At 53.7% G+C, this 96,594-nt stretch carries 91 protein-coding genes, 1 tRNA gene, 1 other RNA gene and 2 pseudogenes; 62 read left to right on the top strand and 33 right to left on the bottom strand.

Annotated features, from left to right (window positions below):
- Positions 1-59: 59 nt before the first annotated feature.
- A pseudogene (locus NG99_RS30355) lies at positions 60-350 on the top strand (MFS transporter); the annotation flags it as partial.
- 6 nt (positions 351-356) lie between these two features.
- Here the strand turns inward: NG99_RS30355 and NG99_RS29915 are convergent.
- A pseudogene (locus NG99_RS29915) lies at positions 357-1,629 on the bottom strand (IS1182 family transposase); the annotation flags it as partial.
- A gap of 182 nt (positions 1,630-1,811) precedes the next feature.
- Positions 1,812-2,327 carry a GNAT family N-acetyltransferase gene (locus NG99_RS11325; RefSeq protein ID WP_034892379.1) on the bottom strand — a complete coding sequence of 172 codons (516 nt, stop codon included), beginning with the start codon at positions 2,325-2,327 and terminating at the stop codon, positions 1,812-1,814.
- Between the two features lie 271 nt (positions 2,328-2,598).
- Between NG99_RS11325 and NG99_RS11320 the strand changes: the two genes are divergently transcribed.
- From NG99_RS11320 to NG99_RS11230, 19 genes are all read left to right on the top strand, one after another.
- A complete protein-coding gene (locus NG99_RS11320; protein WP_034892378.1) occupies positions 2,599-3,117 on the top strand; it encodes a DUF2778 domain-containing protein in 519 nt (172 codons plus the stop codon).
- On the top strand, positions 3,095-3,358 hold the full coding sequence (locus tag NG99_RS11315; RefSeq protein ID WP_034892377.1) for a hypothetical protein: 264 nt from the start codon (positions 3,095-3,097) through the stop codon (positions 3,356-3,358). The genes NG99_RS11320 and NG99_RS11315 overlap by 23 nt, the downstream gene beginning before the upstream one ends.
- 1 nt (position 3,359) lies before the next feature.
- Positions 3,360-3,851, top strand: a complete 492-nt coding sequence (locus tag NG99_RS11310) for an Hcp family type VI secretion system effector (RefSeq protein WP_034892376.1) — start codon at positions 3,360-3,362, stop codon at positions 3,849-3,851.
- 223 nt (positions 3,852-4,074) lie between these two features.
- A complete protein-coding gene (locus tag NG99_RS11305; RefSeq protein WP_034892375.1) occupies positions 4,075-5,112 on the top strand; it encodes a hypothetical protein in 1,038 nt (345 codons plus the stop codon).
- A 90-nt stretch (positions 5,113-5,202) separates the two neighbouring features.
- Positions 5,203-5,538 (top strand): integrative conjugative element protein, RAQPRD family, encoded by a 336-nt coding sequence (locus tag NG99_RS11300; RefSeq protein ID WP_034892373.1) that lies wholly within the window; start codon positions 5,203-5,205, stop codon positions 5,536-5,538.
- Positions 5,529-5,771 (top strand): TIGR03758 family integrating conjugative element protein, encoded by a 243-nt coding sequence (locus NG99_RS11295; RefSeq protein ID WP_034892371.1) that lies wholly within the window; start codon positions 5,529-5,531, stop codon positions 5,769-5,771. The genes NG99_RS11300 and NG99_RS11295 overlap by 10 nt, the downstream gene beginning before the upstream one ends.
- Positions 5,772-5,817: 46 nt before the next feature.
- Entirely contained in the window at positions 5,818-6,195 is a 378-nt protein-coding gene (locus NG99_RS11290) for a TIGR03745 family integrating conjugative element membrane protein (protein WP_182012826.1), read from the top strand.
- 10 nt (positions 6,196-6,205) lie between these two features.
- Positions 6,206-6,568: a TIGR03750 family conjugal transfer protein gene (locus tag NG99_RS11285; protein ID WP_034892368.1), complete on the top strand. Its 363-nt coding sequence runs from the start codon at positions 6,206-6,208 to the stop codon at positions 6,566-6,568.
- Positions 6,565-7,221: a PFL_4703 family integrating conjugative element protein gene (locus NG99_RS11280; RefSeq protein ID WP_034892365.1), complete on the top strand. Its 657-nt coding sequence runs from the start codon at positions 6,565-6,567 to the stop codon at positions 7,219-7,221. The genes NG99_RS11285 and NG99_RS11280 overlap by 4 nt, the downstream gene beginning before the upstream one ends.
- Positions 7,221-8,084, top strand: coding sequence for a TIGR03749 family integrating conjugative element protein (locus NG99_RS11275; RefSeq protein ID WP_052130663.1), 864 nt, complete (start codon positions 7,221-7,223; stop codon positions 8,082-8,084). The genes NG99_RS11280 and NG99_RS11275 overlap by 1 nt, the downstream gene beginning before the upstream one ends.
- Positions 8,074-9,564, top strand: coding sequence for a TIGR03752 family integrating conjugative element protein (locus NG99_RS11270; protein ID WP_034892362.1), 1,491 nt, complete (start codon positions 8,074-8,076; stop codon positions 9,562-9,564). Before NG99_RS11275 ends, NG99_RS11270 begins: the two co-directional genes overlap by 11 nt.
- 11 nt (positions 9,565-9,575) lie before the next feature.
- On the top strand, positions 9,576-9,989 hold the full coding sequence (locus NG99_RS11265) for a TIGR03751 family conjugal transfer lipoprotein (protein ID WP_034892359.1): 414 nt from the start codon (positions 9,576-9,578) through the stop codon (positions 9,987-9,989).
- Positions 9,989-12,793 (top strand): conjugative transfer ATPase, encoded by a 2,805-nt coding sequence (locus NG99_RS11260; RefSeq protein ID WP_052130662.1) that lies wholly within the window; start codon positions 9,989-9,991, stop codon positions 12,791-12,793. Before NG99_RS11265 ends, NG99_RS11260 begins: the two co-directional genes overlap by 1 nt.
- A 12-nt stretch (positions 12,794-12,805) precedes the next feature.
- A complete protein-coding gene (locus tag NG99_RS11255; RefSeq protein WP_034892356.1) occupies positions 12,806-13,210 on the top strand; it encodes a hypothetical protein in 405 nt (134 codons plus the stop codon).
- Positions 13,211-13,427: 217 nt separating this feature from the next.
- The gene (locus NG99_RS11250) at positions 13,428-13,820 is read left to right on the top strand and encodes a TIGR03757 family integrating conjugative element protein (RefSeq protein WP_034892352.1); all 393 of its coding nucleotides are present in this window, start codon (positions 13,428-13,430) and stop codon (positions 13,818-13,820) included.
- A gap of 41 nt (positions 13,821-13,861) precedes the next feature.
- Complete coding sequence (locus tag NG99_RS11245; protein ID WP_408606402.1) at positions 13,862-14,779, top strand: TIGR03756 family integrating conjugative element protein; 918 nt, start codon at positions 13,862-13,864, stop codon at positions 14,777-14,779.
- Positions 14,776-16,191, top strand: coding sequence for an integrating conjugative element protein (locus NG99_RS11240; protein ID WP_034892346.1), 1,416 nt, complete (start codon positions 14,776-14,778; stop codon positions 16,189-16,191). The genes NG99_RS11245 and NG99_RS11240 overlap by 4 nt, the downstream gene beginning before the upstream one ends.
- Position 16,192: 1 nt before the next feature.
- Positions 16,193-16,513, top strand: a complete 321-nt coding sequence (locus NG99_RS11235) for a hypothetical protein (protein ID WP_034892343.1) — start codon at positions 16,193-16,195, stop codon at positions 16,511-16,513.
- Positions 16,513-18,021, top strand: coding sequence for a conjugal transfer protein TraG N-terminal domain-containing protein (locus tag NG99_RS11230; RefSeq protein WP_034892340.1), 1,509 nt, complete (start codon positions 16,513-16,515; stop codon positions 18,019-18,021). Before NG99_RS11235 ends, NG99_RS11230 begins: the two co-directional genes overlap by 1 nt.
- An 83-nt stretch (positions 18,022-18,104) precedes the next feature.
- Here NG99_RS11230 and NG99_RS29230 read toward each other — a convergent pair whose 3' ends face one another.
- Positions 18,105-18,422 (bottom strand): DUF3742 family protein, encoded by a 318-nt coding sequence (locus tag NG99_RS29230; RefSeq protein ID WP_198138763.1) that lies wholly within the window; start codon positions 18,420-18,422, stop codon positions 18,105-18,107.
- Positions 18,423-19,236: 814 nt separating this feature from the next.
- On the opposite strand from NG99_RS29230, the gene NG99_RS11225 reads away from it, so the two are divergent.
- Positions 19,237-20,124, top strand: coding sequence for an integrase domain-containing protein (locus NG99_RS11225; RefSeq protein WP_034892337.1), 888 nt, complete (start codon positions 19,237-19,239; stop codon positions 20,122-20,124).
- A gap of 12 nt (positions 20,125-20,136) precedes the next feature.
- Here the strand turns inward: NG99_RS11225 and NG99_RS11220 are convergent, their stop codons facing one another.
- Positions 20,137-21,894 carry a HEPN domain-containing protein gene (locus tag NG99_RS11220; protein ID WP_157032610.1) on the bottom strand — a complete coding sequence of 586 codons (1,758 nt, stop codon included), beginning with the start codon at positions 21,892-21,894 and terminating at the stop codon, positions 20,137-20,139.
- 302 nt (positions 21,895-22,196) lie between these two features.
- On the opposite strand from NG99_RS11220, the gene NG99_RS29685 reads away from it, so the two are divergent.
- From NG99_RS29685 to NG99_RS11180, 8 genes are all read left to right on the top strand, one after another.
- Positions 22,197-22,700 (top strand): hypothetical protein, encoded by a 504-nt coding sequence (locus NG99_RS29685; RefSeq protein WP_034892330.1) that lies wholly within the window; start codon positions 22,197-22,199, stop codon positions 22,698-22,700.
- 81 nt (positions 22,701-22,781) lie between these two features.
- The gene (locus NG99_RS11210; protein ID WP_034892327.1) at positions 22,782-23,768 is read left to right on the top strand and encodes an ArdC family protein; all 987 of its coding nucleotides are present in this window, start codon (positions 22,782-22,784) and stop codon (positions 23,766-23,768) included.
- A gap of 128 nt (positions 23,769-23,896) precedes the next feature.
- On the top strand, positions 23,897-25,381 hold the full coding sequence (locus NG99_RS11205) for a TraI domain-containing protein (protein WP_034892324.1): 1,485 nt from the start codon (positions 23,897-23,899) through the stop codon (positions 25,379-25,381).
- A gap of 77 nt (positions 25,382-25,458) precedes the next feature.
- On the top strand, positions 25,459-26,478 hold the full coding sequence (locus NG99_RS11200) for a tyrosine-type recombinase/integrase (RefSeq protein WP_034892321.1): 1,020 nt from the start codon (positions 25,459-25,461) through the stop codon (positions 26,476-26,478).
- 200 nt (positions 26,479-26,678) lie between these two features.
- Positions 26,679-27,704, top strand: a complete 1,026-nt coding sequence (locus tag NG99_RS11195; RefSeq protein ID WP_052130661.1) for a LacI family DNA-binding transcriptional regulator — start codon at positions 26,679-26,681, stop codon at positions 27,702-27,704.
- 542 nt (positions 27,705-28,246) lie between these two features.
- A complete protein-coding gene (locus NG99_RS11190; protein WP_034892318.1) occupies positions 28,247-28,981 on the top strand; it encodes a gluconate 2-dehydrogenase subunit 3 family protein in 735 nt (244 codons plus the stop codon).
- A 19-nt stretch (positions 28,982-29,000) separates the two neighbouring features.
- Positions 29,001-30,791 (top strand): GMC family oxidoreductase, encoded by a 1,791-nt coding sequence (locus NG99_RS11185; RefSeq protein ID WP_034892315.1) that lies wholly within the window; start codon positions 29,001-29,003, stop codon positions 30,789-30,791.
- Positions 30,784-32,094 (top strand): c-type cytochrome, encoded by a 1,311-nt coding sequence (locus NG99_RS11180; protein ID WP_034892312.1) that lies wholly within the window; start codon positions 30,784-30,786, stop codon positions 32,092-32,094. Before NG99_RS11185 ends, NG99_RS11180 begins: the two co-directional genes overlap by 8 nt.
- Positions 32,095-32,136: 42 nt before the next feature.
- Here NG99_RS11180 and NG99_RS11175 read toward each other — a convergent pair whose 3' ends face one another.
- The gene (locus NG99_RS11175) at positions 32,137-34,125 is read right to left on the bottom strand and encodes a sigma-54 interaction domain-containing protein (protein ID WP_034892384.1); all 1,989 of its coding nucleotides are present in this window, start codon (positions 34,123-34,125) and stop codon (positions 32,137-32,139) included.
- A gap of 205 nt (positions 34,126-34,330) precedes the next feature.
- Here NG99_RS11175 and NG99_RS11170 point away from each other — a divergent pair, with 205 nt between their 5' ends.
- From NG99_RS11170 to iolE, 4 genes are all read left to right on the top strand, one after another.
- On the top strand, positions 34,331-35,782 hold the full coding sequence (locus tag NG99_RS11170) for a sugar porter family MFS transporter (RefSeq protein ID WP_034892309.1): 1,452 nt from the start codon (positions 34,331-34,333) through the stop codon (positions 35,780-35,782).
- A 33-nt stretch (positions 35,783-35,815) separates the two neighbouring features.
- A complete protein-coding gene (locus tag NG99_RS11165; RefSeq protein ID WP_034892305.1) occupies positions 35,816-36,823 on the top strand; it encodes a Gfo/Idh/MocA family oxidoreductase in 1,008 nt (335 codons plus the stop codon).
- 9 nt (positions 36,824-36,832) lie between these two features.
- Positions 36,833-37,612, top strand: coding sequence for a TIM barrel protein (locus tag NG99_RS11160; RefSeq protein WP_034892304.1), 780 nt, complete (start codon positions 36,833-36,835; stop codon positions 37,610-37,612).
- A gap of 91 nt (positions 37,613-37,703) precedes the next feature.
- Positions 37,704-38,600 carry a myo-inosose-2 dehydratase gene (iolE, locus tag NG99_RS11155; RefSeq protein WP_034892301.1) on the top strand — a complete coding sequence of 299 codons (897 nt, stop codon included), beginning with the start codon at positions 37,704-37,706 and terminating at the stop codon, positions 38,598-38,600.
- A gap of 797 nt (positions 38,601-39,397) precedes the next feature.
- Here the strand turns inward: iolE and NG99_RS11150 are convergent.
- The 6 genes from NG99_RS11150 to NG99_RS11125 form a co-directional block, all read right to left on the bottom strand.
- A tRNA-Phe gene (locus NG99_RS11150) sits at positions 39,398-39,473 on the bottom strand.
- A gap of 156 nt (positions 39,474-39,629) precedes the next feature.
- Positions 39,630-40,949, bottom strand: coding sequence for an NAD(P)/FAD-dependent oxidoreductase (locus NG99_RS11145; protein WP_034892299.1), 1,320 nt, complete (start codon positions 40,947-40,949; stop codon positions 39,630-39,632).
- A gap of 20 nt (positions 40,950-40,969) precedes the next feature.
- Positions 40,970-41,719: an amino acid ABC transporter ATP-binding protein gene (locus NG99_RS11140; RefSeq protein ID WP_034892296.1), complete on the bottom strand. Its 750-nt coding sequence runs from the start codon at positions 41,717-41,719 to the stop codon at positions 40,970-40,972.
- Positions 41,716-42,522 carry an amino acid ABC transporter permease gene (locus NG99_RS11135; RefSeq protein WP_198138762.1) on the bottom strand — a complete coding sequence of 269 codons (807 nt, stop codon included), beginning with the start codon at positions 42,520-42,522 and terminating at the stop codon, positions 41,716-41,718. Before NG99_RS11135 ends, NG99_RS11140 begins: the two co-directional genes overlap by 4 nt.
- A 2-nt stretch (positions 42,523-42,524) precedes the next feature.
- Positions 42,525-43,235 carry an amino acid ABC transporter permease gene (locus tag NG99_RS11130; RefSeq protein ID WP_034892293.1) on the bottom strand — a complete coding sequence of 237 codons (711 nt, stop codon included), beginning with the start codon at positions 43,233-43,235 and terminating at the stop codon, positions 42,525-42,527.
- A 15-nt stretch (positions 43,236-43,250) separates the two neighbouring features.
- A complete protein-coding gene (locus NG99_RS11125) occupies positions 43,251-44,066 on the bottom strand; it encodes a transporter substrate-binding domain-containing protein (protein ID WP_034892290.1) in 816 nt (271 codons plus the stop codon).
- 254 nt (positions 44,067-44,320) lie between these two features.
- Here NG99_RS11125 and NG99_RS11120 point away from each other — a divergent pair, with 254 nt between their 5' ends.
- The 3 genes from NG99_RS11120 (at position 44,321) to NG99_RS11110 (ending at position 49,222) form a co-directional block, all read left to right on the top strand.
- Positions 44,321-45,124 carry an IclR family transcriptional regulator gene (locus NG99_RS11120; protein WP_034892287.1) on the top strand — a complete coding sequence of 268 codons (804 nt, stop codon included), beginning with the start codon at positions 44,321-44,323 and terminating at the stop codon, positions 45,122-45,124.
- Positions 45,125-45,238: 114 nt separating this feature from the next.
- Positions 45,239-46,567 carry an NAD(P)/FAD-dependent oxidoreductase gene (locus NG99_RS11115; protein ID WP_034892284.1) on the top strand — a complete coding sequence of 443 codons (1,329 nt, stop codon included), beginning with the start codon at positions 45,239-45,241 and terminating at the stop codon, positions 46,565-46,567.
- A gap of 504 nt (positions 46,568-47,071) precedes the next feature.
- Positions 47,072-49,222: an ornithine decarboxylase gene (locus NG99_RS11110; protein WP_034892281.1), complete on the top strand. Its 2,151-nt coding sequence runs from the start codon at positions 47,072-47,074 to the stop codon at positions 49,220-49,222.
- Between the two features lie 40 nt (positions 49,223-49,262).
- Here NG99_RS11110 and NG99_RS11105 read toward each other — a convergent pair whose 3' ends face one another.
- A complete protein-coding gene (locus NG99_RS11105) occupies positions 49,263-49,874 on the bottom strand; it encodes a TetR/AcrR family transcriptional regulator (RefSeq protein ID WP_052130660.1) in 612 nt (203 codons plus the stop codon).
- A 303-nt stretch (positions 49,875-50,177) separates the two neighbouring features.
- Between NG99_RS11105 and NG99_RS11100 the strand changes: the two genes are divergently transcribed.
- Both NG99_RS11100 and NG99_RS11095 read left to right on the top strand, forming a co-directional pair.
- Positions 50,178-51,398, top strand: a complete 1,221-nt coding sequence (locus NG99_RS11100) for a Tm-1-like ATP-binding domain-containing protein (protein WP_034892276.1) — start codon at positions 50,178-50,180, stop codon at positions 51,396-51,398.
- A 2-nt stretch (positions 51,399-51,400) separates the two neighbouring features.
- The gene (locus tag NG99_RS11095; protein WP_034892274.1) at positions 51,401-52,228 is read left to right on the top strand and encodes a phosphoenolpyruvate hydrolase family protein; all 828 of its coding nucleotides are present in this window, start codon (positions 51,401-51,403) and stop codon (positions 52,226-52,228) included.
- Positions 52,229-52,303: 75 nt separating this feature from the next.
- Here the strand turns inward: NG99_RS11095 and mltC are convergent, their stop codons facing one another.
- The 3 genes from mltC to mutY are packed head-to-tail and all read right to left on the bottom strand — an operon-like array spanning position 52,304 to position 54,795.
- Complete coding sequence (gene mltC, locus NG99_RS11090) at positions 52,304-53,383, bottom strand: membrane-bound lytic murein transglycosylase MltC (RefSeq protein WP_034892381.1); 1,080 nt, start codon at positions 53,381-53,383, stop codon at positions 52,304-52,306.
- Between the two features lie 51 nt (positions 53,384-53,434).
- On the bottom strand, positions 53,435-53,707 hold the full coding sequence (locus NG99_RS11085) for an oxidative damage protection protein (protein ID WP_034892271.1): 273 nt from the start codon (positions 53,705-53,707) through the stop codon (positions 53,435-53,437).
- Positions 53,707-54,795, bottom strand: a complete 1,089-nt coding sequence (gene mutY, locus NG99_RS11080; protein WP_034892268.1) for an A/G-specific adenine glycosylase — start codon at positions 54,793-54,795, stop codon at positions 53,707-53,709. The genes NG99_RS11085 and mutY overlap by 1 nt, the downstream gene beginning before the upstream one ends.
- Before the next feature lie 150 nt (positions 54,796-54,945).
- On the opposite strand from mutY, the gene trmB reads away from it, so the two are divergent.
- From trmB to NG99_RS11065, 3 genes are all read left to right on the top strand, one after another.
- The gene (trmB, locus tag NG99_RS11075) at positions 54,946-55,665 is read left to right on the top strand and encodes a tRNA (guanosine(46)-N7)-methyltransferase TrmB (RefSeq protein WP_034892265.1); all 720 of its coding nucleotides are present in this window, start codon (positions 54,946-54,948) and stop codon (positions 55,663-55,665) included.
- Positions 55,665-55,991 carry a YggL family protein gene (locus NG99_RS11070; protein ID WP_034892263.1) on the top strand — a complete coding sequence of 109 codons (327 nt, stop codon included), beginning with the start codon at positions 55,665-55,667 and terminating at the stop codon, positions 55,989-55,991. The genes trmB and NG99_RS11070 overlap by 1 nt, the downstream gene beginning before the upstream one ends.
- A gap of 97 nt (positions 55,992-56,088) precedes the next feature.
- Complete coding sequence (locus NG99_RS11065; protein ID WP_034892260.1) at positions 56,089-56,802, top strand: YggN family protein; 714 nt, start codon at positions 56,089-56,091, stop codon at positions 56,800-56,802.
- A 35-nt stretch (positions 56,803-56,837) separates the two neighbouring features.
- Here the strand turns inward: NG99_RS11065 and hemW are convergent, their stop codons facing one another.
- The 4 genes from hemW to NG99_RS11045 are packed head-to-tail and all read right to left on the bottom strand — an operon-like array spanning position 56,838 to position 59,858.
- Positions 56,838-57,980 (bottom strand): radical SAM family heme chaperone HemW, encoded by a 1,143-nt coding sequence (gene hemW / locus NG99_RS11060; RefSeq protein WP_034892257.1) that lies wholly within the window; start codon positions 57,978-57,980, stop codon positions 56,838-56,840.
- Entirely contained in the window at positions 57,973-58,566 is a 594-nt protein-coding gene (locus NG99_RS11055) for an XTP/dITP diphosphatase (protein ID WP_034892254.1), read from the bottom strand. The genes hemW and NG99_RS11055 overlap by 8 nt, the downstream gene beginning before the upstream one ends.
- A gap of 21 nt (positions 58,567-58,587) precedes the next feature.
- A complete protein-coding gene (locus tag NG99_RS11050) occupies positions 58,588-59,142 on the bottom strand; it encodes a YggT family protein (protein WP_034892251.1) in 555 nt (184 codons plus the stop codon).
- Between the two features lie 8 nt (positions 59,143-59,150).
- Positions 59,151-59,858: a YggS family pyridoxal phosphate-dependent enzyme gene (locus NG99_RS11045; protein ID WP_034892248.1), complete on the bottom strand. Its 708-nt coding sequence runs from the start codon at positions 59,856-59,858 to the stop codon at positions 59,151-59,153.
- A gap of 16 nt (positions 59,859-59,874) precedes the next feature.
- Between NG99_RS11045 and NG99_RS11040 the strand changes: the two genes are divergently transcribed.
- Entirely contained in the window at positions 59,875-60,888 is a 1,014-nt protein-coding gene (locus tag NG99_RS11040; protein WP_034892245.1) for a type IV pilus twitching motility protein PilT, read from the top strand.
- Positions 60,889-60,934: 46 nt separating this feature from the next.
- Here the strand turns inward: NG99_RS11040 and ruvX are convergent, their stop codons facing one another.
- From ruvX to metK, 8 genes are all read right to left on the bottom strand, one after another.
- Positions 60,935-61,357, bottom strand: coding sequence for a Holliday junction resolvase RuvX (gene ruvX, locus NG99_RS11035; RefSeq protein WP_198138761.1), 423 nt, complete (start codon positions 61,355-61,357; stop codon positions 60,935-60,937).
- Positions 61,357-61,920 (bottom strand): YqgE/AlgH family protein, encoded by a 564-nt coding sequence (locus tag NG99_RS11030; RefSeq protein ID WP_034892240.1) that lies wholly within the window; start codon positions 61,918-61,920, stop codon positions 61,357-61,359. The genes ruvX and NG99_RS11030 overlap by 1 nt, the downstream gene beginning before the upstream one ends.
- Before the next feature lie 94 nt (positions 61,921-62,014).
- On the bottom strand, positions 62,015-62,959 hold the full coding sequence (gene gshB / locus NG99_RS11025) for a glutathione synthase (protein ID WP_034892236.1): 945 nt from the start codon (positions 62,957-62,959) through the stop codon (positions 62,015-62,017).
- 115 nt (positions 62,960-63,074) lie between these two features.
- Positions 63,075-63,806, bottom strand: a complete 732-nt coding sequence (gene rsmE / locus NG99_RS11020; RefSeq protein ID WP_034892233.1) for a 16S rRNA (uracil(1498)-N(3))-methyltransferase — start codon at positions 63,804-63,806, stop codon at positions 63,075-63,077.
- Positions 63,807-63,881: 75 nt separating this feature from the next.
- The gene (gene endA / locus NG99_RS11015) at positions 63,882-64,595 is read right to left on the bottom strand and encodes a deoxyribonuclease I (protein WP_034892229.1); all 714 of its coding nucleotides are present in this window, start codon (positions 64,593-64,595) and stop codon (positions 63,882-63,884) included.
- Positions 64,596-64,701: 106 nt separating this feature from the next.
- Entirely contained in the window at positions 64,702-65,226 is a 525-nt protein-coding gene (locus tag NG99_RS11010) for a SprT family zinc-dependent metalloprotease (protein ID WP_034892226.1), read from the bottom strand.
- Between the two features lie 69 nt (positions 65,227-65,295).
- Positions 65,296-66,693 carry a sugar porter family MFS transporter gene (locus tag NG99_RS11005; protein ID WP_034892223.1) on the bottom strand — a complete coding sequence of 466 codons (1,398 nt, stop codon included), beginning with the start codon at positions 66,691-66,693 and terminating at the stop codon, positions 65,296-65,298.
- Between the two features lie 412 nt (positions 66,694-67,105).
- Entirely contained in the window at positions 67,106-68,260 is a 1,155-nt protein-coding gene (gene metK / locus NG99_RS11000; protein ID WP_034892219.1) for a methionine adenosyltransferase, read from the bottom strand.
- A gap of 560 nt (positions 68,261-68,820) precedes the next feature.
- Here metK and NG99_RS30350 point away from each other — a divergent pair.
- The 11 genes from NG99_RS30350 (at position 68,821) to NG99_RS10950 (ending at position 81,217) form a co-directional block, all read left to right on the top strand.
- Positions 68,821-68,922 carry a virulence promoting factor gene (locus NG99_RS30350; RefSeq protein ID WP_408606401.1) on the top strand — a complete coding sequence of 34 codons (102 nt, stop codon included), beginning with the start codon at positions 68,821-68,823 and terminating at the stop codon, positions 68,920-68,922.
- Complete coding sequence (gene speA, locus NG99_RS10995) at positions 68,915-70,891, top strand: biosynthetic arginine decarboxylase (protein WP_034892216.1); 1,977 nt, start codon at positions 68,915-68,917, stop codon at positions 70,889-70,891. The genes NG99_RS30350 and speA overlap by 8 nt, the downstream gene beginning before the upstream one ends.
- 114 nt (positions 70,892-71,005) lie before the next feature.
- Positions 71,006-71,410, top strand: coding sequence for a YidB family protein (locus NG99_RS10990; RefSeq protein WP_034892214.1), 405 nt, complete (start codon positions 71,006-71,008; stop codon positions 71,408-71,410).
- Positions 71,411-71,598: 188 nt separating this feature from the next.
- Positions 71,599-72,522 carry an agmatinase gene (gene speB / locus NG99_RS10985; protein WP_034892211.1) on the top strand — a complete coding sequence of 308 codons (924 nt, stop codon included), beginning with the start codon at positions 71,599-71,601 and terminating at the stop codon, positions 72,520-72,522.
- A 262-nt stretch (positions 72,523-72,784) separates the two neighbouring features.
- The gene (gene tkt, locus NG99_RS10980; protein WP_034892208.1) at positions 72,785-74,776 is read left to right on the top strand and encodes a transketolase; all 1,992 of its coding nucleotides are present in this window, start codon (positions 72,785-72,787) and stop codon (positions 74,774-74,776) included.
- Between the two features lie 291 nt (positions 74,777-75,067).
- Positions 75,068-76,087: an erythrose-4-phosphate dehydrogenase gene (gene epd, locus NG99_RS10975; protein WP_034892205.1), complete on the top strand. Its 1,020-nt coding sequence runs from the start codon at positions 75,068-75,070 to the stop codon at positions 76,085-76,087.
- A 50-nt stretch (positions 76,088-76,137) separates the two neighbouring features.
- Entirely contained in the window at positions 76,138-77,298 is a 1,161-nt protein-coding gene (gene pgk / locus NG99_RS10970) for a phosphoglycerate kinase (protein WP_034892203.1), read from the top strand.
- Between the two features lie 92 nt (positions 77,299-77,390).
- Positions 77,391-78,470 carry a class II fructose-bisphosphate aldolase gene (gene fbaA, locus NG99_RS10965; RefSeq protein ID WP_034892201.1) on the top strand — a complete coding sequence of 360 codons (1,080 nt, stop codon included), beginning with the start codon at positions 77,391-77,393 and terminating at the stop codon, positions 78,468-78,470.
- A gap of 192 nt (positions 78,471-78,662) precedes the next feature.
- On the top strand, positions 78,663-79,565 hold the full coding sequence (gene mscS / locus NG99_RS10960; RefSeq protein WP_034892198.1) for a small-conductance mechanosensitive channel MscS: 903 nt from the start codon (positions 78,663-78,665) through the stop codon (positions 79,563-79,565).
- 145 nt (positions 79,566-79,710) lie between these two features.
- Positions 79,711-80,331 (top strand): arginine exporter ArgO, encoded by a 621-nt coding sequence (argO, locus tag NG99_RS10955; RefSeq protein ID WP_034892195.1) that lies wholly within the window; start codon positions 79,711-79,713, stop codon positions 80,329-80,331.
- A gap of 160 nt (positions 80,332-80,491) precedes the next feature.
- Positions 80,492-81,217 carry an oxidative stress defense protein gene (locus tag NG99_RS10950; RefSeq protein WP_034892193.1) on the top strand — a complete coding sequence of 242 codons (726 nt, stop codon included), beginning with the start codon at positions 80,492-80,494 and terminating at the stop codon, positions 81,215-81,217.
- 77 nt (positions 81,218-81,294) lie between these two features.
- Here the strand turns inward: NG99_RS10950 and NG99_RS10945 are convergent, their stop codons facing one another.
- Positions 81,295-82,191: a LysR family transcriptional regulator ArgP gene (locus NG99_RS10945; protein ID WP_034892191.1), complete on the bottom strand. Its 897-nt coding sequence runs from the start codon at positions 82,189-82,191 to the stop codon at positions 81,295-81,297.
- 205 nt (positions 82,192-82,396) lie between these two features.
- Between NG99_RS10945 and rpiA the strand changes: the two genes are divergently transcribed.
- Positions 82,397-83,056, top strand: a complete 660-nt coding sequence (gene rpiA / locus NG99_RS10940) for a ribose-5-phosphate isomerase RpiA (protein ID WP_034892188.1) — start codon at positions 82,397-82,399, stop codon at positions 83,054-83,056.
- A gap of 302 nt (positions 83,057-83,358) precedes the next feature.
- On the top strand, positions 83,359-84,594 hold the full coding sequence (gene serA / locus NG99_RS10935) for a phosphoglycerate dehydrogenase (protein ID WP_034892185.1): 1,236 nt from the start codon (positions 83,359-83,361) through the stop codon (positions 84,592-84,594).
- 60 nt (positions 84,595-84,654) lie between these two features.
- Here the strand turns inward: serA and NG99_RS10930 are convergent, their stop codons facing one another.
- The 3 genes from NG99_RS10930 to zapA form a co-directional block, all read right to left on the bottom strand.
- Positions 84,655-85,236: a 5-formyltetrahydrofolate cyclo-ligase gene (locus tag NG99_RS10930; protein ID WP_034892181.1), complete on the bottom strand. Its 582-nt coding sequence runs from the start codon at positions 85,234-85,236 to the stop codon at positions 84,655-84,657.
- Between the two features lie 88 nt (positions 85,237-85,324).
- Positions 85,325-85,508, bottom strand: a non-coding RNA gene (ssrS, locus tag NG99_RS28230) — 6S RNA.
- Positions 85,509-85,550: 42 nt separating this feature from the next.
- Positions 85,551-85,880, bottom strand: a complete 330-nt coding sequence (gene zapA, locus NG99_RS10925) for a cell division protein ZapA (RefSeq protein ID WP_034892179.1) — start codon at positions 85,878-85,880, stop codon at positions 85,551-85,553.
- 171 nt (positions 85,881-86,051) lie between these two features.
- Here zapA and NG99_RS10920 point away from each other — a divergent pair, with 171 nt between their 5' ends.
- Genes NG99_RS10920 through ubiI form a run of 4 tightly spaced genes read left to right on the top strand, consistent with a single transcriptional unit; the run spans position 86,052 to position 90,366 of the window.
- Entirely contained in the window at positions 86,052-86,630 is a 579-nt protein-coding gene (locus NG99_RS10920) for a YecA/YgfB family protein (protein ID WP_034892177.1), read from the top strand.
- A gap of 25 nt (positions 86,631-86,655) precedes the next feature.
- Complete coding sequence (pepP, locus tag NG99_RS10915) at positions 86,656-87,969, top strand: Xaa-Pro aminopeptidase (protein ID WP_034892174.1); 1,314 nt, start codon at positions 86,656-86,658, stop codon at positions 87,967-87,969.
- Entirely contained in the window at positions 87,969-89,147 is a 1,179-nt protein-coding gene (ubiH, locus tag NG99_RS10910) for a 2-octaprenyl-6-methoxyphenyl hydroxylase (protein ID WP_034892171.1), read from the top strand. The genes pepP and ubiH overlap by 1 nt, the downstream gene beginning before the upstream one ends.
- A 13-nt stretch (positions 89,148-89,160) precedes the next feature.
- Positions 89,161-90,366 (top strand): FAD-dependent 2-octaprenylphenol hydroxylase, encoded by a 1,206-nt coding sequence (ubiI, locus tag NG99_RS10905; RefSeq protein ID WP_034892169.1) that lies wholly within the window; start codon positions 89,161-89,163, stop codon positions 90,364-90,366.
- A 31-nt stretch (positions 90,367-90,397) separates the two neighbouring features.
- Here ubiI and NG99_RS27600 read toward each other — a convergent pair whose 3' ends face one another.
- The gene (locus tag NG99_RS27600) at positions 90,398-90,607 is read right to left on the bottom strand and encodes a hypothetical protein (RefSeq protein WP_052130659.1); all 210 of its coding nucleotides are present in this window, start codon (positions 90,605-90,607) and stop codon (positions 90,398-90,400) included.
- Positions 90,608-90,677: 70 nt separating this feature from the next.
- Positions 90,678-91,688, bottom strand: a complete 1,011-nt coding sequence (locus NG99_RS10900; RefSeq protein ID WP_052130658.1) for a hypothetical protein — start codon at positions 91,686-91,688, stop codon at positions 90,678-90,680.
- Between the two features lie 413 nt (positions 91,689-92,101).
- On the opposite strand from NG99_RS10900, the gene gcvT reads away from it, so the two are divergent.
- From gcvT to gcvP, 3 genes are all read left to right on the top strand, one after another.
- A complete protein-coding gene (gene gcvT / locus NG99_RS10895) occupies positions 92,102-93,196 on the top strand; it encodes a glycine cleavage system aminomethyltransferase GcvT (protein WP_034892166.1) in 1,095 nt (364 codons plus the stop codon).
- Positions 93,197-93,225: 29 nt separating this feature from the next.
- Positions 93,226-93,612: a glycine cleavage system protein GcvH gene (gcvH, locus tag NG99_RS10890; RefSeq protein WP_034892164.1), complete on the top strand. Its 387-nt coding sequence runs from the start codon at positions 93,226-93,228 to the stop codon at positions 93,610-93,612.
- Between the two features lie 71 nt (positions 93,613-93,683).
- Entirely contained in the window at positions 93,684-96,557 is a 2,874-nt protein-coding gene (gcvP, locus tag NG99_RS10885; RefSeq protein ID WP_034892161.1) for an aminomethyl-transferring glycine dehydrogenase, read from the top strand.
- The last annotated feature ends 37 nt before the right edge of the window (positions 96,558-96,594 follow it).

Raw genomic sequence — 96,594 nt, 5'->3', positions numbered from 1 at the left:
ATCGTGTACAGGGTCTATTTGGTACGGCCATTCTGGTCAACTCAACGGGCATTAACGCGGTGCTCTATTACGGAAATGTCCTGCTTGAAAGCATCGGTCTTGCCAGTGGCAATAACGCATTCTGGCAGCAAATTATCATTGGTGTAATGCTGTTCTCTTCCACATTTATTGCGCTTAAATACGTGGAGCGCTCAGGCAGACGTAAGCTCTTGTTAATTGGAACAGCAGGCTGCGGGGCAAGTATCTGCTTGCTTGGTGTACTGATTTATCTGCATCTTACGTCAATGTGGATGCTGGTACTTATCCTTGCTTATATTGTCTTTTTCAGTGCTTTTGTTGGCCCAATATTCTGGATCATGCTGCCGGAGCTGGCGCCGAACCACTTGCGTGACCGGTTGGTATCGCAAGCCTGGCTTGCATATCTTCCATTTCGGCTTCATGAACCCAGCGCCTTATACGCCTCGGATCGCGTTTTGATGTGGTGCACCTTGACCGCTGACTGCAATCGCGACAGGCAATATTGTTAAAGTACATTTGCTGTTCTAAACCATCCTCAACCATCGTAAATCGGTTCTGAAGCTCGTTACCCATCGGGCAAATATAAATATCTTTTTCCTGGTCATATTTGAACAATGAACGATTGAAAAGACCTTTACGGTCAGCGCCAGAGGTATCGCCTTTTGGTACTAAGGCTATGGCACCTAAGTCCTGCGTTGCTTTAATATCTCCCCGGCTGTAATAACCTTTATCAGCCAGTACGGTAATATCCGCTTTGCCAACTGCTTCCTGCGCTAATTTGGTCACCGCTGTTAGCTGCCCACGGTCTGGTGTATTCGTTACTTCATGCGCAACAATCAGGTGATATTTAGCATCAACGGCAGTCTGAACGTTATAGCTCACCTGGCGGTTAACATTGTTTATCTTCATTAACCGGGAATCAGGATCTGTCAGTGACAACTGCTTATCAGGGTGCTGCACAACGGCCTGCTGAATTTTTTTGAGTTCTTTCAGACGCTTTTGCAGCCATGCCAGTTTCGCAGTTGTTAAACATGCATTTTTTTCGGGCTCCGCACCCTTGTCAGCTTCATCGAGCTTATTCAGGTAAAGAGCGATACTTTGCTCAACCCTTTCAATGTGGCCTTTTGTTTTCTGGGGCGTGAAATTGTTCGATTTGCTGTTTACCGCCTTAAACTTACTACCATCAATGGCAACCACCACATCGGTGAACATCTGCATCTGCCGACACAGATCAATGAAAGTGCGGCAGGCATTTTTGATGCCTTTACCATTGTTTTTTCTGAAGTCTGCAATGGTTTTAAAATCAGGTGTTAATCGCTCAAGTAACCACATCAATTCAACGTTACGATGGGCTTCTTTCTCTAACCGGCGGGATGACTGGATGCGGTTCAGGTATCCATAAATGTACAGCTTCAGCATGGTTGCGGGGTGATATCCCGGCCGCCCGGTTTGTTTTGCATTAACGCGCTCAAAGCCAAGTGCATCAAGCTGTAGTTCATCAACAAAGACGTCAATAACCCTGACAGGGTTGTCTTCTGTGACAAAATCATCCAGCACTTCAGGGAACAACGTCACCTGATGTCTACCTTGACCTTTGATATGCTGAGTCATACCTGCGCCTGCAATATTTAATCGTATAATTATAATTTTATTAAATAAAGTAGGCTGCTGCATGGGTTTAACAAGAATGGTTGATCATATTAAGCCACTGCTTAGACCAAAACGTGATCAGCAGTTTTCACACAGCCTGGGCACACAACGGACATCATTCACGCATCTCCAGATTAAAACACTTAACCAGGTCTGCAAATGCTAAGTTCATAAACGACACATGGCACATCGTAGTGCTGTTCTATTGCTTTGTAAGTCATGCCCAAGCGCTTCATCACGTGCTGTGAAGAAATATTTTCAGGATCGGCAACAGCCACTAAATAAGTGGCACCGATTCGTTCGGCCGCAAAAGTTATAATCGCATTTGCAGCTTCCGTCGCATAACCTTTACCATGATGTTCGGGGATGAGCCGCCAGCCTATTTCTAATGGCGCACCCTCCACATTTGCTAGGTACTGGAGGCAAGCAGCGCCAACGATGGCCTCGGAAGTCTTCTCTTTGATAGCCCACCACGAGAACCCGTATTTCTCCCATCGGTCATGAACACGGCTGATACTTTCCCTGGTTTCTTCGGGTGTTTTAGCAATCCCTTGGTTGATATAGCGCATCACGCCGGGGTCACTATCCATGACTCTTAGGCCTTCGAAGTGTGAGTCTTGAAAGGGTTCAAGCCGTAAGCGTTCAGTTTCTAAATTCATATGACATTCCTTTTTAACGAGAGGGTATTACTTTTGGGGGGACTAATCTCCATATGTCAATCTGTCATGCCGTAAGCTGTATCCGCTTTTAGCACATAGCGTTTTATCTCAGCGTTAACACCTCAATCAGCCTAGATAGTACACATCAGCCAGCTCACCACCGATGGTCTGTAAAGAGTGTTATTACATAAGAAACTGTAATAATAACTGGCTCTGAAATGCAACTCCGCCTATCATAACGCACAGTTACTATATGGGTATTGGGTGAGCTATGGCTTTGAATGGAAAACTGATTCTTAACGGAGCAGATTACGCACCGTTAAACATCTATGGCGTCGGCGTTTTCATGGCGTTCTCTGGTAATGGCGCTTACCGTAATCGCGGGGGCTGCGGCGCCGTTCCGGGAGACGGCCCATTGCCACCGGGTAGATACTGGGTTGTCGATCGCGGTGCGGGTGGCTTCTTTGGCCAGCGGAAGGCTGAACTACAGGATACCTGGAACAAGTACGTTAACGGCGTGGCCTTTGGTCGAAGTGAATGGTTTGCACTCTACCGGGAGGACTCAGCCATTGACGATGAAACATGGTATGAAGGCGTGCGCCGTGAACTATTCAGGCTTCATCCGGGAACCATATCAGAAGGCTGTATCACCATTCCCCATAACTCTGATTATGCACGTATCCGCCAGGCTTTTATGAACACTTCAATGGTGTCCGTGCCAAGCAAGCCTTCGCTGATGGCCCGAGGATTAATTGAGGTTGTTGCCAATGGCTCAAACACTTGCCCGTAGGGCCGCAAAATGCGTTTTCTTCATACTAATAATGCTGGCTGTGGGTAGATCGCTTGGTGGCGCTGAAACGTATATCTCTCAAGATTTCGCCCGAAAGGTCGCTGTATTTATCAGCGGCGAATCCAACATCGAAACCCTTTACGACGCCTATTTCTACATTGATTTTGTCATTGTGGTGTCTATCACCACGGCTGTTTACTTAATAACCATGAAGTTAATCAAAAAAATAAGGAGCAAGTGAAATGCCAATCCCTCCGTATATGTGGCTCAAAGACGATGGTGGTGCAGATATTCGAGGATCTGTCGATGTTCATGATCGTGAAGGAAGCATTGAAATTATCGGCATGAGCCACGGCATTAACCTGCCAGTGGACGGCTCTAATGGTAAAATCACAGGCACGCGCCAGCATTCATCTATGATGATTGAGAAAGAAGTCGATAGCTCCACGCCTTATCTGTATAAGGCTGCGGCCACCGGTCAGACGTTAAAAAGCGCTGAACTTCGCTTCTACAACATCAGCGACGCAGGCCAAGAGGTTTACTATTACACTGTGCTGATGGAAAACGTGAAAGTCACCGGCGTTAACTGCGGCGTTGCCAACGTGAAACTAGCTGGCAATGACAAATTAAATCATACGGAAAGCATCAGTTTGCAGTATGAGAAAATCACATGGCGTATTGTGGATGGCAATATCCAGTACACGGATGCCTGGAATGAACGCCCGACAGCTTAAGGCAGTCTTTTCTTTTAATGCATGGGATATATTGGGTTTCTTAGCTAATAGTTAATATTAAATAGTGAGATAGTGTACAAAGCTTGACTTTGTACACTATTGCTAATAGGTTTACTATAGCTGTGCATATAATAAAACTTAACAATATAAACCACATTCTTGAATTAAATTCATAGAAAGTGCTATTGCGATAAAAATGAAACTTTAATCAAAGGGATGTTTTATGCTTAGGTATTCAGGTTGGGTCTTTGCAATTTCAGTACTAACCATCATCATTAATTCTCAAACAGAAAACAACCCATTGATAACAACTTACGCAAAAAATGTTATTTTTGGTGTTCTTTGCCTAAGTGTTTTACTACCTGTATTTCTTGCAATTAAGCAGCTTCATAATAAATCAACAAGGCAGCTAAAAGTAAAGTTATTTAGATTTCTAATAATGACAAGAAAATATTATGCCATATCTGACATTAATAATTACCTGCTTCACATCGGAGTTGCTGGTATTATCATTATCACATTTTTTGACTTGATCGGCTATAGTTCAATTGAGGTGCTCACTCCTTTTATAGCTTTAATTATATCAATTTCATTTTATCTAGATCTAAGGAAGCGCCTGAACTTTCTAGCCAAGAAGTTTTGGAGTGGTTTGCTGGGTAAAGTTTTATTGGCAGCAATGGCAGCTTTCTCTTTCACGTTATCTACAATATTGGCTAGGCGTTGGGTTTTTGATGCAATCAATCTAGATCCTAAATATTTCAGTGAATATCTAACGGCAATTAGTGTTTTCTTTACACCATTGGCTTATTTAGTATTAACATGTTTGATATCTTTGATTATAGTTATACCCGAAATGGTTTTCTTTGTTGCGATTGGCTCGCTAAGCTACATCAAAAACACATTATCTAAAGACTGGTTAGCTCAGATGAGTCGGTTTATTATTAGATTAAAAACAGGCAAGCACCCAGAGCAATTAAGTAGTAAAGAAAAGGCAATTGTTAACTCTCAGTTAACGTTCTTTAGAGGGCTTTCATCCTTCATTTTTGTCGCAAGCTTGCTAACTATAAGTTCTGACACTTTTTATTTGATAAAAGGCCAATTCGATAACGTATTAAAGATTGGGCTTGTGTCTTATTATTACTATCCAAAGGGTTCAGCAAAAGACATCAATGCTCTTTATTACAAGGCTGATGAGGGTATAGAGTCAACAGCAATAATATCATCAAATGGTTGGAGAGTTATCAAAATTTCTTCTCCATAGGGATAATTTTATTCTTATGTTATTATTTTATGGTTCCTTATTTATATTAAAATGAAAAAATTATAGCTCCTACTTAAGAAGGTATGAGCTATGAATATTGCAATGCCAGACTTTAGATTAGTAATTGGCTCTATTCTATTATCGTTAATATCATTCGTATCTATCGCTGGTGAACTCGATGAACTAGCCACCACCCAACGCCTGCTAGATCAAGTCCAGCTCTCCCTCGACCGAGCCCGCACCGTCGCCGCACAGTCCGATCCCAATAACCGCCGCCGTTACCTTTTCGACTACAAGAAAGCCAACGAAGACCTCAACACCATGCGTGCTGGCATTGACCGCTACATGCAGCCTTCGCGCGCGCAACCGCTGGATTACGGCAAGGTCAGCGGCGATTACACGCGAGGCCGTCCGCTATGGCGATGACCGCCGCGCAGATCAACGCGTTTAAAACGGCATCCGGCAACATCGATATTAGCGTTCTGTATCTGGTGTCCGTTGGGCTACTACTGTGCGTGCTGTTTCTCTGGGCAGCATGGGCGGCGGTGGATGTCTGGCACGGCTGGGCAAATACCAAAGTCAGGGATGCCGCGCTTGCCCGATTTGTTATCCGTTCTGTGGCTTTACTGATCGCCTGCATCTGGATGTTCGCCAGTTAACGCAGACATTTTCGAAGTGCCTTTATCCGTCAAAGAGGAATGTTCCATGAAATCAAAGTTAGTTCGCTTGTCTCGCTTTAAAGACCGTCAGGTCATGCGTCTGGGTTCCGGGTTGATTCTGGCTTGGTTGTCCTGCAAACCAGCACTAGCCGATTTGCCATCGGTTGAAGCACCTGAATCCAGCGGCGGTACGGGGCTAATGGGCCAGATCAAAGGCTACGCGCAGGACTTCATTGTCTTCGCCGGTTTGCTGGTCTGTGCCGTGGCGTTTATCAACGTCGCAACAAGCGCGGTACACACGTTCGTTGAAGTGCGTAACGAGCGCGCCACCTGGACCAAGTTTGGCTCTATCGTCGCAACCGGCGTCGTGCTACTGGTCGCGACAATCTGGCTGCTCGGACAGTCTGCCGAAATCATTCTGTAAGGGGATTAGCATGCAGACCATCCGTTTCCTGCCCGATCGACTGAATGCCGAACCTGTCGTGTTTCGCGGTTTCACCACGCCGGAATTGGGGCTGGCGGCATTGATTGGATTAGCGGTTGGCGGCGTGGTGTGTCTGCCGTTTTTTCCACTGGTTGGCTGGGTCATCATCCCTACCGGGATGCTGCTCATGCCGCTGCTACTCATTGCGTTTGGCGGGCGCTGGATGGCCCGCCTTAAACGCGGTAAGCCAGAAAACTACATCTGGCAACGGCTGGAGGAGAAGAAACGCCGGATGGGCTATGGCGATCGTTCTCTCATCATCAGCTCACACAGCTGGTCTCTGCGCCGTACACCGAAGGGAGCCGGAAAATGAGCCAGTTCCGCAATGCCATTCAACGCAGCGATCAGCACATCAAATCGCTGCGCATCGCCTGCGCTTTCCTCATTCTATTGGTGCTGATCACGTCATCCGGTTGGATGCTCGCGCCACGCAGCATGACCATTCATAACCCGCCAGATTTACGCACTGGCAGCACGCGCCCCTGGTGGGAAGTGCCGCCGTCATCGGTTTACGCTTTTGCTTTCTATATCTTCCAGCAGCTCAACGCCTGGCCGAAAAACGGTGAGATCGACTATCCCGCCAAAATTCGGGCGCTGTCGCCTTACCTGACGCCGGGCTGCAAAGACTTTCTGGAAAGAGATGCCACCAAGCGCACCAACCGCAACGAGCTGATTGACCGCGTGCGCGTGGTGTATGAAATCCCCGAGCGAGGCTACAGCACCAAAAGTGTCACGGTGCGCGATCGTGACAACTGGGTCGCGCAGCTGGATTTGGTGGCTGATGAGTATTTTCACACCGAGCCGGTGAAGCGCGCGATGGTGCGTTATCCGATGAAAATCACCCGCTGGAATGGCGATCCCGAAACCAATCAGTTCGGCCTGGCGCTGGATTGCTACGACAGCGTGCCGCAGCGCCTGGAGGCCGCACCACCTGAACCTAAGCCTGAGCATAAGGGGATGTTTTGATGAATACGCTCACCAGATTGCATGTTGCCTGCAGGCTGATGTTGGCAGTGTTGCCAGTGGCAACACTTGTGCCGAATCCGGTTCAGGCGGTTGAACTAATGAAGTGGGAGCGCATCCCGCTGCAGGTCATGCTCAAGGTTGGCCAGGAGCGCGTCGTATTCGTCGATAAAAACGTGCGCGTCGGTATCGCGCCAGCGTTAAAGGGCAAACTGCGCGTGCAAAGCACGGGCGGCGCGGTGTATCTGAAAGCGAACGAAGCGTTTTCCCAAACCCGCCTCCAGCTGCAGGATGTGGAGAACGGCGAGATCATCATGCTCGATGTCACCGCTGGCGCGAAAGGTTCATCTGAGCCGGTAAAGTTGGTTTATGAAGGTGGCGACAGTGAGGCCGATGCCAGTCCTGAGCAGACTGAAAAGGCCAAAGAAGAGAAGAAAGTCAGCTACTCCGCGCCGCTGCCGGTGCTTCTCACGCGTTACGCATCTCAGCGATTATATGCACCGCTGCGCACAGTTGAGCCGGTTCCCGGCGTGCGTTCGCTGCCGCTGCATTTACCCAAACGCATTACCACGCTCTATCCTGCCGAGCCGTTAGAGATCCAGCCTATCGCCGCATGGGCGGTGCAAAGTCAGAACGTGGTGGCGTTTCGCGTCCGCAACATTACCAGCCGTAAAATCGTTCTCGATCCCCGCTCGCTGCAGGGCAAGTTTGTCTCCGCCACTTTCCAGCACCGCTTCCTCGGTTTAGTCGGCACGCCTGAAGACACCACCATGCTCTATCTGGTGATGGATTCACGCCCCGAAAACGCATTAATTCCTGAAGCGAAGGTGAGCCGCAAAGCGCGAGGTAAACACCATGCAGATTAAATCGAACACGCTGGTCAAAGTGCTGGTGCCGGTGTTCCTGCTCGCGGGCGTCGCGGTTGGCATGAAAAGCTGCAGCATCAAAAACGAGACGGAGAAAACCAGCGCCACGCCAGAAAAGCCCAAAGCGCTGGCCGATCTGACGCCTGCTGAGCTCAAGGCGCTGGGAGTCGAAGGTGATACGCCAGAAGATACGCTGCGCACATTGGTTGGCACGCTCAAAACCATTCGCGGCAAGCAGGAAACACTCGACCGCCAGAACCTCGACCTGGTGAAAGAAAATGAGCGTCTGCGAACTCGTAACCAGAACGTTGCCCGTCAGGTAAACGAAGCGGTATCGAACTATCAAAAAATTGCCGAAGACCGCCGCCAGCAGCTGCAGCAGGAACAGCAATCGCTGACCAGCAAAGTGCAGGAGCTGAGTAATCAACTGGCCAAACGCATGGCTTCCGATAAGCAGGAACAGAACAATAGCGATATTCCACTAGGCCTTGGACTCGATGATGTTGCCAGTGGCAGCACCAGTGATGGCGTGATGTGGGTTTCACCCAGCGATCAGCGCAGCAGCGGCACGGACGCGGGTTCAACTGCCGCCGACGGTAAATCTACGATGAGTGGATTTCCAACATCATTCCTCGGCGATAATGCGCTGAGTAAGAGCAAAAGTAATTACGAGCAGAAGGTGAAAGGCTACTCCAACAGCCAGAAGGAAGAAGAAAGCACCGAGCCGGTTTATACGCTGCCGGAAAACTCCACGCTGATTGGCAGCAAAGGCATGACCGCGTTGCTGGGGCGCGTGCCGATTAATGGCACCGTCACTGATCCTTATCCATTCAAAGTGCTGATTGGCCGTGAAAACCTCACTGCCAACGGTATCGATTTGCCCGATGTTGAAGGCGCGATTGTTTCCGGCACCGCATCGGGCGACTGGACGCTTTCCTGCGTGCGCGGTCAGGTGAACTCTATCACCTTCGTCTTCAGCGATGGCCGGGTGCGCACGCTGCCGCGCCCGGACACTAACGGCAAGAGCAACGGCCAGGATGGTGGCAAGAAGCAGGACGGCGGCATCGGCTGGATCTCGGATGAAGCCGGGATTCCCTGCATCAGCGGCACGCGTAAATCCAACGCATCAACTTACCTGCCAACCCTCTTTGCGCTTTCCGGCGCAGCCGCTGCCGGTGAAGCGCTCAACGAAAATCAGCGTACCGGGCAAACCAACGCTTATGGCGGCGTGACTTCTACGCTAACCGGCGATGCCGGACAGGCCGCGATGGGCAAAGCGATTGCCGGTGGCGTCGGCGATGTTTCCGAATGGGTGAAACAGCGTTATGGCCAGACGTTCGACGCGGTGTATGTGCCGCCTGGCGCGAGTCTAGCCGTTCACATCACGCAGCAGCTGGCGATCGATTACGAAGATAAAGGCCGCAAGGTGCGTTACGACTTCAGCGTGCCGGGTAATGCCGTACGTATCGGACTGGACTAAGGGGATTGCGAATGAACAGAGCATTTATGCCGGTCGCGTTCGCCGCGCTGATGTCGGTCATATCAGGCTGCAGCACGTCAAAAGATGAAATGCTGCCAGCGGGTGACAGCAACATGCTGGAGCTGTGGCAAGGCAAAGGCGCGAGTGGTTCAACTCAGCAAGGCGCGCAGGGACGTGAAGCGCTGCGCCGCCCGCTGAGTGAAACGGAAGATCAGCGTGCCGACAAACTCGACCATTCATACAGCCGCACGCAGGAAAGCGAGATAACTCAGCAATTCCCGCGCCTGCCAAATCCCGACATGGTGATGTACGTGTTTCCGCATCTTGCCGGTGGCAACTCGCCGGTTCCCGGCTACAGCACTGTGTTTCCGTTTTACAGCCAGGTGCAGTACGCCTTGCCGGGTGAGCGCACGGAGGATCTGTAATGATGTTTTCCCTGTTTAAAAAGCCCGCCTCAGAAGCCAGCAACATCCCTGAAAGCAGCCAACCGCAGCCACTTCCGCGCCCCGGCAAAATGACGGTGCAGGATGAAGCGGCGCTGTATCACGCCAAACCTTCCATCATTGATTACCTGCCGTGGGCCGAATATCTGCCGGAAGATAAATGCCTGCTGCTTGATGACGGCGTTTCAGTCGGCGCGGTTTATACCATCACGCCGATTTCATCCGAGGGTCGCACCGCCGCGCGCCTGGAGGAAATCCGCGATCAGGTTGAAGATGCGCTGCAGGACAGTCTGGAAGAAGATGATATTTCGCCGTGGGTGGTGCAGTTCTTTTGTCAGGATGAAGACGATCCATCGCCCTATCTGAACACGGTCAAAGAGTATGTAAAACCGTGGGCGCGCGGTACGGAATTTACCAATGCCTGGCTGGGTGAAACCGAGCGCCATTTGCAGGACATCGCCATTCCAACGGGGTTATTCCGCGACACGCTGGTCACTGGCCAGCCGTGGCGCGGGCAGCAGCGCCGCACGCGCATGGTGATTTATCGCTGGGTGCCAGGTGCCGCCAAAGGTGTGAAAGATGTTCACGCGCTGCCGCCCGTCACAATGTTGAATCAGGTTTGTGACCGGCTGGCAGCATCGCTCGGCGCATCTGGCGTTGCGTGCCAACGCCAGACCGGCGCGCAAATCCATGAATGGTTGCTGCGCCTGTTTAATCCTGATCCGCAGCACGGCCTGAGCAAAGAAGCGTTTTACGCCGCCGCGAAGCATCATGATGTTGAAGCTGGCGAGCTACCGATGACCAACGATTTTGCCGAAACGCTGTGGTACACGCCGCCGCGCTCAGACATCGAAAACGGCGTGTGGTGGTTCGATGACAAACCGCATCGCGCGATTGCCATCGAACGTCTGCGCCGCCCGCCTGAACCCGGCATGCTGACCGGTGAAATGGCGCGCGGCGAGCATATCAACGCATTGATGGATCTGCTGCCTGAAGGCACTGTGGTTTCACTGACCATCGTTTCCCAGCCGCAGGACGTGCTGGAAAACGACTTTATTAAGCTGGCCAAAAACGCCGTGGGTGAAAACACCGAATCCGGGCGCGTGCGTGAGGATGTGCGCGAAGTGAAAGAGTATCTTGGCCGCCGCCATAAGCTGTATCGCGGCGCGCTGACGTTCATGCTGCGCGGCGACGATCTGGCCGACCTCAACCGACGCCAGCAAAACATGTCGGCGGTGCTGCTGACCTCTGGCCTGCAGCCGGTGCGTCCCGAATACAACGTGTCACCGCTGAATACCTGGCTGCGCGCGCTACCGATGTGCTTCAACCCGCAGAAGGATCGCCGCCACTGGTATACGCGCCTGACGTGGGTGCAGCATCTGGCGGGTTTGCTGCCGGTAACAGGCCGTGCCACCGGCAGCGGTCATCCCGGCTTCAGCTTCTTCAATCGCGGCGGTGAACCGCTGACCTTCGACCCGATGAACAAACAGGACCGCACGCAGAACGCACACATGCTGCTTTTCGGACCAACCGGCGCGGGCAAGTCGGCCACGCTGTGCGCTACGCTATCCCAGTTGATGGCCATTCATCGCCCACGGCTATTTATTGCCGAAGCTGGCAACTCGTTTGGCCTGTATGCCGACTATTGCGAAAGCCTTGGCCTAACGGTGAATAAAATCGGCATCCGTCCCGGCTGCGGCGTAAGCCTGGCACTGTTCGCCGACGCGCATCAGTTGCTCGATCTCAAGCCTGAGCAGCTGCAGCTCAACGAAGCCGACATCCCGGACGCCGATGAAGACGACGGTGATGAACAGCGCGACATCCTCGGTGAAATGGAGATCGCCGCGCGTATGATGATCACTGGCGGCGAAAAGCGCGAAGAGGAGCGGTTAACGCGCTCTGACCGTGGCCTGATCCGTGAAGCCATCATGATGGCTGCGCAAACCAGCTACGACGAATCGCGCCAGATGATTGCAGAAGACCTGCAGACCGCGCTGTTTGCCATTGCGCGTGATAACAGCGTGGACAGCAGCGGCCAGCCGCTTCTGACCGAGCGCCGTCGCGCGCGTGCCGATGAAATGGCAGGTGCGATGTCGATGTTTACCAGCGGCTTCGAAGGCGAACTGTTCAACCGTCCCGGCACGCCTTGGCCAGAGGCAGATGTAACCCTTATCGATCTCGGCACGCTGGCGCGCGAGAACTATGGTGCGCAGATGGCGTTGGCGATGGTTTCCCTGGTGAACACCATCAATAACATCGCCGAGCGCGATCAGTATCTCGACCGTGAAATCGTCTTTGCCATCGATGAAGCGCACATCACCACCACTAATCCGCTGCTGTCTCCGTACATGACCAAAGTGGTCAAGATGTGGCGTAAGCTCGGTGCATGGCTGTGGATGGCCACGCAGAACCTGGCGGATTACCCGGACATCGCCGAGAAGATGCTGAACATGGCTGAATGGTGGCTTTGCCTGACGATGCCGCCTGATGAAGTGGAGCAAATTGCGCGCTTTAAGAAGCTGAGCGATGAGCAAAAATCGGTGCTGCTTTCTGCCAGTAAGCTGCCGCGCTGCTATACCGAAGGCGTGGTGCTTTCGAAGAAAACCGAAGCGCTGTTTCGGGCAGTGCCGCCCAGCCTCTACCTTGCTCTTGGCATGACCGAGAAAGAGGAAAAAGCCGAACGCCGTAAGTTGATGAAAGAGCACAACTGTAGCGAGCTTGAAGCTGCAGTGATCGTTGCCCTCCAGCTCGATGCGGCGCGCGGCCTCAAGTCTGCCGCCGTTTAATCAGGGAGCCGTATGTTAAAACTAAAATATCCCGTACCCCGCATTACCAAAGCAATTTCCCGGCATGCTGCACGCACGCTTTTTACTCTGATGCCGCAGGGTGAACCTGAAATCCTGATGAGCGATCTGACATTATTGGACAGGCTATACGATGAGATTCGTACGCGCGTTAATCCGCCCGTGCATATCACCAGCCATCCGCAGCGCGTTGGTAGCCATTCATGCCTTGCGCTGCACTTCAAAGGTAAGCTGTGCAGCTCGATTGACCTGCTGATTACAGTGAATAGCCACCTGAGTTGGCCAACGGAAGATGACTATCATCATCCGCGCTGGTACATGACAGTTGTAGACGCAGCAGATCTGCTTTATCTCCAACTTTATCTGGCGCATAAACTCTCATCAAAAGACATGAAATGAGGCCTGTTTCGGAGCACTCTTGCTTGTGAAGCTGTGCCAAAATTTGCATAGTCTCCACCGTCCCCGACCCAAAGGTTACACCTACCTGGCGTAGTTGTTCTGCACCCCTTCGGGTCGGGGATATTTAATTCCCGATATCCGACACAGAGTTGTTTGCTGTACTCGACTCGCATCCAGCGCACCGTTAGGGCTTCTCTCATTTTGTGGAGTAAGTCTGATGAAGTCGCTGATCCCACTCTTTTTCCTTTGCTCAATATCTCCCGGTTTTGCCGCCGTTACCGTTTTCACTACAGTCGGCCATCCAGCCATTAATGCTGACGCCGATACACGCATGGTGTTTCTCGATGCACCTGACCAGCAGCAAAATGCGATGTTTGGCCAGCTCAGCGGAAATCCGGAAGCCGCTGCGCAGACGGCCAAAAGCGGTCTGCAGCGCATGAGCGCGGATCAACAGCAGCAATTAGTGGAAGCCTGGCGCGGCGTTATTGCTGCGTGGAAGCTTGGCATAGAAAAATATCCAGCGGTGGTCTTCGACGACGTGGACGTGGTTTATGGCACCACCGATGTGGATCTGGCTAAGAACATCCGGGCGCAAGGTGGCCATCCATGACGCGCGCGAAGCTGGCAACTACCGCGCTGCTGTTCGCCGCTATGCAACCGGTAGCCGAATCGGCGATCACCAGCGCGCAGATCATCGCAAGCGCGGTTTCTCCATCCTGCATCAGCTGGCGCGTCAGCGGCATCTGTTACTGGCTTTTCTGCACGCCGTGGGGCTGCAAGGTACGTACTTCGGTCAAAGTAACGCACTTCATCCCAGAAGCCGTGGTGTCGGTATATGCACAACCCGGCGCGAATCCCTGGAAGGAAATGGCGTTCGTCAGCCAGACGGCTGGCGGGCTCGAAAACGGCATGTATGGCGTGCCAGCCGGTGGCGTTAATGAGGAACTTAAAGCACAGGGTAAACGTAAAACCAATCTGCATTTCAAATACGCCGACGCGATTGGCCATCCAGCGACATCGCTAATCGGCGGCAGTATTTCGGGCTATTCCTGTGAGAGCGCGGCAACGCCGCTGAATCCTTACTTCCTCAGCACGCTCGATACGCTGGCATGGCGCAGCGGCACACCGGAATCGCTTTACCCGGAAGCACTGGTACCAGGCATGCGCGAGATTGGCAGCCAGTCAACGGCCAACATGTGGAGCAACGTCTATCCACGATCGGGCTTTGTCACGCAGACCGATGACGACAAAGCCGCCGCTGTGGTGGCGCAGCGAGTTGCCGACATCATCACCCGCACCGGGCAGCCGCACGTCTATCAAACCCTGAAAGGCAATCCTTCCCCTGGCTACTGGCCGCCCGGACCGGTTGAGGAAAACACCGGACTCAAGAACCACAAATGGCAGCGGTTGTCTCCGCAGCTCAGTGAAAGCTGCGCGGTTTTCCCGGATGGCAATTTCACGCCAGCCGTTGATGGTAATGAAGCCTTTGCACTCTGGCAGCCATACAGCTGCTGTCAGCGACGCGGCCAGACCTTCCTCTACAGCACTGACTTTGGAGGTGAATCATGATCCCTCGTTTTTCATTCGCCGCGTCTGCATTGTTGATTGCTACCAGCGCGCAGGCACTTGATGTTTCGCTGCCGCAGGTGCAGGACAGCAGCATGGGCTACGGCAAAAGCGCCAGCGGCGCGGTGTCCGACAAGCTGTTCTATACCCTTGGCGGCGGTTCGGTGATCTCTCAGCCAGCCACGCGCAGCAACATGCAGAAATTGGGGCTGGATGTTGGCTGGAGCTCAGATCTGCAGTGCGGCAACTTCGACCTCAAAACTACCGTGGGCAATCAGCTCAACGGTATGACCAACGGTTTCAAAAACCTGATGGGCGATGTGGTTCAGGGTGCAACTGGCGCAGTGGCCAGTTTGCCAGCGATGGTGATCCAACGCGCCAATCCCGGTCTGTATGAGATGCTCACCAACGGTGTGCTGCAGGCAAATGTGGCGTTCGACAAGGCGCAGCTCAACTGCCAGAACATGGCCAAACGCATGGTGGATTTCTCGGACTCCAGCAAATGGACGCAGCAAGCCGCGATGGATGAGTACAAGAAGCTGGTGAACAGCGGCGACGTAGACGCAATTCGCGTAAACGATGCCGGTGAAAAAGTGACGGGTGAGTCAGGCAGCAACTGGGTCGGCGGTGAAAAACGCGGTGGTCGCGGCCAGCGCGCGATTCGCCCGACTCATGACCTCACCGCTGCGGGCTACAACATGATGAACAACCTGGCTGTTACCAGCACTGGCAGCGTGACGGGTGACAGTTGCAGTGGCGGCAGCTGTGGCAAATTTGCTAACTCTGAAGAAGCTGCAGCAGCAGTGGTTAAAGTGCTGGGCGATCGCTCGATTCGCACCTGTAAAGATGCCGCACAATGCACCGATGGCGATATCGATCAGCAACCGGGCGCCAGCGTCGCCGGAACCGGCTTTTCGCCCATGCTGGAAGAAGCTACACGCATCAATGGCGAGCAACTGGTGAAACTGGTTAACGGCGCGGAGAAACCCAATGCCGAGAATCTGGCGAAACTGCGCACCGGCAGCCTTGCGATCACCAGCGGCGTAATCAAAGCGCTGCAGCGCGACCCGGACAACGCGGCGCTGGTTGGCCGCCTGGCGGGTGAACTGGCAATGGCTGACACGGTTGAAACCGCGTTGCTGATGCGCCGCATGATTGTGACCGGTCAATCGGAGCCGAATGCAGCGGCAATGCCAGAAGCACTGCAGGAGGGCGATCGTCGCGTTGAATCGCTCGATCGGGAAATCACTGCCCTCAAGAACGAAATGGAACTCAAGCGCGAGCTGGCGCGCAACTCCGTGCTAACCATTATCGATCGCGAGAACAATCGCGCCACAACGAACCCGCAGCGCCAGCCGCATGAAAATACTGATTCGCGTTTCAATCAGCTTTCTGCGCCATCCGGGGAGGAGTGAGATGCGTAAATTTTTGAAGGTTTTCGCATGGCTGTTAACGCTCACCGCAATAGTCTGCATCACTCTGGCATTGTTCTGGTCTGCCAGTAAATCACCTGAAGCACTTACGCATCTCATGCGCTGGTTTGATAAAACCTGGATAGCCTGGCTGATATGGCGGCTGGTGATTTATGCAGTAACCGCTTACTTCGCCTATCAATGCTGGCAATTGAAGAAATCAGATCCTGCCTGGCGTCGCATGATTCTGCGTATCTGCAGCATTGGCACGCTCTATATCGTCGTCATGGAATGGGCGCTGTACTCCACAACAGGAGGCCACTGATGAGCACGAACAGCTATCTGGAGTTCTTTCTTACCCTACTGGGTTGGATCATCAATAACGGCATCTGGGGTCTGCTGATATCCACTGGTCTGTTTGCAGTGCCGCTGATATTCAAAGTGGTGGGGATCTGGCTCAAGGTGCGCGAGGAAGGTGATGACGAGGGCAACAAAGGTAAGCTGTCACTGCCACGCATCGAGAACGCGCTCTACAGCGCGTTTTTCGTCATGCTGGTTTGCTGCCTGCCTATCATCAATGTCAGCCTCGACAGCATTCAATACGATGAATCCCGCTCCAAGAGCTGCGGCACCTGGACGCCAAAAGCGCCGGATGAAAGCGGCTACTCGACGATCATCAGCAGCATGGATGGGCAAACGGCAGCAGCGCCAATTTGGTGGGTGCTGATGCACAAATTATCCAAAGGCATCACTCAGGCAGCTGTGGCCACAATTCCCTGCCGCCCGGATTTACGCCAGCTGCGCTTTGAGGTGCAGCATACTCGCATCAGCAATCCGGCGCTCGCCGCCGAGCTGCAGGATTTCACCAACGATTGCTATGCGCTGGCGCTTTACCTGTGGAAGCAGCAGGATCAGGGACAAACGAAAGAGGAGGATGCGCTGCGCGATGTTGAGTGGCTGGGCAGCAACACTTTTTTGAACGGCAGCGGTTATTACGATCAACTGCAATCCAAGACGCCACGCGCATCATTCCCGTGGAACGAAAGCCGCGACAGCGGCAGACCTGACACCGGTCGTGGTGGTTATCCAACCTGCCGCGAATGGTGGTCCAGCGCCGATACCGGGCTTGAGGCGCGCGTAGTCGATCAGGCTTCACCCGGCATGTGGCTGCGCATGTCTGCAGCACTAAAAATGATGGGCAAGGACAACGCGGAATATAAAGAAAGCATTGTTCGCCGCCTGGTGAGCCCCGAAAGTTTGACCGTGTCGCAGAATGGCCGCACCTATGCCGGTTATGGCGGCAATGCCGACTTCACACTTGATAACTCCGCCAGCCGACTCGGCAGTATTGCGGGGATGTCATTGGGTAGTTTGGCAGCGTTCCCGGCATTTGATGCGATGCGCCAGGCATTACCGATGGTTCAGGCCTTATTACTGATGGCCATTTACGTAATGCTGCCATTGATATTAGCGTTCGGTAGTTATGAGTTCAAAACCGTTATTACTGTCAGCTTTGTGGTGTTCGCGCTTAATTTCCTGACGTTCTGGTGGGAACTGGCGCGCTGGCTCGACAGCTGGTTGATGGAAGCGCTTTATAGTTCAGATACGCATAGTCGCTGGAATGCGGCTGGATTCCAGAATAGCTCTGACGATTTGATTATGAACTTTGTAATGGGCGCGATGTTTATTTTCTTACCCATGCTGTGGGTGACTGCATTTTCTTGGGCTGGAATTAGAGTTGGCGGTTTGGCCGATGCAATGAGCTCAGGCGTGAAATCAACTCAGTCTGCTGCTGGAAAAGTCGGAGAAAAAATAGGTGGTAGAATAGGATGAAATGGAAGGCGCAACGGATGCGCCGAATTCACTCTTGGGCTAATTAAAACGATAAAGGCAACGCGTTAATTAACAGGTTAATCTTAATCATCATCTCTCACGCCACCTGAATAATACCCATATCCTTCTGGCCCATCACGATAACCATCCCCTCGCGGCTCATCGTCATCGTCAAAAACGGTACTATTGTGCTCCGTAACGTGGCTTTCGGTATTACCGTAAATTAAAGCACCGAGAACAATAGCTGCGACGATTAATATAATTCCTGAAAGATTGTAGAAAAGAAAAATTGCAAAAGCCAAAACAATACAGGCGAGGAGAACTCTACTGCTAGTCGAAGCAGGAAGTTTACTCTTAATCGTTTTAAGTTTACCTCTGAAATGCCGATTTTGAATGCGCACGATTGCCTCAATTCCAGAATGTATATGTCAAAGTCTAATCCCAATACATGATGATGCAACCTATATCGCCTGTTGACCGTCAAATGCAATGTTGATAGTTTGGGCTTGTTGCCATAGTTGTTTACGCAACCAACAAAGCCCTCATGACCTGAAAGGGGCACCCCAGCGGCGGTCATCAGCGAAAGTTTCAGCAGCCTGTGAGAAACGCCATTTGGCGGCTGCATCCGGGATAACCGGCAAAGCTACTCAACCTTTGCAAGTAGCGGGCAAAAGCAACGTCCAAGGTTTCCATCACTTCACTACGGTTCAATCAACTTCATCTCATCGATACTAGCTACAGCGCACGGCCAGTTTGCGTGATCGTTTCCGCCATTTGGAACATTTGGCGACGAACGTACCTCGCAAATACAGGCAGAAGCTGCGCGGCGTCACTTGCGTTGGCGCGTAGCAACAACCAAGTGACGCGCGCAGCGCGTATACGTCAACACCACGTAATACGGCCTTCTGCGACGACGCTTACCGTCTGACCAACACGTAGTTCGTTATTACAACTATCAACCGCACCAACATTCAGTGAACGTTGGCAACTTATCTGAGGAGGAAATCAACGCGATATCAAGGCGACGTCAGCGAACCTGACGGACGGAGGCGTCCTGAGAAATCAGGAACCGGCATTAGCCGCGATCAGCTCTGAGAGCTGTGGAGACCTCGCAACAACTCAACATTTCGCCGCCCCGATGCACAGATATCCGCTGAGACGCAGGAAGCGCAACCTGAAACCGTGCCGTCGGGGTAGAGATGTTTTGGAGAAAGTATGTCGCGTGGAAATAAGCTGTTCAGCAAGCAATTGGTAACGCTTGCCAGACAATCTGGCGGCAGCTTTAAAACCGTTGCCGATCGCTCGCGAATAGCAGTACGGCTGGCTGAGCAGATGCTGAAACTCAACATCCAGATCAGGGACGTGAACCATATTAGGACTCAACACATCGAGCATTATGTGCGTAGCCGCCTGGCGGAAGATATTTCCAAGCGAACACTGCAAAACGAGATGGCGGCACTTCGCGCGATTCTGGCCACCGCAGGCAGAACCAAACTGGCCGATCCAAAGCATGAGAAGTTGAGTAACGATGCGCTCAACCTGTCAGGTGCCAGTCGAGCTGGATCAAAGACGGCGATAACGGACGAGCGCTTTCACGAGGCGCTCGCCCTCGTACGCAGTAAAGACGAAGGTGTCGCGTTGGCGATGGAGATTGCGCGTTACCTCGGGCTGAGAACTGAAGAAGCGGTACAGTCGGCGAAATCGCTTAAAACGTGGCAGCAGGCGCTGGCGCGGGGGGATGAGCGATTGCGCGTAGTGTTCGGTACTAAAGGCGGCAGACCGAGAGATACAACGGTCGTCAGGCGCCATGAACTGGTGCGCAGCTTAAATGCAGCGGTAACGTATTCGGTAGAACATGGCGGCAAGTTGGTTGATAGAGCTGGGCTGAGGAGCGCGATCGATCGCTACCGAAATGTGGCTAAGGATGCCGGGCTTACGGGCAAAGAAGCACCGCATAGCCTGAGATATGCATATTCACGTGAGGCTACAGAGTGGCATATGAAAAACGGCCTCAGCAGGAAAGAAGCTGAGGCGATGGTTTCGATGGATTTAGGGCATGGTGATGGGCGTGGATCTTACGTAAAGAGTATTTATAATACCTAGAAACATTAAAGGTTAATAAAATACATCCTTGATGTTATCGTTGCTAAATGTAAATCCTTTTGCAGATATTCTTCTTATGAAAGTTGCATTTTTTAACTCCATAAACTTAAATCCCTGTTCAATTGTCGATATTTTTCCATGCGAAACATTGAGTTCAATTATTGTTTCTAGTATTAAATCCAAGTAATCATGCAAATTCTCAATTAGAATTTTTGTATATGTTGGAATAACACCAGTGTGAACTATGAGGTTTCGAGCTCTATATATTCTTCTAATCTGTTGAGAGACACGCTTAGAATGTGTTTCTAAGCCTGATGTTATCATTTTGGGATCAGACATTATGGATTCATAATACTCTATCCTGTCATTTAGGAGATGAAAATCTTTGGTGGATTGCTTCAATTCAACTAGTTTATTTTTATACTCTGGTAGAGATAAAAGTTTCATCACTTTTAACGGTGCACTCTCCCCATCAATGCCATTCAACACTTGGCGGGTTAACTTCCCATTCCAATTAATGAGATCCCTTGTCAACATTCGAACTAATCTTGGATAGTATGTGAAATTAAGAAAAGGCAGAGTAGAATCGACTATGTTCAAAATGTTACTTTTGTCGTTATTTGCGGGGATTATTGACTCAAATGCTATCCAAAGGTTTATTATTTGATTGTGCTCTGAGTTGCTATTTAAGGCCATTGAGTGGAGTTGAGCTGCATTCGCGAACTTCTGAAATGAACCTGTCTTCATTCCAAATTTTGTAATGAATTCATTTATTTTTATTAAGGATTTAACTTTCGTGGTATCAACACACTTAAGCATTGGGTTAACGCCACTTTTTCTCTTCTTAATTTCCCCTTTAGTTAAGTTAATAACTAAGCATTCATCCTTAAAGGATAACTGCTCCTTATGATGGAAAAGGGAAAAAATTGTCCCAAAAGTCTTTAATCTTTCATCAGCGCTTTGCTTGGCTGAACTTAAATCCATAGCTTCAACTTTATCAACTTTCAGATATAGACCATCCGTTTTAGATAGCATGCCTCTAGTGTTGTTATTAATATCAACACCCTCTATCTCCGAGAATATTTCAGAAATGGAAATGTTTAAGACCTTTGCTGCATCTTCTAATCCAGAATACAAATCTAGACCTTTGTATATTATGCAGAATTGGTCGGGTGAGTTTGGAAACAGTTTTAGAAATTCCTTTATTGCGACATTACCTTCTACACGTCTTTGCCCGTGATAAAAGAATTTTTGAATTGAATCGCTAATGTAGCGTTCACTGTAATTGAAGTTCAACAAGGTTGTGCCATAACTTCTAGCTAAATTCCTAATTGCTTTTTTGTCATGTATCTCAGTGATTTGGCCAATTAGCAACTCTTCATTTCTTAATTTGTACTTAGGGAGGTTAATGTAGCTCAAAAGAACTTCAATCGTAGTTTTTTTCTCATCGATAGGTGTTTTGGGTGGTCTTAAAATTGATATGAATTCTTTCAGATCAATATCCACAAGACTCAGTACAACAGGATCTTTTTCTATGCTATCGCACAACTCCTCAAGAACATGGTCTATATTTGGCTCTTTAATCTGTCCTTTTTTTACAGCATTAATTACAACCAAAGCCTCCCCGCACAATAAACTTGAATTCATTGCTGATGGTTTGTATGTATCAAGGCTAAAGTCGAAAAATGCTTCTTCGAACATCTGACAAAAATAAAGGAGGCTTGAGCTCTCTGCAGGTAAATCCCAATTCCTAAGGTTTCTAAATCGCACAATATTTTCCATTTAAAAGAGGATTTTTAATTTAACAATCATAAACATGGCATCTATGATTTGCATTCTATTGAAAATAGTATATTCACAGGTTAAAGTTTATGCGCATCGAAAAGCTTCACGGACCCGAAAAGAAGCGCCAACTGGCGGTCCCAATACTCGCACACCTTTAGAGCGGGTGCCATCTACGATGGTTAAGGTTCTCTCATCACATCGCCATACGGCTTGCATTACCCACCCTGACGGGGATTTACTCCCGTTAGCGGATAAATCCCCACCTAAACAATCTGGAGGATTTATTCATGGGCTATGTTCACTCATATTACCAAGTGAAATCTGTACCCAACGATCAGTGGCTGCTGTTAACAACACAAGTCGCCAACGTTTTTTTGCTCACCCAAAACCGGCATATACCAGGTTATCTGGACCCAATGGTGCTTTGCACTGCTGACGGCCAATATCCACTACTTAAACCAAGCGATTTACTCGTAGAAGGACTCGATGGCCAACCGGCGATCGCGTTCAACGGCGAAGAACGCTCGGATATGTCATATGAGACGTTTCACCTCAGCCAGCATTCATCGGGCTACGGTTTTTGTAAAACCACGTTCCTTTGGACGCCATCCCGACCATACGACTTCATGGTTAAAGCGACGTTGCTGATAGCACACCGCTTCTGTCCAGGCTGCTACAACATCGGTTCAGACGGCACGCTGGAAGAATGGACCAACGTTCAGGTCTGGCTATCGCTCAACTTAGGCGGTAAGTGGCCAATCCCGGAATCCATCACACTCAAAGACGAATAACTTCGTTTTCAATTCACCCACCACCCTGTGGCGCATCTCTTCGCCATCAGGGGGATAGATGCGCCTTTTGAGGAGTATCTAATGCCTACCAAACGTAAACCCCGTAAGTCACAAACCAACCAAGTTGATCTTTACCAGCAAGTCACCGACAAAATCGTCGCGTCGATCGAGCTAGGAGTTTTACCCTGGCGTAAACCGTGGCGAGACAGCAAGCGTTTCGCTGAATCACCAATACCATCAAATGCATCGACCGGTCGGCACTACAACGGCATCAACATCATGCTGCTGTGGCTGTCCGCTGAGGAGCAAGGGTTCAATTCCAATCGCTGGCTAACGTGGAAACAGGCGCAAGCTGCCGGTGGTAACGTTCGCAAAGGCGAGAAAGCGACTGTGGCGGTGTTCTTCAAACCGTTTGAGGTTGAATCCACCGACAAAGCTGGCCAACCGCACACCAACGCACAAGGTGATACGGTGATGGAGCAACGCATCATGTTGCGCAGCATAATGCTGTTCAATATCGAGCAATGCGAAGGACTACCGGAAAAAATCATCGGCGCTGCGCCTGAAATTCTGGATGATGAATCCGTTGATACGTTGAGCGCGCCAGTCTTCAATGACATTGTGACCATTGCAGGTGAATCTGGCGTTCGCGTCAGTTACTCCGAGCAAAACCGGGCTTACTACAACTCGATGAAGGATCAAATCGTCTTGCCGCTGCGTAAGCAGTTTTTTACCGAAGCAGACTTTTGTTCGACTTTGTTGCATGAGCTAGTGCATGCAACCGGCCATCACAGCCGACTCGATCGGGAAGGCATAACATCGACTTCCCGCACGTTTGGCGATCCGGTTTATGCCTTTGAAGAGTTGATTGCTGAGCTGGGCAGTGCCTTCCTCTGCGCGCATTTGGGCGTTTATGGCGAGGTGCAGCACGACAGCTATATCGATCACTGGCTGAAGATACTGAAGTCCGATAAGAAAGCGTTGTTCCGCGCCTGCCGTATGGCTCGTGAAGCTTCAGAACACTTGCTTAAACCGCTTCATGAAGCAGCTGAAGAAGACGCAGCCTGAAACCAAACCATCTCCTTCCGGGGATGGTTTCTTTATGCTGGGCAATTTAATCGCATTTTTCAAAAATGATTTTACGCTGTGATTGCTTGCAGCCTGGAACGATAGTGCCTCCGATCTGGAGGTGAATCATGTTCCCAAAATTACAAAACAAGTTCAGACGCAGCAATTTTCAGCCCTCTTTACCAGTCAAACGAGAAGGCTACTTCACACCGCAAAACCATCAATCGTTGTTCGGCATGCCAACACGTCAGGCACTGCTGAAGAAAATCTGGCAGAGCTCATTACTGTCGAAATCTGCATATGCAGAATTCTGCCTGGAACCACTGCAAAATCTTGCCGAACGTTATCAAAACTTACCTGCCACGCGGATCACCGGCTGGAACAGAGTCGGCGGATTGCTGGATCTCACTCTGCATCACACCGTCACTATGCTGCAGCTATCTAAAGGCATGGTGCTTCCTGCCAATGCTGCACCTGAAGATCAGGCTGCGCAGTCCAGTCACTGGAACTGCGTGGTGTTCTGGCTTGCGCTTTACTGGCACGTTCCCGAGTTGCTTTACATCGAAGCGGAACTGGAAGATGGGCATATCTGGCAGCCAATTTCGAGCGCGCCGGATCAGCAATATCGATTCAGAAAAACCCGTCATTCAGAAGGGCCAGCTAAAGAAAGTGTAATCAGACTGGCATTCACTGTCTCGATGTTGCCTAAAATCGCGTTAAATTGGCTGGAAAAACAGCCCAATGCACGGGATTGTCTGTTTCTTGAACTGGCCGGAATCAATTCAACAGAAAAGCAGGTCCATGCATTACTCAACAAAGTGCAGGCGCAATTATTATCAGCCGAATTAAATGAAGGCCAAAATTTGGAGCAAATAAATCCAAATTTACATCCGAAAATGCCGAGTGAATTTTCCGCTGAAATCCCTACAGGACAGTATGACGACGCAATATACGAGGAATACTTTAGTCATTGTGATGTTATAAAAAATAGCCATTTAACTAATGGTGAAATCGAAATCAACATCAATGATTTAAAGAAAAGCGATCATGGCACTGATATAAATGAATTTCACATCCAGAATGGTAGTCGAATCACTGCGAACAATTCTGATTGTGTTGATATGCCGACCTACGGATCTTCCGAAAGTGATCAAAAATACGTCAGCAATGGTTATCAAATGCAGCCGCTTGCTCCAGAATCGATCCCCGTAACACCTGAGATGACCTCACAGATTTCTAAGAAACAGATCGGCGAGACATTTTGGTCTTGGCTGGTTGAGGGTCTCGAAAATGGAACGATAGCGTGCAATGAAGCAGATTCACGCGTGCAACTGGTCGCTGGTTTTGTTTTCCTGCTTGTACCGGGCATATTTTATCGATATCTGAAGCAAACCGGTCAGTCTGCTGATGAGCGCGAAAACGTTCAGGCAGGGTTTGAAAGACTCAACCGACATCGGCGTAACAATGGTAAACGTTTTACGTTTGCCACTCTCTACAACAGTGCCGACCGTAACGGCCCTTACAAACGTGTGAAAGGCTATCTGGTCAAATCCACGATGATCATCCGTAGCTCTGATGTGCCGGATGACAGTCAGTTTCTAGTGGTTCCCTGACGCTTTTCTGGAAGGTGTATGGAGGAGAGCTGCTGCTTAAAGGGTGGCATTTTATATTGCTGATCGAAGGAAAGGTTATGAGTCAGGTTGATACCAATACAAGCTGGGAATTTTTGCTGGATGAATACTTTTTCGTAAAGTATCTGCGCCCTCAAACGGAGTGGAGTTACCGAAAAGTCGTCAATGTATTCAGAAGATATTACGGCATGGAGCGTAAGCCATGTGAAATAACTCGTCGTGACGTTCAACAGTGGCGACGGCATGTGATTAATGTCGAAGGCTCTGCAGCTATAACCTGGAATAACAAAGTTGCGCACATGCGCGCGTTGATGAACTTTGCTATGAAAGCGAGTCTTATTCCGCAAGCTGAAAACCCATTCAACGATGTTCTGGTGAGGGCGGATAATAAGCGTAAGAAGACATTATCCAGGCCACAGTTGACTCGTGTTTATCTCCTGATGCAGCAGTATGCTGATTTGGATCATCAACTTTCTATTGCTGAAATGAAGCGCTGCGCATTGCATCCTGCATGGTTTTGGATTGCCGTGTTAGATACACTTCGCTACACCGGCATGCGTGTGAACCAACTGATGCACGTACGACTTATGGACGTTAATCTTGAAGAAAATTGGATCGAACTGCGCCTTGATGGCAGTAAGACACATAGAGAATGGCGCGTTCCGATTGTAGGCCCACTCAAGCCGCAACTTCAGCTCTTGGTAAGACGAGCTATAGAAAATGGTGCAGAAGTTGGAGATGCTATCTTTGACGTTAATCGATTTCTATGGACAGAGTTCGAAAGAGAGAGCTTGCCCCCCGTTGCAACATTACAACCGGTTAAATCGTTTTTCAGGCGCTTATCTAAGGAGTGCGGATTTGCTGTCTCCCCGCACCGGTTCCGACACACCCTTGCAACCGAGCTGATGAAGTCTCCCGATCGTAACCTGCAAATGGTAAAAGGATTGCTTGGGCATCGAAGCGTTACGACAACCATGGAGTATATTGATATCAACCTTGATGTTACAGGTCGTACATTGGAGCGCGAGTTAGGCCTTTATACAGATGGCAGGATAATGAGTAACATTGATTCTGAATAATACTAATTTCCGACTCCTATTTAAATGGCGGCAAGCAGTTATTACTGCTGCCGCTAAATTTATTATTTATTGATTTATCCTCAGTTTTGTTAATTGCATTCCATCTTATTTACTTTTAATAGCAATCCGTGAGCTTACTGATTATCTGAGGTTTTTATGATAAGCTCTCGTGACTCTCAATCTTCCTGGTCCAGTTAGTAATGCACAAAATCGACGATAAAAAAAAGAAGAAAAAAGCAACAGCTACTGAAGTGGCGGAACTTGCTGGCGTCTCCAAATACACCGTGTTGAGGGCTTTCAAAGATGGGGCGTCGATTTCATCTCATGCCAGAGAAGCGGTCATGGAAGCTGCCAACAAACTGGGATTTCGTCCAAACCTGTTGGCTCGTAGCCTTAAAAATCAGAAAACCAACTTGATTGCCATTCTGGTCGATGAATTTCAAAATCCACACACTCTGATGATCCTGGATGAGGTCAGTAAGCAGTTAGGCGACCGTGGATACATGACCATTTTATTTAATGTAAGCTCCGAAGAAGAATATATGTCGGTGCTTAATATGGCTGGGCAAATGCAGGTTGATGGAATGATATTTGCTGCTACGATTTTACGAGATGAGTTAATCGTAACAGCAAAAGAACTTTATCACGTACCTTCATTTCATATATGCCGTAGCACCGACAATCCTGATGTTGATGTCGTCAATATCGATGGTTTTGATGCGTCTAAACAGCTCGGAGAGTTACTCATTCAACAAGGCTATAAACGATTTGCTTACATGAAGGGTCATGACACGCCATCATCCCAGTTAATGCGCATTGATGGCTTTCGCACTAGTTTGAAAGAAGCAAATAAGAATATTGATAAAATATTTATTTCAGGCCATTACGATCGCGAACTTTCATATAAGCTGATTACAGAACATTTAAAAAATACTCCCGAAGAGAACAGGATTGATGCACTCTTTTGTGAAAACGATGTCTTGGCCGTTGGCGCTATTCAGGCGGTAAGAGATTTCGGTCAGGGGGCTCATATTGGTATCGTGGGTTTTGATGATATAGCTGAAGCTCGAACAACAACCTGGGAATTAACCACATGGTCTCAACGGGCCGATCTTCAAATTACCGAGGCTATTAACCGCCTTATTGATGGGATTTCCGACGAAAATGGTGACTGGCGGTTTGGTGAAATTCGAGTACGTAAATCCCATCTTAAGCCAACCCTTTGACCCTCTATGACGGGGTCAAATTAGACAGGGTTTAAGCTTAAGCCGTGCCTTGATGTGTCTAAAAAAGATACAGCCACTACAATCCTTATAACATCCCCTATAGAAATCGCACTTTTAGTTCATTTCAAAAAACCTAACCACCACGTTAGTTAATTACCTGATTATTATAATAAAAACTAATTAAAAAGCCCCTTGCAATAGTAGACCTTCTCTTGCCATCGATGGCAAAAATCCATTGCCATCGATGGCAGATATACACATAATCGCAACAACTCTGGTGTTGGCAATGGTTACAAGGTGAAACTGGCATCATTCTGTAATGAGGTGATGACCTTGTGATGTATGGGACAAAACGTTTCGCAATGTTTGCTGCACCAAAGCGTTTTCAGGGATATGTAATATTAAAAAGCAGGATAGTTATGTGGTCTGATTTAATAGTTAAATCAGTTAATTATTCTATAAAACACTGTCTATAAGATTCACCTTATCTATTTAGTGAGCGTGGTTCGGTTAGTCGGTGACTCTGTATTTTGGAGCATCGTGTGAAACGTAGAAGTTTTATTCAGGCAGGATTGGTGCTGGCAAGCACAGGAACAGCTGCATCAATATTTAAACCAGCCGGTGCAGCTGAAAAAGTATTTAAAGGTGGTGAGCTGTGGCGAGCTAAAGCAACTTTACCTCCTACTCCCGCTGATCCGACTAAAAGATTGTTTTTGACTGAACGTGAAGCAACGTTGGTCAAAGCAATTTTTGATCGTCTTATTCCTGCGGATGATATCAGTATTGGCGCATCTGACGCAGGTTGCGTTGTGTTCATTGATAATCAACTCGCCGGAAGTTATGGCGATGCAGCATGGCGCTATAAAGGCGGACCTTATGAGCAAGGGACCGAATCTCAGGGCAATCAGAGTCCGTTAACCCCACGCGAAATTTACCGCACAGGGCTCATGGAGCTGGAACAACACTGCAAAGATACTCTCGGTAAATCATTTGTTGATTTATCCGACGATGAAAAAGACCACTATCTGGATCAGATGGAAGCGTCAAAATTTAATTATCCAAGCTTTACGTCTTCAGGATCGCTGTTTGGCCAGTTTCTCTCCAACGTAATGGAAGGCTTCCTCGCAGATCCGATTTATGGCGGGAACCGCAACATGGTTGGCTGGAAAATGATCGGCTTCCCAGGCGCTCGCTATGACTATCGCGACGTTGCCAATCTGAAGGGCCAAAAACTCTCTATCGAGCCAGTCAGCATTATTGATCTCCTGAAAGCATAATCAGACGTAAGGTTAAAATATGAATTACACCAGACCAAAAGCTGACGCCGTAATCGTCGGCCTGGGATGGGCCGGTTCTCTCATGGCAGAAGAGCTGACCCGTGCAGGACTCAATATTGTTGTTATTGAACGTGGCGCATGGGAACAAACGCAAAAGAATTTCTCGCCAGCTATTGCTGCAGATGAGCTGCGCTATGGGGTACGTCGTGAGATTTTGAAACCACCAAGTGTGGAAACGCTGACCTTCCGTAACTCGCCTGACCAGAAAGCTCAGCCCGCACGTGAACTCAACATTTTCATGATGGGCAACAGCGTTGGTGGCGCAGGTAAGCACTGGGCAGCGAATGCCTGGCGCTTTAACCCTTCCGATTTTGAGATGGAAACTCGTTTAAAGAAGCGCTATCACAATATGAAATTGGCCGATGGCCTAATCGTTCAGGATTGGGGCGTGACCTATGAAGAACTTGAACCATTTTACGATCGCGTTGAAAAAATCGCCGGAATTTCAGGTAAAGCGGGTGTCATCAAAGGTGTTAAACAGGATGGCGGCAATCCGTTTGAGGGCAGCCGTACAAGCGAATATCCAACACCGCCGCTTATCCGTTCCCATTGGAATGATATCTTTCATAAAACTACAGAGGGTATGGGCTATCACCCGTTCCCAATTCCGGGGGGTACGATTGGTGCCGCATACACCAACCCACTAGGAATCAACCTCGCGCCTTGCACCTATTGCGGATATTGCGGTTTATACGGCTGCGGTAACTGGTCAAAATCCTCACCCAACGCTTGTGTTATTCCAGCCCTGATGGACCGCACTAATCTGACGATGCTGACAGAATGCACTGTGTTGCGCATTGAGAAAGCAGAAGACGGGAAGACTGTTACTGGCGCGACATTCCTTGATTCAGATGGCAATACTGGTTTCCAACCCGCTGATATCGTGTGTATCTCAGCTTATCAGCTGGATAACGTTCGACTATTGCTGTTGTCTGAAATTGGCACGCCATACGATCCTGCTACCGGTAAGGGTACATTAGGCCGCGCCTATAACTATCAAACGATGGTTAATGCGTTCCTCTATTTCGAAAATGAGCATATGAATCCGTTCATTTCGACCGGTGCGCTCTCAACGCAAATAGATGACTTCAATGGTGATAATTTCGACCACACCGGCTTAGGTTTCTTGGGCGGCGCAGGCATTCAGGCGTTATCAGATCAAGGCACCCCACTGAGTCTGGCTGACCGCGTGCCGCCAGGCACTAAACTTTGGGGTTCAAAGTGGAAAAAAGCGTTCCAAAAGAGCTACCAGAACTTCGGTAAGATTCAGGGGCAAGGCACCTCTTATTCGCATAAAGATTCCTACTTGTCGCTCGACCCACACTACAAAGATGACAATGGTCAGCCATTGATGCGGATGACGTTCGATTACAACGAAAACGACAAACGCATGGCGGACTACATTCGCGATCGCATGGAAGAGATTTGCAAAAAGTCTGGTGCTACCTCATGGGAAATCGTTTCAATCCCGGACAAGCATAATTCGCCATTCACTCCTTACGACAGTTCACACACTATCGGTGGCGCAGTGATGGGATTAGACCCTAAGACTTCAGTGCTTAACCGCTATCAGCAGCACTGGGATGCACACAATCTATTCGTTCTGGGAGCGTCATCATTCCCTAACAATGCTGGTTACAACCCGACTATTACCCTTAGTGCTCTTACGCTTTGGACGGCACATGCCATCGTGAATGATTACCTGAAAAATCCGGGTTCACTGGTACGCAAAGGAGCAAACAATGTCTAAAAAAATCCGACGTGCCGGGTTAGGCATCGTTTATCTGGCGGTATTAGGCGCATTGGGTTACACCGCATTGGTGCAATACGATGTGCATAAAAGTTATCCGCAAGCGATTCAGCCAGAAACGGGGGAAGCATTACAGGCGCAGATAAAACGCGGCGAATATGTGGCTCGCTTGTCTGACTGTACTGCTTGCCATACTGCACATGGCGGTCAACCTTTTGCCGGTGGTTATAAGTTAGAAACTCCATTTGGTAACATTCTGTCTTCTAACATCACTTCGGACAAAGAGACTGGTATTGGTAATTGGACGCAGGAACAGTTTGACCGAGCCGTGCGTCATGGCATTGGTTCACATGGCCATCTCTATGCGGCAATGCCTTATAACGCCTATGCCAAGCTTACCGATCAGGATCTAACAGACCTTTGGACTTACATCCGCACCATCCCTGCAGTGAAAAATAAAGTACTGGAAAACCAGCTACCTTTCCCATTTAACCAGCGATGGACCCTCGCCGGTTGGAACCTCATGTTTTTCCGGGACAGAGTGTTTGAACCTGACATCAGTCATAGTGCTCAGCTCAATCGCGGTCAATATCTTGTCGACGGACCGGGCCACTGTGCTTCCTGCCACACGGCAAAAAACTTCCTTGGTGGAGACTCATCTGCATACTTGCAAGGCGGAACCTTAGAGGGCTGGCATGCACCGGACATTACGCCGAATCCATATACTGGACTCGGCTCATGGAGCAAGGAAGACATCGTAAATTATCTGCGTTCAGGCACTAACCGCATGGCTGCATCGTCAGGCCCTATGACTGAAGCGATCGAAAACTCGACTCAGCACATGACGCAAAGTGATTTAGAAGCGATTGCTCACTATCTGAAATCACTACCCGCTTCTGTGGCAATTAGGCCTGCGGCCATCAATAGTAGTGATACTGCGATGGTTGTGGGCAAAAAAGTGTTCGAATCACAGTGTAATGCATGCCATGTATCTGATGGATCAGGTATTCGCAATATGATTCCAACACTGGCAAAAAATCCACAAATCAACGCAGAAGATCCTTCGAGCCTGTTGAATGTCGTGCTTAACGGCAGTGAAGGCCCCTTCACACATGCCAATCCCACATCTGCAGGGATGCCAGATTTTGCGTGGAAATTGTCAGATAGCAACATTGCAGACGTGATGACCTATGTACGTAATAGCTGGGGTAATGCTGCTCCAGCAGTCAGCACTAGTGATGTCGCTAGCGCACGTAAAGATATGAATGCTCGGCCATGGCTAGGTGAATCAAACAACAAGTGATTGAAAGCAAGCCGCCCATCAGGACGGCTTGTTATCGCAGATTTAGACTTCATGACTTAGCCTGCGGAAATCACGGGGTTCAATCCCATATCGCTTCATCTTGTTATAGAGTGCACCGCGTGAAAGATTGAGCGCGATGGCGACTTGACGCATGTTGCCCTGTTTTTCCATCAGGCAAAGTTCGATCAACGTCTTTTCGCCATCCTTCAGATTAAAACTTTTCGCGCCCTCACTTGGTATGCCTAAATCAGCATAAGCAGGTAGACGAAGCTCCTCGGGAAGATCCTTATCTCGGATGTCGTCCGTTTCCGTCAGGTTTATGGTTCGCTCAACGATGTTTTCCAGCTCACGCACATTTCCTGGCCAGTCGTACGTTTCCATCAACTGCAACGCCGAACTGGAAAATAGTGCGCGTTCACGATTGAGCGCGCGGCAGATTTTTTCACAGAACCAGTCAGCCAGCTCTTTAATATCTTCTTTTCTTGAACGCAAAGGCGGAATAGGCAGGCTGATCACATTCAGGCGAAAATAGAGGTCACGACGGAAAGAGCCATTCTCAATATCTTTTTTTAAATCGCGATTGGTTGCAGCTACGATACGAACATTCACTTTCAGCGGTCGTTTACCGCCAATACGCATCACTTCACCTTCCTGCAATACACGTAAAAGACTTGCCTGAGCATCAAGAGGCATATCACCAATTTCGTCGAGGAATAGTGTTCCTCCATCCGCTAGCTCAAATTTGCCCGCAGCACCACCGCGTCTCGAACCGGTGAATGCGCCATCTTCGTAGCCAAATAATTCGCTTTGCACCAAATCGCGAGGAATAGCGCCACAGTTAACTGCAAGGAACGGACCGGTATTGCGGGTGCTGCCATTATGGATAGACTGAGCAAATAGCTCCTTGCCCGTTCCGCTCTCGCCTGTCAGAAGCACGGTGCTGTCACTGCGCCCGGCATTACGAGCTTTATTGCGGGTATCCTGCATCACCCTTGACTGGCCGAGAATCATATCAAAATTGTAGCTGGCGCTGCTGCCAATAACACGACGCGTCATATCTCGTACACGTCGGTTATCACGCATTGAAATGACGCGACCACCTTCGGGAGTCACGACAACTGAAATCACGCATGAGATACGTGCATCGGGGCTTGGGCAAAGAGCAATATTTCGATCCTTACAGGCTGGCAGCGCCCTCAACGAGCAACCTTCAGGGAGTAAAACTTCATCAGCATCCTGGAAGCGTACATCCCCTTGTATGCCGAGTACCTCGCGGGCATAGCGGTTTATCTGTCGAATAGTCCCTTGTTCACTGACGACCAGAACACCTTCATTCAGCGATTCCATCACTGATTCCTGTTCGTTAACCAGATGCCGCAAAATAAGCTGTTGTGAAATCGCCTCTGCAGCGGCCTGAACGGTTCCCAAAGTGTGGTAGTGGAAACAGCCGGGGTTAGCAGTCAAAGTCAGAACGCCAAGCATAACGCCATTCTCATCCCTGATAGGGGCAGCCGCACAATGTTTGCCACGAATGCGCAGCGCTTCTTTATAGTTTTCTGCGCTTAGCATATAAACCAGCTTATTCTCTTTCAGGCATCGACCAGTGCAGTTGGTGCCTGATATTACCTCGCTGAGAATACTACCTACTGGCGTTAGATCCTGGCCACAAAAGTGAAGTGTTATGCCATTGGCGTCGGTCAGATTGATGTGGCCATCAGGATTATAGGCAAGCAGATTACGCATGATGTCGCGCGCTATTGAGATTAACAGCGCGTTTCGAGCAAGTAGTCTGCGCAATTCGCTCTCATCGCAGAACTGATATTCGAAGCGATAGGCATTAATGCCTTCTGTATGGCTACGTAGCCATGATGCGTGAATAGCAGAACGTAGGCCTATAGGGGTTTCGCCCTGTTCAAAAGCTTTCCAGGCCATTCCCAGTTTTTCAATGTACTCAGCAAATCCCTGCTCATGGTTCAGCTTCGCGATCAGCTCCCATTCTTCATCCCAGGTCATCTCATGAAAATGGTTCATAGATTTCATTCTTAGTTGCTTTGAATGTGTCCATTCTATAGACATGTTATGGAGACATGTCTTTTTTATAAACACTTTGTGATCGATGTCTTTTTTATTTCCTTATAAAACAGTGGAGTGTGACTTGGCACACCCGTTGCTAAGTAGTTACGTCTTACCTACAAAGACAAATAACTTAAAAAAACCAACGTGGAGAAGTAATGAAATGTCTACACGAAAGCACAATGTGCCTTACCTCATATTCATCTGTGCCATCGCTTCAGTTAGCGGGATCATCCTTGGCTATGACGCTTCAGTCATCTCAGGCGTTATTGATCCACTAACCGAACATTTATCACTCACGCCAGCCGAAAGTGGCTGGGCTGTATCAAACGTTATCCTGGGATGTGTTATTGGCGCATGGGGAGTAGGACGCCTCACGGATCGCATTGGCCGTAAAGCGACATTAGTTATAACGGCTGTTCTGTTCGCAATTTCTGCAATTGGCGCAGCGTTAGCTACAGACCTGACTTGGTTCGTTGTTTATCGCATGATCGGCGGCCTGGCTGTAGGGATGGCATCTGCCGTTACTCCACTCTACATCGCGGAGGTATCTCCAAAAGATTTGCGTGGACGAATGCTAGGTATGCAGCAAATGCTGATGGTGAGCGGTCAGTTAGTTGTTTACGTAGTGAACTACTTGATCGCCAAAGGCATGGCTCACGAATGGATTGTTTCAATGGGCTGGCGTTGGATGCTGGCATCGGCACTGGTTCCTTGTGTGCTGTTCCTAGTGATGGCCTTCTTTATGCCAGAATCACCGCGCTGGTATGCGATGCATAACAAGAGAGAGAAATCACTGAAGGTACTGACATCTCTTTCTAATACCGCTCACGCAGAACGCCTTTATACCGAAATCCGTAATTCAATTGCTGCTGATTCAGCTTCGACCAGCGAGCCATCGCAACGCGGCATTCTTAAAGACAAAAAGGCGTCATACATCCTGTGGATTGGTTGTGCCATCGCTGTACTGCAGCAGGTCTCCGGTATCAACATCCTAATGTATTTCGCACCGTCACTTCTTCAGAACGTAACAGGCAACACGCAGGATTCTCTTTTCCAGAGTATTTTCCTCGGGTTAGCACTGTTAGCCGGTGTGAGTATTGCGCTGGTTGCATTTGACCGTGTGGGCCGTATTCCGTTGCTGCGTTGGGGAGCTTTAGGGTGCGCCGCATTCCTGTTCTTCACTTCCTGGGCATTTATGAATGAAGCCAAAGGTTACCTGCCGGTGGTTGGATTAGTGGGCTTCATCTTTGTCTTTGGCCTTTCATGGAGTCTTGGTGCATGGCTTTTGATCTCTGAAATATTTCCAAATCGTATGCGTGCTGTCGCAATGGGTTACGCCTTCTGTTCACTGTGGGTATCAAACTTCATCGTGACGCAGAGCTTCCCAATGATGAACCGCAGTCCGGCTTTGATGGAGCATTTCCACGGCGCTTTCCCGCTGCTGTTATGCGGTGGGTTCAGCGTGATCGCTTTCTGGTTCGTTGGTCGATTCCTGCCAGAAACAAAAGGTGTATCGCTGGAACACATCGAACCACTAATGCTCTCAAAATCCCGTCGTTTTGGTCATGAGCAAAAACCACTCATTACACCAGAATCTGTTTCGCAAAAGTAAGCCTTAAATACCCTACATACTGAGGAGAGTTACATGTCTGTAAAAAATATTGTGCGCGTAGGTCTGATTGGCGCTGGTCGTATGGGCAGTTTTCATGGTGAAACTGTTGCTCAACGTATTCCAGGAGCAACATTAGTCGCTGTTGCAGATCCTGTTCCGGGCGCGGCTGAGAAGCTGGCTGCTAAGCTGGGCGCGCAAAAATCTTACACCGACCCACAGGCAATGCTGAATGATCCAGAAATTGACGCAGTAGTCATTGCATCACCAGCACGAACTCACGCTGAGCTGGCCGTAGCCGCAGCGAAAGCCGGCAAAGGCGTGTTCTGTGAAAAGCCAATGGCTGTCACGCTGGAAGAGGCGGATAAAGCCATCAACGCGGCTAAAGAAGCCGGTGTTGCATTGCAGGTTGGCTTCAACCGTCGTTTTGTGAGTGGTTTCGCTTCCGCTTATGAAGAAATCAAAGCCGGTAAAATTGGCGTTCCGCAGTTGCTGCGCTCAACTACGCGCGACCCAGGTTTAGGCGATCCTACCCCAATCCCACACTGGACTATTTTCCTGGAAACATTAATCCATGACTTCGACATCCTGCTACATCTGAACCCAGGCGCAAAGCCGACTCAGGTTTATGCCGTTGCCGATGCGTTAGTGCGCCCTGATTTTAAAGATCGTGGATTGCTGGACACCGCCGTAGTGAACATTCGTTTTGACAACGGCGCGATCGCTACTGCAGAAGCTAATTTCCAGGCTGTTTATGGATATGACGTACGTGGTGAAGTCTTCGGCAGTAAAGGCATGCTGCAAGCTGGCAATATCAATGTGAACAACTGTGTACGTTACACCGCTGACGGCATCTCTATTGATACAGCTCGTCGTGATACTGATCTGCTGCGTGACGCTTATGTGGCTGAATTGACCGACTTCGTTCGTTGTGTTGCTACCGGCGAAACCCCGAAAGCAACTGGCGAAGATGCACGCAATGCACTGGAAATCGCACTGGCATGTATTGCTTCTGTTCAACAGTCTCAGCCGATCAATCTCTAAGGATTTTACATGTCTAACTACTCATTGTCCGTCTGCGCTGAAATGGTGTTTCTCGACCTACCATTTCTTGAGCGTGTAGAACGCATTCACGCTATGGGCTTCGGCGTTGAAATCTGGGACTGGACGAAGAAAGACATCGATGCACTGGTTAAAATCGGCGCTCGTATCACTTCAATGACCGGATATATCTCTGGCAACCTTACCGACAGTGATGAGATTGCTCAGCTGCTTTCCAGCGCTAATGAGTCAATCGAAGTTGCTCGCCGCCTGGGCTGCCCTTCTCTGAACTTACATGGTACAGGCCTTAACAACGTAGGCTTGCCAGCTAAGCCTGTTGAGATCGTAACCGGTGAGATGTGGCTGAAAGCCAAAAAGACGCTCGATGCACTCGCTACATTGGGCGAGAAGGCTGGCAAGGTTTTCACACTCGAGAACTTGAATACTGCTGTTGATCATCCGGGTACGCCTTTTGCAAAAGCGGAAGACACTCTGGCGTTGGTTGCCGCCGTAAACAGCCCATACCTGAAAATGAACCTGGATATTTATCACGCTCAGATTGGCGAAGGTAATTTGGTAGAGCTAATCAAGAGAAGTGAGAAGCATATCGGTGAAATTCAGGTTGCTGACGTACCGGGCCGTAAAGAGCCGGGAACAGGTGAAATCAACTATAAAGCCATTGCTCGTGCCCTCCAGGGTATCAATTATCACGGTGTTGTAGCACTGGAAGGTTGGGCATCAGGTGATTCAGTGGTGGCGTTAGAAGCCTTCCGCGAAGCATTCACTTTGTAATACCGATATTTCCTCAGAGTCTCTGAGAACCTACTTAGCATCGTTTCTCAGGTTATCGGAAACGATGCTTTTTATTTTGAAGGATAGAATTATGAGCGTATCAAAGCGTATTCGTGTTGGCGTTAGCCCACTGTCCTGGACAAATGACGTATTGGAAGATCTTGGCGGTGATATTCCGCTGGAAACTTGTCTGGAAGAGGCTGCTGCAGCTGGTTATGAAGGAATTGAGTTAGGTCGTAAATTCCCCAGAACAATTAATAAACTTCAGCCAATACTCTCCAACGCAAAACTCAAGTTAGCATCTGGCTGGTTTAGCGGATTTCTTGCCGAGCGTAGTTTCGAAGAAGAGCTTGAAGCCGTTCACGATCATGCATTACTGCTGAAGTCACTTGGCGCAAAAGTTATGGTTTATGGAGAATGTGGGGCAATGCCCGGAAGTGCCCCTCTGGATGAGCCATTATCCCTGTCTCCAGCCTTAGCGAATATTAGCCTTGAGCAATACGCACAGAAACTGAATAACCTTTCTGTCTCACTGTTAAAAATTTATGGCCTACGCCTCGCTTACCACCATCACCTGATGATGGTGGTTGAAACTAACGATGAGCTTAAAGCTTTCCTTGAAGCAACCAATGATTTAGTGGGTATCGTTCTTGATTGTGGCCACGCTACCGCTGCAGGCGTGGATATCAGCTGGGTCATTGAAAACTATGGCAATCGTGTTGCACACATTCATATGAAGGATGTGCGAGGCGATGTATTAGACAATGTGATCAACAATGACCTTAGCTTCAATGATGCAGTCAGAAACGGCTTGTTCGCAGTTCCTGGAGACGGCATTGTTAATTACGCCCCAGTAATTAATTTCCTTAAAGATTCAACCTATGATGGTTGGATAATTATTGAAGCAGAACAAGATCCCGAAAAAGCACCGCCTTTCGAAACTGTCAAGAAAGCGCGATCTTGGGTCAGAGATAAGATTGGAATCTGAGTCTCCAATAAAAAGTAACCGTTGAGTTACTATGTAGGGTCGCTTGGCGCTCATTGAGCGCCTTTTTTAATTTAATATTAAAAGCTAATTGACAATCCAATACGCCTCTATTCTTCTCTTTTTAATATCCAAAGCTATCTGAAGCCTCGCAACCTTATCAGCTATGACAATCATTGCAAAGTGCTTATCTGCGTTACTAGTAGCGTTGTCTGCTTGCCATTCCCAGAACTTTATATCCAATAATATTACATCTATTCGGCAGTCAAGTTCTGCGTCGTAGCGTTCATTTGAATGCATAGTGAAATGAATTTTTTGGGTGAGGTATTAATTATACAGAAACTATCTTTAACCGAAATGAAAAATTATATTTTATTCTTGTTTTATTATTATCTTTCAAGAGACATGATGACTCATATCTGGTGATTAAAAAGAGTTTTTATTTTTTAATTAAGTTGGATTTGGTGTTTATTGTAAGTCTGATGTCAGTATCAGAATTTAGTGTATGAGTATTTTTTAAATGCTCATCCAAACATTCACATTTAAAGTGTGAAACGAAAATGATGAACATCATTTCAAATCAAAACTGGTGCAATGGCAGGGTTGACAGAAGAGGGGAATATTGTAATTATTTGTAGCAACAAGAAAAGGGCATCATCAGCAACTGATACCCTTTCTTGAAGATTTTTATGTTCAATCTTGGATGATGCATCTGTCAATGCAGTCACCGTTGCTTTGAACACCACCTTCGTTTAGACACCCGTTAGAGATCTCACTTCTAACCAGTGTGCTTCGATGTATGGTGCCCGGACGCGGAATCGAACCACGGACACGGGGATTTTCAATCCCCTGCTCTACCGACTGAGCTATCCGGGCAACGGGGCGCATTAAACCTTACTGGCCGCAGGGCGTCAATGGCTTTGTCGCCAAAACATCGCTGATTGCACTCTTTTCCAGCAACCGGGGCTGCAACCGCAGTTCACTGCCGATAAGATAAGCGAACAGAACACATTCTGTTCGCCTGGCAGCAGGTTAGTCCAGCCGCTTATCCACCGCATCACGCAGGCGATACCAGCCGCTGACGAAGGGGACAAACCACGGACGGCCGTCGTACAGCGGAATGCGCCTGAACGTCGGGCGATCGAACGACAGCGGGCGCTCCTCGGTTCCCAGTACCTTCTGCGCGGTGCGGTAGCCCAGCCAGCTCATCAGCGCCACGCCGTTGCCGTTGCAGCCAACCGCAAAGCGGGCATTATCCATCAGCCCGGCATAGGCGGTTTTATCATGCGTCATCGCAACAAAGCCGCTCCAGGCATGGCTGATCCTGTAGCCTGCCAGCTCCGGCCAGATCGCCAGCATCCTCTGGCGGATCTTGAACGCCGCGGTTTTGTCATCGCAGTCCATGATGCCGGGGCGCGATCCAAACAGCAGGCGGGTGCCGTCAGGAGAAGGGCGGGAGTAGATCAGATCCCGGCGGCTGTCGGTGATCATTCTGCCGCCGGGGATTAGCTTCGCCATCAGTTCCGGCGGCAGCGGTTCGGTAGCGATCTGATAGCTTTTGACCGGCACAATGCGCTTCGCCAGGTTCGGGGTCGCCAGCGTGTCGGTATAGCCGTTGGTGAGCACCAGTACCTCCTGCGCTTCAATCACCCCTCGAACGGTGTTCACCGTTTTGCCACCGCCGGTGTGCGGGGTAATTGACATCACGCGGGCATGAGAGAGCAGCGTGGCGCCCAGCTTGCGGGCCAGGTCACGCAGCGCCTTGTTATATTTCCCCGGATGCACTCCGCCATATTCGTCTACCAGAATCCCACCGTGATAAAACGTCGAGCCGATAATGGCAGCCTGCTCGTCACGCTTCACCTTATGTACCGTCACGCCGGTTACCCGATGCAGAATGTCGCCCATTTCATACAGGCTGCTCAGCTGTTTTTTGGTGTGCGCGCCGAAATAGCGACCGCCGATAAACAGGTCGGCATCCAGCGCCTCTCGCTGCACTAATTCCTGAATAAAGGCGAAGGAGGCAATGGAGTCCGCAATCATCTTGCCGAACAGATCGGGTGAAATGCCCTTAATCGCGCCGCCGACTACCAGCTTCTGGCCGCTGCTGATCATCCCGCCAGTACGGGTGCTGCCGCCGCTGCCCAGCTCGTTGGCTTCCAGCACCACCACATTTTTTCCGTGGCGGGCCAGCTCAATGGCCGCATTCAGCCCGGCAAACCCGGAGCCGATCACCACCACATCCGCTTGCGACGGTAGCGGATCTAAAACCGTTTCGGGGGGAGCCGCTTCCCACCAGTAAGGCGTGGTTTTGAAGTCGGAAGTAAAAATGTCGTCAGATTGGCTTGCCATGGTGTCTCTCAAAAAAAGGATTACAAAACCTGGCCGAGGAACTCACGCGTACGCGGGTCCTGCGGGGCATCAAAAAGCTGAGCCGGGGCGGCGCTTTCCACTATCCGGCCCTGGTCGGTGAAGCAGACGCGGTGCGATACCTCGCGCGCAAAGCGCATCTCGTGGGTCACCAGCAGGCAGGTCATGCCTTCCTCGACCAGTTCACGGATGGTGTTCAGCACCTCTTTTACCGTTTCCGGGTCGAGCGCCGCGGTCACCTCATCAAACAGAATGATCTCCGGCTGCATCGCCAGCGCGCGGGCAATAGCTACCCGCTGCTGCTGGCCGCCCGAAAGCTCGCCGGGGTAGCGATTCTCTTTGCCGGTCAGCCGTACTTTGGCAATCAGCTTCAGCGCCCGCTCGCGGACCTGTTCGCGCTCATGCTTCAGCACCTGGATCGGCGCCATCATAATGTTGTCCAGCACCGTGCGGTGCGGGAACAGGTTGTACTGTTGAAACACCATCGCTACCTGATGGCGCAGCGGCCGCATCTCTTTTTCATTGGCAATCTCATGCACGCGATGATGACCCACGCGCACAAAACCTTCATCGACCGGCAGCAGGCCATTGATGCAGCGCAGAATGGTGGATTTACCCGAGCCGGAAGGGCCGATAATGCACACCGCTTCTCCCTTGCTGACGTTCAGTGAAATGCCCTTAAGCACATGCGTGTCACCGAACGATTTATGAATATTGTCCAGCTCAATAAGAGCCTGATTACGCTCGCTCACAGGGCATCCCCCTTGGTATTTTTTTCCAGCCGACGCGCCAGTAGCGCAATCGGGTAGCAGTAGCAAAAGAACATCAGCAGCACGCTCACGTAGAAGTAGACCAGCGCGCTCTCATTTTCGGTAGCCAGCGTGGTGCGCAGCAGCGTTACCACCTCCTGTACACCGGTAACGGTCGCCAGCGCGGTAGAGATGGTTAGCAGCGCATACAGATTCATCCAGCCCGGAATGATGCGGCGGAAGGCCTGCGGCAGGATCACCAGTCGGTAGATTTGCCACCAGGTGTAGCCCAGCGAACGTGCGGATTCCCACTGCCCGCTGTGCACCGACTGCACCGCGCCACGGATGACTTCGGCAAAGTTGGCGGCGGTAGGCAGGCTAAGGCCGACAATCGCCTTGAACAGCGGCGAGAAAGTGAAAGAAAAGCCGAAGAGGGTGGCGTGATACGGCAGCAGATAGAGCATTGAAAACAGCAGCACCAGCCACGGCGAGTTGCGCAGGAAGTTCATTACCGCCCGCGCTGGCAGACTCAGCCAGCGGTGTTTTGCCATCATCGCCAGCCCCAGCAGCAGGCCCATCACCGTAGCCAGCGCCATGCCGACCAGGCTGATAAAGATGTTCAGTACGAAGCCGCCCGACCACGACCAGCCCTGCTGGCTGCCGGTCAGCAGCAGCGGCAGCCGCAGCCAGACCTGATGCCACTCGCCGCCGGGATCGTTGAACATGCTGAACAGCAGACCTATCAGCGCCAGCAGGGTAAATGCCTGCCTGGTCTGGCGCTTTCGCTTCAGGTAAAAAGCATCCATGATTATCCTCCGTAGCCTGGGTAGGCCAGACGACGTCCGGCCCAGCCAATCAGCCAAACCAGCAGGCTGACCAGCACCACGTAAATCAGCAGCACCAGCAGCATCACTTCCAGCGTGCGGAAGGTGTCGTTATAAATCTGTCCGGCGGCATACATCAGCTCCGGCACGGTAATGACCGAAGCCTGCGAGGTGGTCTTAAACAGGTTGGTCAGCACGTTGGTCAGCGGCGGCAGGCTGATGCGTGATGCGATGGGTGCCTGCACGTACAGGAATAATCCCCAGCGTGAATAGCCCAGCGAACGCGCGGCCTCCAGCGTGGCCTTCGGCACGGCGTCAAAGCCGGAGCGAAAGGCTTCAATACTGAGCGCGCCGCCAAACAGGCTGAGCGACACGGTCGCCGAGGCGAAGGCGCTGACTAACGGCACCTGTAGCCCGGTGACCGGGTCGGTGGTGGTAAAGCCGATCTGCGTCAGGGTGAAGTAAAAAAACAGCATCTGTAGCAGCGGCGGCGTATTGCGAAACAGCTCTACAAACAGTTCGATTAACGCATCGAGCCAGGCTATTTTGAAGGTCAGCCCAAGCGCGCCGGCAAGGCCGACCGCAATGGCAATCACCGAAGAGAGCGCCGCCAGTTCCAGCGTCTGCACCACTCCCTGAAGCAGCCACTGCTGATAAACCGGGTCCAGCAGCCAGGAGTAATCAAGTCCGAACATGGTTACGATCCTGGCTTATTTGGCTGCGCGGGCGGCTTCGGCACGCTTAGCGATATAGTCAGAAGGCGGCATGTGGTAAGTGGTTTCCAGTTCGACCAGCTTGTTCTCGCCTTCCGTTTTCACTATCGCGGCGTTAACGGCTTGTTTGAACGCGTCGTCATTTTTACGCAGACCCCCGGCCATCGGCAGGAATTCGTACGGCTTGATGGCAATCTTGTAGTCGCTCCAGCCCGGCTCGCTCAGCTTGTTTTGCAGCGTCATATCGTCATAGACCATCGCCACGCAGCGATTATCCTGCAGGGCGCGATAGGCTTCCGGCAGGGCGGTGAAGTTCACCAGTTGGATGCCGTATTTCTGCGTCAGCGTTTTGTTGTAGTAAGAGCCCTGAACGCCACAGATCTTCTGGCCCTTCAGTTGTTCCCACTGGCTGAACTTAATCTCTTTGCGCGCCAGCACGGAAGGGCCAGCCGCCGAAACGTATTCAACGGTGAAATCAATCTCTTTAGCCCGATCGGGCGTAACGCCGAGGGTTGCCATAATCAGGTCAATCTGGCCGGATTGCAGGAACTGAATACGGTTGGAGGCGTTGACCGGCACCAGTTTGATCTTGTCCGGCGAACCCAGCAAATTAGCGGCGATGGCGCGGGCTAAATCGACTTCAAAACCCACCGTTTTACCGTCGGCATTGATAAAGCCGTAGGGCGGATAATCATTTTTGATGCCGACAGTCAGCACACCACGGCTTTTAATATCGGACAAAGTATCTGCATGGGTAATGACGGGGGCCATCAGCAGCAGGGAAAGAGCCAGCAGCGCGCGATTTTTATTCATGTTTACATCCTTACGATGTCGTGATGATTGCAGGTGATTTTGTCGTTATTTTCCGGCCTTTTTGGCTCAGATTGATTCTGTTGTGAGATCGCCAGGTCCTTTGTGCTTCCTTCTTTTTTCACCCCTGGTAAGGTTAAAAAGACATCTCACTTGCTAATCGAATATGAAATCTGTTAGAAATTTAGTCAATAAAAAACCACATACTGAAATCTTATAATTAAAAGTTCCACAATATGGAATTTTATGGAGGAGCGATGAACGACGCTCAGGGCAAAAACGGCGTCCAGCTGCTGGACCGGGCGGTGATGCTGCTGGATCTGGTGGCGGACGCGGGTAGCGATGGCCTGGCGCTGAAAGCGCTGTGCGAGCTGTCCGGACTGAACAAGGTCACCTGCCATCGTATTCTGAATTCGCTGGTAGACCATCAGCTGCTGCATAAGGCACAGGGCGATAAATGCTATCGACTCGGTACTAAATTGCTGATTTATGGCGCGAAAGCGGCCAAAGGCCCTGGCCTGCGTCGTCACTTTCAACCGGCGCTTGAGCGGCTGCGACAGCTAACCGGTGAAACGGTAATGCTGATGGCGCGCGATCGTGATGATTCGGTCTGTATCGATCGCTATGACAGCGAGTTCCAGATGCAAACGCTCACCGGATCGATTGGCGGCTCAGTACCGCTCGGTCTTGGCCCCGGTAGCCTGGCGATCCTGTCGTTTATCGACGCTGAGCAGCAGCAGGCGATCCTCGAGCGCAATTTCCACCGTTTGCAAAAATGGCCGAGTTTGACCCGCGATAAGCTCCAGCTGCTGGTGGAGCAAACCGCCGGACGAGGCTATGCGCTCGATCCCGGCGAACTGCTGCCGGGTATCGGCGGCGTTTCAGTGCCGATCCGCGTGGCGGGTGCAGGCGTGGTGGGATCGCTGGGATTAACCGTGCTTTCACCGCGACTGACGCCGGAAAACGTACAGCGCTACGTGGCGCTGATGCAGGAAGAAGTGGCTAACGTCGAGCCGATGCTCAGCCCGCTGGATACCCGTCTGAGGGCATCAATGGGCTGATTCTCTGATTTTTTCAGGGAACGCGATGTGAATACTTGCAGCTGACGCATGGCGCTGGCTCAGGGCGTGCGCCGGACGGGACCGTAGAAGATCAATACTAAATGAGGCGAGATTATGGGTCCTGGCGTTGATTTGGTGCCATCATCGGAGATCTTCCCATCGCAGGCGGAAGTGGTGGTGATCGGCGGGGGAATCATCGGCGTAGCCACGGCGTTGTCGCTGGCGCGGCGGGGGATAAAAACGGTGCTGCTGGAAAAAGGCACCGTAGCCGCCGAGCAGTCCAGCCGTAACTGGGGCTGGTGTCGCCGCACGGGCCGCGATCTGCGTGAGCTGCCGCTGATCAACGAAAGCATGAAGATGTGGGAAGGGATGAACCGGCTGCTGGGGCGGGAAACCGGCTTCCGGCAGGAGGGGATTATCTACGCTTCCCGCAGTGAAGCGCAGCGTGAACGCCATCTGCGCTGGATCGAAGAGGCCCGGCAGCACGCTATTGCCAGCGAAATGCTGTCGCCAGCTCAGCTCAGCCAGCGTATTCCAGGGTTGGCTGGCTCATTGTCGGGCGGGCTGTGGACGCCGCTGGACGGACGAGCCGAGCCGCAAAAAGCCGCCCCGGCGATGGCTATCTACGCGATGGCGCTGGGGGTGAACCTCCAGCAGTACTGCGCGGTGCGCAGCATTGAGCGTTCGGCCGGACGCGTAAGCCACGTCGTTACTGAACACGGCGCGATTAGCTGTCAGTCGGTGGTGGTGGCCGGAGGAGCCTGGTCCAGGTTACTTATGCAGGGAGTCGGGGTCGACATTCCGCAACTAAAAGTTCTCTCAACCGTGCTGCGTACCCGTCCGGTGGCGTGTGAGGTGAAGCCCTGCGTGAGCTTTGGCAACGTGTCGCTGCGTAAGCGGCTGGACGGCGGGCTGACCATCGCCAGCTCGGCGACAAATACCGCAGATATCACGCCGGATTCGCTACGCTTCCTGCCGTCCTTTTTCCCGGCTTTCTGGCATGAGCGTAAGTCTCTTCAGCTGCGGCTGGGCCAGCGCTTTATCGACGAAGCGCTGCGCTGGCGGCCAGGCCAGCCGGATAAAGTCTCACTCTACGAGCAGGTTCGGGTGCTGGACCCGCGCATTGACCCGGCGGTGGTGAGCAAAATGCTGTGCAATTTAAAGCGGTGGCTTCCTTCGTCGGACAACGTGCAGGTGGCACAAAGCTGGGGAGGTCTGATCGACACCATGCCGGATGCGATCCCGATTATCTCTGCCACGCCAGGCGTGCCGGGGCTGTTTCTGGCAACGGGCTTCTCCGGCCACGGCTTTGGCATTGCCCCAGCCGCCGGTCAGCTGATGGCCGATCTGGTCAGCGGCGCCACGCCGATCGTCGATCCGGCTCCTTTCCGCCTGGCAAGATTCAGCCAGGGTGAAAAGGTTCAGGCTCAGCACTGGCTGTGAGTCTTCGGCGTCCTGATGCATAACCAGCGGAAAGATAACTGTTTTTAGCCGGAAGATTTATATAAATGATAAAAATCAATAGGTTATGCTATCGTCTCCTGAACGTTAAATTCAGCCGTCCGTCTTGAACCGCAAAATAAAAAATGCCATTATGGCGCCCATTCTGACGAAAACGTCATCACTTCACTTTGAGGTCGCCGCCATGCAAGGTTCACTGCTGACTACCAGCAACTGTACCCGACATCTGCCGATGCCGTCCGCGTGCCGACCCGCCTGTCACATTCTGTCGAAAAATTCCCTTACCGTGCGGTGAGGTTTTCATACGCTTACTGTTGGCCATGAGTAAAAGCAGACGCGATCTGATTTTACTGATGTCTATCGGTCGAAGCCTGAACACATTTTGCTGAACACCAACCGACACCGTTCGCCGGGAGAGGGCTGATGCCGTTTCCCATTGCTGTGCCTCTGGCACCCACTCATCCTTGACGCTTAAGGATTTGTGCTATGACACCACTGAAAATTGCCGCCAGCACCACCGTGGCTATCCATCTCCAGACCGGGCGTGAAGTCGTCACGCTGGAGAAAACTGACTTTACTGACGTAGCGGCGGTGGTTGTCTCCGTGGCTGACTCCCGCAGCGGTATGCTGGCGCTGCTGCACCACACCGGCTTCAATCTGCCGGTCTTTATCTCGCTGGATTATCCTGAGCAGGAACAGGAGCTGGAGCTGTCCGCTGGCATTGGCCTGCTGACCGGCGCGGCGGATGATGCCATCAAGCTGGAAGCCGCCGCGTCGGAATACCAGAATGAACTGCTGCCGCCGTTTTTCAACACGCTGACCAAATATGTGGCGATGGATAACAGCACGTTTGCCTGCCCTGGCCATCAGGGCGGCGCGTTCTTTAAAAAGCATCCGGCTGGGCGTCAGTTCTATGATTTCTTTGGTGAAAACGTTTTTCGCGCCGATATGTGCAACGCCGATGTGAAGCTGGGCGATCTGCTAATTCATGAAGGATCGGCCAAACATGCGCAGAAATTTGCGGCCAAAGTGTTCAATGCGGATAAAACCTATTTTGTGCTGAACGGCACCTCAAGCGCCAACAAAGTGGTGACCAATGCGCTGTTGACGCGCGGTGACCTTGTGCTGTTCGATCGTAACAATCATAAGTCTAATCACCACGGCGCGCTGATTCAGGCGGGCGCCACCCCGGTTTACCTGGAAACGGCCCGCAATCCCTTCGGCTTTATCGGCGGGATTGACGCACGCTGCTTTGATGAAGCGTATCTGCGTCATCAGATCGCGCAGGTTGCTCCCACTCGGGCAAATGAGGCGCGGCCTTTCCGCCTGGCGGTGATCCAGCTTGGCACCTACGACGGCACGGTGTACAACGCGCGCAAGGTCATCGACAGCATCGGCCATCTGTGCGACTACATCCTGTTTGATTCGGCATGGGTAGGATATGAGCAGTTCATCCCGGTAATGGAAGCCTGCTCGCCGCTGCTGCTGGATCTGCATGAAAACGATCCCGGCATCTTTGTCACCCAGTCGGTCCACAAGCAGCAGGCTGGCTTCTCGCAGACGTCGCAGATCCATAAAAAGGACAATCACATTCGCGGCCAGCAGCGCTTTTGCAGCCATAAACGGCTGAACAACGCTTTTATGCTGCATGCTTCAACCAGCCCGTTTTATCCGCTGTTTGCCGCGCTGGACGTCAACGCCAAAATGCATCAGGGCGAGGCGGGGCGTCGCCTGTGGCACGAGTGCGTCACGCTGGGGATCGATGCCCGCAAGGCAATTATCGCCCGCTGCGAACTGATCAAACCTTTTATCCCCGATGAGGTGGAGGGGAAACCCTGGCATGAGGCGAAAACGGAAGCGATCGCAGCCGATCCGCGCTATTTCAGCTTCGCGCCCCGCGCGGACTGGCATGGCTTTGAAGGGTACGAAAAAGATCAGTATCTGATCGACCCCTGCAAGCTGCTGCTGACCACGCCGGGGATTGATGCCGCTAACGGCCAGTATGCTTCCTTCGGGATTCCGGCGACGATTCTGGCTAACTATCTGCGGGAAAATGGCGTCGTGCCCGAGAAGTGCGATCTCAACTCGATCCTGTTCCTGCTCACGCCGGCAGAAAGCGTGGAGAAAATGGCGTATCTGGTGGCGAAACTGGCGCAGTTTGAACAGCATATCAAAGAGGATGCGCTGCTGTCGGACGTGCTGCCGACCATTTATCGTAAAAATGCGAAGCGCTACGCAGGCTATACGCTGCGCCGCCTCTGCCAGGAGATGCACCAGCTGTACGTCAGCTACGGCGTGAAGGATCTGCAAAAGGCGATGTTCCGTCAGGATAGCCTGCCGAAAGTGGTGATGAACCCGCAGGATGCCAATATCGAATTTATCCGCGGCAATGTTGAGCTGGTTCCCATTGCGAAGGCGGAAGGGCGTATTGCTGCGGAAGGGGCGCTGCCTTACCCGCCCGGCGTGCTGTGCGTGGTGCCTGGCGAAGCCTGGGGAGGGGCGGTTCAGCACTACTTCCTGGCGCTGGAAGAGGGCCTTAACCTGCTGCCGGGCTTTTCGCCGGAGCTTCAGGGCGTCTATGCCGAAGCGGATGAGAACGGCGTGAAGCGCCTGTATGGCTATATGATTAATGAATAGCGTTGTAAGGGCCGCCGTGCGGCCCTTACAACAGGCAATTTCATCCGGCCTTCAGCTCTTTTTCATCTTCGCGCGCCTGGCGCACAATGGCTTTGGCAATCCACTTACCGATCTCCTCCAATTGTTGATTAGAGCAGCCCCAGATATCCTTCATCACCAGGAAAATCTCCGAGCCATAGACCAGCGACAGCGACTGGATCACGCGCTCGACCTTTTGCGGCGACATCTCCTTGTTGAGCGGTTCCACCACATGCTGTAGCAGCACCTTGCGGTTTCCTCTTACCAGCTTCTCTTTATCCTGGCGATCGCTGGAGCGCGACTGCGCCCACTGAGTCAGCGAGAGATGCAGGGCGGCTCGCAGCGTTCCTTCATGCTCCAGCATCTTTGGAAAGGCAAAACCCAACAGCTCATCGATCCGATCGCCCACGTCTGTTTTTGAAGAGCGCCAGCTTTTGATCGGGCTGAGGGTTTCCGTCACGATGGCGGAGACCAGCGCGCTCTGAGTGGGAAAGTAGCGGTAAGCCGTTGCGCGGGAAAGTTGAGCTTCCTGAGCCACTTCGGTGATTGAGGGGAATGCGCCGCTGTCGAACATATTCATGGCGGTATCGATCAGCAGACGGCGTGTTCTAGCTCTTGTAGCGGTTAAAGTCATAACCCCAGCGGAATCCCTTTGCTCCACAATAACCTCATTTGTTCAGTTGAATCTGCTTGTTATTCAAGCGATTAAAGAATAAAAATCAGGAGAACCCTTGTCCTTCCTGCCAGCCGGTTCGCATCCTTAAGCATAGTCAACCTCCCTGTGAGACGCATATTTCATTCAATTGATTTATCAATAATGATGGTGGTAGTGTAATCTTGCGGTCTTGACCGGAGACGCGGCTTACTGGTTATTTACTTTTTTAATTCTGATTTATCAAGTCTTTATTTCGTATAATAACAGGGTGTTGTTACGACTATGAGTATAAATTCAGGTTATATCTACGCTGTGGCTACAGCAGATACTAAAGGCCGGGAACTGTTTTATGTCAGTCAATGCGTGGCCAAAACGGGCGCGGCGGTACTGACAGTTGACCTGTCTACTCAACCAGTTAGCGTACCTTCGGGGGTCGATTTTCCACCGGAGCTGATTGCTGACTTTCATCCTCAGGGGAGAGAGGCGGTATTCTGCGGCGATCGCGGCAGGGCCATTGATGCGATGGCGTTGGCATTTAAGATTTTCCTCAGTCAACGCGCCGACCTGCTGGGCGTGATCGGCCTGGGCGGCTCCGGCGGCACCGCGCTGATTACGCCAGCTATGCAGGCGCTTCCCGTTGGCATTCCAAAAGTTATGGTCTCCACTATGGCCTCGGGAGATGTCTCCGGCTACGTGGGAGCCAGCGATATCAGCCTGCTTTACTCGGTCACGGACGTGGCGGGGCTGAACCGTATTTCCCGCCGGGTGCTGGGAAATGCCGCGCATCAGATTGCCGGCGCGGTGCTTTGGGAGACAGAAAGCGATCCGCATGAGAGGCCCGCCATCGGGCTGACCATGTTTGGCGTCACCACGCCCTGCATTCAGCAGGTCAGCGCTGAGCTGGAAGCAGACTATGATTGCCTGGTCTTTCACGCGACCGGCAGCGGCGGCATGGCGATGGAGAAGCTGACGCAGAGCCGTATGCTGTCCGGATTGCTCGACCTGACTACCACCGAAGTGTGCGATCTGTTGTTTGACGGCGTGCTGGCCTGTGACGAGACGCGGTTCGATGCGCTGGCGGCTACCGGCGTTCCGTGCGTCATCTCCTGCGGGGCGCTGGACATGGTGAACTTTGGTCATGCTGACACCGTGCCGGAAAAATACGCCGGGCGTCTGTTCTATCATCACAACGCCCAGGTTACGCTGATGCGCACCACGGTGGAGGAGAACGTAGCGCTGGCGAAGTGGATTGCCGCGAAGCTCAACCAGTGTCCGGGGAAAGTGGTCTTCTTAATTCCTGAAGGCGGTTTCTCGGCGCTGGATGCGCCAGGCCAGCCGTTCTGGTCGCCCGAGGCGGACAGCGCGTTTATCACCACGCTGGAAGCTCACCTGGTGCAGACGGAGCAGCGGAAAATACGCCGTCTGCCTTATAACATTAACGATCCTCAATTTGCGCAGGCTGCCATCGGGCAGTTCCGCCAGCTGGCAGAGCAGGAGTTCTGAGAATGGCTTTCACCCGTCAGGCGATACTGACCAAATTTAACGCAATGATAGCCCGACGCGAGCCGATTATCGGCGGGGGCGCCGGAACCGGCCTTTCAGCCAAATGCGAAGAGGCGGGCGGCATCGATCTTATCGTGATTTATAACTCGGGCCGCTACCGCATGGCCGGGCGCGGCTCGCTGGCCGGGCTGCTGGCCTATGGCAACGCCAATGAGATCGTGGTGGATATGGCAAAGGAAGTGCTGCCGGTAGTGAAGCATACGCCGGTGTTAGCCGGGGTGAACGGCACCGATCCGTTCTGCCAGTTCGATCAGTTTCTGGATGCGCTGAAGGTTTTAGGTTTCTCCGGCGTGCAGAATTTCCCTACCGTTGGTCTGATTGACGGTAATTTCCGCGCCAACCTTGAAGAGACGGGGATGGGCTTCGCTCTGGAGGTGGAGATGATTCGCCTGGCGCACCAGAAGGAGATGCTGACCACGCCCTACGTGTTTAGCGAAGCTGACGCCATAGCGATGACGGAAGCGGGAGCCGATATCATCGTGCCGCATATGGGGCTGACCACCGGTGGCAACATTGGGGCTGAAACGGCGCTTAAGCTGGCCGATTGCGTGCCGCTGATTAATCAGTGGGCGGCGGCGGCCAAATCCGTGCGTAAAGAGGTGATTGTGCTGTGTCACGGCGGTCCGATTTCCAGCCCGCAGGATGCCCAGTACATTATGGACCACTGTCCGCAGTGCGACGGTTTTTATGGTGCCAGCTCGATGGAGCGCCTGCCAACTGAAATGGCCCTGACCGATACCACCAGACAGTTTAAAAATATCAGCCGTTAATTTTCGGTCGTTCAGGAAATGTGCTGATAAAAAACGGCGGGCATCATCACCCGCCGTTTCTGACTGCGGCTGGCCTCAATAGAGGTGATAACTCTTCTGCGCGCTGTTTACTTTGTAGAGATAGCGGCGAGATTCCGCCGACGGGTGGTTAGTGGTCAGCGTCTGATATACCTCGGAAGGCGAGAGGTTGTTAATGGTGTTGAACGCCCTGGTCTTATCGCTGGAGAAGACTTTGAGCACGCTGCCAGCCCCGCCATTATACGCGGTAATCACCGCATAGCGGCGTGAGGTCGGGTTGTTAATCCCCGCCAGATAGCTGCTTTGCAGCAGCGACAGATAGGCCGTCCCGGCGTCAATATTGTTCTCCGGATCAAGCAGATAGCTGCGGCTTGGTTTGCCCCATTTCCCCTTCATACGGAAAACGTCCACCCCGGCGGTATGCTGCACCACCTGCATCAGCCCCAGCGCATCGGCATTGCTCACCGCATATGGGTTGAAGCTGGATTCAATCTGCATAATGGCCAGGATCAGCGACTGATCGACGCCGTACTTCGCCGAAGCCTCGCGGACCATCGGCAGGTATTTGTGGGCGCGCTTGTCCAGATGGTTCGGCACCATTGGAATGGTGACCGACCAGATCACATGCAGCCCGACGTTGCGGCGCTGAAGCTTGTTCTGGATGAGGTAGTCTGCAAAGCTGCCCGCCCGACCTTCCCAGCGGATCGGCTGGCCGGTGTTATCCAGCACCTGCCCATACAGCAGCGGCTCCTTACCAATCTGAATATCATTGGCGTCGGAATAGAGGTCGACATTCCCCGGATCTTCGCCAATCAGCAGCGTGGTAATAATAGCCTGACGCAGGCTGGCCATCGGATCGGTTCCGGCAATGGTCTCGATGGTGATGGAACCTGATTCAAAGTTGATGTGGCTTCGCGTGTAGTATTGATCGCTGTACTTAACGTAGTCTTTGGGGCCGGCGATCAGCACTTCGTTAATGCCCCAGATATTTTCGATATTATGAGCAAACTGCCCCATCAGAATATCAAATCCGTTGGTGTCCTTAACCCACTCTTCATGGAAGACCGGTTTTTTGTTGCCTGAGCAGGAAATCAACAGCGGCGCTATGACCAGCAAACCTATCAGTTTCTTATTCATCTTGTCGTGCTTCGCCCACATTGAGAGGGCCTCATCTGTGAGGCCCAACGATTATTCTTCTGGCGGGGTGTAACCATCGATATGGACGTCATGCCCTTCGAACAGAAACTTAATCATTTCCTGTTCAAGCTGCTTACGATCTTCCGGGTTCATCATGCTGAGTTTCTTCTCGTTAATCAGCATGGTTTGCTTGCTCATCCACTGCGACCAGGCTTCTTTGGAAATCTCGTTATAGATGCGTTTGCCCACGTCGCCCGGATACAGCTGAAAATCCTGCCCCTCTGCATCTCGCTGCAGGAACGTACAAAAAATCATTCGGCTCATTACTCTTCCTCTTCTGTCGCGCGGATGTTCAGCGCTTTTTGTTGTGGCTGACGCAGCTGTTGTAACAGGCGTTCCACCGGGGCGGCCAGCCCAACGGACTGTGGCTGCGCTAAGTTATACCAGAGACCAGCGCCTTCATCCATTACCACGCCTGCGGCAGGCAGTTCCAGCCACATTGGCACAATATCCAGGTGGAAATGGCTGAAGGTATGGCGAAACGCGGTGTCCTGCTGTAGCTTCGCTCCCTCGATGCGCCTGTCACTCAGCCACTGCCGCAGCTCCGGCTGGGTGGCAAACTGCGGGAAGCAAAACAGCCCTCCCCACAGGCCAACGGGCGGGCGCTGCTCCAGCCACACTTCCTGCCCCTGCTGCATCATCAGCAGCCAGCCGGTGCGCACCGGCAGCGTTTGCTTCGGCTTCTTGCCGGGGTAGTTCGCCCAGCTGCCGCTGGCGTAAGCCGTGCAGCCGAGATTCAGCGGGCAGATCTCACATTTAGGCTTTGAGCGGGTGCAGACCATCGCGCCTAAATCCATCATCGCCTGATTGAACTGGCTGACGCCTGCGGCCGGCGTGACTTCTTCGGCAATCTGCCAGAGGCGCTTTTCCACCTCTTTTTTGCCCGGCCAGCCGGAAACGGCATAGCAGCGGGCCAGCACGCGCTTAACGTTGCCGTCGAGGATCGGGAAATGCTGCCCGAGAGATAAAGAGAGGATCGCGCCTGCGGTTGAGCGGCCTACGCCGGGCAGATCCGCTACCTCGGCAAACGTCTGCGGAAACTTCCCGCCGTGCTGCTCCGCAACCCTTTTCGCCGCCTTGTGCAGATTGCGCGCGCGCGCGTAATAGCCGAGGCCGGTCCACAGATGCAGCACTTCATCCAGCGGCGCGGCGGCCAGATCGGTGATCTCGGGGAAGCGCGCCATAAAGCGCTCAAAATAGGGGATCACCGTCGCCACCTGGGTTTGTTGCAGCATCACTTCCGAAAGCCAGACTTTATAAGGCGTTTTTTCCAGCTGCCAGGGCAGCGTTTTACGGCCAAAACGCTGATACCAGTCCAGTACCTGTCGTGAGAACTGCGCAGCTTGCATCATGTCGGAAAATATCCTGGAGAATTAAAAATCAGGCTGGGATTCCAGCACAGACCAACTATGCTGTAAACCGGAAGTTAGCGGGGCTTGCTTAAGCGCTGTAACTTTGCATAATGCCCCCTTTCCAGAGATTGCAGACCAGCAGGCAGAAATATGAAGAATGATGTCATTTCCCCGGAGTTTGATGAAAACGGTCGCCCGATGCGCCGTATTCGCAGCTTCGTCCGTCGTCAGGGGCGCCTGACCAAAGGCCAGCAGCACGCGCTGGATAATTACTGGCCAGTGATGGGCGTGGAATATCAGCCTGAACCTGTCGATCTGGTCAGCCTGTTTGGTCGTGATGCGCCGGTGGTGCTGGAGATCGGTTTCGGCATGGGCGCCTCGCTGGTCACCATGGCCGGGAACAACCCGGAGCAGAATTTCCTCGGTATTGAAGTTCACTCTCCGGGTGTGGGCGCCTGTCTGAGCAGCGCGCACGAGGCCAACGTGGCGAATCTGCGCGTGATGTGCCACGATGCCGTCGACGTACTGGACAAGATGATCCCGGACAATTCGCTGCGCATGGTGCAGCTGTTCTTCCCGGACCCGTGGCATAAGGCGCGTCACAACAAGCGCCGCATCGTGCAGGTGCCGTTTGCCGAGCTGGTGATGCGCAAGCTGAAGCTCGGCGGCGTATTCCACATGGCGACCGACTGGGAAGCCTATGCTGAGCACATGCTGGAAGTGATGAGCAGCATCGCCGGGTATAAAAACCAGTCTGAAACCCAGAATTACGTGCCGCGCCCTGAGTCGCGTCCGTTAACCAAATTTGAGCAGCGTGGTCAGCGTCTGGGCCACGGTGTTTGGGATCTTATGTTCGAGAGGATTAAATAATGGCTACCCAACGCAGTCGTCGCTTGCGTAAAAAAATGCATATCGATGAGTTTCAGGAATTAGGTTTCTCTATTGGCTTCACCTTCCCCGAAGGCAGTAGCGAAGAGACTATCGACAAAACGGTTGATGCCCTGATTGCAGAAGCGATCGATCCGAACGGTCTGGCTTTCGACGGCAGCGGCTACCTGCAATGGGAGGGGTTGATCTGCCTGCAGGAGACCGGCAAATGCACCGAAGAGCACCGTGAGCTGGTGCGCAAGTGGCTGGAAGATCGTAAGCTGAACAACATTCAGGTCACCGAACTTTTTGACGTCTGGTGGGACTAAGACAGTATCCCGCCGCGCATCCTGAAGGATGTGGGGATAAACGGATGTTTATAAGGGCCACGCATGCGTGGCCTTTTCACTCTAAGGAGAATGCAAAATGCGTAAAGCGATGATGGTGGCAGCGTTACTGCTGGCTGCGGGCCAGGCTCAGGCTGACTATCAATGTAGCGTGAAACCCCAGGATGACATCGTGATCTCTCCTCAGACCGTGCAGGTGGTGGGTGCCAGCGGCAATCTGCTGATCACGCCGACCGGGGACGTGCAGCGCAACGGTCAGGCTGCCACCGTCGATACGGCAACTCGTCAGAAAGCGATTGATTACCAGACCGCGCTGCGCCGTGATTTGCCCTGGATCGATCAGGGCGCGCGCCAGCGTCTGGAAAAAGGCCGCGTCGCGTTGGATAAGGTTATCGTGGAGAAGCTCGGTCAGAACAGCAACGTGCGTAACCGTCTGACCACGCTGGACACCCAGCTTAAGCAGCAGATGAACCGCATTATTGAACACCGCAGCGACGGGCTGACTTTCCACCATCAGGCTATCGACCAGGTGCGTCAGGACGGCGAGCAGCTGGTGCAGAGTGCGATGGGCGGCGTGGTGCAGGACAGTCTGAACGAGATGGGCAGCAAGCAGGCCGGGCAGGGCGATAACCCGCTCCAGGCGATTATGGGCAACCTCGGCGGATTACAGCAGTCGCTACAGGCCGAATGGAAAGGCCAGGAGAAGGATTTCCAGAATTTCGGTAAGGAAGTCTGCGGCCGGGTAACTTCGCTGGAAGATCAGCGCAAAGCGATGATTGCCGGGCTGAAATAGCGCATTAAAAAAGGCCGGATTCCTCCGGCCTTATCTCACTCTTCCTCTGCCAGAAACAGCTCCAGCAGCGAATTCAGGAACAGCTTGCCTTTCTCCGTCACCTGCCAGCTCTCTGCCGTTTCAATCAGGTAACCTGCATTCAGCGCGCGATCGATTTGCGGGCGGATATGGCTGTCCGCTAATCCGGTATAGAGAGCAAACTCTTCACGCGGCGCGGGTTCGAGCAGGCGGAAGCGGTTCATAAAGAATTCGAACGGCTTCTCGCTGTCGCTCACCTGATGCTGGCGATCGAGATACTTCCCCTGCATAAAACCGCGCGGGTGGCGGGTTTTGGTGGTACGGACGATGGTGCCGTCGGGCTGAGTTAGCTTGCCGTGAGCACCGCAGCCAATGCCGAGGTAGTCGCCAAAGCGCCAGTAGTTGAGGTTGTGCTCACAGCGGTAGCCAGGCCTGGCGTAGGCGGAGGTCTCATACTGCACATAGCCCGCCGCCGTCAGCAGCTGGTCGCCCTGCTCGAAAATATCCCACAGCGCGTCGTCGTCCGGCAGCACCGGCGGTCGGGAAGCAAACAGGGTATTTGGCTCGATGGTAAGCTGATACCACGAGAGATGCGGAGGATTCAGCGCAATGGCCTGACGCAGATCGTCCAGCGCCTCTTCCAGCGACTGATCGGGCAGGCCGTGCATCAAATCCAGGTTAAAGCTGCGCAGGTTCAGTCCGGCGGCCAGCCTGGCCGCGCGCCTGGCCTCTTCCGGGCCGTGAATGCGCCCCAGGCGCGTTAATTTCTGTTCGCTGAAGCTTTGCACGCCAATCGAGATGCGGTTGATACCGGCGCGCTGGTAGCCGCTGAAGCGATCCGCTTCGACGGTGCCGGGATTGGCCTCCATGGTGATCTCTGCCGTGGCGGAGAGCGGCAGGCGGGCGCGCACCCCGTCCAGCAGCATCTGCATCGCTTCGCTGCTTAACAAACTTGGCGTGCCGCCGCCGATGAAAAGGGTGCTGACTTCGCGCCCTGAGGTCAGCGGCAGGTCAGCATCCAGATCCGCCAGCAGGTGCCGCACGTACTCTTCGTGGGGGACATCGCCTTTCAGCGCATGTGAATTGAAGTCGCAGTAGGGGCACTTCTGCACGCACCAGGGAATATGGATATACAGACTCAGCGGCGGGAGCTTACGCATTGCTCATCGCTTTCAGCAGCAGCGTCATGGCTTTTCCCCGATGGGAAACCGCATGTTTTTCCGCTTTGCTCAGCTCGGCCGCCGTTTTGCCCAGCGCCGGGACAAAGAAAATCGGATCGTAGCCAAAGCCGCCTTCGCCCGCCGCGGTGCGGGTAATTTCACCCTGCCAGCTGCCGTGGAACACCAGCGGCGTGGGATCGTCCGCATGACGCATATAGACCAGCACGCAGTGGAACCGGGCCTGACGCTGCCCGTCCGGCACCTCTTCCAGCGCGGCCAGCAGCTTCAACAGGTTCTGCCGATCGCTGGCATCTTCGCCAGCGTAGCGCGCCGAATAGATCCCCGGTGCGCCGCCGAGCGCATCCACCGCCAGACCCGAGTCATCGGCAATTGCGGGCAGACCGGTTGCCGCTGAGGCATGGCGGGCCTTCAGGATGGCATTCTCAATAAATGTCAGGCCAGTCTCTTCGACTGACTCTACGCCCAGTTCGGTTTGCGCCACGATATCGAGGCCAAAGGCGGCCAGCAGATCGGCCATTTCACGAACTTTGCCGGGATTACCGGTGGCGAGCACAACTTTTTGCATATCAGGTCCAGAATTTTCAGGTTACAGCAGATACCAGAGGCCAGGGAACAGGTCCATGCCCAGGTAGTTCAGCATATAGAGGATCAGGATCACCACCATCGCCGAGAAATCGATGCCGCCCATCGCGGGCAGGATACGACGAATCGGGCTCATCAGCGGTTCGGTCAGCTGAACCAGCAGGTAGTCTACCGGGCCGCGTCCCTGGCTGATCCAGCTCATCAGCGAGCGAATGATGATGACCCAGAACACCAGAGAGCCGGCAGATTTCAACAGCGACAGCAGGCCGACCAGCAAATTCATCGGATCGAGCGAGAAAGCGCCAACCTGAATCATTAACAGGATGGGGTATTTCAGCGTGGTCAGCACAAAGGCCAGCAGCAGCGAGGCGGTATCAATGGGGCCAATAGCGGGCAGGACGCGGCGTAAAGGTTTCACCACTGGCTGGGTAATTTTAACGACAAACTGGGACAAAGGGTTATAAAAATCGGCGCGCGACCACTGCATCCAGATGCGTAACAGCAGCACCATCACGTACAGGTCGATCAGGGTCTTGACCAGAAAAGTCAGCGTCAGCATGGGGTTCCTCAATTATTGTTGTGAGCGGCGCCGTAATCACGAGCGCCAAAAATAGCGGTGCCAATGCGCACCAGGGTACTGCCTGCCGCTATCGCGGCCTCCATATCGTCGCTCATTCCCAGAGAAAGCGTGTCGACAGTGGGATAGTCGGTTTTCAGCGCGTCAAACGCGGCGGCCAGCCGCTGGCAAACGGCGAGCTGACGCGCGTAATCGGCCTCCGGCGCGGGGATGGACATCAGACCGCGCAGCGTCAAGCGCGGCAGAAGCACAATCTCTTTTGCCAGTTCATTCAGCTCCTCCAGCATGATGCCAGATTTGCTGGTTTCGTCACTGATGTTTACCTGGATCAGAACGTTCAGCGGCGGCAGCGCAGCCGGACGCTGTTCATTCAGCCGGGCGGCAATCTTCAGCCGGTCAACGGTGTGGCACCAGCTAAAATTCCCGGCGACCAGCCGGCTCTTGTTGGATTGCAGCGGGCCAATAAAGTGCCATTCGAGGGCGGAATTCCCCAACGCCTGGATCTTATCAACGCCTTCCTGCACGTAGTTTTCACCGAAGCAGCGCTGACCAGCCGCAGCCGCTTCTGCGACCGCGCCCGCAGGTTTTGTTTTGCTGACGGCAAGCAGAGTGATTTCTGCCGGATCGCGGCCGCAGCGTGCGGCTGCCGCTGAGATTCGCTCGCGGACTTGCTGTAAGTTGTGCTGAATCGAGGTCATAGTTCAGGGAAATAATATGGATATTGAAGACATGGTGGCCCTTAGTGTAAAGCATAACGCGGGGGATCTGCACCTTTGCAGTGGTCATTCTCCGTTCTGGCGCCGCGGCGGCAGGCTGGAACCGATGGAGAAAATGCCGCCGATCGCCAGCGCAGAGCTGGAAGAGTGCATTCGCCGCTGGCTGACGGCGCAGCAGCAGAGGCAGTTCGGCACGGAAGGGCAGTTGGATTTTGCGCTGACGTTGCCAGACGCTACGCGTCTGCGCGCCAACCTTTTTCGTCAGCAGCAGGGACTTTCGCTGGCGCTGAGGATAATTGCCAGCAAAAGCCCCGAGATTGATGCGCTGCGCCTGCCTGCGGTTACCCGTGCGCTATTGCAGCTGGAAGATGGCCTGGTGCTGGTGACGGGCGCGACCGGCAGCGGCAAATCGACCACGCTGGCCGCTTTGATCGACGCGATCAATCAGCAGCAGGCGCGGCATATTCTGACGCTGGAGGACCCGATTGAATTTCTCCATCACAGCCAGCGATCGTTGATCCAACAGCGTGAGATTGGCACGCACTGCCGTTCGTTCAGCGATGGCCTGCGAAGCGCGCTGCGCGAGGACCCAGACGTGATCCTGCTGGGGGAACTGCGGGATAGCGACAGCATTCAGCTGGCGTTAACCGCCGCTGAAACCGGGCATCTGGTGCTGGCGACGCTGCATACCAGGGGCGCAGCGCAGGCGGTTGAGCGGCTGGTGGACGTCTTCCCCGGCGCGGAGAAAAACCTGATCCGTAGCCAGCTGGCAGGCAGCCTGCAGGCGGTAATCGCCCAGCGCCTTGAGCCGACGGCTGAACAGCAGAGGAGAGTTGCGCTTTTTGAAGTGCTGGTGAACACGCCAGCGGTGGCTAATTTGATCCGTGAAGGAAAAACCCATCAGTTGCCGGGGCTGCTGGAAACGGGCATTCAGGCAGGAATGCAGACGTTTGCTCAGAGCCGGGCCGAGAGGGTGCGGGCTGGGCTGCTCGCTTCAGCAGCGTTGGGGTAGCCGCTGGCTGGTGCTGGCAGCGGCGTGCCCTGTACAGGTCGCGCGTTCAGTATCCGCTGTTTTCAAACCAGCTTTCGAGAATGATGACGGCTGACAGGGAGTCAACGCTGCCTTTACTCAGGGCGCGAAATCCCCCGCGTTCGAACAGCTCCGCGCGGGCCTCAACGGTACTCAGACGCTCGTCGTGAAGATCAACCTGCACGCCAAAGCGGCCGTGGATGCGGTTAGCGAACTTGCGCGCTCTGGCGGTCAGCAACTGCTCGCTACCGTCCATGTTCAGCGGCAGGCCGACCACTACGCGATCCGGCTGCCACTCTTTCAGCAGCGCTTCTATTTTGCTCCAGTCCGGCGTGCCGTCCTGCGCTTTCAGCGCTGGCAGCGGCCTGGCGGTGCCGGTCAGCTGTTGCCCGATGGCAACGCCAATACTTTTTGTCCCAAAATCAAAAGATAACAGCGTCATGTGGCTCATCAGGCATGACCCGCATCGCTGGTGATATTGTGGATATCCACGCCAATGCTTTTCGCCGCCTCGCGCCAGCGTTCGGCTATCGGCGTTTTAAAGAGAATGTTGCTGTCGGCTGGCGTGGTGAGCCAGGCGTTTTCCAGCAGTTCACTTTCCAACTGGTCTTTCTCCCAGGCGCAGTAGCCCAGCGCGACCAGCACGTTTTTCGGTTGTTCCGGCGTGCCGAGAGTTTCCAGCACGTCACGGGACGTGGTGATCACCGTGTTGTCAGAAACGCGAATGCTGGAAGCGAACGTCTTCTGAGCCGAATGCAGAATAAATCCACGGTCTTCCGCCAGCGGGCCGCCCGAAAAGACCGGCTTGTCGAGCTTGACTTCCGGCTCGCGCGGGGTTGGCGAAATTTTTAGCTTCTGCAGAATGCCGTCAACGGTCAGGTTCTCCATCGGCTTGTTTACAATCAGTCCCATGGCTCCGTCATCGTTATGCTCGCAGATGTAAACCACCGAGCGCTTAAATAACGGGTCCTGTAGCGTGGGCATCGCAATCAAAAAATGATGCTGTAAATTCATATCAGGATTCTGTATTCGGGTTAACCGCCCGCGGCAGGCGCCGCGAGCGTAATTAACGGGTTAATAAGGGGGCCCGTTGACCCCATTCGTACCGTCAGGCCAGGCGCTTTTCAATGGCGTCCATCAGCATACCAGTAATCGAAATCGGGAATGCGGCCTCGATCTCACGGATACAGGTAGGGCTGGTGACGTTGATTTCCGTCAGCTTGTCGCCAATGATGTCCAGGCCGACAAAAATCAGCCCCTTAGCTTTCAGCGTTGGGCCTACGCGGCGCGCAATTTCCCAGTCGCTTTCGCTCAGAGGACGCGCCTCGCCCCGGCCGCCGGCCGCCAGGTTACCGCGAGTTTCGCCCGACTTAGGAATGCGGGCCAGGCAGTAGGGTACTGGCTCGCCGTCCACTACCAGCACGCGCTTGTCGCCTTCCTTGATGGCCGGCAGATAATTTTGCGCCATGCAGTAGAAGCTGCCGTGCTCAGTGAGGGTTTCAATAATTACCGACAGGTTAGGGTCTTCCTGCTTGATGCGGAAGATCGACGCGCCGCCCATGCCGTCCAGCGGTTTCAGGATGATATCGCCGTGCTGCTGCCAGAACTGACGAATCTGGCTGGCGTTACGCGTTACCAGCGTGTCCGGCGTCAGTTCGGCAAACCAGGCGGTGAACAGCTTCTCGTTACAGTCGCGCAGGCTCTGCGGTTTGTTGACGATCAGCGTGCCTTTCTCTTCGGCGCGTTCAAGGATGTAGGTAGCGTAGATAAATTCGGTGTCAAACGGCGGGTCTTTGCGCATCAGTACCGCGTTCAGCTCCGCCAGCGCGATATCCTGCTCGCTGCCAAATTCGAACCACTTGTCATAGTTCTGCTCAACGCTCAGGGTACGGGTGCGGGCGCGAGCTTCGCCGCCGCGCAGATAGAGATCGTTCATCTCCATATAATGAATTTCGTAGCCGCGGCGCTGTGCTTCCAGCAGCATGGCGAAGCTGCTGTCTTTTTTAATGTTGATGGAGGTAATCGGGTCCATCACAATGCCAAGCTTAATCATTTAGTCTGTCTCCAGTGAGCCTTTCGTTCGCCTGCCCAACTACCGTAAGCCTCCAGGCTTTCTGCCTGCGACGATACCGTTCAGGAAATTTTTTTGCTTAGCGTTAAAAGCGCTGTTAGCCCAGGTCGCCAAAGCGAACCTGAAGCGCAGTAATCGCCGTCAGGGCCGTCGTTTCGGTGCGTAGCACCCTTGGGCCTAACAGGATATCGGTAAAGCCGTAGCGCGCGGTCATGGCGATCTCTTCTGCGGTTAAGCCGCCTTCCGGCCCAATCAGCAGCCGCACGCGCTGCACGGGCAGCGGCAGCGTGTTGATGCTCTGGCTGGCTCGTGGGTGCAGGTTGAGTTTGAGGCCCGCGTCCTGCTCGGCGCTCCAGGCTTCCAGCGTCATGGCTTCACGCACCTGCGGCACGCTGTTTCTGCCGCACTGCTCGCAGGCGGCGATAACAATTTTCTGCCACTGCTGATGCTTTTTCGCCTGCCTTGCGGCATCCAGCTTTACGCCGCAGCGTTCAGAAAACAAGGGGGTGATCACATTTACCCCAAGTTCTACCGCTTTCTGAATGGTGAACTCCATCTTTTCGCCGCGGGACATCACCTGTCCCAGATGCAGATGAAGCGGGGATTCACGGCTCTCTTCGCGGCTCTCGCCAACGGAAACGCGCACGGTTTTTTTATCAGCCTGCACAATCCCGGCGGTAAAAGTCAGATTATTACCATCGAACAATTCCAGGGTTTGCCCAGCGGTCATTCGCAGCACGCGGCCTACGTGGTTGGCGGCGTCTTCGGACAGGGCGATGTCGCTGCCCGCGATAAGCGTTTCGGGATGAAAGATGCGGGGTATTCGCATGGAAATCCTGATCAAAAGTTAGCGGCCGGGCAACGGGCCCGGCCATAAGGCTGGCTCTAGTTTAGGTCAGTGATTTTACCGCTGGCAAGCTTGCTGTACATAAGGGTTGTGGTTGCCCTGTACGCGAGCGATGCGATCGTCCCGTTTGCACTCCCATGGGGTGACGGGATACTGCCGGTTCCAGACGGTCATCAGCTGCGTCTGCCGTTTAGACATGGCGATCTGATAGTGGTCGCGCATGTACAGCCAGGTGCGGGCAATGGCGCCGCGTGCGCGCGCTGGCGGCTCTGCGCGCTTATTTTTAAAGTCGACCTTCATCGCGCACTGACCATACTGATGCTCGCCGCCGTTCCACTGGCCGTACATAAAGTTACCGCGGTCGCCATTCACTTCACCAATCGCGGGCTGAAGGTTATGCAGGTCGGACTCGATACGCCGGTAAATAGCATCTTTGGCGCACTGCTTACGGCCGCCGTTTTGCCAGCAACGGCGCTGGTGCCCAAAAGTCCAGGCAGGCACCACATGTTCCCATTCGATGCGGTGGGCGCGGTTCGCATTCTTGCGCACCTTATAGCCGCAGGACGCCAGATTCGGCACGCCTTTTTTACCTTTCCAGTCGATCCGGCAACCGCAGTAAAAGGTGCCGGGCGCGTCGGCATTGATCTTCGTCGCGTACGCTTTGGCCTGGCTGAAGTTGTTCTGATGATAGTTGTCCAGGCTGAGACTGTGGGCGAAAAAGGTCGGCAAAAGCAGTGAGAGTGAAAAGCAGGAAAAGATTTTGCGAAGCATGTTCAGAATATTTGTCTTATAAACCAGGCTGCGAGCGTAACAGATTCGCCCGGTTTCGGGAAATCACCGTTGTGAAATCAGCGGGTTATTGATGTTTTTTTACGCTTCATGACGTTTTTTCGGATTGTTGGAACTGGCCGGGAGAGAGGCGCTCGCCGCAGTGGACGCAGCGATACTCACTTTCACCGCGCACCACGCGGTTGTGGCGACGAACGGTGAGCTGATGCTGCTGACAGCCGCAGCGGTAGGGGAAAGAGCGGCTGCGCACTGATTCTATCTCAAACTTATGGGTGCGCTGCGCCGGGACGTCGAGAATGCTTTCCATCATCCATTTCCACTCTTTGCCGTGCGGGGCCACGCGGCCAAAGTGTTTCCACACCAAAAGGTGCGCCAGCTCATGCGGGACGACTTCATCAACAAAGGCCTGCTGATTTTCCAGCAGCAGCACCGGATTGAGGCGGATTTCCCAGTGCTGAAGCCATGCGGTGCCCGCCGCCGTGCCGCGCTGCTGGTAGACCAGCTTCGGTTCGGGATAGCTACGCTCAAGACGCTGGTTTGCCAGCCGCAATTTTTCACGCAGCGAGCGCATAACCGCCTGTTGCAGGGCGATGGGAAGTCTGAGGGATTTCATAGGGCAGAGGATACGATCTGGCAGGAGGGAATTCAATCAGGCTGGCCGGGTTTCCCCGGCCAGTCCGTTTTAGTCACGCTGTCCGATATCGCGCAGCTTTTTGCCGCTCAACAGGTTGCGTTCAATGTGTTCCAGCGAAACGTTTTTGGTTTCCGGGATCAGCCAGATAGTCAGGATGATAAACAGCACGTTCAGACCGGCGTAGACCCAGAAGGTGTTCGCGTTGCCCAACGTGTTGAGCATGGTCAGGAAGGTTGCGCCGACAATCATATTGGCAATCCAGTTGGTGGCGGTGGAAACGGTGATACCGAAATCGCGGCCTTTCAGCGGCTGGATCTCAGAACACAGAACCCAGATCAGCGGACCGGCGCTCATCGCAAAGCCAACAATAAACATCAGCAGCATGGCGATGGCAAAGTACTGCGCGCCCGGCGAGTGAATGCCAACGTGCAGCATTGTGCCCAGTACGCCCATGCCCACCGCCATCACCAGGAAGCCCAGCTTGAGGGTTGGCTTACGGCCCCAGCGGTCAACCAGACCAATAGCAATAAAGGTGGCGAGGACGTTGATCAGACCAACGATAACCGTGCCCCACATCTGCTCGGTGGTGTTGGTAAAGCCAGCAATTTCAAAAATCTTCGGTGCGTAATACATGATGACGTTCATGCCGGTGAACTGCTGCATCACCTGCAAAAGCACGCCCAGGTAAACCGCACGGCGGAAGTTGCCGTTGTCTTTGAACAAGCTCCAGCCGGACTGCTTGATCTTCAGGCTTTCGCGGATTTCATCCAGCTCTTTCTTCGCCTGCTCGCTGGTATCGCGCAGACGATCCAGCACGCGCTGCGCGGTGCGGAAGTCGCCCTTCGCCGCCAGCCAGCGCGGGCTGTTCGGCAGGAAGAACACGCCAACCAGCAGCAGAACCGCAGGAATGGTGATCACGCCCAGCATCCAGCGCCATTCGCCGGAGTAGCTGAACGCGGTATCGGAGAGATAGGCGCCCAGAATACCGATGGTGATCATCAGCTGGTAAAGGGAAATCATACTGCCGCGAATTTTCTCAGGCGCGATCTCAGAGAGGTAAAGCGGCGCGGTATAGGAAGCCACGCCGACCGCCAGACCCAACAGAACGCGGGCGAAGATCAGCATTTCCGGGTTGGATGACATCGCTGACCACAGCGAGCCAATCACAAACAGCACGGCACCAATCATCAGGCTTTTTTTACGGCCAAGGCGGGATGACATCCAGCCGCTGCCTATTGCGCCTACAGCGGCGCCAAACATCATTGAGCTGACGATCCATTCCTGCTGGTGTGCCGTTACGTTGAAGTCTTTCGCGATGAAGGGCAGGGCGCCGGCAATGACGCCGATATCCAGACCAAACAGCAGACCGGCCAGTGCGGCGAGGAAACACACGAAAAAGGTCATCGCCTTGTTCGATGTTCTGCTCTGTTTCTTATTATCAGGCATAACGCCTCCATTAAAGTGGTACTGCTTATTGTTGTTATAAATGTTAGAAAACCTTTGCCCGCAAGACTGTGCTGAAGATCACATTGGTGTAATCGCTTACACTATTGATCGTTCCTGAAAGCAGCATTTTCACGCGCGCTTACGCTTTTTAACCAGATAGTCATAGTCATAAACAGTTTCACTCAGTTGTAAAACAACCGGCTATCAGACAGCGCTGAAAATAGCGCATTTTGCTACAGTCTGTTAAGAGTGTTAATTCTTAATTGTCGGATATACAGGATATTTCCTGGTGTAACCGTTAACAAAATAGCTGACTGAAGTTTGGCAAAGTGTAGTCAACAGCCGGGTATCCGCCAGCGTCAGACAGCAAAAAGGGCACCCGTTGGGTGCCCTCAGACCAGCAAGCTTACGCTTACTTAAGGCCAGCGGCCTCGCGCAGCTGTTCGGCTTTATCGGTTTTTTCCCACGGGAAATGCTCACGACCAAAGTGGCCGTATGCCGCCGTTTGGCGATACATCGGGTGCAGCAGATCCAGCATCTGGATCAGGCCGTATGGACGCAGGTCGAAGAACTCACGCACCAGCAGAGTCAACTGCTCAGTTGCCACCTTCTCAGTACCGAAAGTTTCCACCATGATTGAGGTCGGCTCAGCCACGCCGATGGCGTAGGAAACCTGGATCTCACAGCGGTCGGCCAGGCCGGCAGCCACGATGTTTTTTGCCACATAGCGCGCCGCGTAGGCCGCAGAGCGGTCAACTTTAGAAGGATCTTTACCGGAGAAAGCGCCGCCGCCGTGACGAGCCATACCGCCGTAGGTATCGACGATGATTTTACGGCCGGTCAGACCACAGTCGCCCATTGGGCCGCCGATGACAAAGCGTCCGGTTGGGTTAATGTGGTATTTAGTCCCGGCGTTAATCCACTCGGCAGGCAGCACTGGCTTGATGATCTCTTCCATCACCGCTTCCTGCAAATCTTTCAGCGAGATCTCTTCGGCATGTTGTGTAGACAGCACTACCGCATCAATACCAACGATTTTTCCATCGTCATACTGGAAGGTGATCTGGCTTTTCGCATCCGGGCGCAGCCACGGCAGGGTGCCATTTTTACGCACTTCAGACTGCTTCTGCACCAGGCGGTGCGCATAGGTCACCGGCGCAGGCATCAGCACGTCCGTTTCGTTGGTGGCATAGCCAAACATCAGGCCCTGGTCGCCAGCGCCCTGCTCCAGCGGATCGGCACGGTCAACGCCCTGATTGATATCGGGAGACTGTTTGCCAATGGCATTGAGGACGGCACAGGAATTGGCATCAAAGCCCATATCGGAATGGACATAACCGATTTCACGCACGGTATTACGGGTGATTTCTTCGATATCAACCCAGGCGGTGGTGGTGATTTCGCCACCAACCAGAACCATGCCGGTTTTTACATAAGTTTCGCAGGCCACGCGGGCCTTCGGATCCTGCTCAAGGATTGCATCGAGCACGGCATCAGAGATCTGGTCAGCGATTTTATCAGGATGTCCTTCTGAGACGGACTCGGAAGTGAAAAGGTGTTTAGCCATTTATTCTTTACCTTACTGAATACGGGTTAATATCAACTGCATAGCGCTAAAGACTGGTTGCCGGTAATTCACTGGCTCAGCTTTCCAGCGCCCCCCTCAGGCAAAGCCATGAGCAGTACATACAAATGAAGACGCTTAGAAGTTAACCAGTATAGACGGATTAACATCTGGACGGCTATTTTAGGTTACTCAATAAACGAATTGCCAGCCTTTTTTCGTTAAAGCATTTTTCAGCTGAGATGAAAAGTGGAACATTTTTATGACAGCCTGGCCATTCCGCACATTAAGTTTTTGCAATTTGAGCGTTCTGGCTGTATAAAACGCCGCGGCGTTGTCACCTGAGCCTTCTGCATCCCTTTCTTGTGCGCTTTCGCGAGGTTATGGCGCTTCCCGTCATCATTTCGCCACCTGCGCAGGCTACACTTCCGCACTCGCTTTAATCCGGCGCTCTCAGCTTTTACTGAGGGATTTTTGCTATTGGTTGTCCGACTCGTTTCCCGGAGTCCCGTGTGATTAATGTTATACTTCAGAGACCGATTGGTGCGACTCTTCAGCGTTTTATGCTGAATTTACCGGTAGTCGATGGCTTGTTGTCGCGGGTTATCCCTGCGATAGTAGTTAACTGTTCCGCATCATTGAAATTTGAGGCTCGCAATGTCTGACGACATGAAAGCAATGAAGGGTTCGTCAGCAGGCGAACAGGGTGGACTCCGCTCAATGCAGGAGGTGGCCATGAGCGATCAAGATGCCAGCAAGATGCTGCGCACCTACAATATTGCCTGGTGGGGCAATAACTACTACGACGTCAATGAGTTGGGTCATATCAGCGTTTGCCCCGATCCCGACGTGCCTGAAGCCCGTGTCGATCTGGCGAAGCTGGTTAAAGAGCGCGAGGCGGAAGGCCAGCGTCTTCCTGCACTGTTCTGTTTCCCTCAAATCCTACAGCACCGGCTGCGCTCGATTAATGGCGCGTTCAAGCGCGCGCGGGAATCTTACGGCTATCGCGGCGACTATTTCCTCGTTTATCCGATCAAGGTTAACCAGCACAAGCGCGTCATCGAATCCCTGATTAATTCTGGCGAACCGCTGGGACTGGAAGCCGGCTCGAAAGCTGAGCTGATGGCCGTGCTGGCTCACGCCGGTATGACCCGCTCGGTGATTGTCTGTAACGGCTATAAAGACCGTGAATACATTCGCCTGGCGCTGATCGGCGAAAAGATGGGCCACAAAGTCTATCTGGTGCTGGAAAAAATGACCGAAGTGAAGCTGGTGCTGGAAGAGGCCGAGCGTCTGAACGTGGTGCCTCGTCTCGGCATTCGCGCCCGTCTGGCTTCTCAGGGCTCGGGCAAATGGCAGTCCAGCGGAGGCGAAAAATCAAAATTTGGTTTGTCGGCTACTCAGGTACTGAAGCTGGTGGACATTATGCGCGAAGCGGGCCGGATGGAGAGCCTGCAACTGTTGCATTTCCATCTCGGTTCGCAGATGGCGAACATTCGTGATATCGCTACCGGCGTGCGCGAATCCGCTCGCTTCTACGTTGAGCTGGCTAAGCTGGGCGTCAACATTCAGTGCTTCGACGTCGGCGGCGGTCTGGGCGTCGACTATGAAGGAACGCGCTCGCAGTCCGACTGCTCAGTAAACTACGGCCTGAATGAGTATGCCAACAACGTGATCTGGGCTATTGGCGACGCTTGTGAAGAGCACAACCTGCCGCACCCTACGGTAATCACCGAGTCGGGCCGTGCCGTGACCGCGCACCACACCGTGCTGGTCTCCAACATTATTGGCGTGGAGCGCAACGAGTTCAGCGAGCCACAGCCGCCGTCTGCGGAATCACCCCGCCCGATCGTCAGCATGTGGGATACCTGGCAGGAGATGCACGAGCCGAATAACCGCCGCTCGCTGCGTGAATGGCTGCATGACAGCCAGATGGACCTGTTTGATATCCACACCGGCTATTCGCAGGGCACCTACGATTTGACGCAGCGCGCCTGGGCCGAGCAGCTTTATCTGAGCATCTGCCACTATATTCAGCAGCATCTGGATCCAAGCAACCGCGCGCACCGTCCGATCATCGACGAGCTGCAAGAGCGCATGGCGGATAAAATCTACGTCAACTTCTCGCTGTTCCAGTCGATGCCGGATGCCTGGGGCATCGATCAGCTGTTCCCGGTTCTGCCGCTGGAAGGCCTGAACAAGTCGCCGGAGCGTCGGGCCGTGCTGCTGGACATCACCTGTGATTCCGACGGCACCATTGATCACTATGTTGACGGCGACGGCATTGCCACCACTATGCCGATGCCGCAGTACGACGTGGATAATCCGCCGATGCTGGGTTTCTTTATGGTCGGGGCTTACCAGGAGATCCTGGGCAATATGCACAACCTGTTCGGCGATACCGAAGCGGTTGACGTGTTTGCTTATGCCGATGGCCGGGTTGACGTGCAGCTGTCCGACGAAGGAGATACCGTTGCGGATATGCTCGAGTACGTTCAGTTGGACCCGCAGGAGCTGCTGACCCACTTCCGTAACCAGATCAAAGAGAGCGATCTGGATGAGGAACTACGGGCACAGTTCATGGCCGAGTTCGAGTCTGGCCTGTATGGCTACACTTATCTGGAAGACGAATAATCTTCCCGGAGTGGGAGCGGATGTCGCGCTGAAGGTAGCTACGGTTATCTGCTCCTTTAACGACGTAGCGGCCCTGAAAATCAGGCCGCATATCAGCGAGAAAAGGAGTAAGGCATGAGTCTGTTTGATGGAATATTGCGTGATGTACTGGGTGGTGATGCGCAGAATGGCGCGGGCAGCGGCTCCGGCATTCAGCTCCAGGCTATCCTGCAATGGGTGGAAGAACAGGGCGGGTTCGCTGTGCTGCTGGAGAAATTTCAGCAGGGCGGCCTCGGCGGCATTCTCAACTCGTGGATAGGCACCGGCGGCAATGAGGCGATTGGCAGCAGTGAAGTGCAGTCCGCATTCGGAACCGACGCGCTGCAATCGCTGGCCGATAAGCTGGGAACTGACGTCAACGGCGCCTCTTCCGCGCTGGCGCAGTACCTGCCCGGCGTAGTGGATAAAGCCTCGCCAGCCGGAGAGATTGACACTCAGAGCGTCAGCTCTCTGCTGGGCAACGTTTTCGGTAAGTCCTGATTGCGGTTGTTACTGGCTACCTGCTGGCGGTAGCGAAAAATTTCATCCTGTCGTTTGGTACGGCAGACTGAAAAATAAAAGACTCAAATCCCTTCCTCGTCGGGTTTAACGACGCGGCGGGGATTTTTTTCATCTCGGTTTGAGCAACAGCTGGCCCGGTCCGGCTTCACCGTTAAAGAGGATTTGGTATGAATAACACCCTGGGCAACCAGTATGACAACTCACTGGTATCAAACGCCTTTGGTTTTATGCGTTTTCCGGTTAATTTCCAGCCCTACGACTGCGATGCGGAGTGGGTGATCACCGGTGTTCCTTTTGATGCGGCCACTTCTGGTCGCCCCGGCAGCCGCCTGGGGCCGGGCGCGATCCGCCAGATTTCTACTCACCTGGCATGGGAAGGCTGCCGCTGGCCGTGGACCTTCGATCTGCGCCAGCGTCTGAAGGTGATTGACTGTGGCGATCTGGTTTACGCCTTTGGCGACTCGCAGGATCTGACCGATAAGCTGCAGGCTCATGCAGAAAAATTGCTGGCTAACGGCAAGCGCATGCTGACCTTTGGCGGCGACCACTACGTCACGCTGCCGCTGCTGCGCGCCCACGCGAAGTACTTCGGCAAGATGGCGCTGGTGCATTTCGATGCCCACACCGACACCTACTCCAACGGCCCGACTTTCGACCACGGCACGATGTTCCACCACGCGCCGAAGGAAGGGCTAATCGATCCGGCCCACTCGGTACAGATTGGTATTCGTACCGAATTTGACGCCTCTCTCGGCTTCAACGTGCTGGACGCGGCTCAGGTAAACGATCGCAGCGTTGACGATATTATCGCGCAGGTAAAACAGATCGTTGGCGATCTGCCGGTCTACCTGACATTTGATATCGACTGCCTCGACCCTGCTCACGCGCCGGGAACCGGTACGCCGGTGATCGGCGGGCTGACCACCGATAAGGCCACCAAGCTGGTGCGGGCGCTTCAGGGGCTGAATATCGTCGGGATGGATCTGGTTGAGGTGGCGCCAGGCTACGATCAGTCCGATCTGACCTCGCTGGCGGCGGCGACGCTGGCGCTGGATATGCTGCACGTTCAGGCGGTAAACAAAGGCGAGTAGCGTCACGGCGCCCCGTGGATCGGGGCGCTCCAGACAACCTGCGTGGCGTTAAAAAGGGGCGTTATAGCCTTGCCAAACCTGACCGTGTAGTGGCTATACAGTGAAAGTGCAAGTTTTGCCCGGCTATTTTGCACTTTTCGCCATGTACAGATGCCCCGTTTTTCATGTACATTGAGGGTCGACTTTTACAACTTTGCCTGATAACTCATTGATTAAAATAGGTTAAGGACGGCGAAGCGTTTAATCCGACCTGGAGTAGAACATGTCTTCTCGTAAAGAGCTTGCTAACGCCATTCGCGCATTGAGTATGGATGCGGTACAAAAAGCCAAATCTGGCCACCCTGGCGCCCCAATGGGGATGGCGGATATCGCCGAAGTCCTCTGGCGCGACTTCCTGAACCATAACCCGACTAACCCGCTGTGGGCCGACCGCGATCGTTTCGTGCTGTCTAACGGCCACGGCTCAATGCTGATTTACAGCCTGCTGCACCTCAGCGGCTACGATCTGCCGATTGCGGAACTGGCTAACTTCCGCCAGCTGCACTCTAAAACTCCAGGTCACCCCGAATACGGCTACACCGCCGGTGTTGAAACCACCACTGGCCCGCTGGGGCAGGGCATTGCTAATGCCGTCGGTATGGCGATCGCTGAGCGCACCCTGGCGGCCCAGTTTAACCGTCCCGGCCACGATGTCGTAGACCACAATACCTATGTGTTTATGGGCGATGGCTGCATGATGGAAGGCATCTCCCACGAGGTGTGCTCGCTGGCGGGCACGCTGAAGCTGGGCAAACTGGTTGCCTTCTATGATGACAACGGCATCTCTATCGACGGCCACATTGAGGGCTGGTTCACTGACGATACCGCTAAACGTTTCGAGTCTTACGGCTGGCATGTGGTGCGCGGCGTTGACGGTCACGATGCAGAAGCGATTAAGAAAGCGGTTGAACAGGCCAAAGCGGTCAGCGACAAACCTTCTCTGCTGATGTGTAAGACCGTGATCGGCTTTGGTTCACCGAACAAAGCCGGCACGCACGATTCGCACGGCGCGCCGCTGGGCGAGGACGAAGTGGCGCTGACCCGCAAGCAGCTGGGCTGGAACCACGCGCCGTTCGAAATCCCGCAGGACATCTACGCGCAGTGGGATGCGAAAGAAGCGGGCCAGGCGAAAGAAACGGCCTGGAACGAGAAATTCGCGGCCTATGCTAAGGCTCATCCTGAGCTGGCGGCAGAATTCAAGCGCCGCGTGGCGAACGAACTGCCGGCTAACTGGCAGGCGGAGTCGCAGAAGTATATCGAACAGTTGCAGGCTAATCCGGCGAAAATCGCCAGCCGTAAAGCCTCTCAGAACAGCCTGGAAGCCTTCGGTAAACTGCTGCCAGAGTACCTGGGCGGATCCGCTGACCTGGCGCCAAGCAACCTGACTATGTGGTCTGGTTCTAAGCCAATCAACGAAGACGCGGCCGGTAACTACATTCATTACGGCGTGCGCGAGTTCGGCATGACCGCTATCGCCAACGGCATCACGCTGCACGGCGGCTTCCTGCCGTATACCGCGACCTTCCTGATGTTTGTCGAATATGCGCGCAACGCTGCCCGCATGGCTGCGCTGATGAAAATCCGCCAGGTGATGGTCTACACCCACGACTCAATTGGTCTGGGCGAAGATGGCCCAACGCATCAGCCGGTTGAGCAGATGGCCAGCCTGCGCGTGACGCCAAACATGAGCCTGTGGCGTCCTTGCGACCAGGTCGAATCTGCGGTGGCCTGGAAATACGCCATCGAGCGTGCCGACGGTCCAACCGCGCTGATCTTCTCACGCCAGAACCTGGCGCAGCAGGAGCGTAGCGCCGCGCAGCTGGCTAACGTAGCTCGCGGGGGATACGTGCTGAAAGATTGCGACGGTCAGCCGGAAGTGATCCTGATCGCCACTGGTTCAGAAGTTGAACTGGCCGTCGGCGCGTATGACAAGCTTACCGCAGAAGGCCGCAAGGCTCGCGTGGTGTCGATGCCGTCTACCGATGCTTTTGACAAGCAGGATGCGGCTTACCGTGAAGCGGTACTGCCGAAAGCGGTTAGCGCGCGCGTAGCTATCGAAGCCGGTATTGCCGATTACTGGTTCAAGTATACCGGCCTGAACGGTGCCATCATCGGCATGACCACCTTTGGTGAGTCTGCGCCTGCCGAGCAGCTGTTTGAAACGTTTGGCTTCACCGTGGATAACGTGGTCGCTAAAGCGAAAGAACTGCTGTAATGCCAGCGGGGCGGAATTCCTTTCCGCCCCGCTGTTTTATACCGCTGCGATCCCTCGTCGGTATTTTCTAAAACTGTGACATAGATCGAAAGATTGTCGCTGCAATTGATCCTCGTCATTCCCATTATTCCTGAGTTCAATTATTCTCGCTGAACCGTTTCAGTTTGCATAAGCACTGACGAAAAACGGGCTTAGTACAGTTTCCTTGATGCAAGAATTCCCTGTACAAATACGAACGTCTGGCTCAGGCTAACGCTCCAGTTTTACACCGAATTCGGATGCAGGAGTGATATGACGGTTCGCATTGCCATAAATGGTTTTGGTCGCATCGGGCGCAACGTACTGCGCGCTCTTTATGAAACCGGACGTCGTGCTGAGGTAACCGTGGTAGCCATCAATGAGCTGGCGGACGCGGCGGGAATAGCGCATCTACTGAAGTACGATACCAGCCACGGGCGCTTCGCCTGGGATGTCCGCCAGGAGCGGGATCTGCTGTGGGTCGGTGAAGATACGATCCGCCTGCTGCATTGTGCGGCAATCGACGATCTTCCCTGGCGGGAGCTGAACGTCGATGTAGTGCTGGATTGTACCGGCGTATACGGTAGCCGCGCCGATGGCGAGGCTCATCTGGCGGCCGGCGCGAAGAAAGTGCTTTTTTCTCACCCAGGCGGTCACGATCTGGATGCCACCGTGGTTTACGGGGTAAACGAGAAAGCGTTACAGCCTGACCATCTGATCGTCTCCAATGCCTCCTGCACCACCAACTGTATTATTCCCGTGATTAAACTGCTGGATGATGCCTATGGCATCGAGTCGGGCACGGTAACCACTATTCACTCTGCCATGCACGATCAGCAGGTGATTGACGCTTATCATCCCGACCTGCGACGTACCCGCGCGGCCAGTCAGTCGATCATTCCGGTGGATACTCGTCTTGCCGCGGGCATTACGCGCATTTTTCCTAAATTTAATGACCGTTTTGAAGCGATAGCCGTGCGTGTGCCGACGATTAACGTGACGGCGATTGATTTGAGCGTCAGCGTGGGGCAGGCGGTGCAGGCGTGCGAGGTCAATGCCCTGTTGCGAAACGCGTCAGAAGGGGCATTTAGTGGTATAGTTGACTATACGGAATTACCGTTAGTCTCCATAGATTTTAACCACGATCCGCACAGTGCCATTGTGGACGGCACGCAGACGCGGGTCAGCGGTCAGCACCTGATCAAAACGCTGGTCTGGTGCGACAACGAATGGGGCTTTGCTAACCGAATGATTGATACGACGTTAGCGATGGCCGCAAGCGGTTTCAGGTAGGGCGCGGTTTGCGCCTGTCAAAACTTAGAGAATCAACGAGAGGATTCACCATGTCTGTAATTAAGATGACCGATCTGGATCTTGCTGGCAAACGCGTACTTATTCGCTCCGATCTGAACGTGCCGGTAAAAGAAGGGAAAGTGACGTCTGATGCACGTATCCGTGCTTCATTGCCGACCATCGAAGCGGCGTTGAAGCAGGGCGCAAAAGTGATGGTAACCTCCCACCTTGGCCGTCCAACCGAAGGTGAATACAGTGAAGAGGCTTCTCTTCTGCCGGTGGTTAACTATCTGAAAGACAAACTCTCTTGCCCTGTTCGCCTGGCGAAAGACTACCTTGACGGCGTTGACGTTGCCGCCGGTGAGCTGGTGGTGCTGGAAAACGTTCGCTTTAACAAAGGCGAAAAGAAAGACGACGAGGCGCTCTCTAAAAAATACGCCGCGCTGTGCGACATCTACGTGATGGACGCTTTTGGCACGGCTCACCGTGCTCAGGCTTCTACCCATGGCGTGGGTAAATTCGCTCCGGTAGCCTGTGCTGGTCCGCTGCTGGCCAACGAACTGGACGCACTGGGTAAAGCGCTGAAAACGCCAGCTCGCCCAATGGTTGCCGTGGTTGGCGGTTCTAAAGTTTCCACTAAGTTCGACGTGCTGAACTCGCTGGTGAAAATTGCCGACACCGTTATCGTTGGCGGCGGCATCGCCAACACCTTTGTGGCTATCGATAACAAAGTAGGCAAGTCACTGTATGAACCGGATTTTGTTGAAGCCGCGAAGAAATTGCGCGACGAATTCAAAATCCCGGTGCCAACCGATTCTCGCGTAGGCACGGAATTCTCTGAAACTGCGCCAGCTACCCTGAAGAAAGTGAGCGAAGTGGGTGATGATGAAGAGATCATGGACTTCGGTGACGAAACCGCGCTGGCAATGGCTAAGTTATTGAAAGAAGCCAAAACTATCCTGTGGAACGGTCCGGTTGGCGTATTCGAATTCCCGAACTTCCGTAAAGGCACGGAAATCGTTGCGAAGGCGATTGCAGACAGCGACGCATTCTCTATCGCCGGCGGCGGTGATACGCTGGCGGCCATCGATCTGTTCGGTATTGAAGATAAAATTTCCTATATCTCTACCGGCGGCGGCGCTTTCCTCGAGTTTGTGGAAGGCAAAACGCTGCCAGCCGTTGCCATGCTTGAAGAGCGTGCGAAACAGTAATCTCTGGGCGGGAGCGCGTCTCCCGTCGGACTGATTTACCCGGTAACGGGTTCCGAATCTCTTAATACGACCGACGAAACAGGACAAAAAATATGTCTAAAATTTTTGATTTCGTAAAACCAGGCGTTGTGACTGGCGACGACGTGCAGAAGATCTTTAAAGTAGCCAAAGAAAACAAATTCGCCCTGCCAGCCGTTAACTGCGTAGGCACCGACTCGATCAACGCCGTGCTGGAAACCGCCGCTAAAGTAAAATCGCCGGTAATCATTCAGTTCTCTAACGGTGGCGCAGGCTTTATCGCTGGTAAAGGTCTGAAATCAGACAAGCCTCAGGCTGCGGCTATTTTAGGCGCTATCTCTGCCGCTCATCATGTGCATCAGATGGCAGAACACTACGGCGTGCCGGTTATCCTGCACACTGACCACTGCGCGAAGAAACTGCTGCCGTGGATTGACGGTCTGCTGGATGCGGGCGAAGCCCACTTCGAGAAAACCGGCAAGCCGCTGTTCTCTTCTCACATGATTGACCTGTCTGAAGAGTCGCTGGAAGAAAACATCGAGATCTGTAGCGGCTACCTGAAGCGCATGGCTAAAATCAACATGACGCTGGAAATTGAACTGGGTTGCACCGGTGGCGAAGAAGACGGCGTGGACAACAGCCACATGGACGCTTCTGCCCTGTACACTCAGCCAGAAGACGTGGATTACGCGTATGTAAAACTGAATGCCATCAGCCCGCGCTTCACCATCGCGGCATCATTCGGTAACGTGCACGGCGTTTACAAGCCGGGTAACGTGAAGCTGACCCCAACCATTCTGCGCGACTCTCAGGACTATGTGAGCAAAAAACACAACCTGCCGCATAACTCGCTGAACTTTGTGTTCCACGGTGGTTCAGGTTCTTCTGCGGCAGAAATCGAAGAGTCAATCAGCTACGGCGTGATCAAGATGAACATCGATACCGATACCCAGTGGGCAACATGGAACGGTATTCTGCAATACTACAAAAAGAACGAAGGCTACCTGCAGGCCCAGCTGGGTAACCCGGAAGGCGCAGACAAGCCGAACAAAAAATACTACGACCCGCGCGTCTGGCTGCGTGCATCGCAGTCTTCGATGATCGTGCGTCTGGAGCAGGCATTCAAAGAGCTGAACGCGATTGACGTTCTGTAATTTTCCTGCTTAGTGCGAGAATGAGTATCAAGCCCCTGAAAAGGGGCTTTTTTTTGGTCGAAGCAGTAACAAATTGTTAATTTCACTGCTTATTTGGCAGAATGCAGCATTTTTGGTTACCCTTTGGGTTTGGGATGTCAGCCTGGCTGGCAAACGGTTTCTTCCCATTGGGAACAACAACAGGATAATTAGATGGAAGATTTGAACGTGGTAAATGGCATCAGCAACGCAGGTGGCTGGCTGGCGCGTAACCAGGCGCTGCTGTTGAGCTATGCGGTTAATATTGTGGCGGCCATTGCGATCATCATCGTTGGGATGATAGTGGCGCGCGTAATTTCTAACGGCCTGAACAAGGTGATGCGGGCGCGTCATATTGATGCCACCGTGGCCGACTTCCTGTCTGCGCTGGTACGCTACGGCATCATCGCCTTTACGCTGATAGCCGCTCTCGGCAGGGTTGGCGTACAGACCGCCTCGGTTATCGCCGTATTGGGTGCCGCTGGTCTGGCTATTGGCCTGGCGCTGCAAGGCTCACTGGCCAACCTGGCCGCAGGCGTGCTGCTGGTCACCTTCCGTCCGTTCCGCACCGGTGAATTTATTGATATCGGCGTGATGGGAACCGTGCAGAATGTGCAGATTTTCTCGACCACGCTGAAAACCGCCGACGGCAAAATTGTGGTGGTGCCAAACGGCAAAATCATCTCTGGCAATATCGTCAACTTCTCCCGTGAGCCGGTGCGCCGCAATGAATTCATCATCGGCGTGGCTTACGATGCGGATGTCGACCGGGTCATCCAGCTGTTGCAGGAAGTGGTCGATGCCGAGCCGCGCGTGCTGAAAGGGATGGGCGTGCAGATTGGCCTGAACGAGCTGGCTGCCTCCTCGGTAAACTTTGTGGTGCGCTGCTGGAGCAACGCGGGCGATCTGCAGGATGTCTACTGGGATCTGATGAAGAACTTTAAGCGTACGCTGGACGCCAATCAGATCGGCATTCCGTTCCCGCAGATGGATGTCCACCTGCATCAGGTTAATGCTGCCAACGCGCAGCAGGCTGAAGAAAAGGACGCGGCTGCGCCCCAGCCTGAGTCAAAATAATCAACACGTTAAGGGCGAGCTACGGCTCGCCCTGATGGTCAGTCATGTATTAGCTAAACTGATATTCCATTAGTTTATTCCATTTTATCTAATGATCTTTCCCTTATACACTCGCCTGCAATTATTCAGGACGAGGAGTTATCCGGTGTTATCCATCTTCTTTCAGGGCATGGCCCTGGGCGCGGCATTAATCCTGCCTTTGGGGCCGCAAAACGCGCTGGTGCTGAATCAGGGCGTCCGCCGCCAGTACCATCTGATGACCGCTGGGCTGTGCACGCTGAGCGATGTGGTGCTGATTTGCGCAGGCGTCTTTGGCGGCAGCGCGCTGTTGACCCAGTCGCCGCTGCTGCTGAGCCTGGTGACCTGGGGAGGCGTGGCATTCCTGCTGTGGTATGGCTGGGGGGCTTTGCGAGCGGCATTCAGCGCTAACGTCGCGCTGGCGTCGGAAAAGGCCATGCAGCAGGGGCGCTGGCGGATTTTCGCCACCATGATGGCCGTCACCTGGCTCAATCCTCACGTCTATATTGATACCTTTGTGGTGCTGGGCAGCCTCGGCGGGCAGCTTCCTGCCGAAGCCCGCAGCTGGTTCGCTCTGGGATCGGTCAGCGCATCGCTGCTCTGGTTCTTTGGCCTGGCTTCGCTGGCGGCCTGGCTGTCGCCGCTGCTGAATACCGTCAAGGCCCAGCGGATCATCAATGCGCTGGTTGGCATGATGATGTGGGGCATTGCGCTGAAGCTGGCGCTGCAGGCGCTGGGAATGCGCTAAAAGGAACTCACTCCAGGAATTACGGTCATAGCGTGATAGCCGAAAACGCAATAACATATGCCAACCTGTTGCGTTTTGACGGAACAATTCTCTGGCGGTGAGGCAATTTCCACCGCCTGTTCGCCCCTGAAGTGACTGAATGCTCCCACGGAGGAACCCAGTGAAGCTTACTAAATTGGCCCTGGCCGCAATGCTTGGATTTGCAACCGTCCCCACTTTAGCCCTGGCAGATGAACTGCCCAACGGTCCTCACGTTGTGACCTCAGGTCAGTCCAGCGTTGACGCCACGCCGGATATTGCCACGCTGGCGATTGAAGTCAGCATCTCCGCCAAAGAGGCTGGCGACGCTAAAAAACAGGCGGACGATCGTGTCGCGCAGTACTTTGATTTCCTGAAAAAAAATGGTATTGAGCAAAAAGACATTGATGCTGCTAACCTGCGTACTCAGCCGGAGTATGACTATACCAAAGAGGGCAAATCCGTCCTGAAAGGGTATCGTGCCGTACGCCAGGTTCAGGTCACGCTGCGCCAGCTGGACAAGCTGAATGAGCTTCTGGACGGCGCGCTGAAGTCCGGCCTTAACGAAATCCGCTCCGTCGAGCTGGGCGTGGCTCATCCTGACGAGTACCGCAATAAAGCCCGTCAGGCCGCCATCGATGACGCCACGCAGCAGGCTGGCGAGCTGGCTAAAGGCTTTAACGCCAAGCTGGGGCCGGTTTACAGCATCCGTTATCATGTGGCTAACTACCAGCCGATGCCGGTGGTCCGCATGTACAAGATGGCCGATGCCGCGCCGATGACTTCCGCAGCCGAAACCTATCAGAAGAAAAGCATTCACTTCGACGATCAGGTTGATGTGGTGTTTGAGCTACAGCGCAATCAGTAATCCCCGCAGGGGCGAGCACTCTCATCGCTCCCTTGCCGGTGTTCAGAGGGCTCCTGGCTGAGCCCTTTTTTTGGGGCTTACTCAGGCTGACGCAGGACGCGGTGGCCGTGGGCAATCAGCGCATCGGTCACCTTACGCATCAACCGGCTCTCCGGCGCAAAGCGGTGCCAGTAAAGCATCCGGCGCTGAAACAGGCCCGGCGTCAGGTCAATCAGCTCGCCCTCCGCCAGCTCCCGCTCAATCTGCAAATGGGGGATCATACAGCAGGTGGTTCCCTGGCGCGCCAGCTGCACGAAGGCTTCCGAGGAGTTAACGATGTGGCAGGGCACGCTGCCCGGCGACAGGTCAAAATTCTGCTGTAAAAACGCCTGATGCATATCATCCAGATGATCGAAGGCCACCGCCGGAGCCTTTAGCAGCGCGGAGCGAGTGACGCCGTTTGGAAAGTAGCGGGCCGCAAATTCTTTTGAACCAACGAACAGGTAATCCAGCGCGCCCAGCTGATCGACAAGGCAACTGGGCAGCGGCTGCGGCTGAATACTCACGGCGCCGACCACTTCTCCGCGACGCAGGCGTTCCTGGGTGCGGCTTTCATCCTCAACCTGCAAATTCAGGCGCACCGGGGAGTCCGTTAATACGGTTTTCAGCGCTGGCAGCAGCCAGGTTGCCAGGCTGTCGGCATTAATCGCCAGCGAAAGCAGCAGGGGCGTGGTGCCGCCGTTCTCATCGCCCAGCCATTCCTCTTCCAGCAGTTCTACCTGATGCAGCAGGGCCAGCAGCTTTTGCCCCTGTTCGGTCGGACGTGGCGGCACCGTTCGCACCAGCAGTGGCTGACCAAACATATTCTCCAACTGTTTGATTCGTTGCGAGACGGCCGACTGAGTAATGCAAAGCTTTTGTGCCGCGCGCTCAAAGCCGCGCTCGCGAATCACTGCATCCAGCGCCTGAAGCGTTCGATAATCCGGGCGTTTCATTTTGGGTGTTAACTCTCTTTCAGGTGTGGAAACTGCACTATGCCATATTTTTGTCACTTTGCCCTGGGCAATGGCGACTTTCTCCCGGCACGGCTTTGTGGGATGTCTTCCAAACTACCAACAAATGCGGCGGGAAGGCGGTGATTTCTGCCGGTGTTGTTTTATACTAGCGGCACACTGTAGCCGTACGGGATCTAAACTTATCATGACACAGGATGAACTGAAAAAGGCCGTTGGCTGGGCCGCGCTGGAATACGTTACGCCGGGCACCCTGGTTGGCGTGGGGACCGGCTCAACTGCCGCCCACTTTATCGACGCGCTTGGCTCCATCAGGCACCAGATCGACGGAGCGGTTTCCAGCTCTGAGGCTTCCACCCAGAAGCTGAAAAGCCTTGGCATTCAGGTCTTCGACCTTAACGAGGTTGATTCGCTGTCGGTTTACGTTGACGGCGCTGATGAGATCAACGGCATGATGCAGATGATTAAGGGCGGCGGCGCGGCGCTGACGCGTGAGAAGATTATCTCTGCCGTTGCCGACAAGTTTGTCTGTATCGCGGATGAGTCCAAGCAGGTTGACGTGCTGGGCCGCTTTCCGCTGCCGGTTGAAGTGATCCCGATGGCGCGCAGCTACGTCGCGCGGGAACTGGTGAAGCTGGGTGGCCTGCCGGAGTATCGTCAGCATGTGCTGACCGATAACGGCAACATCATTCTTGACGTACACAACCTGCGAATCCTTGACCCGATCGCGCTGGAGAAGGCCATCAACGCCTTGCCTGGCGTGGTGACCGTCGGGCTGTTTGCGGCTCGCGGTGCGGATATTGCGCTGATCGGCACCGCCAGCGGCGTAAAAACCATAGAAAAATGATCTTACCGGCGCCGCCCCGGCGTCGGTTATTTTCTGTTAAAAAACATCTTTTCTGAATGTCGTGAAATTTAGTGACTTATGTCACATAACCTTCATAGTCAGGCTGTTCCTGCTGAACCTGACTCTTGCACCCTGATTATCTGCCAAATTGAGCTGCCTGGCCTCTCTGCCGTGCTGCCCGGTGGGCAATCGTTTGTATTGCCGCAGGCGTAAATTTTGATATTTTGGCAGAAGGCTAACTTAATACCTGGAGATAAGGGTAAGCTGGCACATCTGAAGTCTGCAAAAAATAGGGTCGGGAAATGGCAAAAGTATCACTGGAGAAAGACAAAATTAAGTTCCTGCTGGTGGAAGGCGTCCACCAGAGCGCGGTAGATAACCTTCGCGCATCAGGGTATACCAACATCGAATTTCATAAAGGCGCGCTGGACAGCGAAGCGCTGAAAGAGTCCATCCGCGACGCGCACTTTATCGGTATCCGTTCGCGCACTCACCTTACCGAAGAGATTTTCGCCGCAGCGGAAAAGCTGGTGGCGGTGGGCTGCTTCTGTATCGGTACTAATCAGGTTGACCTGGCTGCCGCCGCAAAGCGTGGCGTGCCGGTATTTAACGCGCCTTTCTCCAATACCCGATCCGTAGCTGAACTGGTTATCGGCGAGCTGCTGCTGATGCTGCGCGGCGTTCCTGCGGCTAACGCCAAGGCGCACCGTGGCGTCTGGCACAAGCTGGCCGTAGGATCTTATGAAGCGCGTGGTAAGAAGCTGGGGATTATCGGCTATGGCCATATCGGTATGCAGCTTGGCGTGCTGGCCGAGAGCCTCGGTATGCACGTATTCTTCTATGACATTGAGAGCAAGCTGCCGCTGGGCAATGCGACCCAGGTGCGTTATCTCTCCGACCTGTTGAACATGAGCGACGTGGTAAGCCTGCATGTGCCGGAAACCCTCTCCACGCAGAACATGATGGGCGCGGAAGAGCTGGCGATGATGAAGCCTGGCGCGCTGCTGATTAACGCCTCTCGCGGCACCGTCGTGGATATCCCGGCGCTGTGCAAAGTGCTTGCTGATAAGCACCTTGCGGGCGCGGCGATTGACGTCTTCCCGGAAGAGCCTGCCACCAACAGCGATCCGTTCAACTCTCCGCTGTGCGAGTTCGATAACGTGATCCTGACGCCGCACATTGGCGGCTCAACTCAGGAGGCGCAGGAAAATATCGGTATCGAGGTTGCTGGCAAGCTGGCTAAGTACTCTGATAACGGCTCTACGCTGTCTGCGGTTAATTTCCCGGAAGTGTCGCTGCCGACGCATGGCGACCAGAGCCGTCTGCTGCACATTCACGAAAACCGGCCGGGCGTGCTGACCGCCATCAACAACATTTTTGCCGGTCAGGGCATCAACATTGCCGCGCAGTATCTGCAAACTACTCCGCAAATGGGCTACGTGGTGATTGATATTGATGCGCCGCAGGATGTGGCAAACACCGCGCTACAGCTGATGAAGGCGATTCCGGGCACCGTTCGAGCGCGTCTGCTTTACTAACCTGCCGAACGGATTGAAAAGGGACGAAAGCTCGTCCCTTTTTTTACGCCTGCTGGTTGGCTACCACTGCCAGATTTTCGATGGGGTGATAATCGCCGGGAGCGGCACGTCCCATTCGGCAGCGGGCAGGGCATCAACCCGCTGGCAGTCATGCGCCAGGCCAACGGGTAAAAAACCGTGCTGCCGCCAGCTTTGCAGCGTCCGATCGTAGAATCCTCCGCCCATTCCCAGCCTCTGTCCCTGCCTGTCAAAGGCGACCAGCGGCACCATCAGCACGTCAAGCTCATCCAGCGTAGCCAGGTTGCGGATATCCAGCGGCGGTTCAGGAATGCGCAGCCGGTTTGGCGCCAGCGGCGTGTCGGGATCATATCGGATAAATAGCAGTTGCCCTGCGGAAAAAGGGTGCAAAACCGGCAGATAAACCTGCTGCTTATGCTGCCAGAGCCTGGCAATCAGCGGTCGGGTATTCAGCTCGCCGTCGAAGGCGAGAAACAGCGCGATTTTTTTTGCCTGCTGTAGCGGGGCGAAATTCAGCGCGCGCTCGACGACCTGTACCGCAGCCAGCTGCTGCTGCTCGGGCGTCAGGGCACGACGGAGATGGCGCACATGGGTACGGATATCCTGGCGATCGAGAAGGTTCATGGTTCACCGCGCTAAAATAACGGAAAGGTTAAGCTGACACGCAGAGTGTAGAACGGGAACGTAGCTGGGGAAAGTGCAGAAAAAAAGAGGAATCTCCGAGATGCCGCCGCAGGCTGTAACCCTTGAACCCTTGGTTCAAGGTGAGACTGCCGTCGCAACCATCAGGCTTCTCGGACGAACCGAGCTTGCGCACAGGTCACAGAGCGTCAGACTCTGTTGGTATTAAATATCGGCTCAGGGGACTGGCCCGCTTGCAAACATCTCAGAGAAATTTTGTACTTCACCGTTACTCTAACACAGATAACGATGAGCTGTTATTCGAACTTACTGCCGGTCCGTTCAGTAATGCGACCCTGTTCAAGCAGCGCCTGCTCAATGGTCTGTTGCAGCATACGGATACGCTGCTCCATGTTACTGGCATAGTCGCGGGTTTTGACTTTTTCCGCCGCCAGCTCATGGCAGATGTTCAGTGCCGCAATAAATACCAGCTGTTCAGTATTTGTGACTCTAGTGCGAACTTTTAAATCTTGCAACCGCTGATTAAGGTCTTCGGCAGCCATTTTCAGCGCATCTTGCTGTTCAGGCGGACAATTTACTCTTAAAGAACGGCCAAAAATTTGAATATCTACGGGTTGTGCAGACATGCCACCATCCTGACTGATTACTTCGCCGCCAATCTCCCTTACCGCTCAATGGGTTGGGAGGGGCGCAACTATAACTACGCCTTAGTGAAGAAACAACCCCTTTTCTGGAATCGTTGAGGCACCTGGTGGTAGCATACCACGAACTTATCCAGCCAACGATGACCAAAACGTATGTCACTATCAAACACAATGCCGGGCTATGATGCGCTGGCTTCAGCACTGACGCAGCAGGGCGTAGGGATGACGCCTGCCGAAATGCATGGCCTGATTAGCGGAATGATCTGTGGCGGCACCCAGCAGAGCAGTTGGCAAACGCTGGTTCACGACCTGACCAACGAGGGAATGGCCTTTTCCCAGTCGCTGGCGCTGCCGCTCCAGCAGTTGCATGAGGCTATCGGCAATGCGCTTGAAGAAGAGGGCTTTCTGTTCCAGCTTTTTCTGCCCGATGACGACGACATCAGCGTATTCGATCGCGCCGATGCGCTGGCTGGTTGGGTAAACCATTTCCTGCTCGGCCTTGGCGTATCGCAGCCGAAACTGGACAAGGTGAAGGGCGAAACGGGCGAAGCGATTGACGATCTGCGCACTATCGCCCAGCTTGGCTATGATGAAGACGAAGACCAGGAAGAGCTGGAGCAGTCGCTGGAAGAGGTGATTGAGTACGTTCGCGTAGCGGCGCTGCTCTGCCATGACACCTTTACCCACGTCGCGCCATCGGCTGTGGAAGTGAAAAAGCCAACCCTGCACTAAGCCGTGGCACATTCAGGAGAAGTTGATGACCCAGCAAGAGTTTTTACGCCGCCGGCAGGCGCTGCTAAGCGAAATGGCGCCGGCCAGCGCGGCGGTTATTTTCGCCGCCCCGGAAGCAACCCGCAGCAACGACAGTGAATATCCCTATCGCCAGAACAGCGATTTCTGGTATTTCACCGGCTTTAACGAGCCTGAAGCGGTGCTGGTGCTGATCAAAAGCGACGAGAGCCATAACCACAGCGTGCTGTTTAATCGCGTCCGCGACCTGACGGCAGAGATCTGGTTTGGCCGCCGCCTCGGGCAGGATGCCGCGCCAGAGAAGCTTGCCGTTGATCGGGCGCTGCCGTTTGACGATATCGCTGAGCAGCTGCCGCTGTTGCTGAACGGCCTGGATGCCGTGTATCACGCGCAGGGGCTTTACCCTGAAGCCGATGCGTTGCTGTTTGGCGCGCTGGAGAAGCTCCGCCGCGGCTCGCGTCAAAACCTGACCGCTCCATCGTCCATCACCGACTGGCGTCCGATTGTGCATGAAATGCGCCTGATTAAATCGCCGGAAGAGCAGGCGGTGCTGCGTGAGGCGGGCCGCATCAGCGCGCTGGCGCATACCCGCGCGATGCAAAAGTGCCGCCCCGGCATGTTTGAGTATCAGCTCGAGGGTGAAATCCACCACGAGTTTAACCAGCATGGCGCGCGTTTCCCTTCGTACAACACCATCGTTGGCGCAGGCGAAAATGGCTGCATCCTGCACTACACCGAAAATGAGAGCCGGATGCGCGATGGCGATCTGGTGCTGATCGACGCGGGCTGTGAGTTGCAGGGCTATGCCGGCGATATCACGCGGACCTTCCCGGTGAACGGAAAATTTACTGCCCCGCAGCGCGCGATCTATGACATCGTCCTTGCCTCGCTCACCGCTGCGCTGACGCTGTTCCGTCCCGGCACCAGCATTCGCGAAGTGAATGCTCAGGTGGTGCGGATTATGGTTAGTGGGCTGGTGAAGCTTGGCGTGATGAAGGGCGAAGTCGACGCGCTGATCGAAGAGCAGGCTCATCGCCAGTTCTTTATGCACGGTCTGAGCCACTGGCTGGGGCTGGATGTACATGATGTCGGCTTTTACGGCAGCGACCGCGACCGTATTCTGCAACCCGGCATGGTTATTACCATTGAACCCGGACTGTATATCGCGCCGGATGCGGAGGTGCCAGTGGAGTATCGCGGCATCGGCATTCGCATTGAAGATGACATCATCATTACCGCAGACGGTAACGAAAACCTGACGGCCACGGTGGTGAAAGATGCCGATGATATTGAAGCACTGATGGCGGCAGCGAAGGCGTAATGAGCATCATAATTGCAGGAGGAGGCATGGCGGGCGCCACGCTGGCGCTGGCTATTTCTCATCTGACACAGGGAAAGGTCGCGGTGACGCTTGTGGAAGCCAGCGAGCCGGCCAGCCGTACCCACCCAGGCTTTGATGGCCGGGCTATCGCCCTGGCCGAAGGAACCTGTCAGCAACTGGCGGCCATTAATCTCTGGCCGTGGCTGAAAGAGTGCGCAACGGCTATCACCCATGTGCACGTCAGCGATCGGGGACACGCCAGCTTTGTCTCGCTGGACGCCGCCGATCACTGTATTTCCGCGTTGGGGCAGGTTGTGGAGCTGCACGACGTTGGTCAGCGCCTGTTTACGCTGTTGAAGAAAGCGCCCGGCGTGCGGCTCTGCTGTCCGGCTAAGGTGACGCAGGTCGTGCGCAGCCAGCAGGACGTTAGCGTAACGTTGAGCAACGGCGAAACGCTGACGGGTCAGCTGCTGGTGGCGGCCGATGGTTCGCGCTCCGCCGTTGCGGCTTCCTGCGGCGTGCAGTGGCAGACTCAGGATTATCAGCAGGTGGCGGTGATTGCCAACGTCTCCAGCCAGCAGCCGCACCTTGGCCGGGCCTTTGAGCGTTTTACCGAGCACGGGCCGCTGGCTTTGCTGCCGATGTCGGCGGGCCGAAGCTCGCTGGTCTGGTGTCATCCGCTGGAGGATAAGGCCAGAGTTGATGGCTGGAGCGACGGGCAGTTCCTGGCTGAACTTCAGCAGGCCTTTGGCTGGCGGCTGGGAAAGATAACTCAGGTAGGCCAGCGTCACAGCTATCCGCTTGAGCTTCAGGCTTCCTCGCAGCATGTGTCTCACCGGCTGGCGCTGGTCGGCAACGCGGCGCAGACTCTGCATCCGATCGCGGGGCAGGGCTTTAATTTAGGGATTCGTGACGTTATGTCGCTGGCCGAAACGGTGGCCGCCGCCTGGCGCGCCGGCGAGGACGTGGGCGGTTATGCCAGCCTGCAGCGCTATCAGCAGCGCCGTCAGCCGGATGCCGCCGCGACCATTGGCATTACCGATACGCTGGTCAGGCTGTTTGCTAACCGCTATACACCGCTGGTGGCAGGGCGAAATCTGGGCCTGATGGCGCTGGACTCGCTGCCGCTGGTGCGGAATTTGCTCGCCGAGCGCACGTTGGGCTGGGTTGAGCGTTAAGGAGAAAGCAGTAATGCAAACCTATGATGTGATCGTTGCGGGCGGCGGTATGGTTGGACTGGCTGTGGCCTGCGGCCTGCAGGGCTGCGGAATGAAAATTGCGGTGCTGGAGCGTGAGCCAGCGGCTGAACCCACAGACGCGGCATCAGCGCCAGCGCTGCGCGTGTCGGCGATTAACGCGGCCAGCGAACGCCTGCTTCAGCATCTTGACGTCTGGAGCGCCATTCTTGCCGCACGCGCCAGCGCTTATCACGGTATGCAGGTCTGGGATCGCGACAGCTTCGGCCACATTGAGTTTGACGATGGTCAGCAGGGGCTGGCGCACCTTGGGCATATCATTGAAAACCCGATAATCCATCAGGCGCTGTGGCATAAAGCCGCCGAACTGAGCGACATCACCACCATCGCCCCGGCAGAACTCCAGCAGGTGGCGTTTGGTGATAACGAGGCTTTCGTTACCCTGAAGGACGGCACGATGATGAGCGCGCGGCTGCTGGTGGCGGCCGACGGCGCCAACTCCTGGCTGCGCAACAAGGCCGATATCCCGCTGGCCTTCTGGGATTACGATCATCATGCGCTGGTGGCGAATATTCGCACCGAACGGCCGCATGACGCGGTTGCCCGTCAGGTCTTCCACGGCGACGGGATTCTGGCCTTTTTACCGCTGAGCGATCCGCATCTCTGCTCCATTGTCTGGTCCGTTGCCCCGCAGGAAGCGACCCGTTTACAGTCAATGCCTGAAGATCTCTTTAACCAGCAGCTTTCGGTTGCCTTCGATCTGCGCCTTGGCCTGTGCAAGGTAGAGAGCGAACGCAAAACGTTTCCGCTAATGGGGCGCTATGCGCGTAACTTTGCCGCTCACCGGCTGGCGCTGGTGGGCGATGCGGCCCACACCATTCATCCGCTGGCCGGACAGGGCGTCAACCTCGGCTTTATGGATGCAGCCGAGCTGATAGGTGAAGTGAAGCGCCTTCAGCAGCAGGGGAAAGATATTGGACAGTATCTGTATCTCAGGCGCTATGAGCGTAGCCGTAAGCACAGTGCCGCGATGATGCTGGCAGGGATGCAGGGTTTCCGCGAGCTGTTCAGCGGCAACAACCCGGCGAAAAAACTGCTGCGGGATGTCGGTCTGAGCCTGGCTGATAACTTACCCGGCGTGAAGCCGCGCCTGCTCAGGCAGGCGATGGGGCTGAACGACCTGCCGGAGTGGCTGCGCTAAAATCTGCCTCCGACTGAAGCGATCGCGGTGGCTATGCAATCCATGCGGCAAGATCCTTGCCGCGTATTTCATGGTTGATCTGTTGTAGTTCGGTCAGGGTTGCATTATTTATTGTCATTCCCTTCTCACGCAATGTCGCTGTGATATGCTGCTGAAACCGTCCAAGCTGCTGCGGATCGAGATAGAGCGCTTTGGTGCCGTTGCTGCTTTTTTCCCGCGCGTTAGGGTTAATGCGTATCATCGTCTCTCCAGGAATGTTTACCCCTTTTGCCTGGCAGGCCAGGCTCAACGTAGCCAGATCCTGCACGTTGTTAAGTTCTATTTCTTTTAATTCCCCCCCCCTTTAGCGACCCATTCAGAGGGTGATTTTCACTTTGGTAGCTATAATTCTTTGCTACACCGCTGAATGCGCCGCTAATGGAATGCGTTTTGAGATCGTCGATCTTACTGAAGCCGAACACCATAGGAACGATTTTACCGTTATTGATCATTGCTAACAGCGGCGCTTTACCCCCTTCCAGCTCCTGTTGCAGCGTCTTAGCCGCGTCAGCCAACAGGGATTTCAGTCCCGCACCGTGACAGGTCTGTTGATGGTCGTCCGGAAAAGTAAATGTGACTGACTCAGGGAGCTTCAGCAAAGCAGTGCTGTTCTCCGTCGGAATATCCTCGAATTTTTTTGCGTTCATATTCCGCGCGTTGGTCAGTAAATTCTGTAACCAGCGGACGGCAACATCATTAACATTTTCACCGGCGTTCACCGACAGTTTAATGTCGTTTCCGCTGGAAGGCAGCGGTTGCCCGCTTGCCAGATGAGCGCTGATTGCCTGGGTCATACGGTGTTGAAAAGCCCGGGCAACGGGGTTGCTGCTGTGCATGCCTTTTCCCTGAGAGTAGACACGGGCTTTGCCCCTGAGGTTGTCACGGGTCATCCGGTCGGACGAACTCTCTGGCGTGCGATCTGAAAAGAAGACCTGTCCTTCCAGTGATTGTGCGCCGCCTTTGGCATCATTGGCGCCGCCTTTAAGTTCGCCCGATGCCAGGATTTCAAACCCCCACGGGGAGCCATGCAGGGCCTCGGGTTTGGTATACCCTTTTGGCGCAGTTGGATTCATAGACGAGAGCAGCGCGGTATGCATCTTTTCGCGTAGCTCCTGATCGATAGATCGTCGTCTGGACAGCAGATCAATCGGTGAAAGGTTGGCCTCATTAAGCTGGTTTGTCTTCTGCCCCTCCTGTCTTAATTGACTGATGGCTTTCGTATCGTGCTGCTTGACCGCTTCGTGAAGCGGGAAGGTATTTCCTGAGGTTGATTTAATATCCATACCGTATAAACCTGAGAGAGAAATGATCCTTTTAAGTGTTCAATCCTGACAGACGGTTCCCACAGGGGCGATTCATTTGAAAAATTCTAATTTCACCCACCTTTTCACATTACTTATTTTCATGCTTTGGTTTTTTTACCTTGCCAAATCATTTCGGCGTATCCCCTTAAACCCTATTTTCGACCTGGATTTGGCACCATAAATTGTCATTTTTGCGTGATTCTGCGCAGATTTATGGTGAAAAATTCTGGAAACTCGCTGACGGCGCTGCGCGACATGACTGGCATTCGACCCCGTTTAACTTATGGTTAATGGTGGCGTTCGGTGGTAAGTTCAGAGCCAGGGTATCGTTTGCGTCCGGTTACCAGTAGCCGTGAGCAGGCGTCTGACAACTCGTAAAGCACAGGATTGATATGACTCAGCAGACCCCTTTGTTCGAACAACATCAGGCTTGCGGCGCGCGCATGGTGGATTTTCACGGTTGGATGATGCCGCTGCACTATGGCTCCCAGATGGATGAACACCACGCGGTGCGGACCGACGCCGGGATGTTCGACGTGTCGCACATGACCATTGTCGATCTCAACGGCGCACGCACCCGAGAATTCTTGCGCTATCTGCTCGCCAACGACGTGGGCAGGCTGACTCAGCCAGGCAAGGCGCTTTATACCGCGATGCTCAACGCTTCTGCTGGCGTCATTGACGATCTGATTGTTTACTTTATGACCGAGGACTTTTTCCGTCTGGTGGTCAACTCGGCAACCCGCGAAAAAGATCTGGCGTGGATCGGCGAACATGCCGCGCCGTTTGGTGTTGAGCTGAAACTGCGTGACGATCTGTCGCTGATCGCGGTGCAGGGGCCGCAGGCTCAGGCGAAAGCGCAAACCCTGTTCAACGACGCCCAGCGCCAGGCCGTGGCCGGAATGAAGCCGTTCTTCGGCGTGCAGGAGGGCGATCTCTTTATTGCCACCACCGGCTACACCGGCGAAGCAGGCTATGAAATTGCGCTGCCTAATGAACAGGCCGCGGATTTCTGGCAGCGGCTGTTAAGCGCGGGCGTTAAGCCAGCCGGTCTGGGCGCGCGCGATACGCTGCGGCTGGAAGCAGGGATGAATTTATACGGCCAGGAGATGGACGAAGGCATTTCTCCGCTGGCGGCCAACATGGGCTGGACCATCGCCTGGCTGCCGGAGGAGCGTGATTTTATTGGCCGTGCGGCGCTGGAAGCGCAGCGTGAAAGCGGCACTGAGCAGCTGGTCGGCCTGATCATGACCGACAAGGGCGTGTTGCGTAATGAGCTGCCGGTCCGCTTTACCGACGTGCAGGGCAACCTGCGTGAGGGCGTGATTACCAGCGGTTCTTTCTCTCCCACTTTAGGTTGCAGCATTGCTCTGGCGCGGGTTCCCGCCGGCGTTGGCGAGCAGGCCATCGTACAGATCCGTAACCGGGAAATGCCGGTTACCGTTACCAAACCTGTTTTTGTACGCGCCGGAAAACCGGTCGTCTGATAACAATAACTTCTCAGGAGAGCATGGCTATGAGCAATGTGCCAAATGAACTGAAATACCGTGACAGCCACGAATGGGTGCGCAAAGAAGCCGATGGCACCTTTACCGTAGGGATTACCGAGCACGCGCAGGAGCTGCTGGGCGATATGGTCTTTGTCGATCTGCCCGAGGTGGGCAACACCTACAGCCAGGGCGACGACTGCGCCGTCGCCGAGTCGGTGAAGGCGGCTTCCGATATCTATGCGCCAGTCAGCGGCGAAATTGTTGCGGTGAACGGCGAGCTGGACGGCGCGCCGGAGCTGGTGAACAGCGCGCCTTACGCCGAAGGTTGGCTGTTCAGAATCAAAGCCAGCGACGAGTCCGAACTGGATTCCCTGCTGGACGCTGACGCCTATAAAAGCAGCATCGACGAATAAACTCTATCCTCTGCGGGACGAATCGACGCGTCCCGCCGTGCCTACCATGCCAGATTCAGGATTTACCGCTAATGACTCAGACGCTAAGCCAGCTTGAACATACCGGCGCATTTATCGAACGCCATATTGGTCCGTCGCAGGAGCAGCAGGCCGCGATGCTCAAAGCCACCGGGGCCAGCTCACTTCACGAGCTGATTGCCTCGATCGTGCCAGCTGATATCCAGCTGCCAGGCCCGCCCGCGGTCGGCGACGCGCTGACGGAACATCAGGCTCTTGCGGAGCTGAAGGCGATTGCCGCTCAGAATCTGCGTTACAAATCCTATATCGGCATGGGCTATACCCCGGTTCTGACCCCGCCGGTTATCCTGCGCAATATGCTGGAAAACCCAGGCTGGTATACCGCCTACACCCCTTATCAGCCGGAAGTGTCGCAGGGGCGTCTTGAAGCGCTGCTGAACTTCCAGCAGGTTACGCTGGATCTCACCGGGCTGGATATTGCCTCGGCCTCGCTGCTGGATGAGGCTACCGCGGCGGCTGAAGCGATGGCGATGGCTAAGCGCGTTAGCAAGCTGAAAAATGCCAACCGTTTCTTCGTGGCTGATGATATTCATCCGCAAACGCTGGACGTGGTGCGTACCCGAGCTGGAACCTTCGGTTTCGAAGTGATTGTTGATAAGGCTGAAAAAGTTCTCGATCATCAGGAAGTGTTTGGCGTGCTGTTGCAGCAGGTCGGCACCACGGGTGAAGCCCACGACTACACCGACCTGATCGCCGAACTGAAAAACCGCAGGACGATCGTCAGCGTTGCGGCTGATTTTATGTCGCTGGTGCTGCTGCAGGCTCCCGGTAAAATCGGGGCGGACATCGTCTTTGGCTCCGCGCAGCGCTTCGGCGTGCCGATGGGCTATGGCGGTCCTCACGCGGCCTTCTTCGCCGCACGCGATGAACACAAGCGCTCAATGCCAGGCCGTATTATCGGCGTCTCGCGCGATGCCGCAGGCAACACCGCGCTGCGCATGGCGATGCAGACCCGCGAGCAGCATATCCGCCGCGAGAAAGCCAACTCCAATATCTGTACGTCCCAGGTGCTGCTGGCCAATATTGCCAGCCTGTATGCGGTATTCCACGGACCTGCCGGACTGAAGCGCATCGCTTCCCGCATTCATCGCCTGACCGATATCCTGGCCGCTGGCCTGCAAAAAGGCGGCCTGACGCTGCGTCACCAGCAGTGGTTCGATACCCTGACCGTTGAAGTGGCCGACAAAGCCGCCGTGCTGGATCGCGCCCTGAGCTTTGGCGTCAACCTGCGTACGGATATTCATAACGCCGTCGGCATCACCCTGGATGAAACCACGCTGCGCGAAGACGTTGCGGCGCTGTTCTCAATCCTGCTCGGCGAAAACCACGGTCAGGATATCGACGCGCTGGATGCCGCGATTTCCGCTAACAGCTCGTCCGTGCCTGCCGCGCTGCTGCGTCAGGAGCCGATCCTGACCCATCCGGTGTTCAACCGTCATCACAGCGAAACCGAGATGATGCGCTACATGCACAGCCTGGAGCGTAAAGATCTGGCGCTGAATCAAGCCATGATCCCGCTGGGGTCGTGCACCATGAAGCTGAACGCGGCGGCCGAGATGATCCCGATCACCTGGCCTGAGTTCTCAGAACTGCACCCTTTCTGCCCGGCCGATCAGGCTACCGGCTACCTGCAAATGATTGGTCAGCTCTCGCAGTGGCTGGTGCAGCTGACCGGCTATGATGCCCTGTGTATGCAGCCAAATTCCGGTGCGCAGGGAGAATACGCGGGCCTGCTGGCAATCCGTCGCTATCATGAAAGCCGCAACGAAAGCGGCCGTAATATCTGCCTGATCCCAAGCTCTGCGCACGGCACTAACCCGGCCTCCGCGCAGATGGCCGGTATGTCTGTGGTGGTGGTCGCCTGCGACAAGCAGGGCAACATTGATCTCAACGATCTGCGAGTGAAAGCAGAACAAAGCGGCGACGCGCTTGCCTGTATTATGGTGACCTATCCCTCCACTCACGGCGTGTATGAAGAGACCATCCGTGAAGTTTGCCAGATCGTGCACCAGTTCGGCGGCCAGGTTTATCTGGATGGCGCGAACATGAATGCGCAGGTTGGCATCACTACGCCGGGTTACATCGGCGCGGATGTTTCTCACCTCAACCTGCATAAAACCTTCTGCATCCCCCACGGCGGCGGCGGTCCGGGCATGGGGCCGATTGGCGTGAAGGCGCATCTCGCGCCATTTGTTCCGGGCCACAGCGTGGTGCAGATTGACGGGGTGCTGACCCAGAAAGGCGCGGTATCAGCAGCGCCGTTCGGCAGCGCGTCGATTCTGCCGATCAGCTGGATGTATATCCGTATGATGGGCGCTGAGGGGCTGAAGCAGGCCAGCTCGGTGGCGATTCTGAACGCCAACTACATTGCCGCTCGTTTGCAGTCAGCCTATCCGGTTCTGTATACCGGGCGGGATGGCCGCGTGGCGCACGAATGTATCCTCGACATTCGCCCGCTGAAAGAGCAGACCGGCATCAGCGAGCTGGATATTGCCAAGCGCCTGATCGACTACGGCTTCCACGCGCCGACCATGTCCTTCCCGGTGGCGGGGACGCTGATGGTTGAGCCGACCGAATCCGAAAGCAAAATCGAGCTGGATCGCTTTATTGATGCGATGCTGTCAATCCGCATGGAGATCGACCGCGTCGCCGCCGGTGAGTGGCCGCTGGAAGATAACCCGCTGGTAAATGCGCCGCATACCCAGCTGGAAATTGTTGGTGAATGGTCACATCCTTACACCCGCGAGCTGGCGGTATTCCCGGCAGGTAGCGACAACAAATACTGGCCAACCGTGAAGCGTCTGGATGACGTGTACGGCGACCGTAATCTGTTCTGTTCCTGCGTGCCGATGAGCGAGTACGAGTAGCCTCGCTAAAGATTGACTTGACTAGTCCTGATATAGG

Source organism: Erwinia typographi, assembly GCF_000773975.1.
Classification (GTDB): domain Bacteria; phylum Pseudomonadota; class Gammaproteobacteria; order Enterobacterales; family Enterobacteriaceae; genus Erwinia; species Erwinia typographi.
Note: the sequence above shows the minus strand (reverse complement) of the source record. Positions and strands in the feature narration are given on the sequence as shown.

Coding starts and splice junctions, on each gene's coding strand:
- NG99_RS11105 (WP_052130660.1), bottom strand. CDS start 49,874: ATGACTTTAACCGCTACAAGAGCTAGAACACGCCGTCTGCTGATCGAT.
- NG99_RS11315 (WP_034892377.1), top strand. CDS start 3,095: ATGGCTCAAACACTTGCCCGTAGGGCCGCAAAATGCGTTTTCTTCATA.
- ruvX (WP_198138761.1), bottom strand. CDS start 61,357: ATGAGCCACATGACGCTGTTATCTTTTGATTTTGGGACAAAAAGTATT.
- NG99_RS11125 (WP_034892290.1), bottom strand. CDS start 44,066: ATGAATAAAAATCGCGCGCTGCTGGCTCTTTCCCTGCTGCTGATGGCC.
- NG99_RS11095 (WP_034892274.1), top strand. CDS start 51,401: ATGGCTTTCACCCGTCAGGCGATACTGACCAAATTTAACGCAATGATA.
- NG99_RS11265 (WP_034892359.1), top strand. CDS start 9,576: ATGAACAGAGCATTTATGCCGGTCGCGTTCGCCGCGCTGATGTCGGTC.
- iolE (WP_034892301.1), top strand. CDS start 37,704: ATGAGCGTATCAAAGCGTATTCGTGTTGGCGTTAGCCCACTGTCCTGG.
- NG99_RS11110 (WP_034892281.1), top strand. CDS start 47,072: ATGACACCACTGAAAATTGCCGCCAGCACCACCGTGGCTATCCATCTC.
- speB (WP_034892211.1), top strand. CDS start 71,599: ATGAATAACACCCTGGGCAACCAGTATGACAACTCACTGGTATCAAAC.
- mltC (WP_034892381.1), bottom strand. CDS start 53,383: ATGAATAAGAAACTGATAGGTTTGCTGGTCATAGCGCCGCTGTTGATT.
- NG99_RS10990 (WP_034892214.1), top strand. CDS start 71,006: ATGAGTCTGTTTGATGGAATATTGCGTGATGTACTGGGTGGTGATGCG.
- NG99_RS10900 (WP_052130658.1), bottom strand. CDS start 91,688: ATGGATATTAAATCAACCTCAGGAAATACCTTCCCGCTTCACGAAGCG.
- metK (WP_034892219.1), bottom strand. CDS start 68,260: ATGGCTAAACACCTTTTCACTTCCGAGTCCGTCTCAGAAGGACATCCT.
- ubiH (WP_034892171.1), top strand. CDS start 87,969: ATGAGCATCATAATTGCAGGAGGAGGCATGGCGGGCGCCACGCTGGCG.
- NG99_RS11275 (WP_052130663.1), top strand. CDS start 7,221: ATGAATACGCTCACCAGATTGCATGTTGCCTGCAGGCTGATGTTGGCA.
- gcvH (WP_034892164.1), top strand. CDS start 93,226: ATGAGCAATGTGCCAAATGAACTGAAATACCGTGACAGCCACGAATGG.
- NG99_RS30350 (WP_408606401.1), top strand. CDS start 68,821: ATGCTGAATTTACCGGTAGTCGATGGCTTGTTGTCGCGGGTTATCCCT.
- ubiI (WP_034892169.1), top strand. CDS start 89,161: ATGCAAACCTATGATGTGATCGTTGCGGGCGGCGGTATGGTTGGACTG.
- NG99_RS11135 (WP_198138762.1), bottom strand. CDS start 42,522: ATGGATGCTTTTTACCTGAAGCGAAAGCGCCAGACCAGGCAGGCATTT.
- epd (WP_034892205.1), top strand. CDS start 75,068: ATGACGGTTCGCATTGCCATAAATGGTTTTGGTCGCATCGGGCGCAAC.
- NG99_RS11115 (WP_034892284.1), top strand. CDS start 45,239: ATGGGTCCTGGCGTTGATTTGGTGCCATCATCGGAGATCTTCCCATCG.
- gshB (WP_034892236.1), bottom strand. CDS start 62,959: ATGATTAAGCTTGGCATTGTGATGGACCCGATTACCTCCATCAACATT.
- NG99_RS11145 (WP_034892299.1), bottom strand. CDS start 40,949: ATGGCAAGCCAATCTGACGACATTTTTACTTCCGACTTCAAAACCACG.
- NG99_RS11160 (WP_034892304.1), top strand. CDS start 36,833: ATGTCTAACTACTCATTGTCCGTCTGCGCTGAAATGGTGTTTCTCGAC.
- NG99_RS11295 (WP_034892371.1), top strand. CDS start 5,529: ATGGCGATGACCGCCGCGCAGATCAACGCGTTTAAAACGGCATCCGGC.
- NG99_RS29685 (WP_034892330.1), top strand. CDS start 22,197: ATGGGCTATGTTCACTCATATTACCAAGTGAAATCTGTACCCAACGAT.
- NG99_RS11305 (WP_034892375.1), top strand. CDS start 4,075: ATGCTTAGGTATTCAGGTTGGGTCTTTGCAATTTCAGTACTAACCATC.
- NG99_RS11055 (WP_034892254.1), bottom strand. CDS start 58,566: ATGCAAAAAGTTGTGCTCGCCACCGGTAATCCCGGCAAAGTTCGTGAA.
- zapA (WP_034892179.1), bottom strand. CDS start 85,880: ATGTCTGCACAACCCGTAGATATTCAAATTTTTGGCCGTTCTTTAAGA.
- NG99_RS11280 (WP_034892365.1), top strand. CDS start 6,565: ATGAGCCAGTTCCGCAATGCCATTCAACGCAGCGATCAGCACATCAAA.
- NG99_RS11225 (WP_034892337.1), top strand. CDS start 19,237: ATGTCGCGTGGAAATAAGCTGTTCAGCAAGCAATTGGTAACGCTTGCC.
- NG99_RS11310 (WP_034892376.1), top strand. CDS start 3,360: ATGCCAATCCCTCCGTATATGTGGCTCAAAGACGATGGTGGTGCAGAT.
- NG99_RS11245 (WP_408606402.1), top strand. CDS start 13,862: ATGCAACCGGTAGCCGAATCGGCGATCACCAGCGCGCAGATCATCGCA.
- gcvT (WP_034892166.1), top strand. CDS start 92,102: ATGACTCAGCAGACCCCTTTGTTCGAACAACATCAGGCTTGCGGCGCG.
- NG99_RS11175 (WP_034892384.1), bottom strand. CDS start 34,125: ATGAACCATTTTCATGAGATGACCTGGGATGAAGAATGGGAGCTGATC.
- NG99_RS11205 (WP_034892324.1), top strand. CDS start 23,897: ATGTTCCCAAAATTACAAAACAAGTTCAGACGCAGCAATTTTCAGCCC.
- mutY (WP_034892268.1), bottom strand. CDS start 54,795: ATGATGCAAGCTGCGCAGTTCTCACGACAGGTACTGGACTGGTATCAG.
- NG99_RS11270 (WP_034892362.1), top strand. CDS start 8,074: ATGCAGATTAAATCGAACACGCTGGTCAAAGTGCTGGTGCCGGTGTTC.
- NG99_RS11085 (WP_034892271.1), bottom strand. CDS start 53,707: ATGAGCCGAATGATTTTTTGTACGTTCCTGCAGCGAGATGCAGAGGGG.
- NG99_RS11030 (WP_034892240.1), bottom strand. CDS start 61,920: ATGAATTTACAGCATCATTTTTTGATTGCGATGCCCACGCTACAGGAC.
- fbaA (WP_034892201.1), top strand. CDS start 77,391: ATGTCTAAAATTTTTGATTTCGTAAAACCAGGCGTTGTGACTGGCGAC.
- NG99_RS11320 (WP_034892378.1), top strand. CDS start 2,599: ATGGCTTTGAATGGAAAACTGATTCTTAACGGAGCAGATTACGCACCG.
- NG99_RS10930 (WP_034892181.1), bottom strand. CDS start 85,236: ATGAACCTTCTCGATCGCCAGGATATCCGTACCCATGTGCGCCATCTC.
- NG99_RS11180 (WP_034892312.1), top strand. CDS start 30,784: ATGTCTAAAAAAATCCGACGTGCCGGGTTAGGCATCGTTTATCTGGCG.
- NG99_RS11065 (WP_034892260.1), top strand. CDS start 56,089: ATGCGTAAAGCGATGATGGTGGCAGCGTTACTGCTGGCTGCGGGCCAG.
- NG99_RS10920 (WP_034892177.1), top strand. CDS start 86,052: ATGTCACTATCAAACACAATGCCGGGCTATGATGCGCTGGCTTCAGCA.
- NG99_RS11260 (WP_052130662.1), top strand. CDS start 9,989: ATGATGTTTTCCCTGTTTAAAAAGCCCGCCTCAGAAGCCAGCAACATC.
- NG99_RS11240 (WP_034892346.1), top strand. CDS start 14,776: ATGATCCCTCGTTTTTCATTCGCCGCGTCTGCATTGTTGATTGCTACC.
- NG99_RS11230 (WP_034892340.1), top strand. CDS start 16,513: ATGAGCACGAACAGCTATCTGGAGTTCTTTCTTACCCTACTGGGTTGG.
- NG99_RS11100 (WP_034892276.1), top strand. CDS start 50,178: ATGAGTATAAATTCAGGTTATATCTACGCTGTGGCTACAGCAGATACT.
- pgk (WP_034892203.1), top strand. CDS start 76,138: ATGTCTGTAATTAAGATGACCGATCTGGATCTTGCTGGCAAACGCGTA.
- NG99_RS10945 (WP_034892191.1), bottom strand. CDS start 82,191: ATGAAACGCCCGGATTATCGAACGCTTCAGGCGCTGGATGCAGTGATT.
- NG99_RS11130 (WP_034892293.1), bottom strand. CDS start 43,235: ATGTTCGGACTTGATTACTCCTGGCTGCTGGACCCGGTTTATCAGCAG.
- NG99_RS11050 (WP_034892251.1), bottom strand. CDS start 59,142: ATGCTGACGCTGACTTTTCTGGTCAAGACCCTGATCGACCTGTACGTG.
- NG99_RS11045 (WP_034892248.1), bottom strand. CDS start 59,858: ATGACCTCGATTCAGCACAACTTACAGCAAGTCCGCGAGCGAATCTCA.
- NG99_RS11255 (WP_034892356.1), top strand. CDS start 12,806: ATGTTAAAACTAAAATATCCCGTACCCCGCATTACCAAAGCAATTTCC.
- NG99_RS11300 (WP_034892373.1), top strand. CDS start 5,203: ATGAATATTGCAATGCCAGACTTTAGATTAGTAATTGGCTCTATTCTA.
- NG99_RS11170 (WP_034892309.1), top strand. CDS start 34,331: ATGTCTACACGAAAGCACAATGTGCCTTACCTCATATTCATCTGTGCC.
- NG99_RS11070 (WP_034892263.1), top strand. CDS start 55,665: ATGGCTACCCAACGCAGTCGTCGCTTGCGTAAAAAAATGCATATCGAT.
- NG99_RS11235 (WP_034892343.1), top strand. CDS start 16,193: ATGCGTAAATTTTTGAAGGTTTTCGCATGGCTGTTAACGCTCACCGCA.
- gcvP (WP_034892161.1), top strand. CDS start 93,684: ATGACTCAGACGCTAAGCCAGCTTGAACATACCGGCGCATTTATCGAA.
- rsmE (WP_034892233.1), bottom strand. CDS start 63,806: ATGCGAATACCCCGCATCTTTCATCCCGAAACGCTTATCGCGGGCAGC.
- rpiA (WP_034892188.1), top strand. CDS start 82,397: ATGACACAGGATGAACTGAAAAAGGCCGTTGGCTGGGCCGCGCTGGAA.
- NG99_RS11005 (WP_034892223.1), bottom strand. CDS start 66,693: ATGCCTGATAATAAGAAACAGAGCAGAACATCGAACAAGGCGATGACC.
- endA (WP_034892229.1), bottom strand. CDS start 64,595: ATGCTTCGCAAAATCTTTTCCTGCTTTTCACTCTCACTGCTTTTGCCG.
- mscS (WP_034892198.1), top strand. CDS start 78,663: ATGGAAGATTTGAACGTGGTAAATGGCATCAGCAACGCAGGTGGCTGG.
- NG99_RS11120 (WP_034892287.1), top strand. CDS start 44,321: ATGAACGACGCTCAGGGCAAAAACGGCGTCCAGCTGCTGGACCGGGCG.
- trmB (WP_034892265.1), top strand. CDS start 54,946: ATGAAGAATGATGTCATTTCCCCGGAGTTTGATGAAAACGGTCGCCCG.
- NG99_RS11195 (WP_052130661.1), top strand. CDS start 26,679: ATGCACAAAATCGACGATAAAAAAAAGAAGAAAAAAGCAACAGCTACT.
- NG99_RS11285 (WP_034892368.1), top strand. CDS start 6,206: ATGCAGACCATCCGTTTCCTGCCCGATCGACTGAATGCCGAACCTGTC.
- NG99_RS11185 (WP_034892315.1), top strand. CDS start 29,001: ATGAATTACACCAGACCAAAAGCTGACGCCGTAATCGTCGGCCTGGGA.
- NG99_RS11290 (WP_182012826.1), top strand. CDS start 5,818: ATGAAATCAAAGTTAGTTCGCTTGTCTCGCTTTAAAGACCGTCAGGTC.
- NG99_RS11250 (WP_034892352.1), top strand. CDS start 13,428: ATGAAGTCGCTGATCCCACTCTTTTTCCTTTGCTCAATATCTCCCGGT.
- NG99_RS27600 (WP_052130659.1), bottom strand. CDS start 90,607: ATGATACGCATTAACCCTAACGCGCGGGAAAAAAGCAGCAACGGCACC.
- speA (WP_034892216.1), top strand. CDS start 68,915: ATGTCTGACGACATGAAAGCAATGAAGGGTTCGTCAGCAGGCGAACAG.
- NG99_RS11200 (WP_034892321.1), top strand. CDS start 25,459: ATGAGTCAGGTTGATACCAATACAAGCTGGGAATTTTTGCTGGATGAA.
- tkt (WP_034892208.1), top strand. CDS start 72,785: ATGTCTTCTCGTAAAGAGCTTGCTAACGCCATTCGCGCATTGAGTATG.
- pepP (WP_034892174.1), top strand. CDS start 86,656: ATGACCCAGCAAGAGTTTTTACGCCGCCGGCAGGCGCTGCTAAGCGAA.
- hemW (WP_034892257.1), bottom strand. CDS start 57,980: ATGCGTAAGCTCCCGCCGCTGAGTCTGTATATCCATATTCCCTGGTGC.
- serA (WP_034892185.1), top strand. CDS start 83,359: ATGGCAAAAGTATCACTGGAGAAAGACAAAATTAAGTTCCTGCTGGTG.
- NG99_RS11325 (WP_034892379.1), bottom strand. CDS start 2,327: ATGAATTTAGAAACTGAACGCTTACGGCTTGAACCCTTTCAAGACTCA.
- NG99_RS11210 (WP_034892327.1), top strand. CDS start 22,782: ATGCCTACCAAACGTAAACCCCGTAAGTCACAAACCAACCAAGTTGAT.
- NG99_RS11040 (WP_034892245.1), top strand. CDS start 59,875: ATGGATATTGAAGACATGGTGGCCCTTAGTGTAAAGCATAACGCGGGG.
- NG99_RS11165 (WP_034892305.1), top strand. CDS start 35,816: ATGTCTGTAAAAAATATTGTGCGCGTAGGTCTGATTGGCGCTGGTCGT.
- NG99_RS11010 (WP_034892226.1), bottom strand. CDS start 65,226: ATGAAATCCCTCAGACTTCCCATCGCCCTGCAACAGGCGGTTATGCGC.